The sequence below is a fragment of the Hymenobacter daeguensis genome, from assembly GCF_054780555.1.
Map to the genome: position 1 here is coordinate 1 of NZ_BAAGWC010000010.1, position 114,133 is coordinate 114,133.

104 protein-coding genes, 4 tRNA genes and 1 pseudogene (1 of these 109 cut by a window edge) are annotated in these 114,133 nt (G+C 61.2%); 88 read left to right on the forward strand and 21 right to left on the reverse strand.

Annotation, left to right across the window (positions count from 1 at the left end; all coding sequences use genetic code 11):
* Nucleotides 1-1,052: amidase (locus ACYVHT_RS12475; RefSeq protein WP_460552004.1), on the forward strand; the 1,052-nt coding region annotated here is incomplete at its 5' end.
* A gap of 84 nt (nt 1,053-1,136) precedes the next feature.
* On the opposite strand, the gene ACYVHT_RS12480 is transcribed toward ACYVHT_RS12475, so the two are convergent.
* A complete protein-coding gene (locus tag ACYVHT_RS12480; protein ID WP_460552007.1) occupies nt 1,137-1,940 on the reverse strand; it encodes a S1/P1 nuclease in 804 nt (267 codons plus the stop codon).
* A 227-nt stretch (nt 1,941-2,167) separates the two neighbouring features.
* Here ACYVHT_RS12480 and ACYVHT_RS12485 point away from each other — a divergent pair, with 227 nt between their 5' ends.
* The 3 genes from ACYVHT_RS12485 (at nt 2,168) to ACYVHT_RS12495 (ending at nt 6,156) form a co-directional block, all read left to right on the forward strand.
* Complete coding sequence (locus tag ACYVHT_RS12485; RefSeq protein WP_460552010.1) at nt 2,168-3,127, forward strand: glycoside hydrolase family 43 protein; 960 nt, start codon at nt 2,168-2,170, stop codon at nt 3,125-3,127.
* Nucleotides 3,128-3,232: 105 nt separating this feature from the next.
* The gene (locus ACYVHT_RS12490; protein ID WP_460552014.1) at nt 3,233-4,012 is read left to right on the forward strand and encodes a hypothetical protein; all 780 of its coding nucleotides are present in this window, start codon (nt 3,233-3,235) and stop codon (nt 4,010-4,012) included.
* 56 nt (nt 4,013-4,068) lie between these two features.
* Complete coding sequence (locus ACYVHT_RS12495; protein ID WP_460552017.1) at nt 4,069-6,156, forward strand: matrixin family metalloprotease; 2,088 nt, start codon at nt 4,069-4,071, stop codon at nt 6,154-6,156.
* 97 nt (nt 6,157-6,253) lie between these two features.
* On the opposite strand, the gene ACYVHT_RS12500 is transcribed toward ACYVHT_RS12495, so the two are convergent.
* The 3 genes from ACYVHT_RS12500 to ACYVHT_RS12510 all read right to left on the reverse strand — a co-directional run bounded on the left by ACYVHT_RS12500 (nt 6,254) and on the right by ACYVHT_RS12510 (nt 8,424).
* Complete coding sequence (locus tag ACYVHT_RS12500; protein WP_460552021.1) at nt 6,254-6,763, reverse strand: GNAT family N-acetyltransferase; 510 nt, start codon at nt 6,761-6,763, stop codon at nt 6,254-6,256.
* Between the two features lie 139 nt (nt 6,764-6,902).
* Nucleotides 6,903-7,133, reverse strand: a complete 231-nt coding sequence (locus ACYVHT_RS12505) for a hypothetical protein (RefSeq protein WP_460552024.1) — start codon at nt 7,131-7,133, stop codon at nt 6,903-6,905.
* An 88-nt stretch (nt 7,134-7,221) separates the two neighbouring features.
* Nucleotides 7,222-8,424, reverse strand: coding sequence for a PH domain-containing protein (locus tag ACYVHT_RS12510; protein WP_460552027.1), 1,203 nt, complete (start codon nt 8,422-8,424; stop codon nt 7,222-7,224).
* Nucleotides 8,425-8,513: 89 nt separating this feature from the next.
* Between ACYVHT_RS12510 and ACYVHT_RS12515 the strand changes: the two genes are divergently transcribed.
* The 6 genes from ACYVHT_RS12515 to nadD all read left to right on the forward strand — a co-directional run bounded on the left by ACYVHT_RS12515 (nt 8,514) and on the right by nadD (nt 12,818).
* On the forward strand, nt 8,514-9,281 hold the full coding sequence (locus ACYVHT_RS12515; protein WP_460552030.1) for a glycosyltransferase family 2 protein: 768 nt from the start codon (nt 8,514-8,516) through the stop codon (nt 9,279-9,281).
* A complete protein-coding gene (locus ACYVHT_RS12520; protein WP_460552033.1) occupies nt 9,278-10,333 on the forward strand; it encodes a glycosyltransferase family 9 protein in 1,056 nt (351 codons plus the stop codon). The genes ACYVHT_RS12515 and ACYVHT_RS12520 overlap by 4 nt, the downstream gene beginning before the upstream one ends.
* Before the next feature lie 288 nt (nt 10,334-10,621).
* A complete protein-coding gene (locus ACYVHT_RS12525; protein WP_460552036.1) occupies nt 10,622-11,266 on the forward strand; it encodes a sigma-70 family RNA polymerase sigma factor in 645 nt (214 codons plus the stop codon).
* A 76-nt stretch (nt 11,267-11,342) separates the two neighbouring features.
* Entirely contained in the window at nt 11,343-11,642 is a 300-nt protein-coding gene (locus ACYVHT_RS12530; RefSeq protein ID WP_460552039.1) for a hypothetical protein, read from the forward strand.
* Between the two features lie 29 nt (nt 11,643-11,671).
* On the forward strand, nt 11,672-12,256 hold the full coding sequence (gene gmk, locus ACYVHT_RS12535; protein WP_460552042.1) for a guanylate kinase: 585 nt from the start codon (nt 11,672-11,674) through the stop codon (nt 12,254-12,256).
* Between the two features lies 1 nt (nt 12,257).
* Nucleotides 12,258-12,818: a nicotinate-nicotinamide nucleotide adenylyltransferase gene (gene nadD, locus ACYVHT_RS12540; RefSeq protein ID WP_460552045.1), complete on the forward strand. Its 561-nt coding sequence runs from the start codon at nt 12,258-12,260 to the stop codon at nt 12,816-12,818.
* A 91-nt stretch (nt 12,819-12,909) separates the two neighbouring features.
* Here the strand turns inward: nadD and frr are convergent, their stop codons facing one another.
* From frr to ACYVHT_RS12555, 3 genes are all read right to left on the reverse strand, one after another.
* Nucleotides 12,910-13,473, reverse strand: a complete 564-nt coding sequence (gene frr, locus ACYVHT_RS12545; protein ID WP_460552048.1) for a ribosome-recycling factor — start codon at nt 13,471-13,473, stop codon at nt 12,910-12,912.
* A gap of 108 nt (nt 13,474-13,581) precedes the next feature.
* Nucleotides 13,582-14,385 carry a uridine monophosphate kinase gene (gene pyrH / locus ACYVHT_RS12550; RefSeq protein WP_460552051.1) on the reverse strand — a complete coding sequence of 268 codons (804 nt, stop codon included), beginning with the start codon at nt 14,383-14,385 and terminating at the stop codon, nt 13,582-13,584.
* 44 nt (nt 14,386-14,429) lie between these two features.
* Nucleotides 14,430-14,933 carry an acyl-CoA carboxylase biotin carboxyl carrier protein subunit gene (locus ACYVHT_RS12555; protein WP_460552055.1) on the reverse strand — a complete coding sequence of 168 codons (504 nt, stop codon included), beginning with the start codon at nt 14,931-14,933 and terminating at the stop codon, nt 14,430-14,432.
* A gap of 326 nt (nt 14,934-15,259) precedes the next feature.
* On the opposite strand from ACYVHT_RS12555, the gene ACYVHT_RS12560 reads away from it, so the two are divergent.
* From ACYVHT_RS12560 to ACYVHT_RS12840, 57 genes are all read left to right on the forward strand, one after another.
* A complete protein-coding gene (locus ACYVHT_RS12560; RefSeq protein WP_460552058.1) occupies nt 15,260-17,683 on the forward strand; it encodes a M1 family aminopeptidase in 2,424 nt (807 codons plus the stop codon).
* A 171-nt stretch (nt 17,684-17,854) separates the two neighbouring features.
* Nucleotides 17,855-17,934 (forward strand) — tRNA-Tyr (locus tag ACYVHT_RS12565).
* Nucleotides 17,935-17,955: 21 nt separating this feature from the next.
* Nucleotides 17,956-18,028: transfer RNA gene (locus ACYVHT_RS12570), tRNA-Gly, on the forward strand.
* A gap of 14 nt (nt 18,029-18,042) precedes the next feature.
* A tRNA-Thr gene (locus ACYVHT_RS12575) sits at nt 18,043-18,114 on the forward strand.
* 170 nt (nt 18,115-18,284) lie between these two features.
* Nucleotides 18,285-19,475, forward strand: coding sequence for an elongation factor Tu (gene tuf, locus ACYVHT_RS12580; RefSeq protein WP_460552061.1), 1,191 nt, complete (start codon nt 18,285-18,287; stop codon nt 19,473-19,475).
* A gap of 147 nt (nt 19,476-19,622) precedes the next feature.
* Nucleotides 19,623-19,693, forward strand: a tRNA-Trp gene (locus ACYVHT_RS12585).
* A gap of 62 nt (nt 19,694-19,755) precedes the next feature.
* Nucleotides 19,756-19,950, forward strand: coding sequence for a preprotein translocase subunit SecE (gene secE / locus ACYVHT_RS12590; RefSeq protein WP_201985341.1), 195 nt, complete (start codon nt 19,756-19,758; stop codon nt 19,948-19,950).
* A 12-nt stretch (nt 19,951-19,962) separates the two neighbouring features.
* Complete coding sequence (gene nusG, locus ACYVHT_RS12595) at nt 19,963-20,529, forward strand: transcription termination/antitermination protein NusG (protein WP_342297541.1); 567 nt, start codon at nt 19,963-19,965, stop codon at nt 20,527-20,529.
* Between the two features lie 194 nt (nt 20,530-20,723).
* A complete protein-coding gene (gene rplK / locus ACYVHT_RS12600) occupies nt 20,724-21,167 on the forward strand; it encodes a 50S ribosomal protein L11 (RefSeq protein WP_198067444.1) in 444 nt (147 codons plus the stop codon).
* Between the two features lie 20 nt (nt 21,168-21,187).
* Complete coding sequence (gene rplA / locus ACYVHT_RS12605; RefSeq protein ID WP_460552066.1) at nt 21,188-21,886, forward strand: 50S ribosomal protein L1; 699 nt, start codon at nt 21,188-21,190, stop codon at nt 21,884-21,886.
* A gap of 15 nt (nt 21,887-21,901) precedes the next feature.
* Nucleotides 21,902-22,450 carry a 50S ribosomal protein L10 gene (rplJ, locus tag ACYVHT_RS12610; protein ID WP_460552069.1) on the forward strand — a complete coding sequence of 183 codons (549 nt, stop codon included), beginning with the start codon at nt 21,902-21,904 and terminating at the stop codon, nt 22,448-22,450.
* 64 nt (nt 22,451-22,514) lie between these two features.
* A complete protein-coding gene (gene rplL, locus ACYVHT_RS12615; protein ID WP_460552072.1) occupies nt 22,515-22,895 on the forward strand; it encodes a ribosomal protein bL12 in 381 nt (126 codons plus the stop codon).
* 267 nt (nt 22,896-23,162) lie between these two features.
* Nucleotides 23,163-27,032, forward strand: coding sequence for a DNA-directed RNA polymerase subunit beta (gene rpoB, locus ACYVHT_RS12620; RefSeq protein ID WP_460552376.1), 3,870 nt, complete (start codon nt 23,163-23,165; stop codon nt 27,030-27,032).
* A 403-nt stretch (nt 27,033-27,435) separates the two neighbouring features.
* Complete coding sequence (gene rpoC / locus ACYVHT_RS12625) at nt 27,436-31,788, forward strand: DNA-directed RNA polymerase subunit beta' (protein WP_460552075.1); 4,353 nt, start codon at nt 27,436-27,438, stop codon at nt 31,786-31,788.
* Nucleotides 31,789-32,121: 333 nt separating this feature from the next.
* A complete protein-coding gene (locus tag ACYVHT_RS12630) occupies nt 32,122-32,445 on the forward strand; it encodes a DUF3467 domain-containing protein (RefSeq protein ID WP_046245258.1) in 324 nt (107 codons plus the stop codon).
* Nucleotides 32,446-32,479: 34 nt separating this feature from the next.
* Nucleotides 32,480-32,713: a hypothetical protein gene (locus ACYVHT_RS12635; RefSeq protein ID WP_460552078.1), complete on the forward strand. Its 234-nt coding sequence runs from the start codon at nt 32,480-32,482 to the stop codon at nt 32,711-32,713.
* Nucleotides 32,714-32,715: 2 nt separating this feature from the next.
* On the forward strand, nt 32,716-32,982 hold the full coding sequence (locus ACYVHT_RS12640) for a type II toxin-antitoxin system YoeB family toxin (protein WP_460552081.1): 267 nt from the start codon (nt 32,716-32,718) through the stop codon (nt 32,980-32,982).
* A gap of 183 nt (nt 32,983-33,165) precedes the next feature.
* A complete protein-coding gene (rpsL, locus tag ACYVHT_RS12645) occupies nt 33,166-33,594 on the forward strand; it encodes a 30S ribosomal protein S12 (protein WP_460552084.1) in 429 nt (142 codons plus the stop codon).
* A gap of 103 nt (nt 33,595-33,697) precedes the next feature.
* On the forward strand, nt 33,698-34,165 hold the full coding sequence (gene rpsG / locus ACYVHT_RS12650; RefSeq protein WP_035567919.1) for a 30S ribosomal protein S7: 468 nt from the start codon (nt 33,698-33,700) through the stop codon (nt 34,163-34,165).
* A gap of 98 nt (nt 34,166-34,263) precedes the next feature.
* On the forward strand, nt 34,264-36,402 hold the full coding sequence (gene fusA / locus ACYVHT_RS12655; protein ID WP_460552088.1) for an elongation factor G: 2,139 nt from the start codon (nt 34,264-34,266) through the stop codon (nt 36,400-36,402).
* Nucleotides 36,403-36,530: 128 nt separating this feature from the next.
* Nucleotides 36,531-36,836: a 30S ribosomal protein S10 gene (gene rpsJ, locus ACYVHT_RS12660; RefSeq protein WP_035567915.1), complete on the forward strand. Its 306-nt coding sequence runs from the start codon at nt 36,531-36,533 to the stop codon at nt 36,834-36,836.
* Nucleotides 36,837-36,907: 71 nt separating this feature from the next.
* Entirely contained in the window at nt 36,908-38,200 is a 1,293-nt protein-coding gene (locus ACYVHT_RS12665) for an O-antigen ligase family protein (RefSeq protein ID WP_460552091.1), read from the forward strand.
* A 192-nt stretch (nt 38,201-38,392) separates the two neighbouring features.
* On the forward strand, nt 38,393-39,013 hold the full coding sequence (gene rplC, locus ACYVHT_RS12670) for a 50S ribosomal protein L3 (RefSeq protein ID WP_196291005.1): 621 nt from the start codon (nt 38,393-38,395) through the stop codon (nt 39,011-39,013).
* 9 nt (nt 39,014-39,022) lie between these two features.
* Nucleotides 39,023-39,661 carry a 50S ribosomal protein L4 gene (gene rplD / locus ACYVHT_RS12675; protein WP_460552094.1) on the forward strand — a complete coding sequence of 213 codons (639 nt, stop codon included), beginning with the start codon at nt 39,023-39,025 and terminating at the stop codon, nt 39,659-39,661.
* Entirely contained in the window at nt 39,661-39,948 is a 288-nt protein-coding gene (gene rplW / locus ACYVHT_RS12680) for a 50S ribosomal protein L23 (protein ID WP_208178125.1), read from the forward strand. Before rplD ends, rplW begins: the two co-directional genes overlap by 1 nt.
* A 53-nt stretch (nt 39,949-40,001) precedes the next feature.
* The gene (gene rplB, locus ACYVHT_RS12685; protein ID WP_196291007.1) at nt 40,002-40,829 is read left to right on the forward strand and encodes a 50S ribosomal protein L2; all 828 of its coding nucleotides are present in this window, start codon (nt 40,002-40,004) and stop codon (nt 40,827-40,829) included.
* Nucleotides 40,830-40,832: 3 nt separating this feature from the next.
* Nucleotides 40,833-41,111 carry a 30S ribosomal protein S19 gene (gene rpsS, locus ACYVHT_RS12690; protein WP_068191730.1) on the forward strand — a complete coding sequence of 93 codons (279 nt, stop codon included), beginning with the start codon at nt 40,833-40,835 and terminating at the stop codon, nt 41,109-41,111.
* 1 nt (nt 41,112) lies between these two features.
* On the forward strand, nt 41,113-41,529 hold the full coding sequence (gene rplV / locus ACYVHT_RS12695; protein WP_460499515.1) for a large ribosomal subunit protein uL22: 417 nt from the start codon (nt 41,113-41,115) through the stop codon (nt 41,527-41,529).
* A 6-nt stretch (nt 41,530-41,535) separates the two neighbouring features.
* Nucleotides 41,536-42,417: a small ribosomal subunit protein uS3 gene (gene rpsC, locus ACYVHT_RS12700; RefSeq protein ID WP_460552098.1), complete on the forward strand. Its 882-nt coding sequence runs from the start codon at nt 41,536-41,538 to the stop codon at nt 42,415-42,417.
* 107 nt (nt 42,418-42,524) lie between these two features.
* Nucleotides 42,525-42,950 carry a 50S ribosomal protein L16 gene (rplP, locus tag ACYVHT_RS12705; protein ID WP_046246580.1) on the forward strand — a complete coding sequence of 142 codons (426 nt, stop codon included), beginning with the start codon at nt 42,525-42,527 and terminating at the stop codon, nt 42,948-42,950.
* 3 nt (nt 42,951-42,953) lie between these two features.
* Complete coding sequence (gene rpmC / locus ACYVHT_RS12710; protein ID WP_460552101.1) at nt 42,954-43,166, forward strand: large ribosomal subunit protein uL29; 213 nt, start codon at nt 42,954-42,956, stop codon at nt 43,164-43,166.
* 5 nt (nt 43,167-43,171) lie between these two features.
* Nucleotides 43,172-43,468 carry a 30S ribosomal protein S17 gene (gene rpsQ, locus ACYVHT_RS12715; RefSeq protein ID WP_196286022.1) on the forward strand — a complete coding sequence of 99 codons (297 nt, stop codon included), beginning with the start codon at nt 43,172-43,174 and terminating at the stop codon, nt 43,466-43,468.
* 9 nt (nt 43,469-43,477) lie between these two features.
* Nucleotides 43,478-43,846: a 50S ribosomal protein L14 gene (rplN, locus tag ACYVHT_RS12720; RefSeq protein ID WP_035567895.1), complete on the forward strand. Its 369-nt coding sequence runs from the start codon at nt 43,478-43,480 to the stop codon at nt 43,844-43,846.
* A gap of 27 nt (nt 43,847-43,873) precedes the next feature.
* A complete protein-coding gene (gene rplX, locus ACYVHT_RS12725; RefSeq protein ID WP_460552104.1) occupies nt 43,874-44,191 on the forward strand; it encodes a 50S ribosomal protein L24 in 318 nt (105 codons plus the stop codon).
* Nucleotides 44,192-44,206: 15 nt separating this feature from the next.
* Nucleotides 44,207-44,761 (forward strand): 50S ribosomal protein L5, encoded by a 555-nt coding sequence (gene rplE, locus ACYVHT_RS12730; RefSeq protein WP_201985298.1) that lies wholly within the window; start codon nt 44,207-44,209, stop codon nt 44,759-44,761.
* 12 nt (nt 44,762-44,773) lie between these two features.
* Nucleotides 44,774-45,043, forward strand: coding sequence for a 30S ribosomal protein S14 (rpsN, locus tag ACYVHT_RS12735; protein WP_035567891.1), 270 nt, complete (start codon nt 44,774-44,776; stop codon nt 45,041-45,043).
* A 14-nt stretch (nt 45,044-45,057) separates the two neighbouring features.
* Entirely contained in the window at nt 45,058-45,531 is a 474-nt protein-coding gene (locus tag ACYVHT_RS12740; protein WP_460552107.1) for an Imm51 family immunity protein, read from the forward strand.
* A 255-nt stretch (nt 45,532-45,786) separates the two neighbouring features.
* Nucleotides 45,787-46,953 carry a signal peptidase I gene (lepB, locus tag ACYVHT_RS12745; RefSeq protein ID WP_460552110.1) on the forward strand — a complete coding sequence of 389 codons (1,167 nt, stop codon included), beginning with the start codon at nt 45,787-45,789 and terminating at the stop codon, nt 46,951-46,953.
* Nucleotides 46,954-47,229: 276 nt separating this feature from the next.
* The gene (rpsH, locus tag ACYVHT_RS12750) at nt 47,230-47,628 is read left to right on the forward strand and encodes a 30S ribosomal protein S8 (protein ID WP_068191741.1); all 399 of its coding nucleotides are present in this window, start codon (nt 47,230-47,232) and stop codon (nt 47,626-47,628) included.
* Between the two features lie 27 nt (nt 47,629-47,655).
* Nucleotides 47,656-48,210: a 50S ribosomal protein L6 gene (gene rplF / locus ACYVHT_RS12755; RefSeq protein ID WP_460552113.1), complete on the forward strand. Its 555-nt coding sequence runs from the start codon at nt 47,656-47,658 to the stop codon at nt 48,208-48,210.
* Nucleotides 48,211-48,219: 9 nt separating this feature from the next.
* Nucleotides 48,220-48,570, forward strand: a complete 351-nt coding sequence (gene rplR / locus ACYVHT_RS12760; RefSeq protein ID WP_245115532.1) for a 50S ribosomal protein L18 — start codon at nt 48,220-48,222, stop codon at nt 48,568-48,570.
* Between the two features lie 90 nt (nt 48,571-48,660).
* Nucleotides 48,661-49,152, forward strand: coding sequence for a 30S ribosomal protein S5 (rpsE, locus tag ACYVHT_RS12765; RefSeq protein ID WP_035567955.1), 492 nt, complete (start codon nt 48,661-48,663; stop codon nt 49,150-49,152).
* Between the two features lie 5 nt (nt 49,153-49,157).
* Nucleotides 49,158-49,337 (forward strand): 50S ribosomal protein L30, encoded by a 180-nt coding sequence (gene rpmD / locus ACYVHT_RS12770; RefSeq protein WP_190925707.1) that lies wholly within the window; start codon nt 49,158-49,160, stop codon nt 49,335-49,337.
* A 13-nt stretch (nt 49,338-49,350) separates the two neighbouring features.
* A complete protein-coding gene (gene rplO, locus ACYVHT_RS12775; RefSeq protein WP_241937060.1) occupies nt 49,351-49,800 on the forward strand; it encodes a 50S ribosomal protein L15 in 450 nt (149 codons plus the stop codon).
* A 15-nt stretch (nt 49,801-49,815) separates the two neighbouring features.
* Nucleotides 49,816-51,135 carry a preprotein translocase subunit SecY gene (secY, locus tag ACYVHT_RS12780; protein WP_198067464.1) on the forward strand — a complete coding sequence of 440 codons (1,320 nt, stop codon included), beginning with the start codon at nt 49,816-49,818 and terminating at the stop codon, nt 51,133-51,135.
* A gap of 7 nt (nt 51,136-51,142) precedes the next feature.
* Entirely contained in the window at nt 51,143-51,928 is a 786-nt protein-coding gene (gene map, locus ACYVHT_RS12785) for a type I methionyl aminopeptidase (RefSeq protein WP_201985277.1), read from the forward strand.
* A gap of 5 nt (nt 51,929-51,933) precedes the next feature.
* A complete protein-coding gene (gene infA, locus ACYVHT_RS12790) occupies nt 51,934-52,152 on the forward strand; it encodes a translation initiation factor IF-1 (protein ID WP_035567874.1) in 219 nt (72 codons plus the stop codon).
* 21 nt (nt 52,153-52,173) lie between these two features.
* On the forward strand, nt 52,174-52,290 hold the full coding sequence (gene rpmJ, locus ACYVHT_RS12795; RefSeq protein WP_046246595.1) for a 50S ribosomal protein L36: 117 nt from the start codon (nt 52,174-52,176) through the stop codon (nt 52,288-52,290).
* 111 nt (nt 52,291-52,401) lie between these two features.
* A complete protein-coding gene (gene rpsM / locus ACYVHT_RS12800) occupies nt 52,402-52,779 on the forward strand; it encodes a 30S ribosomal protein S13 (protein ID WP_196291020.1) in 378 nt (125 codons plus the stop codon).
* 87 nt (nt 52,780-52,866) lie between these two features.
* Nucleotides 52,867-53,259: a 30S ribosomal protein S11 gene (gene rpsK / locus ACYVHT_RS12805; protein ID WP_035567868.1), complete on the forward strand. Its 393-nt coding sequence runs from the start codon at nt 52,867-52,869 to the stop codon at nt 53,257-53,259.
* Nucleotides 53,260-53,285: 26 nt separating this feature from the next.
* Nucleotides 53,286-53,891 carry a 30S ribosomal protein S4 gene (gene rpsD / locus ACYVHT_RS12810; protein ID WP_196291021.1) on the forward strand — a complete coding sequence of 202 codons (606 nt, stop codon included), beginning with the start codon at nt 53,286-53,288 and terminating at the stop codon, nt 53,889-53,891.
* A gap of 90 nt (nt 53,892-53,981) precedes the next feature.
* On the forward strand, nt 53,982-54,971 hold the full coding sequence (locus ACYVHT_RS12815) for a DNA-directed RNA polymerase subunit alpha (RefSeq protein WP_196291022.1): 990 nt from the start codon (nt 53,982-53,984) through the stop codon (nt 54,969-54,971).
* A 225-nt stretch (nt 54,972-55,196) separates the two neighbouring features.
* Nucleotides 55,197-55,799, forward strand: coding sequence for a 50S ribosomal protein L17 (gene rplQ, locus ACYVHT_RS12820; protein ID WP_460552118.1), 603 nt, complete (start codon nt 55,197-55,199; stop codon nt 55,797-55,799).
* A 233-nt stretch (nt 55,800-56,032) separates the two neighbouring features.
* Nucleotides 56,033-57,304: a phosphopyruvate hydratase gene (gene eno / locus ACYVHT_RS12825; RefSeq protein ID WP_460552121.1), complete on the forward strand. Its 1,272-nt coding sequence runs from the start codon at nt 56,033-56,035 to the stop codon at nt 57,302-57,304.
* A 78-nt stretch (nt 57,305-57,382) separates the two neighbouring features.
* Nucleotides 57,383-57,697 (forward strand): FtsB family cell division protein, encoded by a 315-nt coding sequence (locus ACYVHT_RS12830; RefSeq protein WP_460552124.1) that lies wholly within the window; start codon nt 57,383-57,385, stop codon nt 57,695-57,697.
* 107 nt (nt 57,698-57,804) lie between these two features.
* Nucleotides 57,805-61,821 (forward strand): CARDB domain-containing protein, encoded by a 4,017-nt coding sequence (locus ACYVHT_RS12835; protein WP_460552127.1) that lies wholly within the window; start codon nt 57,805-57,807, stop codon nt 61,819-61,821.
* Between the two features lie 102 nt (nt 61,822-61,923).
* The gene (locus ACYVHT_RS12840; protein ID WP_460552130.1) at nt 61,924-62,421 is read left to right on the forward strand and encodes a hypothetical protein; all 498 of its coding nucleotides are present in this window, start codon (nt 61,924-61,926) and stop codon (nt 62,419-62,421) included.
* A 95-nt stretch (nt 62,422-62,516) separates the two neighbouring features.
* Here ACYVHT_RS12840 and ACYVHT_RS12845 read toward each other — a convergent pair whose 3' ends face one another.
* Nucleotides 62,517-64,478 (reverse strand): Hsp70 family protein, encoded by a 1,962-nt coding sequence (locus ACYVHT_RS12845; RefSeq protein ID WP_460552133.1) that lies wholly within the window; start codon nt 64,476-64,478, stop codon nt 62,517-62,519.
* 310 nt (nt 64,479-64,788) lie between these two features.
* Between ACYVHT_RS12845 and ACYVHT_RS12850 the strand changes: the two genes are divergently transcribed.
* From ACYVHT_RS12850 to ACYVHT_RS12875, 6 genes are all read left to right on the forward strand, one after another.
* Entirely contained in the window at nt 64,789-66,924 is a 2,136-nt protein-coding gene (locus ACYVHT_RS12850; RefSeq protein ID WP_460552135.1) for a DUF4331 family protein, read from the forward strand.
* 116 nt (nt 66,925-67,040) lie between these two features.
* Nucleotides 67,041-68,369, forward strand: a complete 1,329-nt coding sequence (locus ACYVHT_RS12855; protein WP_460552137.1) for a tetratricopeptide repeat protein — start codon at nt 67,041-67,043, stop codon at nt 68,367-68,369.
* Between the two features lie 138 nt (nt 68,370-68,507).
* Nucleotides 68,508-69,158 (forward strand): HupE/UreJ family protein, encoded by a 651-nt coding sequence (locus tag ACYVHT_RS12860; RefSeq protein ID WP_460552140.1) that lies wholly within the window; start codon nt 68,508-68,510, stop codon nt 69,156-69,158.
* A 51-nt stretch (nt 69,159-69,209) separates the two neighbouring features.
* Nucleotides 69,210-69,596: a hypothetical protein gene (locus ACYVHT_RS12865; RefSeq protein ID WP_460552142.1), complete on the forward strand. Its 387-nt coding sequence runs from the start codon at nt 69,210-69,212 to the stop codon at nt 69,594-69,596.
* Between the two features lie 155 nt (nt 69,597-69,751).
* The gene (locus ACYVHT_RS12870; RefSeq protein ID WP_460552145.1) at nt 69,752-69,991 is read left to right on the forward strand and encodes a hypothetical protein; all 240 of its coding nucleotides are present in this window, start codon (nt 69,752-69,754) and stop codon (nt 69,989-69,991) included.
* 53 nt (nt 69,992-70,044) lie between these two features.
* Complete coding sequence (locus tag ACYVHT_RS12875) at nt 70,045-72,360, forward strand: TonB-dependent receptor (protein WP_460552147.1); 2,316 nt, start codon at nt 70,045-70,047, stop codon at nt 72,358-72,360.
* A gap of 77 nt (nt 72,361-72,437) precedes the next feature.
* Here ACYVHT_RS12875 and ACYVHT_RS12880 read toward each other — a convergent pair whose 3' ends face one another.
* Both ACYVHT_RS12880 and ACYVHT_RS12885 read right to left on the reverse strand, forming a co-directional pair.
* On the reverse strand, nt 72,438-73,688 hold the full coding sequence (locus tag ACYVHT_RS12880; RefSeq protein ID WP_460552379.1) for an alpha-amylase domain-containing protein: 1,251 nt from the start codon (nt 73,686-73,688) through the stop codon (nt 72,438-72,440).
* A pseudogene (locus ACYVHT_RS12885) lies at nt 73,668-74,948 on the reverse strand (alpha-amylase family glycosyl hydrolase); the annotation flags it as partial. The gene ACYVHT_RS12880 and the pseudogene ACYVHT_RS12885, both read right to left, overlap by 21 nt.
* Before the next feature lie 190 nt (nt 74,949-75,138).
* On the opposite strand from ACYVHT_RS12885, the gene ACYVHT_RS12890 reads away from it, so the two are divergent.
* The 3 genes from ACYVHT_RS12890 to ACYVHT_RS12900 all read left to right on the forward strand — a co-directional run bounded on the left by ACYVHT_RS12890 (nt 75,139) and on the right by ACYVHT_RS12900 (nt 78,980).
* A complete protein-coding gene (locus ACYVHT_RS12890; protein ID WP_460552149.1) occupies nt 75,139-76,032 on the forward strand; it encodes a murein L,D-transpeptidase catalytic domain family protein in 894 nt (297 codons plus the stop codon).
* A gap of 229 nt (nt 76,033-76,261) precedes the next feature.
* Nucleotides 76,262-77,026 carry a murein L,D-transpeptidase catalytic domain family protein gene (locus ACYVHT_RS12895; protein WP_460552152.1) on the forward strand — a complete coding sequence of 255 codons (765 nt, stop codon included), beginning with the start codon at nt 76,262-76,264 and terminating at the stop codon, nt 77,024-77,026.
* Between the two features lie 397 nt (nt 77,027-77,423).
* Nucleotides 77,424-78,980 (forward strand): hypothetical protein, encoded by a 1,557-nt coding sequence (locus ACYVHT_RS12900; RefSeq protein WP_460552155.1) that lies wholly within the window; start codon nt 77,424-77,426, stop codon nt 78,978-78,980.
* Nucleotides 78,981-78,985: 5 nt separating this feature from the next.
* Here ACYVHT_RS12900 and ACYVHT_RS12905 read toward each other — a convergent pair whose 3' ends face one another.
* The 4 genes from ACYVHT_RS12905 to ACYVHT_RS12920 all read right to left on the reverse strand — a co-directional run bounded on the left by ACYVHT_RS12905 (nt 78,986) and on the right by ACYVHT_RS12920 (nt 83,764).
* Nucleotides 78,986-80,047, reverse strand: coding sequence for an Ldh family oxidoreductase (locus ACYVHT_RS12905; RefSeq protein ID WP_460552158.1), 1,062 nt, complete (start codon nt 80,045-80,047; stop codon nt 78,986-78,988).
* A 163-nt stretch (nt 80,048-80,210) separates the two neighbouring features.
* On the reverse strand, nt 80,211-81,182 hold the full coding sequence (locus tag ACYVHT_RS12910) for a transglutaminase family protein (RefSeq protein ID WP_460552161.1): 972 nt from the start codon (nt 81,180-81,182) through the stop codon (nt 80,211-80,213).
* Nucleotides 81,183-81,295: 113 nt separating this feature from the next.
* Nucleotides 81,296-82,231: an alpha-E domain-containing protein gene (locus ACYVHT_RS12915; RefSeq protein ID WP_460552164.1), complete on the reverse strand. Its 936-nt coding sequence runs from the start codon at nt 82,229-82,231 to the stop codon at nt 81,296-81,298.
* Between the two features lie 78 nt (nt 82,232-82,309).
* Nucleotides 82,310-83,764, reverse strand: coding sequence for a circularly permuted type 2 ATP-grasp protein (locus tag ACYVHT_RS12920; RefSeq protein WP_460552167.1), 1,455 nt, complete (start codon nt 83,762-83,764; stop codon nt 82,310-82,312).
* A 299-nt stretch (nt 83,765-84,063) separates the two neighbouring features.
* Between ACYVHT_RS12920 and ACYVHT_RS12925 the strand changes: the two genes are divergently transcribed.
* Entirely contained in the window at nt 84,064-85,155 is a 1,092-nt protein-coding gene (locus tag ACYVHT_RS12925; RefSeq protein WP_460552170.1) for a zinc-binding metallopeptidase family protein, read from the forward strand.
* A 79-nt stretch (nt 85,156-85,234) separates the two neighbouring features.
* Here the strand turns inward: ACYVHT_RS12925 and ACYVHT_RS12930 are convergent, their stop codons facing one another.
* The gene (locus tag ACYVHT_RS12930) at nt 85,235-85,987 is read right to left on the reverse strand and encodes a LytR/AlgR family response regulator transcription factor (RefSeq protein WP_460552173.1); all 753 of its coding nucleotides are present in this window, start codon (nt 85,985-85,987) and stop codon (nt 85,235-85,237) included.
* Between the two features lie 139 nt (nt 85,988-86,126).
* Entirely contained in the window at nt 86,127-88,088 is a 1,962-nt protein-coding gene (locus ACYVHT_RS12935) for an ATP-binding protein (RefSeq protein ID WP_460552176.1), read from the reverse strand.
* Nucleotides 88,089-88,448: 360 nt separating this feature from the next.
* Between ACYVHT_RS12935 and ACYVHT_RS12940 the strand changes: the two genes are divergently transcribed.
* The gene (locus ACYVHT_RS12940; protein WP_460552179.1) at nt 88,449-94,925 is read left to right on the forward strand and encodes an Ig-like domain-containing protein; all 6,477 of its coding nucleotides are present in this window, start codon (nt 88,449-88,451) and stop codon (nt 94,923-94,925) included.
* A 101-nt stretch (nt 94,926-95,026) separates the two neighbouring features.
* Here the strand turns inward: ACYVHT_RS12940 and ACYVHT_RS12945 are convergent, their stop codons facing one another.
* Both ACYVHT_RS12945 and ACYVHT_RS12950 read right to left on the reverse strand, forming a co-directional pair.
* Complete coding sequence (locus ACYVHT_RS12945; protein WP_460552182.1) at nt 95,027-95,974, reverse strand: Ppx/GppA phosphatase family protein; 948 nt, start codon at nt 95,972-95,974, stop codon at nt 95,027-95,029.
* Nucleotides 95,975-96,109: 135 nt separating this feature from the next.
* Nucleotides 96,110-96,994, reverse strand: a complete 885-nt coding sequence (locus tag ACYVHT_RS12950) for a class I SAM-dependent methyltransferase (protein WP_460552185.1) — start codon at nt 96,992-96,994, stop codon at nt 96,110-96,112.
* Nucleotides 96,995-97,102: 108 nt separating this feature from the next.
* Between ACYVHT_RS12950 and ACYVHT_RS12955 the strand changes: the two genes are divergently transcribed.
* Both ACYVHT_RS12955 and dapF read left to right on the forward strand, forming a co-directional pair.
* Entirely contained in the window at nt 97,103-98,926 is a 1,824-nt protein-coding gene (locus ACYVHT_RS12955; RefSeq protein ID WP_460552187.1) for a peptidoglycan D,D-transpeptidase FtsI family protein, read from the forward strand.
* A 166-nt stretch (nt 98,927-99,092) separates the two neighbouring features.
* The gene (gene dapF / locus ACYVHT_RS12960; protein WP_460552190.1) at nt 99,093-99,893 is read left to right on the forward strand and encodes a diaminopimelate epimerase; all 801 of its coding nucleotides are present in this window, start codon (nt 99,093-99,095) and stop codon (nt 99,891-99,893) included.
* A 75-nt stretch (nt 99,894-99,968) separates the two neighbouring features.
* Here the strand turns inward: dapF and ACYVHT_RS12965 are convergent, their stop codons facing one another.
* Nucleotides 99,969-100,403: an organic hydroperoxide resistance protein gene (locus ACYVHT_RS12965; RefSeq protein ID WP_460552193.1), complete on the reverse strand. Its 435-nt coding sequence runs from the start codon at nt 100,401-100,403 to the stop codon at nt 99,969-99,971.
* Nucleotides 100,404-100,445: 42 nt separating this feature from the next.
* Nucleotides 100,446-100,898, reverse strand: a complete 453-nt coding sequence (locus tag ACYVHT_RS12970; RefSeq protein WP_460552197.1) for a MarR family winged helix-turn-helix transcriptional regulator — start codon at nt 100,896-100,898, stop codon at nt 100,446-100,448.
* Between the two features lie 138 nt (nt 100,899-101,036).
* Here ACYVHT_RS12970 and ACYVHT_RS12975 point away from each other — a divergent pair, with 138 nt between their 5' ends.
* The 6 genes from ACYVHT_RS12975 (at nt 101,037) to ACYVHT_RS13000 (ending at nt 111,642) form a co-directional block, all read left to right on the forward strand.
* Entirely contained in the window at nt 101,037-101,552 is a 516-nt protein-coding gene (locus ACYVHT_RS12975) for a GNAT family N-acetyltransferase (RefSeq protein WP_460552199.1), read from the forward strand.
* 174 nt (nt 101,553-101,726) lie between these two features.
* Nucleotides 101,727-103,046, forward strand: a complete 1,320-nt coding sequence (locus ACYVHT_RS12980) for a glycosyltransferase family 1 protein (protein ID WP_460552202.1) — start codon at nt 101,727-101,729, stop codon at nt 103,044-103,046.
* A gap of 57 nt (nt 103,047-103,103) precedes the next feature.
* Nucleotides 103,104-104,282 (forward strand): UDP-galactopyranose/dTDP-fucopyranose mutase family protein, encoded by a 1,179-nt coding sequence (gene glf, locus ACYVHT_RS12985; protein ID WP_460552205.1) that lies wholly within the window; start codon nt 103,104-103,106, stop codon nt 104,280-104,282.
* Nucleotides 104,283-104,526: 244 nt separating this feature from the next.
* Complete coding sequence (gene secA / locus ACYVHT_RS12990; RefSeq protein WP_460552209.1) at nt 104,527-107,928, forward strand: preprotein translocase subunit SecA; 3,402 nt, start codon at nt 104,527-104,529, stop codon at nt 107,926-107,928.
* Between the two features lie 144 nt (nt 107,929-108,072).
* Nucleotides 108,073-109,773, forward strand: coding sequence for a T9SS type A sorting domain-containing protein (locus ACYVHT_RS12995; RefSeq protein ID WP_460552212.1), 1,701 nt, complete (start codon nt 108,073-108,075; stop codon nt 109,771-109,773).
* 144 nt (nt 109,774-109,917) lie between these two features.
* Nucleotides 109,918-111,642 (forward strand): T9SS type A sorting domain-containing protein, encoded by a 1,725-nt coding sequence (locus ACYVHT_RS13000; RefSeq protein WP_460552215.1) that lies wholly within the window; start codon nt 109,918-109,920, stop codon nt 111,640-111,642.
* 3 nt (nt 111,643-111,645) lie between these two features.
* On the opposite strand, the gene ACYVHT_RS13005 is transcribed toward ACYVHT_RS13000, so the two are convergent.
* The gene (locus tag ACYVHT_RS13005; RefSeq protein WP_460552218.1) at nt 111,646-111,903 is read right to left on the reverse strand and encodes a hypothetical protein; all 258 of its coding nucleotides are present in this window, start codon (nt 111,901-111,903) and stop codon (nt 111,646-111,648) included.
* Nucleotides 111,904-112,051: 148 nt separating this feature from the next.
* Here ACYVHT_RS13005 and ACYVHT_RS13010 point away from each other — a divergent pair, with 148 nt between their 5' ends.
* On the forward strand, nt 112,052-112,693 hold the full coding sequence (locus ACYVHT_RS13010; protein WP_460552221.1) for a hypothetical protein: 642 nt from the start codon (nt 112,052-112,054) through the stop codon (nt 112,691-112,693).
* A 150-nt stretch (nt 112,694-112,843) separates the two neighbouring features.
* Nucleotides 112,844-114,133, forward strand: partial view of a T9SS type A sorting domain-containing protein gene (locus ACYVHT_RS13015; protein WP_460552224.1) — the 5' portion only. 447 nt of this gene lie beyond the right edge of the window; only the first 1,290 of its 1,737 coding nucleotides appear in the window; its start codon is at nt 112,844-112,846; its stop codon lies beyond the right edge, outside the window.

Consider the following 114,133-nt stretch of genomic DNA (forward strand, 5'->3'; position numbering starts at 1 on the left):
GCGGCGGCAGCAGCGGCGGCGCGGTGTATGCCGGGGCGGCCGGCGTGGTGCCGGTGGCCGGGGCCGGCGATGGGGGCGGCTCGATAAGAATACCGGCGGCCTGCTGCGGGCTGTTTGGCCTGAAGCCCAGCCGGGGCCGGGTGCCCACCGGGCCGGAGCAGGGCGAAAAGTGGCAGGGCGCGGCCGTGGAGCACGTCCTCAGCCGCTCGGTGCGCGACAGCGCGGCCCTGCTCGATGCCACGCAGGGGCCCGATGCGGGCGCCCCGTACTTCCTGCCTGCCCCGGCGCGGCCCTATCTGGAAGAAGTGAGCCGGGCCCCCGGCCGGCTGCGCATCGGCTTTAGCCTGGGGCACCCGCTGGGCAGCGCCCTGCACCCGGAATGCGCCACCGCCGTGCTGGAAGCGGCCCGGCTGCTCGAAAGCCTGGGCCATGCGGTGGAAGAAGTGCCGCTGCCCTTCGACGGCCGGGCCGTGGCCTCGGCGTTCCTGATGCTGTATTTTGGCGAAACCGGGGCCAGCATCGCGGCCCTGGGCAAGCACCTGGGCCGCCCCGCCCGGCCCGGCGACGTGGAGCCCACCACCTGGCTGCTGGGCCTGCTGGGCCGCACCTACACCGCCGCCGACTTCGCCGCCGCCCGCCACTCCTGGAACGACCACGCCCGCCGCATGGGCCGCTTTCACCAAACCTACGACCTGCTCCTGACGCCCACCCTGGCCACGCCGCCCGTTCGCATCGGCGAGCTGCAGCCCAAGCCGCTGGAACAGCGCCTGCTGAAGCTGGTGAACACCTTCGGCCTGGGCGGCCTTATTCGCCGCTCCGGCATCGTGGAGAAGCTGGCCGAGCAGAACCTGGAGCGCACGCCCTACACCCAGGTGGCCAACCTCACGGGCCAGCCCGCCATGTCGGTGCCCCTGCACTGGACCGCCGACGGCCTGCCCTGCGGCGTGCAGTTCATTGCCAGGCTGGGCGCCGAGGACGTGCTGTTTCGGCTGGCCGGGCAGCTGGAGCAGGCCCGGCCGTGGTTCGGCCGGCGGCCGGCGCTGGTGGGGTAGGAGCACTGCTACTACGCACAGAAGCCCCGGCTGCCTGCGCGGCCGGGGCTTCTTTTGCGGTAGCAGGGGGGCTGACGCGGCTGCCTACTTCCCGAAAATCTCATTCAGCTCGCCGGCCAGCCGGATGCCGGCTTTCAGAATCTGCTGCTGGGTGGTGGGGCCGAAGGTGGGGTAGAGGTGCCAGTCGAACTTGGGGTTGGCCACGGCGCTGGCGTAGATGGCCGGGCACAGCTGATACGACTCAAAGAGCCAGGTCGTCACGTCGTCCTTTTGCCACTGCTTGATTTGGGCCGGCGTGGCGTGGTCGTAGGCCGTGGCCATTTCGGTGTAGGTGAAGCCCGTGTAGTCGAGCAGGCCGCTGTCCCAGATGCTGTGCAGGTTGGTTTCGTCCTTGCCGCGCCACGTCACCTTGATGTCGTTGCCGCCCTTGTCTTCGGCGTGGCCGCCCACGTGCAGGGGCTGGTGCACGTCGCCCACCAGGTGCACCAGAAACTTGAGGGCCACCAGCTTTTCGGCATCGGTTTTCCTGGGGTCTTTCAGGTCCTGGCGGGCGCGCAGCAGGGCCTGGTAGGCATTGGTGGGCACTTCCGGCACCGGGCTCGCATTGAGCAGCGCCGTGAAGGCGGCGAAGTCGAGGCCGGCGGGCGTGTTGTGGTAGTGCCAGGGCGCGGTATTGGCGTAGGCGGGGTCGCCGCGCAGCTCGTCGGCCCAGGTGCTCACCAGGGGCAGGGTTTCGGTGCCCAGCAGGCGGTACACTTCGCGCCGGGCAGCAGGGGTGAGGTGGTTTTCGGCAATGCGGGCCACGGCCCGGTGGCCCATCACGCCCCAGGCCAGCAGGCTAAACGGCGCGCAGCACAACGCCAGCAGCACCAGACATTTTTTGAGCATACAGAGAAATTGAAAAGAGAAAGTGGACAATGGATAAAGCCGGATAAATGCTACGGCACAAAACAGCCTGCAAAGCTAGCGCCGGCGGGCAGCAAGTTGCCCATCCGGCTGGCGGGCCCGGGCCATTCATTGGCCACGTTCGACGATGTGGCCCCAGCCTGCGTATGGCTGCAGCAGCAGCCGATGGCGCCACCCGGGCCGCTCCCTCTATTTTCCGCCCGCCGCTCATGTACACCAATCCCGTCCTCGACGACAACTTTCCCGACCCTGCCATCCTTCGCGCCCCCGACGGCTGGTACTACGCCTACGGCACCCAAACCCGGCGCGCCGGCGGCATTATCAACCTGCAGGTGGCCCGCTCCCAGAATCTGGTGCAGTGGGAGTACCTGGGCGAGGGCCTGCCCGAGAAACCCGGCTGGGCCCGGCAAAGCCAGAAAATATGGGCCCCGCACGTGAGCGAGCACGGCGGGCGCTACTACCTCTACTACTCCACCCGGCCCGATGGAGCCGACTTTTTCAGCCTGGCCGTGGCCGTGGCCGATGCGCCCGCCGGCCCGTTTGTGGACAGCGGCCAGCCGCTGCTGCCCGGCCCCGGCTTCACCTGCATCGACCCCATGGCGTTCGACGACCCCGCCACCGGCCGGCGGCTGCTGTACTGGGGCTCGGGCTTCGGCCCCATCTGGGTGCGCGAGCTGGCCGCCGACCGCCTCGGCTTCCGGCCCGGCAGCGTGGCGCAGGCCGTTGTGCAGCCCAGCGGTGCTGCCAACCCCGCCGACTACCACCGCCTGGTCGAAGCCGCGTGGGTGCATTACCGCCACGGCTGGTACTACCTGTTTTTCTCGGGCGATAACTGCTGCGGGCCGCACGCCCACTACGCCGTGCTGGTGGCCCGCGCCCGCCACGCCACCGGCCCCTTCGAACCCCGGGCCCTGCCGCTCCTGGCCGCCAACACCCACTGGCACGCCCCCGGCCACAACTGCGTCATCACCGATGCGGCCGGCCAGGACTGGCTGGCCTGCCACGCCATCGACCCACGCCAGCCCACCTTCGACGCCATCGACGACGCGGAAGGCTACTCGCGCCGCGTCCTCATCCTCGAAAAGCTCGATTATGATGCCGACGGCTGGCCCGCCGTAGCGCCCGCCGCGCCCACCCGGCAGCCGCAGCCCGCGCCCGTGGGGCAATAGCCATCGGCTGGCCGACTAAACCTGCGCATCCATCGGCAGTCTTTGGTAGGGCCTGAAGCCCGGCCATACCTTTAGATGGCTGATTATGAGTAATGCGCTTATGGTATGACGTTTTTTACCCGGTGGCCCGGTTGGGGTAAATCGATTCGTGGAATTGCAACAGGAGCGGGGCTGCTGGCCGCCGCGCCCACTGCCGCGCAGCAGCCCGCGCCGGCCGATTCGGCCTGCCTGGCCGCGCCGGTGGCCCCGCACCCGGCAGCGGCCGGGCCGCCCCGGCGGCGGGTGGGCTTCGTGCTGTCGCTCGACAATCGCAACTCCTTCGTGCAGTCCTCGGCGGTCTATATCATCGGGCTGAACGCGGGCGTGGTGCTGCCCGGCCACCGCTGGCGCGTGGGCCTGGGCGGCTACACACTTCGCCGCGACTACGCCGACCAGTATGTGTACCAATACAAAAACGGCAAGCGCACCAGGAAAATAGCCGATACCCTCACGCCGCAGCTCAGCCTCACCTACCTCACGCCCAACGTCAGCTACGTGTTTTTCCAGCGCCGCTGGCTGGAGCTGAGCGTGCCCATCGAGGCCGGCATCGGGCGCAGCCACTACTCCGAAACCGACCAGAACGGCAAAAATGTGGTCGATAACCGGGGCCTGTTTGTGCCTGTGGAGGCGGGGCTGGCAGTGCTGGTGAAGCCTTTTCGCTGGGTGGGCGTGAGCGGCAGCGTGGGCTACCGCAAGTCGGTGCTCGAAACCGACTACAAGGACGACTTCGACGGCATGTACTTCAGCTACCGGCTCAACGTGTTCGTGGGCGCTATCTGGCGCGACTGGCGGCAGCACCGGCAGCACGGCCGGCAAACGCCGCCGCCCGCCAATCCGGGCCGCTGAGGTTGCCGGCCCCCCATTTTCCGTATCTTCGGCGGCGTCTGCTTTTTTCCGTGCCTATGCCATTACGCCTACGTTCTGCTCGTACTACGCTTCTGTTTGCCCTGGCCGCTGGCTGGGGAATGACGGGCCCCGCGCCCGCCGCCGCCCAGGCTCCCGAGCTGCACTGCCTGATGCTGCCGCTGGAGCCGGCCGTGCGGGCCCGGCAGTCGGCATTGGTCATCGAGGCCGAAGTCCTCGATGCCCGGGGCTTCTGGAATGCGGCCCACACCCGGCTGTTTACCCGGCACCGGCTGCGGCCCTTTGCCATCCTCAAAGGCCAGCCCGCCGACACCACCGGCCTGGTCGTCATCACCGAAGGCGGCCGCGTGGGCCTCGACCAGCAGCGTCTCACCAACACCCTGGAGCTGAAAGCCGGCCAGCAGGGCGTGTTTTTCCTCACGGCCGCGCCCTGGCCGGGCCTGGAGCCGGGCACGGGCGCGCGCGCCCTCACGCCCTTCGCCAGCGCGCAGGGCTTCATCGCCTACAGCCCTGCCGATGGCACGGCCGCCGAGCCATTTCGCACGTACCCCGCCATCAACCAGGCTTTCTATCAGGAAATAGCACGCCTGACCGGGCAGCCGCGCCTGCAGCTCCAGGCCAATCCGGCTCTGGCCGCTGCGCCCGGGCGGCGGGGCATGGCCCCCACCATCACCGGCTTTGCGCCCGCCAGCCTGTCGGCCGGCACCGGGGATGTGCTCACCATCACCGGCGACGGCTTCGGGGCCAGCCGGGGCGGGGGCTTTGTCGAGTTTCGGAACGCCGACGACGGCGGCGCGACCCGCGTAAGCGCCCGCGAGTCCGATTACCTTTCGTGGTCGAATACCCGCATTCAGGTGCGGGTGCCTTCGGTGGCGAGCGGCGGCCATCCGGCGGGCTCCGGCCTGGTGCGCGTCACCACCGCCGACCAGTTTGGGGTGGAAACCGCCACGCCGCTCACCGTCGTTTATGCCCTCACCAACGTGGAAAGCACCGACGGTGCCATCCTGCAGCGTCCCAAGCACATTGCCCTGAATGCGGCGGGCGGCATCAGCTTTCATTTCGGCCCCAACTTCAACGCCGCTGCCGGTGGGGCCTGGCAGCGGGCGCTGGCCGGCTGGCGCTGCCAGTCGGGCATGAACTGGGATGCCGGCACCGCCAGCACCGTCAACACCATTGCCGACGACGGCCAGAACGTCGTGGCCTTCGACCAGGGAGCCGAGCTGCCGGCCCTGGTGCTGGGCCGCACCACCAGCTACTACCGCGGCTGCTACGCGCCGGGCGGCGAGGTGGTGTTTTGGGTGAAGGAAATCGATATGCAGTTCGACGATGCCACGGTCTGGCAGTTCGGCCCGGCGCTGGCCGTCACCCCCCAGATTGACTTTGAGTCGGTGGCCGTGCACGAGCTGGGCCACGCCCAGCAGCTTTCGCACCTCAACCTGCCCGGTGCCATCATGCACTACGCCGTGACGCGGGGCCAGAACAGCCGCCGCCTCAATCCGCTCAGCGACATTGCCGGGGCCCGGCAGGTGCTGCGGGTGCGCAGCTTCCGCAACCTGGGCTGCGGCGGGCCGGCGCTGCTGCCCGCGCCGCTCACCGGCTTTGGGGCGCAGTACGCGGCCGGCACCGGCGTTACCGTTAGCTGGTCCACCCGCGACGAGTGTTTCCTGAGCGGCTTCTCGGTAGAGCGCAGCGCCGGCAGCGACACCACCGCCTGGCAGCCCCTGAGCACGGTGGCCCTCAATGCCGCCGCCGGCCAGTACCAGGTGGTCGATGCCCAGCCCCTGCCCGGCCTGCACTACTACCGCCTGCGCCTGCTGCGCCCCGATGGCTCGCGCGACAATGCGGCCCCCGCGCTGGTCAGCACCGAGGGCAATGAGGTGAGCATTTTCCCCAACCCCGTAGCCGATGCTTTCCTGCGCCTGCAATACCCCGCCACCGCCGATGGTGCGGTCACCTTTCGCGTGTACGATGCCCTGGGCCGCCGCGTGCTGACCACGGCCCTCAATGCCCTGGCCGGGCTGAGCATCCTGAACATTCCCCTGCCCAGCCTGCGCCCCGGCCTCTACGTGCTGGGGTGGCAGGATGCGCAGGGCCGCACCGGCACCCGCAAGTTTGTGCGGCAATAGGCCGTGCATGAGCCAACGCCCCGCCTGTGCGGATAAAAAAACCGGTCATGCGGCGCGTAGGCGAAGCATGACCGGTTTTTTGGTAAGGTGCCAGGTGCTAGCCGATGGCTGCCGCTGCCGTAGGGCTCACGTTGTAGCCGTTGAGCTGGGCTTCGTCCAGGTTGCCGTTGAGCCACTCGTCCTCGATGTGGGCGCCCAGCTTTTTGTAGAAGGCAATGGCCGGCTCGTTCCAGTTCAGCACCTGCCATTTCAGGCGCATGGCCCCGGTGGCGCGGGCTTCGGCCACCACGGCATCGAACAGCAGCCGGCCCAGGCCGCCGCGCCGGCCGGCCTCGGTCACCACCAGGTCTTCGAGGTAGAGCATGCGGCCTTTCCAGGTGGAATAGGCGGTGTAGAACAACGCCAGGCCAACGATTCCGGCCTCGTCATCTTCCAGCACGAAGAAGCCGAAAATAGGGTCCGGCCCAAAGCCGTCGCGCCGCATGGCGGCCAGCGTATTGGTCACGGCATCCGGCGCTTTCTCGTACGCAGCCAGCTCCTGAATCAGGCCCAGTACCTGCGGCAAATCGGCCTCCACGCCCCGGCGCAGCACAATGTGGTTGTTCATAAAAAGACGTATTGGGTAAAGCCCGTAAAAGAAATCAGGCCGCCGCTGCCGAAGCAATGGCGACCTGACAAATAGCCTGCGTCCCGCAACGTAGCCGAAAAAATCAGCGAAATCACGGTCAGTCAGCAAAAATCAGTGATTACATCTGCGGCTGCATCTTCTTGATGTCCTCCGTGGCGTTCACCGCGTTCAGCTCGCGGAACTGCTCGGGCTGCTTGGCGCCCTTGGTGGTGTCAGGAGCGGCGGGCAGCTCGGGCAGCTTGGCGGTGACGATGTCATCCTCGCTATCCGAGGTGGATGGGCCGCACGAAGGCAGCGTGAGCGAAAGCAGGGCAGCGGCCAACAGACCGGGGAGGAGCGTTTTTTTCATGGGTTGGAAAACGAATGCGGGCGCAAGTTACGCACGGAGTGCGGCTTGCCATACGAGAAAATCACAGACCCAGGCGGCCGACAGGGGCTCAGGGGGTATCGGTGGGCGCTATCACTTTAAACCAGGCAATGCCCAGCTCGCCGGGCATCAGCCGCACCCGCACCCGGTCGCCGGGCTGTAGCTGGTGGTAGTGGGCGCGCCCGACCAGCAGCTCATTGGCGTGGGAAAAAGGCCCCCACGGCTGCACCTGCGCCTTAAAGCCGGGCAGCTCGTCGGGGTTGATGCGCTTTGCGAGCAGCGCGGGCGTGTAATCGGTAGCGGGATTTGCATCGAACGCCGTGTTGTAAGCAACCGGCGCACTGTAGCCGTAGAGCGCGGCCGCCAGCAGGATGATAACGCCCTGGCCAAAGGCTGCCTCGCGGCCGAATAAATGCTGCCGGCTGCCCAGCACCAGCAGCAGCGCCAAGCCCCCGCCAACCCCAAACGCCCACGGCTGAATGGCCGCCGTGCTGACCAGCGTAATATCGAGCGCCATGCGGATGAACAGCGCTGCGCCCGGAATAATCAGGGCCACGCCCAGCGCGGGGGCCGGGGCGGCATCCGGCTCGTCGGGCCGCAGCAGGCCGGGGTACAGCCATTGGGCCGCCACGGCCGCCACCGGCAGCAGCAGGCTTGCCGTGATGGCCAGCTGGTAAAGAACCGGGTAAAACAGCAGCCACGCCGCGGCCCCCCAGCTGGCATAGTTGAGCAGCCGGGCCGTTTGCTGCGCCTCCGCCAGCTGCCGGTCGTGCGCGGTCTGCATTTCCGGCGAGGCAAAGGGAACGAGCCGGGGCCCGGCCGCCGGCTGCTCCGGTGCCGGGCCGAGATTGGGATAATACTCGGCCACCCAGTCAATAATTTTCGATATGTCATCGGTGAGCAGGCCGATTTTTACGGAGCGCCTGCGCGTGTCGGCGGGCAGCAGGCGCAGGTAGTTGCGGCTGATGCGGTAGCCCTTTATCTCGACCCACGCCAGCTGCCGCCGGCCCAGGGTGCTCACCTCCGTAATGCCCTCGGGGGTGAGGACGACGCGCCCCCAGATAGCCTCCGCCAACCCGTACAGGAACAGCAGCCCGAAGCCCAGCGGCAGCAGGCAGTAGAGGGCGACATACAGCGGCATGGGTTTCTCCAGCCACCACAGCAGCGGCATTCCCACAAGCAGCAGTATCAGCAGCGGGGCCGCCACGCACATGAAAATGCGCCAGCCTTTGGCCAGATAGTAAGCGCGGCACTCAGGCAGAGAAGCAGGCATTGGGATGGGCAATAAGAACCGGGCAGCAGGCCGCCCCGGCAAATATGGCCGCCGCCGCGCATTGAGCGGCCACGTACCTTTGCCGGCCCATGCCCGTTTCCCTCTCCGTCGTCATCATCACCTTCAACGAAGCGGCCAACATTGCCCGCTGCCTCCAGGCGCTGGGCGACGTGGCCGACGACGTGCTCGTGGTCGATTCCTTCTCCACCGATGCCACCGTGGCCATCTGCCGCCAGCACGGGGCCCGCGTCATTCAGCACGCTTTCGCCGGCTACGTGGAGCAGAAAAACTACGCCACCAGCCAGGCCCGGTTCGACCACGTCCTCCAGCTCGATGCCGACGAAGTGCTCACCGACGAGCTGCGCCAGTCCATCCGCGCCGCCAAGGCCGACTGGCAGCACGCCGCGTATGCCATGGCCCGCCTCACCAGCTACTGCGGCCACTGGGTGCGCCACGGCGGCTGGTACCCCGACCGCAAGCTGCGCCTCTACGACCGCCGCCTGGGCCGCTGGACCGGCCTGCTCCTGCACGAGCGCTACGAAGTAAACGCCGGCCAAACCACCGGCCCGCTCGCCGGCGACGCCCTGCACTACAGCTACCACAGCATTGCGCAGCACGTCAGCCAGCTCAACAAGTTCACCAGCATCACGGCCCAGGAGCTGGCCCTGCGCGGCAAAACCCGGGTCACGCTGTTCCATCTGCTGCTCAAGCCGCTCTGGAAGTTCGTGCACGGCTACTTTTTTCGGCTGGGCCTGCTCGATGGGTTTGCGGGCCTGTGCATCGCCGGCATCTCGGCCTGGGGCGTGTTCCTGAAATTCGCCAAGCTCAAAACCCGCACCGAACACGCCGAAGCATGAGCCCGGAAACCAAGCCTTTTACCTTCCTCGTCTCCCGCACCGATGCCATCGGCGACGTGGTGCTGACGCTGCCGGTTTGCGGACGGCTCAGGCAGCTTTTTCCGGCCAGTCGGGTCGTCCTCATCGGCCGCACCTATACCGCGCCGGTAGCCGCGGCCTGCCCGTGGGTCGATGATTTTCTGAACCTGGATGAGCTGGTGAAGCTGCCCGAAGCCGCGCAGGTAGCTGCTTTGAAAACCTACGAAGCCGCCGCCATCATCCACGTATTCCCGAATAAAACCCTCGCCCGCCTCGCCCAGAAGGCCAGAATTCCCCTGCGCATCGGCACGCGCAACCGCTGGCAGCACTGGCTGACCTGCAACCGGCTGGTGGCCCTCAGCCGCCGCCACTCGCCCCTGCACGAAGCCCAGCTGAACCCCCGGCTGCTCCAGCCGCTGGGCGACACCTCCGAGCCCTCGCTGGCCGAAGTCGCCCGGCTGGTGCACCTGCACGCCACCGAAGCCGTTGCTCCATCGTTGCTGCAGCTGCTGAATCAGCGTCGGCCCGGCCAGTTCAACGTCATTCTGCACCCGCGCAGCCGGGGCAGCGCCCGCGAGTGGGGCCTCGATAACTTCGGCCGCCTCGCTCAAATGCTGCACCACGCCGGCCACCGCGTTTTCGTCACCGGCACGGCCGCAGAAGGGGAGGAGCTGGCCGCCTGGCTTCAGGAAAACGCCGCCTTCATTACCGCCGACCTCACCGGCCAGCTCGGCCTGCCGCAGTTCATCGCCTTCATCGCCGCCGCCGATGGCCTGGTGGCCGGCAGCACCGGCCCGCTGCACCTCGCCGCCGCGCTGGGCCGCCACGCACTGGGCCTGTACCCACCCATCCGGCCCATGCACCCCGGCCGCTGGGCCCCGCTGGGCCCGCACGCCGAATTCATGGTGTTCGACAAGCCCGATTGTGACGACTGCCGCCGGCAGCCCGCCGCCTGCACCTGCATCCGCGCCATCGAAGCTGCGGCAGTAGCGGCACGGGTAGCGGCCTGGGCGCCGTTGCCAGCGGCACAATAAATACCCTCAGGCCCGAACAATGGCGTATTCGGCCAGTTAGTTTGCTGCATATAGCGTTTCGCGCAACCTAGCCGCGCCTGCAATCCGTACATCCGGCAATGCGCCGCACGTTGGGCAAGGCGGGTTTTGGGTTTTCAATCAATCAATCACCAGCAGCTACGTTCCGCGAGCGACTTCAGCGCGAAGCAACCCGGCCACCCACTCAATCCGAGTAGCTTACGCACGCCATATTTGTCCCAATTCCCTATTCCTTCGTAGGTTTCGGCCTGCAACTTCCCCCGCCCCTGTATGAGCGATTCTCCCGAACGGGTCAAACTGAGCAAAGAGGAAAAAGACCGGCGCTTTCAGGCCGAGCTTATGCCCGTGCTCGACCCGCTCTACAACTTTGCCTATCGGCTCACCCTCGACGAGGACGATGCCAACGACTTGGTGCAAGAGACGTACCTGAAGGCATACCGCTTTTTCGAATACTTCGAGCCCGGTACCAACGCCAAGGCCTGGCTTTTTCGCATTCTCAAGAACTCGTTCATCAACGACTTCCGCAAGAAAAGCAAGCAGCCCGCCAAGGTCGATTACAGCGAAATAGAAGGCTACTACAACCCCGACGACGTAGAAGCCGAAGGCGAAATCGGGGCCTCGTCGTCCGACATGCGCCAGCAGTCGGCCCGCGACCTGATTGGCGACGAAGTGGCCAGCGCGCTAAATTCTTTGCCCGTCGATTTTCGCACCGTCATCATCCTCTGCGACCTCGAAGGCTTCACCTATGAGGAGATGGCCAAAGTGCTTGATATTCCGATTGGTACGGTGCGTTCGCGGCTGCACCGCGCCCGCAATTTTCTCAAGGATAAGCTGGAGAAATACGCCCAATCAATGGGATATGGCAATGATGCAATTGACAACGAAACGGAACTAACCGAGGACGATAATAATTAACGTCAGCAGCAAGGGCACCCGGCGGTGCTCTTGCGGGTTTCGCTTGCTCACGCCTTCCATATTTTGCTTTTCACTTATGAACCAATCTGCTACTACACAAACCAATACGTCGGCCCCCATTGCCCTTTCCCCCGATAATGGCCCCGACTGCGAACGAGTGAATACTGTACTAGACCAACTCATCGAAGGCCAGCCCGTGACCATGGAAGACGAGGACTACCTCTACGACCACGCCACCGACTGCTCGCCCTGTTTCGACAGCATCGAAAAACAGCGCGTGTTCGTTAGCTTCCTGAACCAGCGCGTGAGCCGTCAGCCCATTCCGGCCAGCCTGCACGATGCCATTCTGGCCCGCGTAGGTGCCATCACTGCCTAATACCGGGCATTTGAGATTAGCTTTGCGCGATGCAAGGCAAAATCATTGTGTTTTCGGCCCCTTCGGGCGCTGGCAAAACCACCATCGTGCACCGGCTCATGGACCGGCTGCCGGAGCTTAGCTTTTCTATTTCGGCCTGCACCCGCGACCGTCGCGGCCGGGCCGAAGTGAATGGCAAGGACTACCACTTCATCTCGGTTGAGGATTTTCAGGATAAGATTCGCAACGACGAGTTCGTGGAGTGGGAAGAGGTGTACGAAGGTGCGTTCTACGGCACGCTGAAGTCCGAGATTGAGCGCATCTGGGACAGCGGTAAGCACGCCATTCTCGATGTGGACGTGAAAGGTGGCCTCAGCATCAAGGACTTCTACAAAGACCGGGCGCTGGCCATCTTCGTCCGCCCGCCGTCCATCGAAGTGCTGGAGCAGCGCTTGCAGGCCCGCGCCACCGACTCACAGTCCAGCATTTCCTCGCGGATTTACAAGGCTAATTTCGAGCTCGGGTTCGAAAGCCGCTTCGACGTAACCGTCGTCAACGACAACCTCGACGAAGCTTCTGACCACGCCGAGAAGCTGGTGCGCCAGTTCATCAGCGCCGAGCCGGCCATCGTGTAGCATGGCCCGCATCGGCCTGCTTTTTGGCTCCTTCAACCCCGTTCACGTCGGGCACCTGATTCTGGCCGAGCACTTCGCCACGCGCACCGATTTGGCCGAAGTCTGGCTCGTCGTCACGCCCCACAATCCCTTCAAAGCAGCCGCCGACCTGCGGCCCGAAGCCGAGCGCCTGCACCTCGTACAGCTGGCCATTGCCGGCAACCCCCGCCTGCGCGCCGAAGACGTTGAGTTCGGCCTGCCGCGCCCCAGCTACACCATCGCCACGCTCGATGCCTTACGTCGGCGCCACCCCGCGCACGATTTCGTACTGCTCATGGGCAGCGATAATCTGCCCGGCCTCCCGCGCTGGCAGGAATCGGCCCGTCTGCTGGCCGAAGTCGATATCTACGTGTACCCGCGTCCCGGCAATCCCATCTCCGATTTGGCCGCATTCCCCCGCGTGCAGGTAATGGAAGCGCCGCTGTTGGACATCTCCGCCACTTATATCCGCGAAAGCCTCCGCACCGGCCGCAGCATCCGCTACCTGGTGCCCGCCGCCGTCGAAGCCGAATTGGTACGATAGGACAGCTCTGCGTACCGTTGCGGTAACTTCCCAAACAGCAAAAAAGCCCGACGATAATTCGCCGGGCTTCTTCATTCGGCAATAGGCCAAATCACACCGTCATGATTTCTGCCTCCTTCTTGCTGAGGACTTTATCGACCTCGGCAATGTACGTGTCGGTGGTTTTCTGCACTTTTTCTTCCGCGCTTTTGATGGCATCTTCCGATGCGCCTTCCTTCAGCAGCTTGCGCAGCGACTCGTTCACATCCTTCCGGATGCCGCGCACACGCACCTTGCCGGCTTCGGTTTCGTTTTTGGCTTGCTTCACCAGTTCGCGGCGGCGCTCCTCGGTCATGGCCGGAATGTTCAGGCGCACACCTTCCGCATCCGACATCGGGTTCAGGCCCAGGTCGCTGTTCTTGATGGCCTTAACGACTTCGCTAATCATGTTCTTCTCCCAGGGCTTGATGAACAGCGAGCGAGCGTCGGGGGCCGTAACGTTCGCAATCTGGCCAATGGGCGTGAGCGTACCGTAGTAGTCCACGCGCAGGCCGTCGAGCATAGCCGGGGAGGCCTTGCCCGCCCGAATCCGACTCATTTCCACGTTTACGTGCGCCAGCGCCTTGGTCATTGACTCGGCCAGCTCATCAAGGTAAAACTGAATTTCTTCGTCCATCTTAGTTGGAAGGGTTGAATTTTGAGGGTTAAATGTTGAAAGACGTTGAGTTGAGGCCGAAATACTGATTCATGATTCAACCCGCAAACCTCAGCGTTCAAGATTTCTTTACGCTTGCTCCGACTGGTTGCCCACCAGCGGTTGCAGCAGGCTCTGCTTGGCGTCGAGCATGGGTTTGCGGCCGTCGCGGCCCGCGCCGGTGCCGCCCGCGTGGACCAGCGTGCCCATTGCTTCGCCATCGAGCAGGCGGGCCAGATTGCCCGAGGTGTTCATATCGAACACGATGATGGGCAGATTATTCTCCTTGCACAGCGTGAAGGCCGTCATGTCCATCACGTTCAGGTTTTTCGCCAGCACCTCATCGAAGGTGATTTCGGCAAAGCGGGTGGCCGTCGGGTCCTTCTCCGGGTCGGCAGTATAGATGCCGTCCACGCGGGTGCCTTTCAGCACCACATCGGCCTCAATCTCAATGGCCCGCAGCGAAGCGGCCGAGTCTGTCGTGAAATAAGGCGAGCCGATGCCGGCCCCAAAAATCACCACGCGGCCTTTTTCTAGGTGCCGCACCGCACGCCGCCGGATATACGGCTCGCACACCCGCTGAATGGTGAGGCCCGAGAGCAGGCGCGTGCTTACTTCCAGCTTTTCCAGGGCGCTTTGCAAAGCCATTGAGTTGATGACCGTGGCCAGCATGCCCATGTAGTCGCCCTGCACGCGGTCGAGGCCGAAGGCTTCGGCCTCCACGCCCCGGTAGATGTTGCCGCCGCCAATCACGACGGCTACCTGCACGCCCGTCGCGGCCACGGCCTTAATTTCGGAGGCGTACTGCATCAGCCGCTCGGCATCGATGCCGTACTGCTGCTGGCCCATCAGCGCTTCGCCGCTGAGCTTGAGAAGGATGCGATTGTATTTCAAGTCGGAGTGGTTGAGTATGTCGGGGTAATTGATTGGGAGGCTGGCTAGGCAAACTGCACCAGCACCTGGCCTTTCTGCACGTTGTCGCGCAGGCTCACTTTCAGGCTGCCCACGGTGCCATCGGCAGGGGCTTTCAGAATGTTCTCCATTTTCATGGCTTCCAGCACCAGCAGCGGGTCGCCTTTCTGCACGGTCTGGCCGGGCTGCACCCGGATATCTACGATGAGGCCGGGCATGGGGGCTTTCAACTCGTTGATTTTCGTGGCGGTGGCGTTGCTCATGCCCAGGCGCTCCAGCAGCAGGTCGAACCGGTCTTTGGCCTGCAATTCCACCCGCTGGCCGTTCAGCTTCAGCGCAATGGTCTTGGCGGCGTAGTCGGCTTCCACCACTTCCGCATTATACGAGCGACCTTCGTGCAGAATGTGAAAGCGGCCGGCCCCCAAATCGGCCAGGTCCCAGGCAAAGGGTTGGCCGTTGAGGGTCACGTCATTGGCGGCGCGATATTCCACCTCCCATACCTGAGAAGTGCCGGTGCTTATTTGAAACATCTGAAAATGGCTTAGGTGGGATAGCAGCCGCGTGGTGGTGTAATCGTTAGCTTGCGGGCGAGTTCGGAAACCAGCGAGGCCGCAGCTAAAGCGGGGTTAAAGGTAGCCCAAATCTCAAATTAATTCGGAAATTGAGGCGTTTTTCGCCCGTTGTTGTTGGCATGAAGTATCTGGTTCCAGGCCTTACCACCCTGATGTTGTGCGCACAGTTGCTGGCAGTTGGCCAGAAAAGCCCGTCTACCTCGGGCAAAGCGCCAAGCAAAGCTCCCGTTCATAAAAAGACCGCGCCCGCTCCGCCACCGGCTCCTGCGTCGGCCGGCCTCGTCGTGCCCTCCTGGCTGCCGGCCGAAGCCCCGGTTCAGCCCGCCGCCACCATCCTCACCGAAGTGCTCGATACCAAGCTCGATGTGCGGTTCGACTACAAGAAGCAATACCTGCTGGGCACGGCCGTGCTCACGCTGCGCTCGCACTTCTACCCGCAAAGCGAACTGGTGCTGGATGCGAAAGGGTTTGATATTCAGAAAGTAGAATTAGTTGGCGACAAAAAGAATAAGAACCTCAACTACAATTACAACCGCCGTAAGCTCGTCATCACCCTCGACCACCCGTACCCGCGCACCACGCCCTATCAGGTACGCATCGTGTATGTGGCCAAGCCCAACGAGCTGCCGCAGGGCGGCTCGGCCGCCATTACCTCCGACAAGGGCCTGTATTTCATCAACCCGCTGGGCACCGAGAAAAACAAGCCCCGCCAAATCTGGACGCAGGGCGAGACCGAAGGCAGCTCCTGCTGGTTCCCCACCATCGACAAGCCCAACCAGCGGATGACCCAGGAAATCAGCATGACGGTGGAAAAGCAGTTCAAAACGCTTTCCAACGGCCTGCTCACGTCCTCGCACGCCAATGCCGACGGCACTCGCACCGACACCTGGAAGCTTAGCCAGCCCCACGCGCCTTACCTGGCCACAATGGTGGTGGGCGACTTCGCCGTGGTGAGCGACTCCTGGCACGGCAAGCCCGTCGACTACTACGTGGAGCCGAAATACGCCGGCACTGCCCGCGCCACCTTCGGCCACACGCCCGAGATGCTGGACTTCTTCTCCAAAAGGCTGAACATCGAATTTCCCTGGGACAAGTACGCCCAGGTAGCCGTGCGCGACTACGTGAGCGGCGCCATGGAAAACACTACCGCCACCACCCACGGCAGCACCATCCAGGCCACCAGGCGCGAGCTGCTCGATGCCAACTACCAGACGGCTGAGTTCGTCATCGCCCACGAGCTGTTCCACCACTGGTTCGGTGATTACGTGACCTGCGAAAGCTGGAGCAACCTGCCCCTGAACGAGTCCTTCGCCGACTATTCCGAGTACCTCTGGGCCGAGCACAAGTACGGGGCTGACGAAGCCAGCCTCGTGCAGGAAATCAAAATCAACAACTACCTCGAAGAGGCCCAGAGCAAGCGCGAGCCCCTCATCCGCTACCGCTACACCAACCGGGAGGATATGTTCGACCGCCATTCCTACGACAAGGGTGGCCGCGTGCTGCACATGCTCCGCAAGTACGTGGGCGATGAGGCCTTCTTCGCCGCCCTCAATCTTTACCTCACCCGCAACAAGCTGTCCAGCGTCGAAATCTCCAAGCTGCGCAACGCATTCGAGGAAACGACCGGCGAGGACCTGATGTGGTTTTTCAACCAGTGGTTTCTCAAGCGCGGCCACCCTGAGCTGCGCATTACGCACACTTACGCCAATGGCCAGGTAGCCCTGCGCGTGCAGCAAACGCAGGATACGCTGTTCCAGCCCGTTTATCGGCTACCCGTCACCGTGGCCGTCTGGACCGGCAGCAACCAGCCCACCGAGCACCGCATCACCGTCACCAGGGCCGACCAGACTTTTCAGCTGCCCGCCAGCCAAAAGCCCAACCTCGTCAAGTTCGACAACGAAAGCCAGCTCCTGGCCCAGTTCGATGAAGAGCGCACCACCGATGAGCTGGTTTTCCAGTTCTACCACGCCCAGACCTATCAACAAAAGTCGGAAGTGCTGGATTTGCTCCAGAACAAAACCGACCAGATGAGCGTGAGCAGCCTGCTCCGCAATGCCCTCAACGACAAATTCTGGAATGTGCGCCGCCTTGCGCTCGACCACCTCCGCCGCTACCGCGGCCCCGAGCCCGAAGGCATGCGCAAGGACATCCAGCGTCTCGCCACCACCGACCCCGTTTCCCGCGTCCGTGCCCAGGCCATTACCACGCTTGCCACTTTTCCCGATGGCAGCTACGGCCCTCTCTACGGCGCTGCCCTCGCCGACAGCTCGGCCCTGGTAGCCGCTGCCGCCCTCGAAGTGCTGGCCAAGCAGCCGGAAGCAAATACCCGCCAGCAGGTAGCGGCCATCGAAAACACCACCAGCAGCCCGCTCATCCTGGCCATCGCCAGCTACTACGCCCTCAACGGCGGCCTCGACCAATACCCGTGGTTTCTGCGCCGCCTGCCCGATGTTACCGAAATGGACCTCTATGCCTACTTCCAGTCCTTCGGCACGCTCATGACCCACATTCCGCCCGTGGAGCGCGACAAAGGCATCAAAATATTGGAAGACTACGCTCGCAATGCGCCACGCTACGAAATCCGTTTGGGGGCCTACAAGAGCCTTGCGCTGCTGCTGCCATCCATGCCCAGCCTCAAAGCAGTGCTCCAGAACATCCGGGAGAAGGAAACCGATGACCGGCTCAAAGCATTTTATAACCTTATGTAAAAGCGAGTTCCGTGAAATAGGCAAAAAAAGAACAACCTTTTTTTGCTCCATCCCTTGCCTTGTGTCAGAAAAACCCTAATTTTGCGACTCCTTACGAAACACTACTGGTTCAGCAGTCAGGAAATCGGAAGGGAAACGCAATCTGGCAATCGGCCGGAAGGCACCAAAACTGGGGGTATCGCATAGCGGCAATTGCGGGTGACTGTAACTCACCTCCTTCGGGTTCATAGGTTCGAGTCCTGTTACCCCCACTTATATTTACCATGCCATCTGCGGGAGTAGCTCAGTTGGTAGAGCGGCAGCCTTCCAAGCTGCAGGTCGCGGGTTCGAACCTCGTCTCCCGCTCACTTTTAGAATAAGCCGTTTTAGCTCAGTGGTAGAGCACTTCCTTGGTAAGGAAGAGGTCATGGGTTCAAATCCCATAAATGGCTCAGATTATAACAAGTCCAGCGGTCGGAGCAATTCCGGCCGCCGGCTCGGTTCTCTCAGGCAAGCGACGCACAGTTTTCTATTACAGTAGGGGCTGAGTCTCGCTTTCTTCGTGTAGGTTCCGATTTTACCTTCAACTAAACTTCACCACCTCTTTTTTTAACTCTTTACAATGGCTAAAGAAAATTTCGACCGGTCCAAGCCGCACGTAAACATCGGTACCATCGGCCACGTTGACCACGGCAAAACGACCCTGACGGCTGCTATCACGATGGTGCTGGCAAACCAGGGCCTGGCCGAAAAGCGTGACTTCTCTTCGATTGACAATGCTCCCGAAGAAAAAGAGCGTGGTATCACCATCAACACCGCTCACGTAGAGTACTCCACCGCCAACCGTCACTACGCTCACGTTGACTGCCCCGGTCACGCTGACTACGTGAAGAACATGGTAACGGGTGCTGCCCAGATGGACGGCGCTATCCTCGTAGTAGCTGCTACCGACGGCCCGATGCCCCAGACCCGTGAGCACATCCTGCTCGCTCGTCAGGTAGGTGTTCCCCAGCTGGTGGTGTTCATGAACAAAGTGGACATGGTGGATGACCCCGAGCTCCTCGAGCTGGTGGAAATGGAAATCCGCGAACTCCTCTCGTTCTACGACTTCGACGGCGACAACATTCCGGTTATCCAGGGTTCGGCCCTCGGCGGCCTGAACGGCGACGCCAACTGGGTTCCCAAAATCAACGAGCTGATGGACGCGGTTGACTCGTTCATTCCGATTCCCGCTCGTCTGACCGACCTGCCCTTCCTGATGCCGGTTGAGGACGTGTTCTCGATTACTGGCCGTGGCACTGTGGCCACCGGTCGTATTGAGCGCGGCATCATCAACTCGGGTGAGCAAGTTGACATCCTGGGCATGGGCGCTGCTGCCGGCTTGAAGTCGACGGTTACGGGTGTGGAAATGTTCCGCAAAATCCTCGACCGTGGCGAAGCTGGTGACAACGTAGGTCTGCTGCTCCGCGGTATTGAAAAAGAAGCCATCCGTCGCGGCATGGTTATCTGCAAGCCCGGCTCGGTAACCCCCCACCAGAAGTTCAAGGCTGAGGTGTACGTTCTCTCGAAAGAGGAAGGTGGCCGTCACACGCCGTTCTTCAACAACTACCGTCCGCAGTTCTACCTGCGTACCACCGACGTTACCGGCATCATCTCCCTCCCCGAGGGCGTTGAAATGGTAATGCCCGGCGACAACATCACTATCACCGTTGAGCTCATCAACAAGGTGGCGATGGAGAAAGGCCTCCGCTTCGCTATCCGTGAGGGTGGCCGCACGGTAGGTGCCGGTCAGGTAACCGAAGTTCTCGACTAAGCTGACTTAACAGCATAAAAAAGCCGCTCTCGACTCTTCGGGAGCGGCTTTTTTACGCTGAAACAGAAGCAAGTATTTGTTTTCTCTTCTGTTTCTCTTACCTTTGCACTCCCTTTAGCGAAATGCGCTATTCGGAAATGTCAATAAACGAGTGTAGTTCAAGGGTAGAATAGAGGTCTCCAAAACCTTTGATGGGAGTTCGAATCTCTCCACTCGTGCAATTTGGGCCAGTTGGTCCGCTCCATGTTATTTCAGCGGCAACGCTGTTTTTCCCATCACAATGGACAAACTGAGCAATTATTTCCGCACCACCATCGAAGAGATGCGCTACAACGTGACGTGGCCCTCGACGACGGAACTGCAAAAAAGCGCCGGTCTGGTGCTAATTGGTTCGCTCGTGTTTGCCATCGTAGTAGGGGTCATGGATGTCAGCTTTGAGTCGGTACTCAAAGCGTTTTACAACTCGTTTCGCTAATCAATAGTCAAGATGGGCGAATTGAAATGGTACGTGGTGCGCTCCGTGAGCGGCCAGGAGAAAAAAGCCAAAAATTACCTCGAAACGGAGCTCGGTCGGCACAACCTGACCGAGCTTGTTCCGCAGGTACTGATTCCGGTAGAGAAGGTGTTTGAGATGCGCAACGGCAAGAAGCGCGTCCGCGAGCGGAACCTCTATCCCGGTTACATCATCATCCACGCCGACCTCGGCCACGGGGAAGTTGACCACATCATCACCAGCACGCCCGGCGTGATTGGCTTCCTCGGCGACAAAGACAAGAAGGACGCATCGAACAACAAACCTGTTCCGCTGCACATCTCCGAAGTCAACCGCATCCTCGGCATCGTGGATGAAGCCGAGCAGCAGGCCGATGCGACCCTCGACAAGCCTTACGTAGTGGGCGAACTCGTGAAAGTGGTGGACGGCCCCTTCAATGGCTTCTCCGGTAACGTGGATGAGGTATTTGAAGAGCGTAAGAAGCTGAACGTAGTCGTGAAAATCTTCGGCCGCTCGCAGCCGGTAGAGCTCAGCTACACTCAGGTAGAAAAAGAAGTATAAGCTAGTAGCAAGTAAGAAGTATCGAGTAGTAAGACAATTATTGCTCATTAATCTAACTACTTGCTACTAACTACTCAATACTAAAAAACACCACGCCGGCTAATTGCTCCGGGTCGGCGGGGCTTCCAAACAGGAGTTTACTAAACTGAGGCAAGCGCGAGTTACGACGCAGGAGCCGCAGCCAAACCAATCAAATGGCCAAAGAAATCAGAGGTTATCTGCGTCTGCAGATAAAGGGAGGCGCCGCGAACCCTTCGCCGCCGGTAGGACCTGCACTTGGTAGCAAAGGCTTGAATATCATGGAGTTTTGCAAGCAGTTCAATGCTCGCACCCAAGATAAAGCCGGCCAAGTTTGTCCTGTACTCATCACCATGTACACCGACAAGTCGTTCGACTTCGTGGTGAAGACGGCACCGGCTCCGGTGCTGCTCATGGAAGCTGCCAAGTTGCAGAGCGGCTCGAAAGAGCCGAACCGTAACAAAGTTGGCTCCGTGACGTGGGACCAGGTGCGTACCATTGCCGAAACCAAAATGCCTGACTTGAACGCTTTCCAGGTGGAAGCTGCCATGAAGCAGGTGGCCGGCACGGCTCGCAGCATGGGCATTACCATCAAGGGCGATTCTCCTTTTGCTGAATAATTAAACGGAGAAAAGAACAGATGGCACAAGTAAGCAAAAAGCGCAAGGAAGCCCTTGCCAAACACGACCTGACGCAAGTGCGCAGCCTCGTGGAAGCCGCAATCGTGGTGAAGGACATTACCTACACCAAATTTGATGCTTCGGTAGATATCGACGTTCGCCTCGGCGTGGACCCCCGCAAAGCGGACCAGATGGTTCGTGGCGTGGCCACCCTGCCCCACGGCACCGGCAAAACCGTTCGCGTGCTGGCCCTGGTTACTCCCGACAAGGAGGCCGAAGCCCTCGCCGCTGGCGCCGACTTCGTGGGTCTGGACGACTATATCTCGAAAATCGAGAAAGGCTGGACCGACATCGACGTCATCATCACCATGCCCGCCGTAATGGCTAAGGTAGGTCGTCTGGGCCGTGTGCTCGGTCCCCGTGGTCTGATGCCGAACCCGAAGTCGGGCACCGTAACGACCGACGTCGCCAAGGCGGTGCAGGAAGTGAAAGCTGGTAAAATCGACTTCAAAGTTGACAAAACCGGCATCATCCACTGCTCGGTTGGTAAAGTATCGTTCGACCCGAAAATGCTGGCCGAAAACGCCCTGGAAGTAATCCAGACGCTGGGTCGCCTGAAGCCTTCGTCGTCGAAGGGCACGTACATCAAGAGCATCACGCTCTCGAGCACGATGTCGCCTGCCGTTCCGGTAGACAGCCAAGTAAATTCCGCTAACTAATTAAATCAACCAAACATGACCCGGGAAGAAAAACAAGCCCTCGTGGATGAGTTGAGCGGAAAGATGCAATCGCACAACTCGTTCTACATCGTCGATGCTTCGGTGATGTCGGTAGCGAAAATCAACGACTTCCGTCGTCTGGCGTTCAACCGCGGCCTGGAGTACAAGGTGTACAAAAACACCTTCATCCGCAAGGCGCTGGATACGCTCGGCCACGACACGTCGGAGATGGACGCCGCGCTGAAAGGCCAGTCGGGCGTACTGTTCTCTACGGAGAGCGGCTCGGCTCCGGCCAAAATGCTGCGCGACTTCTACAAGTCGCAGGCATACCCCCGCGGTGTTGAGCCCAAGCCCGTGCTGAAAGGTGCTTACGTAGATGCCAGCATCTACCTCGGCGCCAACCAGCTCGAAGGCCTGACCACCATCAAAGGCAAACAGGAACTGCTCGGTGAACTCATCGGCCTGCTCCAGTCGCCCGCCAAAAATGTTATCTCTGCTCTGTCGAGCGGCGGCAACAAGCTGGCTGGCATCCTCAAAACCCTCAGCGAAAAAGAGGCTGCTTAAGCCCGCTGCTTTTTCGCACTCCAATCAAATTTTCAACAACACTTTTTTTTAACAATCTACAGAAATGGCAGATTTGAAAGCATTCGCTGAGCAGCTCGTAAACCTGACGGTGAAAGAAGTAAACGAATTGGCAGGCATCCTGAAGGACGAGTACGGCATCGAGCCGGCTGCTGCTGCTCCCGTAATGGTAGCTGGTGGCGGTGGCGCTGCTGCTGAAGAGGCTCCCGAGGAGAAGACGTCGTTCGACGTTATCCTGAAGGCTGCCGGCGGCCAGAAACTGGCTGTTGTGAAGCTGGTGAAAGACCTGACCGGTCTGGGCCTGAAAGAAGCCAAAGAACTGGTTGACGGTGCTCCCAAGCCCCTGAAAGAAGGTGTAGCTAAAGACGAGGCTGAGTCGCTGAAGAAGCAGCTCGAGGAAGCCGGTGCTGAAGTAGAAGTTAAGTAGTTTCTGCTCCTGAAGCATCTCCGGACCCGCTTCGAATAAGGATTAGACCTGGCAACTTAGCCAGGTCTTTTCCTGTTTGTAGCGTGTCAACCGCGCGAGCTATTCGGTTCGCGCTTTTGCTATGTCAGCTAACCATCTTGTTGCAGAGGTGGTTAGGGAGTGCACCGCACCGCTGACGGGCCGCCACCCCGGCTTCCTTCATTACGCTTCTGTGTCCATCTTTTAATCCCCATCGCATTGGCTACACCGAAAGCAAAGACGGCCGCCCTGAAGAAAACGGCCGCCGAGCGAATCAATTTCGCCAAGATTAAGAAGGTTATCGAGTACCCGGACTTCCTGGACGTGCAAGTGCGCTCGTTCCAGGAATTCTTTCAGTTGGAAACCGCTGCCGAGCGTCGTTCTAACGAAGGATTGTTCAAAGTGTTCGCCGAGAACTTCCCGATTTCGGACTCGCGCGAAAACTTCGTGCTCAACTTTATCGATTACCACGTCGACCCGCCGAAATATTCGGTTGACGAGTGCATCGACCGTGGTTTGACTTATTCGGTTCCGCTGAAGGCCAAGCTGCGTTTGATTTGCAATGATAAGGACAACGAGGACTTCGAAACGATTGAGCAGGAGGTGTTCCTCGGGAACATCCCATACATGACCGTGAAGGGCTCGTTCGTTATCAACGGCGCCGAGCGTGTTATCGTATCGCAGCTGCACCGCTCGCCGGGCGTATTCTTCGCTCAGAGCAAGCACACGAACGGCACCAAGCTGTATTCGGCCCGTATTATTCCGTTCAAAGGCTCGTGGATTGAATTTGCCACGGACGTGAACAACGTGATGTACGCGTACATCGACCGGAAGAAGAAATTCCCGGTGACGACGCTGCTTCGCGCCATCGGCTACGGCACCGACAAAGACATCCTCGACCTGTTCGGGCTGTCGGAAGAGGTGAAGGCCGATAAGAAGAACCTCAAGAAAGTAGTGGGCCGCAAGCTGGCTGCCCGGGTGCTGCGCACCTGGACGGAAGACTTCGTGGACGAGGACACCGGCGAAGTGGTATCCATCGACCGCAACGAAGTGTTGCTGGAGCGCGATGCCACGATTGAGGACGCTGACATCGACGTGATTCTGGAGGCCGGCGCCAAGTCGGTAATTCTGCACCGTGAGAACGTGAACATTGCGGACTTCGCAATTATCTACAACACGCTGCAGAAGGACAACTCCAACTCGGAGAAGGAAGCCGTGGAGCAGATTTACCGCCAGCTCCGGAATACGGAAGCTCCGGATGAAGAAACTGCTCGCGACATCATCCAAAAGCTGTTCTTTTCGGACAAGCGCTACGACCTCGGGGAAGTGGGCCGCTACCGGATTAACAAGAAGCTGCAGATTGACATGGCGCAAGAGTCGCGGGTGCTGACCAATGAGGACATCGTCCTCATCGTGAAGTACCTGATTGGCTTGATTAACTCGAAGGCCATTGTCGATGACATTGACCACTTGAGCAACCGCCGTGTACGCACCGTGGGCGAGCAGCTTTACGCCCAGTTCGGCGTGGGCCTGGCCCGGATGGCGCGTACCATCAAGGAGCGCATGAACGTGCGCGACAACGAGGATTTTAAACCGGTTGACCTGATTAACGCCCGTACCCTATCGAGCGTGATTAATTCGTTCTTCGGTACGAACCAGCTGTCGCAGTTCATGGACCAAACCAACCCGCTGGCTGAGGTGACGCATAAGCGCCGCGTATCGGCACTCGGGCCGGGAGGTCTGTCGCGTGAGCGCGCTGGTTTCGAAGTACGTGACGTTCACTACACCCACTACGGCCGTCTGTGCACCATCGAAACCCCGGAAGGCCCGAACATCGGTCTGATTTCGTCGCTGTGCGTGCACGCTCGCGTGAATGCCATGGGCTTCATCGAGACGCCTTACCGCGACGTGAAGGCCGGCAAGGTGGACATGAGCGAGAACGTGAAGTTCCTGACCGCTGAGGAAGAAGACACGCACCACATCGCCCAGGCCAACTCGCTGCTGGACGACAATGGCAAACTGACCCAGGAGCTGGTGAAAGGCCGTTTCGAAGGCGACTTCCCTGTGGTAAGCCCCGAGGAGTACTCCTACATGGACGTGGCCCCAAACCAGATTGTATCGGTAGCCGCCTCGCTGATTCCGTTCCTGGAGCACGATGACGCCAACCGTGCGCTCATGGGCTCGAACATGCAGCGCCAGGCCGTGCCGCTGCTCCGTCCCGAGGCCCCGATTGTGGGCACGGGTCTGGAAGGCCGCATTGCCACCGACTCGCGCACGCTAATTATGGCCGAAGGCGAGGGCGTGATTGACTTCGTGGACGCTAATAAGATTGTCGTGAAGTACGACCTCTCGGAGGACGACATCATGGTGAGCTTTGATGCCGAGCGGATTACCTACGACCTCATCAAGTTCCGTCGCACTAACCAAGACACCTGCCTCAACCTGACGCCGCTCGTGAAGCGCGGCGAGCGGGTGACCAAAGGCCAGGCGCTTTGCGAAGGCTACGGCACCAACCAGGGCGAACTCGCCCTGGGCCGCAACATGCAGGTGGCTTTCATGCCGTGGCAGGGTTACAACTTCGAGGATGCCATCGTCATCTCGGAGCGTGTGGTGCGCGACGACATTTTCACCTCGATTCACATTGAGGAATTTGAGCTGGAAGTGCGCGAGACCAAGCGCGGCGAAGAAGAGCTGACCTCGGAGATTCCGAACGTAAGCGAAGAAGCCGTGCGCAACCTCGACGACAACGGCATCATCCGCCTTGGCGCCGAAGTGAAAGAAGGCGACATCCTGATTGGTAAAATCACGCCGAAAGGCGAGACGGACCCGACTCCGGAAGAGAAGCTGCTCCGCGCCATCTTTGGCGACAAGGCCGGCGATGTGAAGGATGCTTCCCTCAAAGCGCCGCCCTCCTTGCAGGGTGTGGTGATTGGTACCAAGCTCTTCTCGCGTCCGAAGAAAGACAAAAACCTCCGAGCCAAGTCGAAGAAGGAAGTGGAAGACCTTAAGTCGACCTACGCGCAGGAGCTGCGTGGCGTGAAAGCCATCATGATTGACAAGCTGGTGCAGTTGCTGGAAGGCAAAACGAGCCAGGGCATCAAGCACCGCTTCGGCGAGGAGATGATTGCCAAGGGCGTGAAGTTCAACCGCAAAAACATCACCGAAGGTCTTTTCCCCGAGAAGAACCCTTATAAGGACGAAAGCAACTACGCTGTTCCGGAAGAAGTAAACCTGTTCAAGGACCTGATTCTGGAAGGCTGGACGGCCGACGCCCGCGTGAATGGCCTGGTACTGGAACTGGTGCGTAACTACGCCAAGCGCCGCAACACCATCACCGCGAAGTTCAAGCGTCAGCGCTTCACTCTGGAAGTGGGCGACGAGCTGCCCGCCGGCATCGTACAGTTGGCCAAGGTTTACATCGCCAAGAAGCGCAAGCTGAAGGTGGGTGACAAAATGGCCGGCCGCCACGGTAACAAGGGGGTAGTAGCCCGCATCGTGCGCGATGAGGACATGCCCTTCCTGCCCGACGGCACGCCGATGGACATCGTGTTGAACCCGCTGGGTGTACCAAGCCGCATGAACATCGGTCAGATTTACGAGACCGTACTGGGCTGGGCTGGGCTGAAAATGGGTCGGACGTATTCGACTCCGATTTTCGACGGCGCTACCGAGGACGAAGTAGCTCGCGAGCTGACCGAGGCTGGCCTGCCCGACTGGGGTCGTGCGTACCTGCACGATGGCCTGACGGGCGACCGTTTCGACCAGCCGGTAACCGTGGGTGTGATTTACATGCTCAAGCTCGGTCACTTGGTTGACGACAAGATGCACGCTCGTTCCATCGGGCCGTACTCACTCATCACGCAGCAGCCGCTGGGTGGTAAGGCGCAGTTCGGTGGCCAGCGCTTCGGCGAGATGGAAGTGTGGGCGCTGGAGGCCTTCGGTGCTTCCAACGTGCTCCAGGAAATCCTGACCGTGAAATCGGATGACGTGGTGGGCCGCGCGAAAGCGTACGAAGCCATTGTAAAAGGTGACGTTCTGCCCAAGCCGAACATCCCCGAGTCGTTCAACGTGTTGCTCCACGAGCTCCGTGGTCTGGCACTCGAAATCACGATGGAATAGTGAATAATGGTTAGTGGTTAACGATTAGTGATTAATCGTTAACCACTAACTGTTAACCATTAGTCGACCTGCCGGCAGGCAACAGGAGGCGCTAACTGAGCGACTCTGGTAACGAAAGGTGAGAAAACGCTTCGGTGAAAGAGGAGCGGGGGCTGTTCCGAGATATGGTCAGTGCAGCATCAACCCCCCCAGTGAATCTTAATCGAAGGCCTTCCCATCGTTCCGCCCTGCCGTCGGATTTAAATTTTCGACCTTTTTCAAGTGCCTTTGCCCGACATACCTATCTGTTAAGCAAAGGCACTTTTTAAAGCGTCAACCTGTTTTGATTCTCTTGCGCCCTTCTGGCGAACGGCGAAGAATCAGGCAGCTCAAAGCCAACAGCTACTAGCTTAACCCCAATCAAATGGCTTTCGCAAAAAACAAGAAAGTAGTTCAGGACTTCTCCAAAGTTACCATCTCGCTGGCCTCGCCCGAAGCAATTCTGGAGCGCAGCACCGGCGAAGTGGTGAAGCCTGAAACCATCAACTACCGCACGTACAAGCCCGAAATGGGTGGCCTGTTCTGCGAGCGGATTTTCGGTCCTGTGAAGGACTGGGAATGCCACTGTGGTAAGTACAAGCGTATCCGCTACAAGGGCATTATCTGCGACCGTTGCGGCGTGGAGGTGACCGAGAAGAAGGTGCGTCGTGAGCGCATGGGCCACATCGAACTGGTGGTGCCCGTTGCCCACATCTGGTACTTCAAGTCGCTGCCCAACAAAATCGGCTACCTGCTGGGCTTGCCCACCAAGAAGCTCGACCAAATTATCTATTACGAGCGATACGTCGTTGTTCAGCCCGGTTCGCTGGCGGAAGAAGGCGTGCAAGTGCTCGACTTCCTCACCGAGGACGAATACCTGGACATCATCGACAAACTCCCCCGGGAGAACCAGATGCTGCCCAACGAGGACCCCAACAAGTTCATCGCCCGTATGGGGGCCGATGCCCTGCACATGCTGCTGGAGCGCATCAACCTGGACGAGCTGAGCTACTCGCTGCGTGACTCTGCCGCGCACGAAACTTCGCAGCAGCGTAAAGCTGAGGCGCTGAAGCGCCTGCGCGTAGTGGAAGCTTTCCGCGACGCCGCTACCCGCATCGAGAACAAGCCCGAGTGGATGGTAATCCGCATGGTGCCGGTGATTCCGCCGGAGCTGCGCCCGCTCGTGCCGTTGGACGGTGGCCGTTTCGCCACGTCCGACCTGAACGACCTGTACCGTCGCGTTATCATCCGCAACAACCGCCTCAAGCGTCTGATTGAAATCAAGGCGCCCGAGGTGATTCTGCGCAACGAGAAGCGCATGCTGCAGGAAGCCGTGGACTCGCTGTTCGACAACTCGCGTAAGGTGAACGCCGTGCGCGCCGAAGGCAACCGCGCCCTGAAGTCGCTGTCCGATATGCTGAAAGGCAAGCAGGGCCGCTTCCGTCAGAACCTGCTCGGTAAGCGGGTCGACTACTCGGGCCGTTCGGTAATCGTGGTAGGCCCCGAGCTGAAGCTGCACGAGTGCGGCCTGCCCAAGAACATGGCGGCCGAGCTGTTCAAGCCGTTCATCATCCGCAAGCTCATCGAGCGCGGCATTGTGAAGACGGTGAAGTCGGCCAAGAAAATTGTGGACCGCAAGGATGCCGTGGTGTGGGACATCCTGGAAAATGTGCTGAAAGGCCACCCGGTGCTCCTCAACCGGGCTCCTACGCTGCACCGCTTGGGTATCCAGGCATTCCAGCCGCGCCTCATCGAGGGCAAGGCTATCCAGCTGCACCCCCTCGTTTGTACGGCCTTCAACGCTGACTTTGACGGTGACCAGATGGCTGTGCACGTGCCCCTCGGCCCGGCCGCTATCCTGGAAGCTTCGATGCTCATGCTGGCGTCGCACAACATCCTGAACCCCGCCAACGGCGCGCCCATCGCGGTACCGTCGCAGGACATGGTTCTGGGTCTGTATTATGTGACCAAAGGCAAGCGCAGCACCGAGAACGAGAAGATTCTGGGCGAAGACCGGATGTTCTACTCGGACGAAGAAGTTGTTATCGCCATCAACGAAGGCCAGCTCTCGAAGCACGCCTTCATTAAGGTGCGTACCAAAGTGCGCGACGAAAACGACGACCTCGTAACCAAGGTGGTTGACACCGTGGCCGGCCGCGTGCTGTTCAACCAGCTCGTGCCCGAGGAAGTAGGCTTCGTGGACGAGCTGCTGACCAAGAAGAAGCTCCAGCAAATCATCTCGCTAGTGTTCAAGCGCACGGGCATGGCCCGCACCGCGCAGTTCCTCGATGACATCAAGACCCTCGGTTTCCAGTCGGCCTACAAAGGCGGTCTGAGCATGGGTCTGGGCGACATCAACATTCCGAAAGAGAAAGATGAGCTGGTGAAGCAGGCGCAAGCCGACGTAGCGGCCGTAACCCAGAACTACCAGATGGGTCTGATTACGGACAACGAGCGTTATAACCAAGTTATCGACATCTGGACGCGCATCAACAACCAGATTACGGAAACGTTGATGGGCCGTCTGGAGAAAGAAAACCAGGGCTTCAACTCTATCTACATGATGATGCACTCGGGGGCCCGCGGCTCGCGCGAGCAGATTCGTCAGCTGGGCGGGATGCGTGGTCTGATGGCCAAGCCCCAGAAGTCGCTGCAAGGCTCGATTGGCGAGATTATCGAAAACCCGATTCTGTCGAACTTCAAAGAAGGCCTCGACGTAATCGAGTACTTCATCTCGACGCACGGCGCCCGTAAGGGTCTGGCCGACACGGCTCTGAAGACGGCTGATGCCGGTTACCTGACCCGTCGTCTGGTAGACGTGTCGCAGGACGTGATTGTGAACGAGCAGGACTGCGGTACCCTCCGCGGCATCGAAACCTTCGCGTTGAAAGACAACGAGGACATCGTGGAGCCGCTGTCGGAGCGTATCCTCGGCCGTGTGACCGTTCACGACATCGTGGACCCCAACACCAACGAAGTGATTCTGGCCTCGGGCTCGGAAATCAAGGAAGACACGACCCGTCGTATCGACTTGGCCGGCATCGAGTCGGTGGAAATCCGTTCGGTGCTGACCTGCGAAAGCAAGCGCGGCATCTGCGCCAAGTGCTACGGCCGCAACCTGGCTTCGGGCCGCATGGTGCAGCGTGGCGAGGCCGTGGGTGTTATCGCCGCCCAGTCGATTGGTGAGCCCGGCACGCAGCTGACCCTGCGTACCTTCCACGTAGGTGGTACGGCTTCCAACATCGCCGTTGAATCGAGCATCAAAGCCAAATTCGCCGGTGTGGTGGAGTTCGAAGACGTTCGTACCGTGGCTACCACCGACGCCGAAGGGCGCAAGGGTGCCGTAGTAATGGGCCGCTCGGGCGAAATCCGCATCGTGGAGAAAGGCACCGGCCGCGTCTTCACGTCCAACCACGTTCCCTACGGCTCCTTCATGCTGGTAGAGGAAGGCCAGGAAGTGGAGAAAGGCACCGAGCTGAACACCTGGGACCCGTACAACGCCGTTATTCTGGCCGAGTTCGATGGTACCGTGCAGTTCGATGCCATCACGGAAGGCATCACCTACCGCGAGGAGTCGGACGAGCAGACCGGCCACCGCGAGAAGGTGATTATCGAATCGAAAGCCAAGGACCAGAACCCGTCCATCATCATTCGCCCCGGCAAGAAGGGCGATGTGGAAGGCCAGAAGGCGTACAGCATTCCGGTAGGCTCGCACCTGAACGTGGAGAACAACGATAAAATCTCGGCTGGTCACATCCTGGCCAAGATTCCGCGCTCGGTGGGCAAAACCCGCGACATCACCGGTGGTCTGCCGCGTGTGACCGAGCTTTTCGAAGCCCGGAACCCGTCGAACCCCGCCGTGGTATCGGAAATCGATGGCGTCGTAACCTACGGCACCGTGAAGCGTGGCAACCGTGAAATCTTCGTGGAGTCGAAAGACGGCGTGAAGAAAAAATACATGGTGCCGCTGTCGAAGCACATTTTGGTGCAGGACAACGACTTCATCCGCGCCGGCATGCCGCTGTCGGATGGTGCCATCACGCCTTCGGACATCCTGAGCATTCAGGGCCCCGGCGCCGTGCAGGAGTACCTCGTGAACGAGATTCAGGAAGTGTACCGCTTGCAGGGTGTGAAAATCAACGATAAGCACATCGAGGTAGTCGTTCGCCAGATGATGCAGAAAGTCGTGATTCTGGATGCCGGTGACACGTCGTTCCTCGAAAACCAGGTGATTGACAAAATCATCTTCATGGCCGAGAACGACATGATTATCGACATGAAAGTGGTGACCGAAGCCGGTGACTCGACCAACCTGAAGCCTGGTCAGATTGTGACGGCTCGTCGCCTCCGCGACGAGAACAGCAGCCTGAAACGCCGCGACCTTGCCCTCGTGCAAGTGCGCGACGCGCAGCCTTCGGTATCGCGTCCCACGCTGCAGGGCATCACGCAGGCCTCGCTGGGCACGGCCTCGTTCATTTCGGCTGCTTCCTTCCAGGAAACGACCAAAGTGTTGAGCGAAGCCGCCATCCGCGGTAAGGCCGACCAGCTGTTGGGCCTGAAGGAGAACGTAATCGTTGGTCACCTCATCCCGGCCGGTACTGGCTTGCGCGAGTACACGCGTCAGGTAGTAGGCTCGAAAGAGGAGATGGAAGCTGCCCAAGCCGCCCAAGCGGCCGAAGCGGCCGTTCCCGCCAAGCGCCCCAGCCGTGCTGGCAAGCGCGAAGTGTCGGCTGAGTAATCCGCCGTAGGTTTGTAATGGAAAAGCCGACTGGGGTATCCCGGTCGGCTTTTTCTGTTTTACTTCTATACATGAAATGTGTCTGGTGGCTAAACTTCGCATTTAGAGTACTAATAAGCATTGCCGTACTAACAGGCAGCGCAATGCTAGCCTATATATCGGGACGCTATTTGCTCGCAATTCCATTTGCATACTTTGCTTTTCTAGAAAAAATGTGGCCACAGGTGTTTATGTTCATCTGGTTCCTCTTCTTACTCGTCTTAAGCCTGTTCTTTGCCTACGCCGCAGTTCGTTCAGTATTGAATGAATGGCAATCAAAATCTGAACTCTGATATGCAACCAACCGACCAAAACCCGGACCCCAACGCCATCAACATTGAGCTTTCCGAAGCCATGGCCGAGGGCGAATACGCCAACCTCGCCATGATTGCGCATAGCAACAGCGAGTTCGTAATTGACTTCATCCGCATGATGCCTGGCCTGCCCAAGGCCAAGGTGAAAGCGCGCATCGTCGTCACGCCCGAGCACGCCAAGCGCCTCCTGCAAGCCCTCACCGAGAACATCGAGCGGTTTGAAGCCGCTTTCGGCACCATCAAGATGCAGAGCGAAGCCCCGAGCTACCCGATGAACTTCGGCGGCGCGGTAGGGGAGGCGTAGGGAATTTCTCCGCAGCTTTTTATCTTTACTAGCTATGGAAATTGTCTTCGACGTACCCGCTGACCGCGTTGCTTTCATGCTCGAAATGTTGAGCAGCATCAACTACGTCAAAAACCCCCGGCCTCGCCGCGTCCGCAAATCGGCAGAAGTGAAGAGGCAGGACACGACGGAGTATCTGTTGTCTTCGGAGGCCAATGCGGAGAGCTTGCGTCGTTCGATTGCCCAACTGCGGCGTGGTGAAGTTGTGCAGGTTGAAATCGCAGACTAAGCATGAACGTTGTTTCATTCTCGGTTGAGGCACTCGGTCATTACCAATACTGGCAAGAGACAGACAAAGCAATTCTGCGTAAAATCAACCAGCTTTTGAAGGAATGCTTGCGCACGCCATTTGCCGGAACAGGCAAACCGGAACCGCTAAAAGGTGAACTGTCCGGCTTCTGGTCGCGCCGCATCAATCACGAACACCGTTTGGTGTACGAAGCCAAAGGAGATACACTGTTCATTATTGCGTGCCGGTATCACTACGGAAAGCGGTAAGCTGAACCAGACGCTCTAGCTGCGAAAGCGCCTCCATTTTCCAGTGGAGGCGCTTTCGTTTTTAGGCCAAAACCCGCACTCCTAAAATTAACATCTTCACGCTGTTTGCTATTGCGCCGGAATACTCTTACCTTTGCAAGCCAAATTTTAGGGGCAAACGGCTCCAAACAAACCATTCGCTAAATGCCAACCATTAACCAACTCGTACGGAAAGGCCGTGAGGCTTTGACTACCAAGTCGAAGTCGCCCGCTCTTGATTCGTGCCCGCAGCGTCGGGGCGTGTGCACCCGTGTGTACACCACCACGCCTAAGAAGCCGAACTCGGCTATGCGCAAAGTGGCCCGTGTGCGCCTTACCAACGGTAAGGAAGTAAACGCATACATCCCCGGTGAAGGCCACAACCTCCAGGAACACAGCATCGTGCTGATTCGTGGTGGCCGGGTAAAAGACCTGCCAGGCGTTCGCTACCACATCATCCGTGGCGCCTTGGACACCGCCGGTGTTAACGGCCGCACGCAGCGTCGCTCGAAGTACGGCGCCAAGCGTCCGAAGCCAGGTCAGGTGGCCGCAACGGGCAAAGGTGGCAAACCCGCACCCGGTAAGAAGAAATAATTATTAGGGGCTTGGGGTCTTGGGGACTTAGGGACTTGGTTTTCGAACCCGGTTCAACACTAAGTCCCCAAGACCCTAAGACCCCAAGTCCCTAACATCAATCATGAGAAAGTCAAAACCGAAGAAGCGCATCTTGCTGCCGGACCCTAAGTACAAGGAGACGCTGGTAACCCGCTTTGTGAACTACATGATGTACGACGGCAAGAAAAACCTGGCGTACACCATCTTCTACGACGCCTGCGACCTCGTGGAGCAGCGCACCAAGGAGAGCGGCCTCGAAATGTGGCGCAAAGCGTTGAACAACGTGATGCCCACCGTGGAAGTGAAAAGCCGCCGCGTAGGTGGTGCCACCTTCCAAGTGCCGATTGAAGTGCGCGCCGACCGCCGCATTTCGGTAGGTGCCAAATGGATGATTCAGTACGCCCGTCGTCGTGGTGAGAAAACCATGAAGGACAAGCTGGCTGGCGAAATCATCGCCGCTGCCAAAGGCGAAGGTGCTGCCGTCAAGAAAAAGGACGACACCCACCGCATGGCCGAGGCCAACAAGGCCTTCTCGCACTTCCGTTTCTAAACGGTGAATGAGTGAATGAGTGAATGAGTGATTTGCCCCTAACGGAACCTAATCACTGATTCACTCATTCGCTTATTCACTCAATCACTCATTGCAAAATGGCCGTTAACAAAGACCTTTATTACCTCCGCAACATCGGGATTATGGCGCACATCGACGCCGGTAAGACCACGACGTCGGAGCGTATTCTGTACTACACGGGTAAGACCCACAAAATCGGGGAAGTGCACGATGGTGCCGCCACGATGGACTGGATGGAGCAGGAGCAGGAGCGCGGCATCACGATTACCTCGGCTGCCACCACCACGTTCTGGAATTACCCCACCGACATCAAGGGTGACCCGACTGCGGAAACCAAGCAGTACAAAATCAACCTGATTGACACCCCCGGCCACGTTGACTTCACGGTAGAAGTAGAACGTTCGCTGCGTGTGCTCGACGGTGCCGTGGCCCTGTTCTGCGCCGTATCGGGCGTAGAGCCGCAGTCGGAAACCGTATGGCGTCAGGCCGACAAGTACAAGGTGCCCCGCATCTGCTTCGTGAACAAGATGGACCGCGCCGGTGCCGACTTCTTCAAGGCCGTAAACGAAATCAAGGAGAAGCTGGGCGCTAACCCCATTCCCCTGCAGATTCCGATTGGCGCGGAAGACACCTTCAAAGGCGTAGTTGACCTGCTCACCGGCAAAGCCATTGTGTGGGACGACAAAACCGAAGGCAAATCGTACGACGAAATCCCCGTGCCCGAGGACCTCGTTGACACCGTAGCCGAATGGCGCGAGAAGCTCGTGGAAAGCGTTGCCGAATACGACGACACGCTGATGGAGAAATTCTTCGACGACCCGGACTCCATCACCCGCGAGGAGATGATGGTGGTAATCCGCAAGGCGGTTATCGACATGAAGTTCTCGCCCGTGCTCTGCGGCTCGGCCTTCAAGAACAAGGGTGTGCAGACCATGCTGGATGCCGTAATGGCCTACCTGCCCTCGCCCCTCGACATGCCCGCCATCATCGGTACTAACCCCGAGAGCGGCGAGGAAGTGGAGCGTCACCCCGACAACTCGGAGCCATTCACCGCCCTGGCGTTCAAAATTGCCACCGACCCCTTCGTGGGCCGTCTGTGCTTCTTCCGTTGCTACAGCGGCGTGCTCGACTCGGGCTCGTACGTACTCAACAACCGCACCGGTAAGAAGGAGCGTATCTCGCGCCTGATGCAGATGCACTCCAACAAGCAGAACCCCATCGACAAGATTCAGGCTGGTGACATTGCCGCTGGTGTGGGCTTCAAGGACATCAAAACCGGTGATACGCTGACCGACGAGAAGAGCCCCATGGTTCTGGAGTCCATGAGCTTCCCCGAGCCGGTAATCGGCTACGCCATCGAGCCGAAAACGCAGGCCGACGTTGACAAAATGGGTATGGCCATCGCCAAGCTCATCGAGGAAGACCCCACGCTGCGCGTGAACACCGACGAGGAAACCGGCCAGACCATCCTGCGTGGTATGGGCGAGCTGCACTTGGAAATCATCATCGACCGCATGCGTCGTGAATTCAAAGTGGAAATCAACCAGGGCGCTCCGCAGGTGGCCTACAAGGAGATTCTCACCAAGAAAGTTGACCACCGCGAAACCTATAAGAAGCAGACCGGTGGCCGTGGTAAATTCGGCGACATCGTTTTCGAACTCGGCCCGAAAGAGCTGGAGCCCGAAAAGCCCGGTTTGGAATTTGACAACGCCATTGTGGGCGGTGTTATCCCCCGCGAATTCATCCAGCCCATCCAAAAAGGTTTCGAAGAAGCCATGAAACGTGGCCCGCTGGCTGGCTTCCCGCTCGAAGCCATGAAGGTGCGTCTGTACCACGGTTCGTTCCACGACGTTGACTCGGACGCCCTGTCGTTCGAACTCGCCGCCCGTGACGGTTTCCGTGAGGCTGCCAAGAAGGCCGGCCCGAAATTGCTGGAGCCCATCATGGCTGTTGAAGTGGTGTGCCCCGACGAGTACACGGGTCCCGTAACCGGTGACTTGAACCGTCGTCGTGGTCTGATGAAAGGCATGGACACCAAAGCCGGTGCCCAGGTTATCAAGGCCGATGTTCCGCTGTCGGAGCTGTTCGGCTACGTAACCGCGCTCCGCACGATTTCGTCGGGTCGCGCTTCGGCTTCGCTCACGTTCTCGCACTACGAGCAAGTGCCGAGCAACCTGGCAGATGCTATTGTTGCCAAAACCAAAGGAGGTAAATAAGTGATGGCGAATGGTGAATGATGAATGGTTAATAAAGAGCAAGCCTCACATTAACCATTCATCATTCACCGCTAACCATTCAAATCAAAGCTTTTCAAAACGGAGGCAATCGGCCTCCACCAACCACAATGAACCAGAAAATTCGCATTAAGCTGAAAAGCTACGACCACAACCTCGTAGACAAATCGGCCGAGAAAATCGTGAAAGCTGTGAAGGCCACCGGTGCCATCGTAAGCGGTCCGATTCCTTTGCCGACCCAAAAGGAGAAGTTCACCGTGCTGCGCTCGCCCCACGTGAACAAGAAGAGCCGGGAGCAGTTCCAGCTCTGTACCTACAAGCGTCTCGTGGACATCTTCTCGACCTCGTCGAAGACTGTTGATGCCCTGATGAAGCTCGAACTGCCCAGCGGCGTTGACGTAGAAATCAAAGTCTGAGGCACCGATTTCAGCATTAATTGAGTTAAAGCCCTACTGCGCTAGCTGCAGTAGGGCTTTTTCTTTGGAACTTGCGCAGCCACTTTTCTGCATTGATGCTTTCTCTTTTCACTCTTGCCCGATTACATAAAGCCGCCCTTTTCTTTTGCGGATGCATAATTGTGGGCATTTTCGTGGCCAATTGGGTGCGTGTGCTTCCCAGCATTGGCATGGCTGGCCTCACGGCTACGGGGCTGGTTTATGCTTTCGTCCATCACCGAGTTGCCAATTGGGCCATGTGGCCGGTATTCGGCAGTCTGGCTCTTGTATTTGGCTTGCATCTGGCAGCCGGCCTGCACACCGAAAGCATTAACTTGGATGAATACGGCAAGGATGTAGTGATGCAATTGCCTTTTCTGCTGCTGCCCTTGGCATTCTGGCTGCTGCCCGCCCTGCCTGGCCGCTATTTGCGTGCATTATGGGGGCTCTTAATCGGACTAACAACGCTTGCCGCAACAGGCGCGACAGTAAACTACCTGCTCGATTTCAGCCACATCAACGAGATGTATCTCCATTCCAAGGTGATGCCGACCGAGCCGGAACATATTCGCTTCAGTTTGCTCATCACGCTGGCCATAGCCGCCGGCGTACTCATGCTAACACACCGAGCTATTAAAGAAGCCTGGCGTCCTTGGCTAATTGGCGCCCTCGTTATGCTGGCGTTGTTTCTGCATTTATTAGCTGTGCGCAGCGGAGAAATGACCTTTTATGCCCTGGCAGGTATTGCGATTATCTGGTTAGTCGTGCGGCAGCGCGAATGGAAGCGCGCCGGTTTGCTGGCGCTGATTCTGTTGGCGCTGCCGGCATTCAGCTATTTGGTATTTCCTACCTTCCGGAATAAGGTTTATAATACTCAGGAGGACGTTAGCAAGGTGCGTGAAAGCGCAGAAGGCAAAAATTTCTCCATTGCAGCTCGGGTGTATTCCTACGAAGCAGCGGTTGAAGTCTGGCGTGACCATCCGCTATTGGGAGTAGGCAAGCCAAATCTGGAAGGAGAGATGGCCAAGCGCTACGCTTCCCTTTATCCTGACATGACGGAAGAGTTTTACATTCAGCCACACAACCAATTCTTATATAACCTTGCTGCTTACGGCCTTGTAGGGCTGCTTATCTTCTGCGTGAGCCTGTTTTATCCGGCCTGGTGGGCGCGCGGCAAATGCGCACCGCTGCTGCTAGCCCAGTATGTCAGCATTGCGTTGTCGTTTCTGGTCGAATACACGCTTGAGACGCAGATTGGCTTGGCGTTCGTGGTGTTCTTTCTAATGTTAGCGCTTCAGGGCTCCCTACCATGCGAAGAAGAAGACCCTGTCTGGCGTCCTGCCTGACGCATCTGCTTGCCTTGGCTTGGAGAGGAGAGTAGCGTTTGTTTTTGCCCCGAAATTGTAGCTAACAGCCTCACGGAGAAAATATTTCTGAACACCGTTGGGATAGCCCGAGCTTTTTTTCTATCTTTGCACTCCCTTAGCGAAAACGGCACTCGGCCGTTTTCTTTTTGTGTTCATTAATAACCAAATAGAATGCCTGGCATCATCGGTAAAAAAATCGGTATGACAAGCCTCTTCACTCCGGATGGGAAAAACATTCCCTGCACGCTCATCGAAGCGGGTCCGTGCGTAGTGACGCAGGTTAAGACTATCGCGAATGACGGTTACACCGCCATTCAAATTGGGTACGGCGAGAAAAAAGAGAAGAACACCACCAAAGCTTTGGTTGGTCACTTCAAAAAAGCCGGTACGACCCCCAAGAAAAAATTGGTTGAATTCCGCCTCGACGCCGAATCGACCTACGCCGCTGGCGCTACCATCGACGCGACTCTCTTCGAAGAGGGCGAGTTTGTGGACGTAGTAGGCACTTCCAAAGGCAAGGGTTTTCAGGGCGTTGTAAAGCGTTACAACTTCCAGGGTGTTGGTGGCCAGACCCACGGCCAGCACAACCGTCTGCGTCACCCCGGTTCTATCGGTGCGTGCTCGTGGCCTTCGCGCGTATTCAAAGGAATGCGCATGGGTGGCCGCATGGGCAATGACCGCGTGAAAGTGCAGAACCTGAAGGTGATGCGCGTAGTAGGCGACAAGAACCTGATTCTGGTGAGCGGCTCGATTCCCGGCGCGAAGAATTCTTACGTGGTAATCGAGAAATAGACTAGTACGATGGAACTCGCAGTATATAACCTCAAAGGCGAAGACACCGGCCGCAAAGTGACCCTGTCTGACGCCATCTTCGGTCTCGAAGTAAACGAGCACGTGATGTACCTGGACGTGAAGCAGTACCTGGCCAACCAGCGCCAGGGCACGCACAAGTCCAAGCAGCGCAACGAGGTGCACGGCACCACGAAGAAGCTCAAGAAACAAAAAGGTACGGGCGGTGCCCGCGCCGGCAGCATGAAGTCGGGTGTATTCGTTGGTGGTGGCCGTATGTTCGGTCCCCAGCCCCGCGACTACGGCTTCAAGCTGAACAAGAAGACCAAGCGCGTAGCTCGCCTCTCGGCTCTGTCGAGCCTGGCGAAGGATGGCAAAATCTCCGTTGTGGAGAACATTGCCATGACGGCTCCCCGCACCAAGGACTTCGTTGCCATTCTGGACGGCCTCAAGCTGAACAACGGCAAAAAGACCATGCTCCTCACCGGCGAGGCTAACAAGAATGTTCTCCTCAGCGCCCGTAACCTGCAGAAAGTGAAAGTGGCTACCCCGGTAGGCATCAACACCCACGACCTGCTGAACACGGACACGCTCCTGATTTCGGAAGACGGCATGGCTTCATTGGTTGAACTCTATAGCACCGCCGAATAATGAGCACCCTGAAACGCCCCATCGTTACCGAAAAGGCCACCGGCCTGAACGAGAAAGGTCGCTACACGTTCGAAGTGGAGCGCACCGCCAACAAAGTGCAAATCAAAAAGGACATCGAATCGCTGTACGGCGTGACGGTAACCGAAATCAACACGATGCGCACCATTGGCAAAATGAAGTCGAAAGGCACTAAAGGCGGCCAGGTTTCCGGTCGTCGCGCCCACGGCAAGAAAGCCATTGTTACCGTGAAAGAAGGCGACGTTATCGACTTCTACGGCAACCTCTAGGCCGACCCAGCTTCGCCTCAAATTTTTCGCCGCAAAAGCACAACTAGCTAGTAATGGCACTTAAAAAACTCAGACCAACAACCCCAGGGCAGCGCTTCCGCGTTGCGCCGGCGTTCGACGAGATTACGACGTCGACCCCGGAGAAGTCGCTGATGACTTCCCTCAGCAAATCGGGTGGCCGGAACTCTTCCGGTAAAATGTCCAACCGCTACATCGGCGGTGGTCACAAAACCCAGTACCGCATCGTGGACTTCAAGCGCGACAAAGCCGGTGTTCCGGCCGTCGTGAAGTCCATCGAGTACGACCCCAACCGCACTGCGCGCATCGCCCTCGTCAACTACGCCGATGGTGAGAAGCGTTACATCATCGCTCCCGCCGGCATGACGGTCGGCGCGAAGATTGTGTCGGGCCCCGGCGTCGCTCCCGAAGTAGGCAACACCCTGCCGCTGCGCGAGATTCCCCTCGGTACCATCCTCCACAACATCGAGTTGCAGCCCGGCCAGGGCGCCGCAATGGCTCGCTCAGCCGGTACCTACGCTCAAATCGTAGCCCGCGAAGAGAAATACGCCACGCTGAAATTGCCTTCGGGCGAGATGCGCATGGTGCTCGTTACCTGCATGGCCACCGTTGGTACTGTATCGAACGGCGACCACATGAACACCGTGATGGGCAAAGCCGGCCGTAACCGCTGGGCTGGTCGTCGTCCCCGCGTTCGTGGTGTGGTAATGAACCCTGTCGACCACCCCATGGGTGGTGGCGAAGGCAAATCGTCGGGTGGTCACCCGCGGAGCCGCAACGGTATTCTGGCCAAGGGTCAGAAGACCCGCAACAAGAACAAGTATTCGGAGAACCTGATTGTGAGCCGCAAAGGCAAGAAGTAATATATGGCACGTTCACTCAAAAAAGGGCCGTACATTGACTTCCGGCTGGAAAAGAAAGTCACGGCACTCGAAACGGCTGGTAAGAAATCGGTGGTGAAGACTTGGTCGCGCCGCTCGATGATTTCCCCGGATTTCGTTGGCCACACGTTCGCTGTTCACAACGGCAATAAGTTCATCCCGGTGTATGTGACCGAGAACATGGTAGGACACAAGTTGGGCGAATTCGCCCCGACGCGCAACTTCCGTGGTCACGTCGCCAAAAAAGATAAAGGCAAGCGCTAAGATGGAAGCAGTAGCAAAACTCCGCAATGTGCCGACCTCGCCTCGCAAGATGCGTTTGGTGGCCGACCTCGTGCGCGGCAAGAAAGTGACTCAGGCCCTCGGCCTGTTGCGCTTCGAAGCCAACATCGGCGCCGAGAAGATTGAGAAACTGCTCCTTTCGGCCTTGGCCAACTGGCAGCAGCACAACGAAGACGAGCGCATCGAAGACGCCAACCTGTACATCAGCGAAATTTTCGTGGATGAAGGCCGTCAGCTGAAGCGTCTGCGCCCCGCCCCCCAGGGCCGTGGCCACCGTATTCGTAAGCGCAGCAACCACGTGACGCTGAAAATCGACACGAAGGTTGAAAAGGCCGGTTCCAAAGCCGCCCAGGCGCAAGCCGCTAAAACCGCTTCCACCGAAACCGAAGCCAACGCCTAACCACACATGGGACAAAAAGTAAATCCAACCGGCTTCCGCCTCGGCGTGATTAAGGGCTGGGACTCCAACTGGTACGGCGGCAAGGACTTCGCCGAGAAACTGGTGGAGGACGAGAAAATCCGCAAGTACATCAACGCTCGCATTCAGAAAGGTGGCATCAGCCGCATTGTGATTGAGCGCACCCTGAAGCGCATCACCATCACCATCAACACGGCTCGTCCGGGTGTGGTAATCGGTAAAGGCGGTCAGGAAGTTGACAAGATTAAGGACGAGCTGAAGCAAATCACCAGCAAAGACGTTCAAATCAACATCTTCGAAATCAAGCGTCCGGAGTTGGATGCCAAACTGGTAGGCGAGAGCATCGCCCAGCAGCTGGCCGCTCGTATCTCCTTCCGTCGCGCCATGAAGATGTCGATTCAGGCTGCAATGCGTGTTGGTGCCGAAGGCATCAAGATTCAGTGCGGTGGCCGTCTTGGCGGTGCTGAAATCGCCCGTTCGGAGCAGTACAAAGAAGGTCGTACGCCGCTGCACACGCTGCGCGCCGATATCGACTACGCTTTGTCGGAAGCTCAGACCGTATATGGCAAAATCGGCATTAAGGTGTGGGTAATGCGCGGTGAGGTGTTCGGCAAGCCCGACCTCTCGCCCAACCAGCAGCTCACCAACCCCGGTGGCGGCGAAGGTGGTGGTCGTCGTGACGACCGCGGCCCGCGTGGTGAGCGTCGCGAAGGCGACCGTGGCCCCCGTCGTGACGGTGGTGCCGGTGGCCGTGGCGGCAACGACCGTGGCCCCCGTGGCGGTGCTGGCGACAATGCCGGTCCTCGTCGCAACGGCCCCGCCCAAGGCGGTGGTGCTGCTGGCGGTGCCGCTCGCGGCCCGCGTCGCTAGAACAAAGTCAAGCCATTTCGCTTCGTTTGCCGCTTTTGGTGAACGAAGCGAAATGTTCGGCTGTTCGCTCCTCTCTCTTCAGAACACTCTCTTTACAATAAATTAAAATGTTACAACCGAAAAGGACCAAGTATCGCAAGATGCAAAAGGGTCGCGTAACAGGCCTCGCCTACCGCGGCAGCTCCATTGACTTCGGTTCGTTCGCTATCAAGTCGCTGGAAGTGTCTTGGATTACGGCTCGCCAAATTGAGGCTGCCCGTATCGCCATGACCCGCGCCATGAAACGCGAAGGGCAAGTATGGATTCGCATTTTCCCCGACAAGCCAATTACCAAGAAGCCCGCTGAGGTGCGCATGGGTAAAGGCAAAGGCTCGCCCGAGTATTGGGTAGCCTGCGTGAAGCCCGGCCAAATCATGTTCGAGTCGGACGGTGTGTCGCTGGAAGTAGCTAAAGAATCGCTGCGTCTGGCGGCTCAGAAGCTCCCCGTAAAAACTTCATTCGTGGTTCGCCGCGACTATACGGACGCTGCTTAAGTCATGAAGAACAAGACCGACCTCAAAGGCCTTTCCGCTGACCAGCTGAAAGAGCAAATCAAAACCGAGCAGGCTCAGGGCCAGCAGCTGCGTTTCGCCCACGCGATTTCGCCCCTGGAAAACCCCGCCCGCCTCAAGGCCAACCGTAAAAACGTCGCCCGCTTGCTCACCGAGCAGACTCGTCGGAACAACGAGCAGGCCTCTAACCCCGCTTAATTCCGATGGCAACCGACGTAACAACCCAAGACCAAGCCGTAGCTGAAGACTCGCGCAACATGCGCAAGGAAATCACCGGCACGGTAACGAGCTCGAAGATGGACAAGTCCATCACCGTGGCTGTGGTGCAGAAACAAAAGCACCCCAAGTACGGCAAGTTCGTGACCAAAACCACGAAATTCCACGCCCACGACGAGAAAAACGAGTGCGGCGAAGGCGACACGGTGCGCATCATGAGCACCCGTCCGCTGAGCAAGACCAAGCGGTGGCGCCTGGTTGAAATTGTTGAACGCGCTAAATAATCTGAACCGATGATACAGCAAGAATCCCGCCTGACGGTGGCCGACAACAGCGGCGCCAAGGAAGTCCTCTGCATCCGCGTTTTGGGTGGCACGGGCAAGAAATACGCCAGCGTTGGCGACAAGATTGTGGTAGCCATTAAGTCGGCTATCCCTTCGGGCAACGCCAAGAAAGGCACCGTGAGCAAGGCCGTGGTGGTACGTGTGAAGAAGGAAGTGCGCCGCAAAGACGGTTCGTACATTCGCTTCGACGACAACGCCGCCGTGTTGCTCAACAATAACGACGAGCCCCGCGGCACGCGCATCTTCGGCCCAGTGGCCCGTGAGCTGCGCGAGCGTCAGTTCATGAAAATCGTATCTCTAGCCCCCGAAGTACTCTAAGCCATGGCTATCAGAAAAGCAGACCCCGTGCAACTGCACGTAAAGTCGGGCGATACCGTGAAGGTGATTGCTGGCGACGAAAAGGGCAAAACCGGCGTTATCAAGTCGGTAAACCGGGTGACTCAGCGCGTAACCGTTGAGGGCCTGAACCTGGTGACGAAACACAACAAGCCGAGCGCCAAATCGCCCCAGGGCGGCATCACCAAGATGGAGGCGCCCATGCACGTGAGCAACGTGCAGGCTATCAACCCCACCACCGGTGAGCGGGTGCGCAAAGGCGCCGCAGCGGCCGCAGCTCCGGCTGCCCCTGCCAAAGCCAAGCGTGCCTCTGCCAAAACGGCTTAAGCAGCCCCCACCATCATGGCCCGTCTCAAAGACATTTATAAAAAAGACGTTGTACCCGCGCTCCAGGAGAAATTCCAGTTCAAGAGCATCATGCAGGTACCCCGTATCACCAAAATCTGCATCAACCGCGGCATTGGCGCGGCGGTAGCCGACAAGAAATTGGTCGACAACGGCGTGGAAGAACTGACGGTTATCACCGGCCAGAAAGCCATTGCCACCATCGCCAAGAAATCGGTGTCGAACTTTAAGCTCCGCGAAGGCATGCCCATCGGTGCGAAAGTGACGTTGCGCGGCGAGAAAATGTACGAGTTCATGGACCGTCTGCTGACGGTGGCCCTGCCCCGCGTACGTGACTTCAAAGGCATCAACGACAAGGGTTTCGATGGTCGTGGCAACTACACGCTCGGCGTGAAGGAGCAAATCATCTTCCCCGAAATCTCGATTGACAAAATCAAAGGCATCTCGGGCATGGACATCACGTTCGTGACCACGGCTGAGAACGATGAGCAGAGCTACGAGCTGCTGAAAGCTTTCGGCATGCCTTTCGCCAACGCTAAAAAAGACGCTTAATCTTCCGAACTCATGGCTAAAGAATCCATCAAAGCACGGGAGCGCAAGCGCATTGCCACCGTGGCCCGCTACGCTGAGAAGCGCAAGGCTCTGAAAGCTGCCGGCGACTACGAAGGTCTCGACAAGCTGCCCAAAAACGCTTCGCCCGTGCGCCTGCACAACCGCGACATGATTGACGGCCGTCCCCGCGGCTACATGCGCAAGTTTGGCATCAGCCGCGTGCGTTTCCGCGAAATGGCTCTCGCCGGTAAAATTCCCGGTGTGACCAAATCGAGCTGGTAGTATCCAGCACGGATATGTTTACAAAAGAAAAAGCCCTTGCATTGCTATGCTTGGGCTTTTTCTTTTGTCTAATAATCGGTTGTACCGATAAGCATTCTCCTGAAAAATTATCTGCCCCACCTGTGGAAAATCCATTCCCTTTCAGCGTAACAAAAGTTACTCCTGTTGAACCAGAAGCAGAGAAGCGCCGCTACTGTATTCAAGCGCCGGTAGGCGAAATAGACGGCTATTATGAGTTGTTTGAAGAGTACGGCTTTGGTGGCAATGGGCCTTCATGGGTGGAACACATCAGTGCAATACTACATGAGAAAGACCCGCAGGTTCTGGACCATTTAGAATTTGACGAAGAGGGAGATACATTTTTAGTGTATGCCGATAGCGAGGAGGTTGTGAATCGGTTTATGAAAGCCGTTCATCCAGTCTTCGCAAATAAGAAAAGCCTGAAGAAGTATTTGAGTAAAGCAGACCCTGATAATTTTTCAGAATAGGTGTTTAAATATGAAAAGAGGGTTGCTCTATTATTGGGCAACCCTCTTTTGTACTCAGGATGTATCTGCCGAGCCTGCCGCCCCTTGAGTTTCTTCAGATGCGCGCCGGGTGGGTGGGGGAGGAGTGAGGTAGTAGGGGCGAAAGAGCAGGTATATAGATAAGCCGTACTATTTGGTCTGCTAGTGCGTTAAAGCACCCCTTGTGGCTGCGGCGCTGCCGTGGCTATCGTTTCACTCTCTTTTCAGCCGGAACCCATGCGGATACCCTTCTTCCAGACCAAACGCGCTACTCCCAACCCCGCGCCCAAGCCGCCCAAAACCAGAACCCAGGAGTGGGCCGACTCACTGATTTTTGCGGTGGTGGCCGCCACGCTGCTGCGCTGGTCGGCGGTGGAAGCCTACACTATTCCTTCCGAAAGCATGGAGGGCACCCTGTTGGTGGGCGATTACCTGTTCGTAAGCAAGCTGCACTACGGCCCCATCACGCCCCAAACGCCCTTGCAGGTACCCCTCACGCACCAAACCCTCTGGGAAAAAGGCCCGCAAAGCTATTCCGACCTCATTCAGCTGCCCACTTACCGCTTCCCGGGGTTCAGCTCGGTGCAGCGCAACGATGTCGTAGTCTTCCACGTGCCGCACGAACCCCAGCGCCCCGCCGACCTGCGCACCAACCTCATCAAGCGCTGCATCGCGGTGGCCGGCGATACGCTGGAAATCCGCCACGGTCAAGTGTTCCTCAAAGGCCAGCCGGGTGCGGTAGCCGGCCATCCCCAAACCACCTACTTCATGGCCGTGCCCGCGCCCAACGATGAAATCCGCCAAGCGCTGCGCGAGCACGGCGTAGTCGATTACCGGGAGCCCGATGGCATTCCCCAGGTCGTGGCCGACCCGGTTACCGGGCAGTCGGGTTTTGTCATCAGTTGCCCCACTGCGTTGGCCAACTACTTCCGTCAGCAGCCCTACGTGAAATCCCTGACCGTGCTGCCTTACGAAGTCCAACTGTTCCCCGACGCAGCTGACTTCGATGTATCAACCGCCACTAGTGCCGCGCCCCATCATTGGCAACTCGACCAGTACGGCCCCTTGCCCGTGCCGAAGAAGGGCCAGACCATCACCCTCACGCGGGCCAACGCGGCGGTCTACTACAAAATCGTGGCGCAGTACGAGCACAACCAGGGCATTACTTGGACGGATGGCATGATTCAGCAAAACGGCCGGCCGCTCACCCGCTATACCATGAAGCAGAACTACTACTTCATGATGGGCGACAACCGCCACAACTCCGAAGACTCCCGCTTCTGGGGTTTCGTACCCGAAGACCACATTGTGGGCAAGGCCATCTTCGTGTGGCTTTCCCTCGACCCCAATGCTGACTTCCTGCACAAAATCCGGTGGAGCCGCTTGTTCCGCTCTATCAGCTAATAGCTAGATTCAGCTCTGTTCGCCATTGTAGCTGCTAGTATAGCGCAGGAATTTCCACACTGCCCTTGCAAAAACCCTGTAAGCCTGCTACCTTTGCACTCCCAAAACCTGAGGCTTGCCTCAAAACCATTTGGCAGGTTGCCAAAAGAAACCATTGGCCGGACCGTCGCCGGACGTGCCAAGTAGTCTTAACCGAAATTTCGTTGGTCCCGTTGGGCACCCGGCGAAATTTTCTTATCTTTGCGCTCCGAAAAAAGCGGACGTATTTAACACATAATGAACACTGACCCCATTGCCGACTACCTGACCCGGGTACGCAACGCCATCAAGGCGAACCACCGGGTGGTAGAAATCCCGGCCAGCAACATCAAAAAGGAAATCACGAAAGTGCTGTACCACAAAGGGTACATCCAGTCGTACCGTTTTGATGATTCGTCGGTTCAGGGCACCATCAAAATCGCCCTGAAGTACAACCCCACCACGAAGGCCCCCGCCATCACCAAGCTGCAGCGCGTTTCGACGCCCGGCTTGCGTCAGTACGTGGCCGCCGACAACCTGCCCCGCGTCCTCAGCGGCCTGGGTGTGGCCATCATCTCGACCTCGAAAGGCGTGATGACGGAGAAAGAGTGCAAAACCGAGAACGTGGGCGGCGAGGTGCTGTGCTACGTGTACTAGTCCGGAACCGCTTTAGCAAATTCAATTATGTCACGTATTGGTAAACTGCCGATTTCCGTCCCCGCCGGGGTCGCTATTTCGGTCGACAAAGACAACGCGGTGACGGTGAAAGGCCCCAAAGGCTCGCTCACTACGCAAGTAGACCGCGACATCACCGTAGCCATCGAAGACGGTACTCTCACCGTAACCCGCCCGACCGAGCAGAAGCGCCACAAGGCCATGCACGGCCTCTACCGCTCGCTCATCAACAACATGGTGACCGGTGTTAGCGCTGGTTTCGAGAAGAAACTCGAACTCGTGGGCGTAGGTTACAAAGCCTCGCTCGTGGGCAGCACGCTGGAACTGGCCCTCGGCTACTCGCACAACGTGTACATCGCCCTCCCCGGCGAAGTATCCGCTACCGCGGTTACCGAGAAAGGTAAAAACCCGATTGTTACGCTGACCAGCATCGACAATCAGCTGCTGGGCCAGGTGGCCGCCAAAATTCGTTCGCTGCGCAAAGTGGAGCCCTACAAAGGCAAAGGTGTGCGCTTCGTGGGCGAGATTATCCGTCGCAAAGCTGGTAAAACGGCCTCTAAATAAATTCGCATCATGGCATTTGATAAAGCAACTCGCCGCAAGCGGATTCAGCGCATCATCCGCACGAAAGTGTCTGGCACCTCGGAGCGTCCGCGCCTGTCGGTGTTCCGCAGCAACACGGGCATTTATGCTCAGATTATCGACGACACGACCGGCCGCACCCTGGCTGCCGCTACGTCGAAAAAAGTAACCGCCGAAGGTGGCAATGGCGTGGCTCTGGCCGCTGCCGTAGGCCGTCAGGTAGCCGCGGTTGCCCTGGAGAAAGGCATCACGAAAGTGGTGTTCGACCGCTCGGGTTACCTCTACCACGGTCGCGTAAAATCATTGGCTGAAGGTGCTCGCGAAGGCGGCCTCAATTTCTAAACTATCATGGCGCAAGAACGCGACAACAATCGTCCTGGCGGAGACCGTCAGCGCAGCAACGACCGCGACCGGAACAAGGACAACTCCCGCATGGGTGCTGACTCCGACTTCAAAGAAAAAGTAGTAGCCATCAACCGCGTAGCGAAGGTGGTGAAAGGCGGTCGCCGCTTTAGCTTCTCTGCCATCGTGGTAGTAGGCGACGGCAACGGCAACGTAGGCTACGGCCTCGGCAAAGCCAACGAAGTAACCGACGCCATTGCCAAAGGCATTGACGACGCCAAGAAGAACGTGGTGAAAGTGCCGATGTACAAGCACACCGTTCCTCACCTCATGGAAGGCCGCTACGGCGGTGGTTTCGTGCTCATCCAGCCCGCAGCGGCTGGTACGGGTGTAATCGCCGGCGGTGCAATGCGCGCCGTGTTCGAGAGCGCCGGTATCAAGGATGTGCTGGCGAAGTCGAAAGGCTCGTCGAACCCTCACAACGTGGTGAAAGCGACGTTTGCAGCCCTCGCCAAAATGCGCGACCCGTTGCAAATCGCCCAAGCCCGTGGTATTTCTTTGGCCCGCGTTTTTAACGGTTAATTGACATGGCACAAATTCAAGTAAAGCTCGTGCGCAGCGCCATTGACCGCCCCGAGCGTCAGAAGCGCACCGTTCAGTCCCTCGGGCTGAACAAACTCAACAGCACCGCTACCCACGAATCGAACCCGTCCATCCTGGGCATGGTGAAGAGCGTGCAGCACCTGCTCCAAGTAACCGAACTGTAAGACTATTATCGTCATGCTCAATCTCAGCAATCTATCGCCCGCCTACGGCTCGACTAAAAACGAGAAGCGGATTGGCCGGGGCGAAGGCTCCACGCGCGGTGGCACGTCGACCCGTGGTCACAAAGGCGCCAAGTCGCGTTCGGGCTACAAGCGCAAGTCCGGCTTTGAAGGTGGCCAGATGCCCCTCCAGCGCCGTGTGCCCAAGTTCGGCTTCACGAACATCAACCGCGTCGAGTACAAAGCCATCAACCTCGATGTGCTCGCTGGCCTCCTCGAGAAGAACAGCGCCACCACCTTGGATGCCGCTTACTTCGTGGCCGCCGGTCTGGTTTCGAAAAACGCCAAAATCAAAGTTCTCGGCCGTGGTGAAATCACCACCGCTGTGGAAGTTCATGCTCACGCCTTCTCGAAATCGGCTGTTGAAGCCATCGAGAAAGCTGGCGGCAAAGCGGTAACGCTCTAATAGCTACCTTCGGCAATGAATAAGTTTATCGAGTCGATAAAAAACATTTTTGCGATTGAGGATTTGCGTACGCGAATCCTCAATACGCTTTTCTTCATTGCCATCTATCGCCTAGGCGTTTACGTGGTGTTGCCGGGCGTTGACCCCACGCAACTCAAGACCGGCGCCCAAGGCTTGTTTGGCATTCTGGATACGCTGCTCGGCGGCGCATTCAGCCACGCGTCCATCTTCGCGCTGGGCATCATGCCGTACATCTCGGCGTCGATTGTGTTGCAGCTGCTCACCATCGCCGTGCCCTACTTCCAGAAGCTCCAGAAGGAAGGCGAATCGGGACGTAAGAAAATCAACCAATACACCCGGGTTCTTACGATTCCGATTGTATTGGCCCAATCGGTTGGCTTCATTGCTACGATTAACGCCGAAGCCATCATCAACCCCGGCACGTTCTTCACCGTCTCGACCATGATTATCATCACGGCCGGCACGTTGTTCTGCATGTGGCTGGGTGAGAAAATCACGGACAAAGGCATCGGCAACGGTATCTCCATGATTATCATGATTGGCATTGTGTCGCGTCTCCCCGGTGCCATCATCGGTGAAGCCGCTGCCAAAGGCGTGAACAAGTCCCTCATCTTCCTGCTGGAAATGGTGGTGCTGTTCCTCGTGGTGATGGCGGTTATCGTGCTCACGCAAGCGGTTCGCCGCATCGCGGTGCAGTACGCAAAGCAAGTTGGCGGCACCACGCAGCTGGATGCGCAGCGTCAGTTCATTCCCCTCAAAGTGAATGCAGCCGGCGTAATGCCCATCATCTTCGCGCAGTCGCTGATGTTCGTGCCCGCCATCGTGGCGTCGGTATGGCAAAACCAGAGCGATACCGCCAGCTACATCGGCGTGAAGTTCTCAGACTACACCTCGTGGCAGTACAACCTGACCTTCGGCCTGCTGATTATCATCTTCACCTACTTCTACACGGCCATCAGCGTTAACCCTAACCAGATTGCCGATGACCTGAAGCGGAGCGGTGGTTTTGTGCCCGGCGTGAAACCTGGCCGCGATACCTCGGAATACATCGATGAAATCCTGACGCGCATCACCCTGCCGGGTGCCGTGGCGCTGGCGCTCATCGCCATCTTCCCCGCGCTGGCTTTGTTGCTGGGCGTAACCCGTCCGTTCTCGGCTTTCTATGGCGGCACGTCGCTCATCATCATGGTGGGTGTAGTGCTCGACACGGTGAACCAGGTGCAGAGCTACTTGTTGATGCAGCACTACGACGGCATGATGAAATCGGGTAAGCTGCGCGGTCGCACGGCTCAGCCCATTTCCATCGCCTCGTAATACAGCAATGGCAAAAGGTCCGATTCAATACAAAACCGAAGAAGAGATTGACCTCATCCGGGCCAGCGCCCAACTGCTGGCCAAAGCTCACGGCGAAGTCGCGAGCATGGTGAAGGAAGGAGTGACGACGCGGCAGCTCGATAAGCGCGCGGAGGAATTCATCCGGGACAATGGTGGGGTACCGTCCTTCAAAGGCTACAATAAGTTTCCCTACAGCCTGTGCCTCTCGCCGAACTCGGTGGTGGTGCACGGGTTTGCCACCGACGAGCCCCTGAAAAGCGGCGACGTGCTATCGGTGGACTGCGGGGTTTTCCTGAATGGTTTTCATTCAGATAGTGCTTACACCTACCCAATCGGGGAAGTGGCGCCGGAAGTGCTGACGTTGCTGAAGGAAACCAAAGCATCGTTGTACAAAGGCATCGAACAAGCCGTGAGCGGCAACCGCGTGGGCGACATCAGCTACGCTATCCAGAACCATGTAGGCCCGTTGGGCTACGGGGTGGTGCGCGAATTGGTTGGTCACGGAGTTGGCGCGAAGCTGCACGAGAGTCCTGATGTGCCGAACTACGGCAAGCGGGGTTCCGGGCCGCTCTTGCAAACGGGTTTGGTCATCGCCATTGAGCCGATGGTGAACCTGGGCAAGAAGGACGTGGTGCAGGAGGCGGATGGCTGGACTATCCGCACCCGGGACCGCAAGCCCTCAGCGCACTTCGAGCACACCGTAGTAGTTAGAAAAGAAAAGGCGGAGATTCTCACCTCCTTTGAATACATCGAAAAAGCATTGCAGCAGTAGCCCTTATGGCAAAACAAGCCTCGATTGAGCAGGACGGAACCATCCTGGAAGCCCTTTCTAACGCCATGTTCCGCGTGGAATTGGAGAACGGTCACCAGCTGATTGCCCACATTTCGGGCAAGATGCGGATGCACTACATCAAGATTCTGCCCGGCGACAAGGTGAAACTGGAAATGTCGCCCTACGACTTGTCGAAGGGCCGGATTAAGTATCGTTATAAATAAACCCGTTTCCCTTCACAGGTCATGAAAGTAAAAACCTCGGTGAAAAAGCGTAGCGTGGACTGCAAACTGGTCCGCCGTAATGGCAAGCTCTACGTCATCAACAAGAAAAACCCGCGCTTCAAGCAGCGTCAGGGTTAATTCAATTTTTAGAACCCCGGAACCTTGGGTACTGGGTCGTTGGTTGTTAGCCTTCGGCCCGCCTTCCAAGTAGTTGCCGGGTTTCTGTCCGCAAACACATAACCACACACAATGGCTCGTATCGCAGGGGTTGATATCCCGGACAACAAGCGCGGCGAAATTTCGCTGACTTACATTTTCGGCATTGGCCGGAGCAACGCCAGCAAGATTCTGGTAAAAGCTGGCGTCGACGTCAACAAGAAGGTGAAGGACTGGACCGACGAGGAGTCGGGTGCCGTCCGCGCCATCATTGCCGCCGAGCACAAGACTGAGGGCGTGCTGCGTTCGGAAGTAACGACGAACATCAAGCGTTTGATGGACATCGGCTGCTACCGTGGTCTGCGTCACCGCAAAGGTCTGCCGGTTCGTGGTCAGCGCACCAAGAACAACTCGCGTACCCGCAAGGGTAAGCGCAAAACGGTAGCCGGCAAGAAGAAGGCAACCAAATAAATTCACACGGGAATCGGCGCTGGCTCTGGCGAGTAGTTTACTCGCGCAGCCAGTGCCAACACCTCCCGCATTTTTTGCGATAACCAAATGGCACAAAAAAGAAAAGACAAAGCGAAGAAGCGCGTTGTCGTGGTGGAGCAGGTGGGCCAGGTACACATCCGTGCCTCGTTCAACAACATCATCATCTCCATCACCAACAACAACGGTCAAGTTATTTCGTGGGCTTCGGCCGGCAAAATGGGCTTCCGTGGTTCGAAGAAAAATACGCCCTACGCCGCTCAAATGGCGATGAGCGACTGCGGCAAAGTGGCCCACGACCTGGGCATGCGCAAAGCCGAAGTATTTGTTAAAGGTCCAGGCTCGGGCCGTGAGTCGGCCATCCGCGCCCTCGGCAACGTAGGCATTGAGGTGACCACCATCCGCGACGTAACGCCGCTGCCGCACAACGGCTGCCGCCCCCCCAAGCGTCGTCGCGTTTAGTTTTCCACTTCAGAAATTAGATTACAATGGCACGTTATACCGGCCCTACCTCAAAAATTGCCCGTCGCTTCAACGAGCCGATTTTCGGCCCGAGCAAAGCGCTCAACAAGAAAGCCTATCCTCCGGGCCAGCACGGCCGCGGCCGTCGCAAGAAGCAGTCGGAGTACGCTGTCCAGCTGATGGAGAAGCAGAAGGTGAAGTACATGTACGGCATGTTGGAGAAGCAATTCGAAAACCTGTTCCACAAAGCTGCAGCGCTCCCCGGCATCACCGGCGACAACCTGCTCGCGCTGCTGGAAGCCCGTCTGGACAACGCCGTGTACCGTTTGGGCATTGCCTCGACGCGTCGCGCTGCTCGCCAGCTCGTTGGTCACAAGCACATCACCGTGAACGGTGAAGTGGTGAACATTCCTTCGTACCACCTCCGTCCCGGCGACATCGTGGCCGTCCGTGAGAAGTCGAAGTCGCTGGAAGCCATCACCACGAGCCTATCGGTTCGCAACTCGCGCCAGTTCTCGTGGCTGGAGTGGGACGGCAAGGAGTTGGCTGGCAAGTTCCTCAACGCCCCCGCCCGTGAGCTGATTCCGGAGAAAATCACCGAGCAGCTCATCGTCGAACTGTATTCGAAGTAAATAACGCTACTGGTAGCGGCCCGGCAGTTTGTCGGGCCGCACTTGTGCTTATACTTCACCAATTTTTTTCAATTTTTTTACGCCCCACATATGTCAATCTTAGCTTTTCAGATGCCGGAGAAAGTGGTGATGGAGAAATCCGACGACTTCACCGGGACGTTTGAATTTAAGCCGCTCGAGAAGGGCTACGGCGTCACCATCGGCAATGCGCTGCGTCGCATTCTGTTGTCGTCGCTGGAGGGTTTCGCCATCACGTCGGTGCGCACCAACAGCGTGCTGCACGAGTTTTCGACCATCGAAGGGGTGATTGAGGACATGTCCGAAATCATCCTGAACCTGAAGATGGTCCGCTTCAAGAAAGTGAGCGACGCCATCTCGGATAAAATTACGGTGCGCGTGAAAGGCCAGGATACCTTCTCGGGCGCTGATATTGCCAAGTTCGCCAGCGGCTTCGAGGTGCTGAACCCCGACCACGTGATTGCCCACCTCGACCCCAGCGTAGAGCTGGAGCTGGAGCTGACGATTGCCCGTGGCCGTGGCTACGTGCCCGCCGACGAGAACAAGCCGGCTGACCAGGTTTTCGGTCAGATTGCTATCGATGCTATCTACACGCCCATCAAGAACGTGAAGTACAGCATCGAGAACACCCGTGTGGAGCAGAAGACCGACTACGAGAAGCTCGTTATCGAGATTCAGACCGACGGTTCGATTCACCCGGAGGAAGCACTGAAAGGTGCGGCCAACATCCTCATTCAGCACTTCATGCTGTTCTCGGACAACACGATGACCCTCGAAGGTCCGCGCGTGACCGAAGACGAGCCGATTGATGAGGAAACCATGCAGATGCGCAAGATGCTCAAGACTCCGCTGGAGGACATGGAGCTCAGCGTACGCGCCAAGAACTGCCTCAAGGCTGCCGACATCAAAACGATGGGTGAGCTGGTGCAGCTCGAAATCGCCGACATGATGAAGTTCCGCAACTTCGGCAAGAAGAGCCTGACGGAGCTCGAGAACCTCGTGGAAGAGCGTGGTCTGGAGTTCGGGATGGACTTGGGCAAGTATCGCCTGGACGAAGACTAAACGATTGATTAATTGATGTGCTGATGTGCTGGTTTCCCCAGCGGGTCGGCACATCTTTTTTATCAGTCGTTTCGATTGGCTGAAGTGCCAAATCAGCACATTAGGCAATCAATTAATCAGCACATCAATCAATTCACCAGTGTGCCCGAGGGGCAGCGGTTCTAATGAGGCCTTAGAGGCCCGCCGTGGTCGCCGCCCGCAAGCACACATTTTTTCAAACGACCAATGCGTCACGGAAGAAAAATCAACCACCTGGGCCGGACTACCGCCCACCGCCACGCCATGTTGTCGAACATGGCTTCGTCGCTCATCCTGCACAAGCGTCTGACGACGACTGTGGCCAAAGCCAAAGCCCTGCGCAAGTACGTGGAGCCGATGCTGACCAAGTCGAAGGAAGACACGACGCACTCGCGCCGCATGGTGTTCGCCGCTCTGCAAGACAAAGAGTCGATTAAGGAGCTGTTTGGCAACATTTCGGGCAAAATTGCGAACCGTCCCGGTGGCTATACCCGCATCCTGAAGCTGAGCGATACCCGTCTGGGCGACAACGCTGATATGTGCATTATCGAGCTGGTGGACTTTAACGAGACCCTGCTCGAGTCGAAGCAGGCTGCTGCTGATAAGGCTGCTGCTGGCACTACCCGTCGTTCGCGTCGTGGTGGCAAGAAGGCTTCGGGCGACGCTGCTACTTCGGCTACCGAAGTGAAAGGCGAAGCTGTAGCTCCGAACGCAGTAGTTGAGCAGTCGGCTCCGGCTGACACGGCTACTGAAACCGTGAAAGATGGCGAGAGCCGCGAAGAAGCTAAGGCTGACGAAGCTGGTGCTTAATTCGTAGCAATTGCTGCAACGTTGAAAGGGACGCTCCGTGAGGGGCGTCCCTTTTTTGCGCGAAAATTTTAGTGAAGCGGCAGCAAATCGCAGTGCTTTTTTAGGCCGATTCAATCGTTAGCGCAAGCTATGATGGGCTGCTGCGAAACGTTCTTTTAATGTTGTGAGTGTGCTTATGCCGGCTGATTCGCGTACGTTTGCAGCATATTTAACTGTTTACAAAACGACTTGCTATGAGCTTCATCTCGCAAATTCACGCTCGCCAGATTTTTGATTCCCGCGGTAATCCGACGGTAGAAGTTGATGTAACGCTTGACTCCGGGGTGGTAGGCCGCGCGGCGGTTCCTTCGGGTGCCAGCACGGGCAAGCACGAAGCCGTGGAGCTGCGCGACGACGACAAGTCCATGTACATGGGCAAGGGCGTGCTGAAGGCCGTAGAGAACGTGAATTCACGCATTGCGGAGGAACTGGTGGGCTTCTCGGTGTACGAGCAAGCGCTGCTCGACAAGATTATGCTGGAGATGGACGGCACGCCTAACAAAGCCAATCTGGGCGCCAATGCCATTCTGGGTGTGAGCCTGGCGGCGGCCCGCGCTGCGGCGCAGGATGCCGGCATGCCGCTCTATCGCTACATCGGTGGGGTAGGGGCTTCGACGCTGCCCGTGCCGATGATGAACATCCTGAACGGTGGCTCGCACGCCGACAACTCGATTGACTTCCAGGAGTTCATGATTATGCCTACGGGTGCTTCGTCGTTCTCGGAAGCATTGCGCTGGGGCACGGAGATTTTTCACCACCTGAAGAACGTGTTGAAGAAGCAAGGCTTCAGCACCAACGTGGGCGATGAAGGCGGCTTTGCACCGAACATCAAGTCGAACGAGGACGCCATTAAAATCGTGTTGCAGGCCATTGAAACGGCCGGCTACCGCCCTGGCGAGGACGTATTCATTGCGATGGATGCGGCCGTGTCGGAGTTCTACGAGGATGGCGTGTACCACTTCAAAAAGAGCACCGGCGACAAGCTGACCAGCAGCCAGATGGTGGACTACTGGGCTGACTGGGTGAAGAAATACCCCATCATCAGCCTGGAAGATGGCATGGACGAGGACGACTGGACCGGCTGGAAAGCGCTGACGGAGCGCGTGGGCAAGCAGACCCAGCTGGTGGGCGACGACTTATTCGTGACCAACGTGGACCGCCTGCAGCGCGGCATTGACGAAGGAATTGCCAACGCCATTCTCATCAAGGTAAACCAGATTGGTACGCTGACTGAAACCATCAACGCCGTGAACCTGGGCCGCCGCAATGGCTACAAGTCGGTGATGAGCCACCGCTCGGGCGAAACCGAAGACAGCACCATCGCCGACCTGGCTGTGGCCCTGAACACCGGCCAGATTAAGACGGGCTCGGCTTCGCGCTCGGACCGGATGGCCAAGTACAACCAGCTGCTCCGCATTGAGGAGGAACTGGGCGAAGTGGCTTATTTCCCCGGCAAGAAGATGTAATTAAATCACGTAGTTAGCGTGTCAAACGGCCAATTTCGCAGTAGCGGAATTGGCCGTTTGTATTACCTTTATCGCGCAATGAATCTACCTTCTTTCATTAGCCCGGTATTCCGGGTGGCCCGCAGTTTCTATTTCCTCACCGGCATGGGCTTTCTGGTCTGGATGCTGGTGTTCGATGCAAACGATTTGGGCAAGCAGTTCGACATTTATCGCAAATGGCAGGACCTGCGCAACGAGAAGCAGTATTACCTCGACAACATTGAAGTGGTGAAGAAAGACCGGGCAGAGTTGATGAGCTCGCCGGCGCTGCTGGAAAAATTTGCGCGGGAGAAGTACCTCATGAAGCGGCCCGGAGAGGACGTATTTGTGCTGGTGCCGGCCACGGCTGAGTAATCAAAAACGGGCGTTTTTGCTGTGGCTCACTGAAGCCGGCTGGGCTTTTACGGCCTTTTATATTCAAAAAATTCATCATTTTTTCATTCCTTTCCACATTTCTTTTTATGAAGCAGAACTACCCTGCCGCTTCGCGGCTGCTTACCGGGTTCTGGAAACTATTGCTGCTGGCCGGAATTGCCGGCCCGGCAGTGGTGCAGGCCCAGACCTACTCGCTGCCCGTAACGGGCACTACCACCATCACCACCTGCTCGGGTACGCTGTATGACGATGGCGGGGCTACCGGCTCCTACTCGGCAAATGCGGGTGGGGCCACAACCATTATGCCCGCTACGACGGGCAACAAGGTGCGGCTGCAGTTTTTCTCGTTTGCCGTGGAGCCGGGCTACGATGCTGTCCGGATTTACGATGGAACCACAACCACCGCGCCGCTCATCGGTACCTACGATTCCAATAACCCTCCCACCACGGTGTATGGCACCACGGCCTCGGGTGCGCTGACGGTACTGCTGACCTCGGATGGCGTGGCGCAGTACAGTGGATTTGCGGCCACGATTGGCTGCGTGACCACGGTGCCGCCCCAGCCCCAGCCCGACCTCGTGATACAAAGTCCTTACCTGTCGCCGCAGAGCGTGGTAGCGGGCGGCAGCACATCGGCAAGCTGCTACATCTACAATTTGTCGGGCGCGATAGCCAACAGCAGCTCGGTGGGTTACTACCTCTCTTCCGACCAGACGCTGGATGCCAGCGACGTGCTGCTAAGCAGCTCCATCGGTTACACGCTGCCGGTGAGCCAGTATTCGTCGCGCTATGCAACGCTGACGGTGCCGACCGGCACCACGGCCGGCAACTACTACGTGCTGTTTGTGGCCGACTACCAGAGCCAGGTACCCGAAAGCAACGAAGCCAACAACGTGTCGGCGGTGAGCCTGACGGTGACGCTGCCCAGTATCGACCTGACTATTCAGCAAGCTGCCGTGACGCCGCAGAATACGGCACCCGGCATGCCCCTGAACATGAGCTGCTACATTGCCAACCAGGGCAATGCCATTGCCAACAGCAGCAGCGTAGGCTTTTACTTCTCGACCGATGCCACGCTGGATGCGACCGACCAGCTGCTGACCTCGCAGTACGGCACGTCGCTGTATCCGGGCTACACGCAGTCGCGCTACGGCACGGCGGCGGTACCCACGGGCACTGCTCCGGGCACGTATTACATTCTGTTTGTGGCTGATTACCAGAATCAGGTGGGCGAAACCAACGAGAATAACAACGTGTCGGCGGTGAGCTTCACGGTAGCGCCGCCCGGCGTGGACCTGGTGATTCAGCAGGAGTACTTGTATCCCAGCTCGACGGTGGCGGGAAATTCCATTCAGGCCACCTGCACCATTTTCAATCAGGGCAATATGCTGGCCGGCAGCAGCACGGTGGGCTTTTATCTTTCGACCAACCAGACGTTTGATGCCAGCGACGTGCTGCTGAGTACGTCTACCGGGTTTTCGCTTTCGGCTAACCTGGGCAGCTACCGCTCGGTCTATCCGATTGTGCCGCTGGGCACGGCCCCGGGCAACTACTACGTGCTGTTTGTGGCTGACCCGGCCAACGCGGTGACCGAAACCAGCGAAACCAACAACGTGCGCAGCCTGGCCCTGACGGTGCTGGCTGCTACCATTGACCTCACAATTCAGAGCCCCTACCTGTCGCCGGCCTCACTGGCTCCGGGCGGGGTCACGTCGGCCTCGTGCTACCTCTACAACCAGGGCAACGCGCTGGCCAACCCGGCTACGGTGGGCTATTACCTCTCCACCAACCAGGTGCTCGATGCCAGCGACGTGCTGCTGAACAATACTACCGGCACGCTGTACGGCGGGGGCTACTCGTCGCGCTACGTGAACCTGACGGTGCCCACCGGAACGGCCGTGGGCAACTACTACGTGCTGTTTGTGGCCGACTACCTGAACCAGGTGCCCGAAACCAGCGAAACCAATAACATTGCTTCGGCTGTGCTGCAGGTGGTGGCTCCGGGCATCGACCTGACGCCTTCGCAGCCGTACGTGAGCCCCTACACGAGTGCCCCGGGCAACACCATTTCGACCAGCTGCTACATGCAGAATCTAGGCAACTCGGCGGCACCCAGCAGCACACTGGGCTACTACCTCTCGACCAACCAGACCTTGGATGCCAGCGACGTGCTGCTGCTGACCAGCCCCGGCGGGATACTGGCGGCCAACCAATATGCCTCGCGCTACGACAACCCGCTTATTCCGGCGGGCACGGCCCCGGGCAGCTACTACGTGCTGTTTGTGGCCGACCCGGCCAACACGGTGGCCGAAACCAACGAAACCAACAACGTGGTGAGCGCTCCACTGCTGCTGGTAGCGCCCGGGGTCGATTTGACCATTGCGCAGCCTTATCTGTCGCCTACCTCGGTTGCGCCCGGCGGCACGCTCTACACCACCTGCTACATTCAGAACCTGGGCAACTCGACGGCTACAACCAGCACCATCGGCTATTATCTCTCGACCAACCAGACCCTGGATGCCAGCGACGTGCTGATGCGGACCACGCCCGGCACGGCCATAGCGGCCAATCAGTATGCCTATCGGAGCGACAGCCCGGTAGTGCCGACGGGCACGGCCCCGGGCAGCTACTACGTGCTGTTTGTGGCCGACCCGGCCAATGCCGTGGCCGAAACCAACGAAACCAACAACGTTGCCAGCACTGCGGTGCTGGTGATTGCACCGGGCATTGACCTGCAGACGTTGCAGCCCTACCTGTCGCCGACGAGCGTCACGCCGGGCTTCGCCATCAACGGTAGCTGCTACATTCAGAATGCAGGCAATACCACGGCGGCCAGTAGCACGGTGGGCTACTACCTCTCGACCAACCAGACCCTGGATGCCAGCGACGTGCTCCTCAACACCGTTACCGGCTTTAGCCTGGGGGCCAGCCAGTCCTCGTTCCGAAGCGCCAGCCTGCTGATTCCGACCGGTACCGCCGCCGGCAACTACTACGTGCTGTTTGTGGCCGACCCCACCAACGCGGTGGCCGAAACCAACGAAACCAACAACGTAACCTTCATGCCGCTCACGGTGCTGGGGCCCTTCACGGGGACGGTAGTACCTTCGGCGGGCACGGCAACTGTTACCACCTGCTCGGCTACCATCTACGACAACGGCGGCTACGGCTCTTACGCGGCCTATTCCAGCGGCTCGCTCACCATCTTGCCGGCTACGGCCGGGGCGCTGGTGCAGCTCACGTTCAACTCGTTCTCGACGATAAGCGGCTACGACTACGTGCGTATCTACGACGGCACCACCACCACGGCACCGCTGCTGGCCACCTACAGCGGCTACCAGATTCCGCTGCCCGTGACGGCCAGCAACGCTGCCGGCGCCCTGACTGTGCAGTTCACCACCACCAGCGGCTCGACGGCACCCGGCTTCGATGCAACGGTGAACTGCGTGACCGCGCCGCTCTCCGACCTGCTGCTGACGCAGATTGGCGCGTCGCCCTCGACGGTGCCAACGGGCGGAAACCTGTCGGTGAGTGCAACCATTGCCAACCAGGGCGGCGGCCCGGCCGCCAGCTCGGCCGTGGGCTACTACCTCTCCACCAACCAAACCCTCGATGCCAGCGACCGTCTGCTGGGAACCAGCGCCGGCGGGGGCCTCGGCGTAAACCTCGACGCCAGCCGCCAGCTGACGGTGGTGGTGCCTGCCACCGTAGCGCCCGGCCCGTACTACGTGCTGTTTGTGGCCGACCCGGCCAACGTGGTAAACGAATCCAACGAAAACAATAACCTTGCGGCTCTGGCCGTGACTATAACGCAGGGCCTGGCCACCCGCGACCAGACGGCCGGCTACACCGTGGCCGTGGTGCCCAACCCGGTGGCCAATGGCAACGCCCTGCGGGTGCAGCTCAGCGGTGCCGGAACCACCAATGCTGCTTCGGTGGAGCTGTACAACGCGCTGGGCCAGCGTGTGCTGGTGCAGGCCATGCCGCTGAGTGCCGGCCGCGCCAATCAGGCTGAGCTATCCACTCAGGGCCTGGCTACCGGCGTGTACACCCTGCGCCTCACCGGCAAAGGAATGAGCGTGACGCGCCGCGTGGTAATTGAATAACGCAATAGCGGAGCGACTTCGGCCAGTTCCATGAGGGGGCTGGGGCGGGGGCGGCAGGCGGGGCCTAAGGTCCGGCTCGCCGCCCCCGCTTACTTTTAGGCCATGCAAGCAATGGTTCGTCGGTGGCAGGGGCTGGCTTTGGCGGCTGTGATGGTGATGGCTGGGGGAAGTACCCGCCAGCTTACCGCCCAGGCTGTGCGCCGGCCGGGCCAGGCGCAGGCGGCGGGGCAGTTTTTGCGGGCAGTGCTGCGCGCCGACTACCCGGTGGCGTATAGCCGGCTGGCCCCCGAGGTGCGCCAAACCATCGGCCTGAGCCGCTTCGAGGCCCAGGCCCGGCCCCTCTGGAAAAGTGGCCAGCAGCACGGCAAAGCCATTGAGCTCTACAAGCTGGGCATGCGGCTGAGTGAGCATGGCGCTTCCCGGCTGTTCTATTCCTTTTCCTTCGCCGCCGACTCCAGCCTGAAAACGCCATCGGTGCTGCTGGAAGTCACTTTTCGGGACACGGCGGCGCGGGCCGTGCTGGGCTTTGGGCTGCGGCCCACGGCCGGGCCCGCTGGCCACCCTACCGCACTGCCGCCGAAAACCATCCGCCGCCGCTGAGTAGCTGCCTCACGCTCAGAAGCCCACCCGAAAGAGTCCGGGTGGGCTTCTGAGCAAAAAGCGGCCTGTAGCCCGTTGTGCTGGCTGGGCGGCGTTTACCCGATTTTCTTGCCCGCCATGGCCTGCTGAATGGAAATATTCATCACCCGCTCGGCGTACGGGCGCGTCAGCTCGTCCAGCTCGTCCATAGCTTTCAGAATGGGGTCGCGCTCGGTGCCGGCCAGGGCAGCGCGCACCTGCTGCACCTGCGCTGCGGTAGCCGTAAGCTCGGTTTCGGTGAGGTGCTGCCGGTTTTTGCGGGTGAAGTTCTCGACCTGGTACAGCAGCTGCTCGGCGGCGGTGCGGGCTTCGATGAGCAGGCGGGCGGCCACATCGTCCTTGGCATTCACCAGCGAATCCATCAGCATTTGCTCCACCTGCTCGTCGGTGAGGCCGTATTGAGGCTTGATTTCGACCTGCTGGCGCGTGTTCGAGCGCAGCTCAATGGCTTCCACTTTCAGAATGCCGTCGGCATTGAGCAGAAAGTTGACATCGACCTTGGGCAGGCCGGCGGGCATGGCCGGAATGCCCGTGAGCACAAACTCGCCCAGCTTGCGGTTCTGGCTCACGAGGTCGCGCTCGCCCTGGTACACAGCAATTTTGAGGTTCACCTGGCCGTCCACGCTGGTGGTGTACTGGCGGCCGGCCTTGGTCGGAATCTTCGAATTGCGCGGGATGATGGGGTCGAGCAGGCCGCCCAGCGTTTCGATGCCCAGCGTGAGGGGCGTCACGTCGAGCAGCAGCACGTCGCGCCGGTTGCCGGCCAGGATATCGGCCTGAATGGCCGCTCCCAGCGCTACCACTTCGTCGGGATTCAGCGAGTTGTTGGCCGGCTGACCGAAGAACTCCGACACCGCATCGTACACCAGCGGCACGCGGGTAGAGCCGCCCACCAGCAGCACGGCATCGAGTTTAGGGTAGGAGGGTAGGAGGGTAGGAGGGTAGGAAGTGTCAGTGCCTGACTCGCCTTTGCCCTCATACCCTACTACCCTCAAACCCTCAAACCCTTCCAACTTCGCATCGGCCACGGCCTGGCGGCAGGCGACAATGGTGCGGTCCACCAGCGGGCGAATGAGGTCGTTGAACTGCGCGCGGGTGAGCGTGACGGTGGTGTTCTGGCCGGCTTCGTCGGTGAGCTGGGTCGTGAAATCGTCGTGCTGGCTGAGGTAGCGCTTGGCCATCTCGGCGGCCAGGCGCAGCTGCTGCTGCAGGTGCGGGCTGGTGTGGTAAGCGTCGGGCAGGCCGAAGGCAGCCGTCCAGTGGTCCACCACGGCGCGGTCAAAATCGTCGCCGCCCAAGTAGGTGTCGCCGTTCGTACTCAGCACTTCAAAAATGCCCTGCTGAATGCGCAGAATGCTGATGTCGAAGGTGCCGCCGCCGAGGTCGTACACGGCCACGGTTTTCTCTTCGCTGGGGTCGAGGCCGATGCCGTAGGCCAGGGCGGCAGCCGTGGGCTCGTTCACGATGCGCAGCACTTCGAGGCCGGCGAGGCGGCCGGCGTCGCGGGTAGCCTGGCGCTGCGAGTCGTTGAAGTAAGCCGGCACGGTGATGACGGCGCGGTTGACGGGCGTTTTGAGGGCGTGCTCGGCGCGGGCGCGCAGCTCCTTCAGGATGTCGGCCGACAGCTCGATGGGGGAGTAGAACCGGTCATCGACCCGGATTTTTACCAGGCCTTCGGAGTTGTCGTCAATCACCTTGTAGCCGAGCTGGCTGGCGTGCTGGCCGAGGTCGCGGTAGCTTTTGCCCAGCAGGCGCTTCACCGAATAAATGGTGCGCTGCGGGTCGGTGAGGAGGAATTCGCGGGCTTCGGTGCCCACCACGGGGTCTGGCCCACCGGCCGGAAAGTGCACCACCGAGGGCACGATGCTGCCCCGGCCCTGGTCGTTGATGGCCAGGGGCTGGCGCGAGTCGGGGTGCACGTAGGCCACGAGGCTGTTGGTCGTGCCCAGGTCGATGCCGACGATGATTTCCTCCTGCTGAAAAGTGCCGGTGGCCAGGTTGATAGATACGGTAGCCATATAGTAGCGGAGCCCGGCGCGGCCGTTGGCTCAAAGAATTAATAAGGTAATGCCGACTGGCGTGGTGCAAAAGTAGGAGCTAAACCCGCCAAGGCTGGAAATGATATAGGGCCCGGCTGGGGCAGGGGGGGAAAGCCGGAATTATGTTGATAAAATATCAGGCGCTTTCAAACCGAAACGATTGCTGGGCACGTAAGGACAATACAACACGCTTAAACTATTTGGGAATCCAAATTATCCGGCCGATGAGCGGCCGGTGTTCGGGCTCTGCATTTCCTTCCTTTTTTTCACCCCAACCTTTTTCATTTTTATGAAAAACCTACTTACTCGTCCCCTTTTCCATGCTGCTCTGCTCGCAACATCGGTAGGAGGAATGCTTGCCTGGAGTGGCCAGCACAACACCCTGGAGGCTTCGAGCCACCGCGAAGCCCCACTCATCGCCGACGACCCGCTGGCCGATAACACGGACCTCTACGCCTTCCGCAGCCCCGACGCGCCGAACAACGACGCCAGCGCGAGCGTGACCATCGTGGCCAACTACATTCCGCTGGAGCTGCCCCAGGGCGGCCCGAACTACAACACGTTCGGCGAGAATATTCGCTACGAAATCCACATCAAGAACGACCAGACGACAACCGGCGACGACATTACGTACCGCTTCACCTTCACCCGGACTAACCAGGACCCCACCACGTTCTTCAACATCCGGCTGGGCCAGCAGAACCTGAAAACCACCTACACCTGCGAGAAAAGCGTGGCTGGCGGGGCCTTCACGACCCTGCTCACCAACGCCACCGTGCCGCCACCCAATGTGGGGCCGCGCTCTATCTCCGGCGCCGCTGGCCTGAACACTACTTACGCCGCAATCATTACCAACGCCATCCAGACGCTGCCTGACGGCACTAAAATCTTCTGCGGCCCGAGCGATGACCCGTTCTTTGCCGACCTGGGCGGCATCTTCGACCTGGGCGGTATTCGCGCTCCCGGCGCGGCCCGCGACGGCCTGGCCCGCAAGAATACGCACGCCATTGTGCTGCAGGTGCCGGTGTCGGTGCTGAAAAAGGCTTCGGCTCCGGCCCTGTCTTCGACCACCAACATTCTGGATTCGAACTACATCATTGGCGTGTGGGCTTCGGCCAGCCGTCAGACGGTGAAAACGCTGTCGGCCACGGGCGCAGCACCCACCTATTCGGGTAACTACGTGCAGGTATCGCGCATTGGCATGCCCCTCACCAACGAGGTTATCAACCCCATTGGCGCGAAGGATGCCTGGAACTCGGCCACGCCCTATGCCGAAGCTGCCGTGACGGACGACTACCTCTCGAACCCCGAGCTGGGCCTGTACATGGCCACCGGCGCGGCCAACGGCCAGACGTACTACGGTGCTGCCGTACCCGGCCTGAACGCACTGCGCATTCAGTCGGCTTCGCTGGCCGGCAGCCCCGGCCTGCCCGCCGCTGGCTTCGACTTCCGCAACGGGGCCGCTGGCCTGAGCGGCCTGGCTGGCAGCTCTGCCCTGACGGGCACGGCCTTGGCGCCTTCGCCGGCTGGCTACGGCCCTTACCTGCTGCGTGCCGGCAAGCCCCGCTCGGTTGACATTCTGCCCATCTTCCACACCGGCGTGCCGAATGCCATTCCGTACCAGCTGGCTACCGGCAAAACGCCGCGCAACCCCCTCACCGCTGGCAAGCCGTTCATCAACAACTTCCTGCTGGCCAACGCTACGGCTGCCAACCCCGGCGGCGACATGCTGCGCCTGAACATGGCCGTGCCGCCTACGGCCCGCAACTCGGCCGACTTTAGCTCGGAAGGCTTGCTGCAAGCGGCCGTGCTGGGCCTGACCGATGCCCGCTACAACGCCAGCACCGCTGTGCAGTTTATTCCGAACATGGACGGCTTCCCGAACGGCCGCCGCCTGGAAGACGACGTGACCCGCATCGAGTTGCAAGCCGTGGGCGGTGCCGTACTGGCTGCCATTGGCCTGTTCTACGACGACTACACGGCCAGCGCAACCAGCCCGCTAACGCCCCAGCTGTTGGGTACGGTTGGTTTCAACGCTGGTGTAACGGCCAACGACACTACTTTCAAGGCGGCCTTCCCCTACGTGCAAACGCCATGGAGCGGCACCACCGCCCAGCGCGTAGCCCTGGCGCAGCGCACCGGCCTCGGCCTCTCGCCCAACCTGACTGCTGCTCAGGCTTACCCCAACCCCTTCCTCGACCGCACCACCCTGCGCTTCGAGCTGCCCGCCAAAGGCACGATGAGCATTGTTATCAGCGACGTGACGGGCCGCAAGGTAGCCACCGTAGCCAAGGATAAATCCTTCGCCGCCGGTGCCAACGAAATTGCCTGGACGCCGGGCCGCGATGTGGCTCCCGGTCAGTACATTGCCACCCTCTACAACGGCAACACGGTCGTGCAGTCGGTTCGCATCGAGCGCCAGTAACCCCAGCGCTAGCTGCTAAGTAAAAAGAGCCGTCGTGGGTCCGGAACAGGACTGACGGCGGCTCTTTTATTACCGCGTTTTTGAGAATATTTGCCTGACTCTTTCCACTTTCTGTCTTGAAAAAGTATCTATACCCGAGCTTGTTGGTGGTGTTTGGCCTGCTGGCCGCCGCCATTTTCTTCTTTAAAAAGCCCGAGCACCGCCTGCCGGAGCTTAAAGCCCGGCGCGGCGACCTTGCCGCCGGTGGCGAATGGCTGAACACCAAGGCCGCCATCGAAGGCCTGCTGGCCAAGCTGCGCGCCGACCCCAGCGACCAGAAAAGCCGCCTGTTGCTGGCCCAGGCCTACATGCAGGAAGCCCGCGTGACCGGCGACCACCCGTATTACGACGGCGCGGCCATGGAACTGCTGGAAGAAGTGCTCCAGAAGGAGCCCGAAAACTTTGAGGCCATGTGCTGCAAAGCCTCGCTCTGCCTCACGCAGCACCACTTTGCCCAGGGCCTGGGCATTGCCGAGCAGGCCCGTCAACTCAACCCCAACAGCGGCTTCGTGTACGGCCTGCTGACCGACGCCAACGTGGAAATGGGCCACTACGACGAGGCCGTGAAGATGGCCGATAAGATGAACGCCATCCGGCCCGACCTGGCCGCGTATGCCCGCGCCAGCTACCTGCGCGAGATTTACGGCGACGTGCCCGGCGCCATTCAGGCCATGGACATGGCCGCCAAAGCCGGCTACATCGGCCTGGAGCAAACCGAGTGGACCCGCGTAGCCCTTGGCCACCTCTACGAAGTGAGCGGTGACACCGCCCACGCCCACGCCTACTACATGATGGCGCTGCTGGCCCGCCCTGGCTACGCCTACGCCCTGGCCGGCCTGGGCCGCATGGCGGCAGCCCGTAAAGACTACGCGAAGGCCATCAAGCTCTACCAGCAGGCCCGCTTCACGGTGAAGGATTACGCCTTTTCGGACGAGCTGACCGACCTATACCGCCTCAACGGCCAGCCCGATGAGGCGAAAAAAATGGCCGAGGAATCCATCGACATGCTGGCCAGCGCCGCCAAGGAAGCCGACGACAACGAGCAGATGGGCCACTATGCCGACCGCGAGTTGGCCTACGCCTACCTCAAAACCAACGAGCTGGACAAGGCCCTGGAGCACGCCAAAATTGAGTACGAGCGCCGGCCCGACAACATCGACGTGAACGAAACCATGGCCTGGGTGCTCTACAAGCGCGGCCAGTATGCCGAGGCGCAGAAGTACATGCAGGTGGCCCGCCGCACCGGCTCGAAAAACCCGGTGCTGCTGTGCCGCGCCGGCCTCATCCTGAGCAAGCTGGGCAAGACCAACGAGGGCCAGGCCCTAATTGAGCAGTCGCTGAAAACGGCCCCCTACCTCAACCCCGAGGTGGAAGCGGAAGGCAAGAAGCTGTTAGCAGCACGGTAGGGGCGGGGCTTGTCCCCGCCCGGACGCTTGTTCCGATTCAATGATTCCGTTCAACGACGGGCGGGGGCGAGCCCCGCACCCTACTGCATGAAGCCCACCGGACTGTTGCAATACATGCGTCTACCGCGCCGCGCCCTAATGCTCCTGCCACTGCTGCTGCTGCTGCTGCTGCTGGCCCAGCCAGCCGCCGCGCACGTCCTCAACACGGACCTGAGCAAGCTCTCGCGCACGGAGATTTTCTGGACTTACCTGCAGCTGGGCTTCACGCACATCATTCCGCTGGGGTTCGACCACATCCTGTTCATCATCAGCCTCTACATTCTGGAGCCGCGCCTCAAGCCGGTGCTGATGCAGGCCACGGCCTTCACCGTGGCGCACTCCATCACGCTGGGCCTGGCCATGTATGGGCTGATTTCGCCGCCCTCGGCCATCATCGAGCCGATTATTGCGCTGTCCATCCTGTTTGTGGCCATCGAAAACATCATCACCGACCGGCTGAACCCGTGGCGCCTGCTCATCGTGTTCGGCTTCGGGCTGGTGCACGGCATGGGGTTCGCCTCGGCGCTCACCGGCCTGGGGCTGCCGCAGAAGGATTATTTCGGCTCGCTCATCTCTTTCAACGTGGGCGTGGAACTGGGCCAGGTGTCGGTGATACTGCTCTGCTGGGCGCTGGTGGGGCGCTGGGCGGCCGACAAAAGCTGGTACAAGCAGCGCGTGGTGGTGCCGGTGTCGGTGGTCATCGGGCTGGTGGCGGCTTATTGGACGGTGGAGCGAGTCTTTTTTGCCTGATTTCTCGTAGGTGTTTTGTCGGCGGCCGTGCCGCTGTATTCTCCATTGCTTATGCTGCGTTCGCTACTCGTGCTGCTGCTGCTTGCCAACTACCTGCTGGTAGTGGGAGCCGGCCTCGTGGAGCGCCCGGCGCGGCCCATCGACCGGCCCTTCGCCTACGTGCACAGCCAGGACTGCCAGCTGAAGCACACCATGCGCCTGGCCTGCTTCGACGACTGCAACGGCGTGCAGTACACGGTGAAGAAAACCGGCGAGCGCCTGCCCCTGCAGCAGTTGCTCACCTCCTTCAAAGGCCTGGATACGCACTGCCTGCCGGAAATGCAGGTGGCGTTTGCGCGGCCGGTTTTTGCCTTTGCCGAAGCCCGGCTGGCGGCCCGCGAAGCGGCCGTGCCCGTCGGGTATCGGGGCGAGATTGAGCTGCCACCCCGTCGGGGATAAGCTGAGTTCGGGCGTGGCTGGCATTCGGTTCGAAGCCAGCCAGGGCCACCGGGCACCGCTGCCAGCTGGTAGCGAGGCCGTTTCTCGTCTTATCCAACTACGGACTGCCGCCGGCGGAGCCACTGGCCCCTGGCGCGTCCATTCTCCGACGCATTATGAATTTCCGGGTCAATTCCCTCCAACCCGTGGCGGCTGCTGCGGGCGTTAGCTCCCGCGTGCAGCTGCCGGCTGCGGGCCAGGTTGTCATCAAGCTGCCGGGCATCGTCGGCCGCCGCACCATGCCGCAAATGGCTGCTCATGCCAGCCGGCAGCAGCCCCGCGGCCACATGGGCCAGTACCGGTCCCGCCACCGCGCCGAGTGCCGGGCCGCGTGCATGAGCAAAGCCAACTTCTAATCGGAACGGGAAGCTGCGCTGCGGCGGAGCTTCCCCTTTTTGCTTTCCATCAGATGAAACAACTCTTTACGATTGTATTGGCCAGGCTGATTGGTATGTGCCTGCTGACGTCCACAGCGTCGGCGCAGGGCACCGCCACGCTGCGCGGCACCGTGGCCGACTCGCTTTCGGGCCAGCCGGTGGCGGGCGTGAGCGTGGGCCTGCAAGGCCAGCCCGGCGGCACCGCCACCGACGCGCTGGGCCAGTTCCACCTCGGCGGCATTGCGCCCGGCACGTACCAGCTGCGGGTAGGCGCCCTCGGCTACCGCGCCCAAACCGTGCCCGTGACCCTGGCCGCCGGCGAAACCCGCCGCCTGAAGCTGACCACTGCCGCCACCACCCTGAACCTCGCGGAAGTAACCGTGAGCCAGCCCCGCGACCCCAACCAGAGCCTGGCCGCCATCTCGCACATCGACCAGGTGCTGCGGCCCCTCAACTCGGCCCAGGACCTGCTGCGGCTGGTGCCGGGCCTGTTTATTGCCCAGCACGCGGGCGGCGGCAAGGCCGAGCAGATTTTCCTGCGCGGCTTCGACTGCGACCACGGAACGGATTTCGCGGTGAGCATCGACGGGCTGCCCGTGAACATGGTGAGCCACGCCCACGGCCAGGGCTACGCCGATTTTCACTTCGTGATACCCGAGACGGTAGACCAGCTGAAGGTGTACAAAGGGCCCTACACGGCCAGGTTCGGCGATTTTGCCACGGCCGGCGCGGGCGAGTTCACCACCAAAAACCACCTGGAGCACAGCCAGGTGAAGCTGGAGCTGGGCCAGTTCGATACTCGCCGCGCCCTGGTCATGCTGGACCTGCTGGAAAACCACCACCTGCTCAGCAAGCGCCCCGAAAGCGCCTACGTGGCCGCCGAATACAACTTCACCAACTCGTATTTCGACGCGCCGCAGCATTTCAGGCGCTTCAATGGCCTGGCCAAATACACCGGCCAGCTCTGCGAGCGCACCTCGCTCACGCTGCTGGGCTCGCACTTCGCTTCGCGCTGGGATGCCAGCGGGCAGATTCCTGAGCGCGCCGTGGAAGCTGGCAGCATCTCGCGCTACGGCAGCATCGACCCCAGCGAGGGCGGCAATACCAGTCGCACCAACGCCAGCATCGTCCTCACCACCGCGCTGCCGCACGATGCCGTGCTGCGCCAGCAAGCCTACTACTCGAAGTACGATTTCAGCCTGTTTTCGAACTTCACCTTCTTCCTGCGCGACTCCATCAACGGCGACGAAATTGAGCAGACCGACGACCGGCACCTCTTCGGCTACACCGCCACCTACGACCGCGACGACCAGCTTGGCGCCCACCAGCTGCACTCCACCATCGGCGTGGGCACCCGCAACGACTTCTCCAACCTGGGCCTGTACACGGCCGTGCAGCGCCGCATCCTGGGCACCACCACCGAGGGCCGCTTGTATGAGCGCAACATCAACGCCTACCTCGACGAGACCCTGAACCTCACCGACCGCCTCACGGTGAACGCCGCCGTGCGGGCCGATTTCTTCACTTTCGACTTCCGGGGCCAGCTGGCCAACGATGACAACGGCGGCGCGCTGGAGCCGCTGCGGGGCCGCGTGAGCCACGCCCGCGTGTCGCCCAAGCTCAACCTCTACTACCAGCTCACGCCCGCCGTGCAGCTGTTTGTGCGCTCCGGCTTCGGCTTTCATTCCAACGATGCGCGGGGCGTGATTCGTGATGCCAACGCCAACGTGCTGCCCCGTGCCATCGGCTCGGAGGTGGGCAGCACCTTTAAGCCCCTGCCCAGCCTGGTGGTGAATGCCGCCCTCTGGAGCCTGCACCTGCAGGACGAGCTGGTGTACGTGGGCGACGAGGGCGTGACCGAAAGCACCGGCCCCACCGAGCGCTACGGCGTCGATTTGGCGCTGCGCTACCAGCTCAGCCGCCGCCTGTTTCTCGATGGTGACTTCAACTACAACCACGGCCGCCAGCTTGACGCGCCCGCCGAGGCCAACTACATTCCGCTCGCGCCCACGTTCACCAGCATCGGCGGCCTCACCTACAAAGCGCCGAAGGGCCTGAGCGGCAGCCTCCGCTACCGCCACATCGACTCGCGCCCGGCCAACGACGACGGCAGCATCACGGCCCGCGGCTACTTCCTCTTCGATGCCGTGCTCAGCTACACCACCTCCCGCTTCCAAATCGGGGCCACTGCCGAAAACCTGCTCAACGTGCAGTGGAATCAGGCCCAGTTTGCCACCCAAACCCGCCTGCTCAGCCCCGTGCGCGAAAGCCCAGAGGGTGTGGATGAGCTGCATTTCACACCCGGCACACCGTTTTATGCCAAGCTGAACGCCAGTATTTTCTTTTGAGCTACTTGCAGTGATTTATCACAAAAAAAGCCTCTCTGGTTTTCCAGAGAGGCTTTTTTTGTTACGGGCGGAGGTGTTTACTGCACCGCCACCTTCTGGCTGACATGGAACTCCGGCACACTCAGCTGGTAGATGCCAGCCGCCAGGGCCTTCTTCACGCCCAGGCGCAGCTCGTTCGAGCCGTTGTAGAGGCGCACGGTTTCGGTGTGCACCAGGCGGCCCATCAGGTCGTGCAGCTGCACGGTAGCGGCCTGCTCGCGGTTGGCCTGAATGACGACGTCGATGCGGTCGGCAGCGGTGGGGTTGGGGTACACCGAGATTTCGGCGGCCGGTGCCTCATCCATTGCGGCCAGGGCGGTGCGGCGGCCGGTCATGGCGCCGGTTACCACGGTGGGGGCGGTGTAGGTCACCTTCACAAACGCGCCCTGCGCGGGGTTGGCAGTGCTGGCGTTTTTGGCTTTCAGCGTGTACCAGCCTTCCGAGGGCACGGTGTAGGTGCCGCTCAGGTTGCCGGTACCGGTCTGGCTGCTCACCACGGTGCCGGCGCTGTTGAGCACGGCCACCGTCAGGCTGCGCGTGGCATCGGTGGGGAAGAGCGAATAGGTCACGGTTTTATTAGCAGCCACGTAGATGCGGCCGGCCGTGCGGTAGGCCGTAGAGCCGGCGGGCAGCGCGCCGCCCTGCATCAGGCTGCGGCTGTCGGAGTCGCCGAGGTCGTTGGCCAGCTCCCATTCCTGGGTGGTGGCCAGGGCCGGGCGGGTGTAGCCGGTCACGGCATTCACGGGGGCCCACACCGAGTAGCCGCGCCGGCCGCCGGCCGCCGTGCCGTTGCAGGGCGGCGTGTTGATGGCCACGGTCTGCGAGGCGCTTACCGTGACGGTGGCCGTGCCGTTGGCGCCGGAATAGTCCTTCAGCACGGTGCCGGCCGGGAAATCGCAGCTCACTGTGTTGTTCTGCCAGGTACTGTAGTTGTCGTTGATGCCGATGATGGCCTTCGTGCTGCGCTCAATCACGAGGTGGTCGGCGGCCTGCCAGCGCACCTTGTAGGCCCCGTCCTTGAAATGCAGGTTCTGGTGGCACCACACCAGGTTCACGAGGTCGTCGCGGGTGGGCAGGTCGGTGGTGCTTTTGGGGCTGTGCACGTAGCGCTTGCTGGTGTTGCCCACGTTGAACACGTCCTCAAAAAACAGCATCGGCGAGCCATCCATGGCCAAAGCCGCCGCATACACGGCCGAGAGGCGCGGGTCGAACGGGTCGATGTGCGGGGCCAGCTCCGAGCCGGTGTTCCAGCCGGTGTAGTTGCCGTTGGCGTCGGTCTGGGGCCGCATCGTGTCGTGGTTGTTCACGAAGGGCACCGTGCGGTGCACGTAGGTGCCGTTGATGTTGAACACCCGCGCATTCTGCTGGTAGCCGGGCAGCGTGCCGATGTCGAAGCTGCCGCCCTGGCTCACAATATTATACAGGCCATTGCGCAGGTTAAAGTCGAACGTGCCCGAGCGGTTGTTCACGTTGCTCACCCAGCCGTCCATCTGGCCCGACGAGCCCACCCATTCGCCCACGGCGTACATGGTGGCCCCGCCGCTGGCCCAGCCGGCGTTGCTCTGCAGGTTATACAGGAAATCTTCGGCCGCGAAGTCCGGAAAGTGCTTCACCGCATCGAGGCGCACACCATCGAAGCCAACCTGTTTCTTGTACCAAATCAGCCAGTTGCGGTTGCCGGTACGCATGTAGTCGCTGGCCTGCGTGGGGTTGTAGGTGGCGTTGGAGCTTTGGCCGTAGGAGCCGGTGTAGTAGCTGATGTCGGGCCCGAAATAAGGCGCGTTCCAGTCACCGGACGTCGAGTTGTTGCCGGGGTTGGGGTTGAAGTTCTGCCAGTTTTTCGAAAAGCGGCCGCTGCGCGAGAGGTAGTCGGCGGCGCTTTCGTCGGTCACGGGCTTGCCGTAGCTCACGTAGCGGAAGTTCTTGTATTTGCTGGTCGTGTAGTCTTCCCAGGCGTTGGGGTCCTGCCCGCCCGCGCCGGTCGAGGAGCCGGCCCCGTCGTTGTGGTTCAGCACCACGTCCTGAATGACTTCGATGCCGTTGGCGTGCAGCACGGCCACGGCGCGCAGCAGCTCGTCCTTGGTGCCCATGCGGGTGGCCACGAAGCCTTTTTGCCACTTATCGCCCAGGTCGTAGTTGTCGAAGGGGGAGTAGCCGTTGCCCTGGTTGGCGTTTTTGATGGTCGGCGGAATCCAGATGGCGTCCACGCCCATGGTCTTGAGGCGCGGGGCCAGGTCGGCGAGGTAGTTAGCCCAGCCGTTGGGGTAGTTGTTGTTCCAGAAATCCCACCAGAAGCCCTGCATGACCACTTTTTGGGCCTGGGCCGACTGATTGCCGGCTCCCAGCAGCGCCATGGCCAGCGCCAGCGTAAACCGGAATCGTTTGCGGAACGGAAAATGAGGAGAAAAGTGCATCATGTGTGGGAATTGGGTTTTGTGAAGAAAGTGTGTAGTCCAGATACACAAGAGCAATTGCCTGCAAAAGCAAATTTTCTGATGATTTGGGCCACCAAAGTAGCATGCAGCCTTCACAAAGCCTGAATAAGCCATAATCTTATTTGTGCATTCGATTGCACTATTTAGATAATTGTGCTTTGCGAATATTTATTGTTACGGGTTGCTCATCTGTCAGCTGTTTGCGGAAATGACCGCCACGCTGGCCGGCGTAGCCCGTGCAGGTGTGTTTTGCCACGCAGGCTAAAAATCAAGGCAAATTCGGCCGCTGTCGTACTTTCAGGGCATGGTTAAGCTGACAGTACCGGGCGGGTGGCCCAAGTGGGCCGTGAAAAAGCAACAGGCGCTGAACCTCGTCGCGGCTGCTTCGCTGCTGGCTGGCTGCCAGCTTCGGGCCAGCGAGCCGGCCGCTCCCAAAGCGGCTTTTCTCGAAACTGCCGCCAACGCAGCTGCGCCGGACACGCCTGCCGAAAAGCGGGCCGCCGCCACGCCCATTCCCGATTCCCTGCGCCTCACGCCCGTGGCCGATGTGCCCGGCGTGCCCGATACCCTGCGCCAGGCCGTTCGGCAGCTGCACGCCGCCCTCGGCCCCGCCGCTGCCGAACTGCGCCCCGCAGTGCTGGAGCAGGCCTGCGTGGGCTACCTCACGCTGCACCCCACGGGCCGCATCGAGCGGGCCGGCCTGCTGGCCGTGGCCGACATGGACCTGCCCAACACCACCGAGCGCCTCTGGGTCATCGACCTGAAGGAAGCGAAAGTGCTGCACCGCAGCTACGTAGCCCACGGCGAGGGCTCGGGCCACCTGCGCGCCACCCGGTTTTCCAACGAGGAAAAGTCGGCCTGCACCTCGCTGGGATTCTACCGCACGGCCGGCACCTACGACGGCATTCACGGCTACTCGCGCCGCATTGAAGGTTTGGATAAAGGCCAGAATGCGAATGCGTTTGACCGCTACGTGGTGCTGCACGCCGCCGATTATGCCAGCCCGAAATACATTCAGCAACACGGCCACCTGGGCTACAGCCGGGGCTGTCCGGCGCTGCCACCCGAGCAGTTCAAGGACATCATTGCCACCATGCGGGTGGGCAGCATGATGTTGCTGAGCGGGCCCGGCGTTAAGTCGCGCTGGTTCGATGGGCCGGCCGCCGGGCGGCGCTTCGTGCAGCGCGGCTGGCGGTAGGAGCGGGGCCGAGCATAGCGGTCTGGAATTATTTAGCGTCGATACCTGTTTATTCTGTTGCCCTCTGAGGCGGAGTTCTCGTATAAGGTTCTGAACCAGCGGCTGTGAAGCAGCTGGTTTTTTAGCCCTCGCTAATAAATCCTTCGAAATCATGCACCAGACCAGCATAGTTCAGCGCAAACGAAAGTCCCTGCGTCGCCAGCGGTTGGCCCGCCGGGTGTTGCCCTTCTTGGCTTCTTTGTTTCTGGCCACGCCCATGGCCGGCACGGTCACCAGGTCGATGGCTGGCGGCACGCACAATGAGGTGCGGATGCCCAAGCTCGACTTTTCGCCCCAGGCCCGGTTCGACCAAACCCTGCGCAGCACCTACGCTGCCCTCGGCGCGGAGCAGGAAGGCCTGCGCTTCGAAACCTTCGCCAAAGCCATGACCGGCTACCTCAACCTGCGCCAGGCCGGCAAGCTGGCCGAAGACAAGCAGTTGCTGACGGTGGTAGATTTTGACCTGCCCAGTACCGATAAACGCCTCTGGGTGCTCGATTTGGCCAAGAATGAAATCCTGTTCCACACCCTCGTGGCCCACGGCCACAACTCGGGCGAGAACGAAGCCACCAACTTCTCCAACACCGACCAGAGCAACATGAGCAGCCTCGGTTTCTATGCCACGGGCAGCGAGTACGAGGGCAAGCACGGCCACTCGCTTAAGCTGCAGGGCCTGGACGAAGGCTTCAATACCAACGCGGAAGCGCGCTCGGTGGTGATGCACGGCGCCGACTACGTGAGCGAGGATTTCATCAGGCAAAACGGCCGCCTGGGCCGCAGCCTCGGCTGCCCGGCATTGCCGATGGACCAGTATTCGCAGATTATTGATGCGGTGAATGGCGGCACCTGCCTGTTCCTGAACAAGTCGGACGCGGGGTACTCGTCGCGCTACCTGAACCAGGACGTGGCCATTGCCGCGCTGGTGCCGGCGGTAAACGTCAGCCAGCACTCGTAGCTCACGGATTTAGAATAAATTAGCACGGCGCGGCCGGGCTGCTCAATAAAGGGCAGTTCGGCCGCGTTGCTGCGTTATGAAACACCGCTACATCTGGGTTTTTTCGGGCCTGCTTATGCTGCAGCTGGCCGCGTGCTCGACCGACCATTCGGCCGAAACCAACGCCGATAACCGCCCGCTGGCCCCTCCGCCCGCGGTGGCCGACTCGCTGCCTGACCCGCCGGCCTCAACGGGGTTTGGCACGGCATCCGGCCCGGAAAACGCCGGGACTGGAACAGCACTCCAGCCACGTCCGGCACTTCCCGGGCCGGGCAGCAGGCAACGCGCCGCAAGCGGTAGTACGAGTACGCCAGCCATTTATCGACCCAAGCGGAACGCCCGCACGGTGAAGCCGGCAATGACGCCACCCACTACGCTGGCCGATGCGGCGGCGCCGGATGTTGACGCCGCCGCTGCCGAAGCTGCTGCTCCGCCCGATGGGCTGAATGCTTTCCTTGCCTCGGGGCTGCCCGCTACGCAGGAATTTGTGGTGCGGCCCGGGCGCGACACGCTCCTGGTTGGCCGGCAGGGAACCCAACTGTTTGTGCCCGCCGATGCCTGGAATGTGCCGCTGGCGAGTGGGCCGGTGCATGTGCAGCTGCGGGAGTTTTATTCGACCCCCGATATCATCCTGGCCGGGCTGGGCACCACGGCCGGCAGTGAGCTGCTCGAAACCGGCGGCATGCTGAACCTGACGGCTGCCAGCGAAACCGGCCAGCCGGTGACGCTGCGCCCTGGGGCGCAGGTGACGTTGCGAATGCCCACCAGGCAGATGAAGCCCGGGATGCAGCTGTTTCAGGGCGATGCAACGGATGCCCATATCGACTGGCACCTCGATAGCTCGGCCACCCGCACATTCAGCTTCGACCTGAATACCTTCGACCTGCGGCGCGGGCGGCACAAGAAGCGCGTGCATCATAAGACGTTGCGAGACGAATGGCCGGAGTATCTGACCAGCGAGCACCGGCAGGTCCGGGAGCTGCTCAAGGCTTCGACCTATTCAGCCACCGCCGTTTCCAGGCTGCGCCGGGCGCGAAGGCTGTCGGCACAGGAGCGGGCCGCCGTGAGCGCCTACAATTATTTTGCTGGCCACGAGCAAGCGGGTAAGCTGGAAAAAATCCGTCGCTTAGCCGAAGTCGAATTCACCGTCGATACCACCGGGGCCACTACCAACGTGAAGCTGCGCACCGGCTACGATGCAGAGCTGGCGGCCCCCATTCTGGCCCAGATGCAGACGTGGCAGGGCTGGCGGCCTGCCCAGCTGGCGCGCTCCTCCAGAACCAATTACGGGCTGCAGTACCAGCAGCTCAAACGCAAGGAGCCGGCCGTGGGCGTGGTGAGAACGATGATGACGCTATCCGGAAAAATACTGGTCACGCCGCCGTCCTGGGACGTGCCCGCCACCCGTGCGAAGCAGGACCTGCGCGCGGGCCTCGAAAGGCAGGCTTCGTACCAGGCGCGGGTCAATGCGGCAAAGGCCCAGAACGACAGCATCCTCCGGCACGGAGGGCAGCTGCCGCTCACCAATGCCGCCATGCCCACCGAAGCCGACTTGTTTTATGAGCTGAGCAGCTCCGGGCTGGGCTGGATAAACTGCGACCGGTTCTTGAGGTACCCGCAGCCGCTGTTCACGTACGAGTTGAATGCGGGGGCCTTCTGCAACCATGCGATGCTGGTATTCCGTGACAGCCGGACGATAATGAATGGCGTCCCCGTGACCGGCACGGCACGAATGGTTTTTGGCAAGGTCCCCACTGGCATAGAAGCCACGATTGTGGCCGTGCGCTGGCAGCAGGGGCAGGCGTATCTGGCCATACAGCCCACCACGCTCGTGGCCCGGCCTACCCCACCGGCTCTGGAATATCGACCAGTCAATATCCTGGAGCTGCAGACGGCCCTGGCAAACCTGAACTAGCTTAGCTACAGCTTTACCCCAAATTTCGCGCCCACGCCTTCCAGGTCCTGCACCACCGCCTCCAGCAGCGGAATGCCTTCCAGCAGGCGGTGAGCGGCTATCTCGCGCTCCGGGTCGCCGGGGATGAGGACTTTTTTGCCCTCCACGGCCTGGGCGTTGCGGAAAGTCGAAATCCAGTTGTCCATGTGGGCTTTGAACTCGTCGGCCGGCCGGAACGCATCCACGCGCATGGCCCCGAAAAAGTGGCCGAGGCCCTGGCCCACCGGGTTGGCCGAGGGTTGCAGGAAGGCCACGAATGGCGGCACCCACGGCCCATAATTCGCCCCAGAAAGCACGGCCGAGAAAATATCAACCACCGCGCCCAGGCCGTAGCCCTTGTGCGAGCCGGTGGCTCCGCCCAGCGGCAGCAGCGCGCCGCCGTTTCTCACCGCGTTGGCATCGGTGCTGGGTTGGCCGTCGGCGGTCTGGGCCCAGCCTTCGGGCAGGGGCGTGCCCTTGCGCTGGGCAATTTCGAGCTTGCCGTTGGCGGCGGTGGTGGTGGCCATATCGAGCACGAAATCGGGCTGCTCGCCGGCGGGCACGGCCACGGCAATGGGGTTGGTGCCGAGCAGTCTATCCAGCGAGTAGGTGGGGGCCACCAGCGGCGAGGCGTTGGTCATGGCCACGCCAATCATGTCGTGCGCTAGCGGCAGCATGGCGTGGTAGCCGGCAATGCCGAAGTGGTTGGAGTTCTTCACCGATACCCAGCCGGTGCCCACCTGCTGCGCCTTTTCGATGGCCACGCGCATGGCCCTGGGGCCCACCACGAGGCCAAGGCCGCCGTCGCCGTCCACCACGGCGGTGCTGGGCGTTTCATAGGTGATGCCCACGCGGGGCGTGGCGTTGATGCGGCCGGCCTCCCACAGCCGCACGTAGCCCACCAGGCGGGCCACGCCGTGTGAGTCCACCCCGCGCAAATCGGCGGAAAGCAGGGTTTCGGTGGCGAGGGTGGCATCGGCCTCAGGGCAGCCGATGCTGCGGAAAACGGCTTCGGTGAAGGTGAAAAGCTGGGCGTAGGAGAAAGTCATGGGCATAATTTCGGAAAGCCCAAACTTACGGCGGGAGCGACGGAACCTCACCCCCGGCCCCTCTCCTGCGGAGAGGGGAGCCACGGTGGCGCCACCGTCTGCAAAGTCGTCAGGCTCCCCTCTCCGCGGGAGAGGGGCCGGGGGTGAGGTCCCCCGTGTCAGGTCACTGCTGTTGCTGTTGCTGCTGAGCCCAGGTTACGTACTTACGGTAGGAGTTTACCGGGGCTACCGGTTCCTGTGCCTCGCGCACGTAAACCGGTGCCTCATAGCCGGATTCGGCTTTCTTCGGCTTGCCGTTTTCGATGTTTACCATCACGGTAAGGGTGTGGGCGCCGGTGCCTTTGTAGGTGCCTTTGATGGGCGTGCAGTCGGTGAAATTGCGGCCGATGGCCATGCGAACGTGCCCGTCGCTCACGATGGTGTTGTTGGTGGGGTCGAGGCCCAGCCAGCCGTAGAACGGGATGTAGGCCTCCACCCAGGCGTGGGTGGCGCCGGCCCCGCGCACTCCTTCCTCCTTGGGGCACACGTAGCCGCTCACGTAGCGCGCCGGAATGCCATACAGGCGCAGCATGAACAGCAGCAGGTGCGCAAAATCCTGGCAAACGCCGGCTTTCAGCTTCCAGATTTCCTCGGTGGGCGTTTCCACGCTGGTCACGCCCTGCTCGTAGGCCAGGTTGGCATTCACGTATTCGGAGAGGACCAGCGCGTTTTTCAAGGGCTTGTCGCGGCCGTTCACCACGTCTTGCAGCGCGGTCCGGATTTCTTCGTGCAGCGGCGAGGTGTGCGGGTCCAGAAAATCCATAAAGGCCACGTCGGAGCGGATATCGGCCAGGTGCTGCCACTGCTGCTCGGCGGGCTCTTCGTCCATCGGAAACTGAATGGGCGTGGTCACCACGTCCAGGTTCGATTCAATTACCAGCTCCGAATGCGGCTTGATGACCGTGAACACGCCCACCTGATTGCCGAAATAATCGGTAAAAAACGCGATTTCGGGGTTGGCCGAAATATTCACCACCTGGCTTTTGACTTCCAGCCGGTCGTCTTCCAGCGGGTAAATCATGAGCTGGTTGGCGCAGTCGATGACCGGGGCCGCGTAGGCGTAGCGCGTGAGGTGCTTGATTTTATAGGAAGGCATTTTTCTAATGATTAACGGTTAGTGGTCAACGGTTAATTGATTTTGCCTGGTAGTGCAGGAGAAATGGCGGCACTCATTAACCGCTAACCATTAATCATTAACCACTAAAAAACTCAGCTATTGCCGAAATAATACGTGTTGAGCGCCGCCGCAATGTCGAACAGCTCGCCTCGCGTTTGTTGTAGAAACCGTGCCAGCGCCGGGGCATCGTCGGCTTTGAGGGTGCTGTAGGTGGCGGTGTTCCGGGCCTTGCCGATGAGGAAATGCAGGTGGTCGTAGCTCTCGGGCAGGCTGCGGTCGCGCAGGCGCTCGCAGTAGCGCTGCAGCTGGCCCAGGCTGTAGGCCAGCGAGTGCGGGAAGTCCTCGTCGTACACCAGCATTTCGAGCACGTTTTCCGGTGTGATGACGCCCTTGTACGTCTTGGTACACAGCTCGTAGCCAAACAGCGCGTACAGCAGGTAGCGCAGGCCGGCCGCCGACTGGTGCGCCTCGGTGGCCGGGGAAAACGCCTCGCGCTTCAGGCGCATGATGTCGGCCGTTTGCAGGGCGCGCTCCAGGTACTTGCCCATGCTGAGGAACACGTAGCCTTCGTCGCGGGGCATGGTGTGCTGCACGGTGCCGGCAATGAGCAGGCCGTGTTTCAGCAGAAAATCAATGCCCGAAACCGGGTCTTCGACCTGCACCTGCCGGGCCACCTCGTCCTGCCGGATGGCGTGGTAGTAGTCGTTCAGGCCCAGCCACACTTCCTTGGTGATGTGGTCCTGCACGGCGCGGGCGTTTTCGCGGCTCTGCACAATGTTGTTGTACACCGAAACGGCATTTTCGCGGTCAAAAATCAGGTGGTGCAGCACCTGGGCCGTATCGGCGGCGGTGGCGGTGGTTTCTTCCTCGGTGAGGTCGCCGTAGGTGTACAGCAGCGGCTTCCAGCCCTCAAACGCCTGCTCGTCCTGCGAGGCGATGTAGTTGATGCGCAGCACCTGGAGCATGGCCTGGCTGCGCTCCAGGTAGCGGGCCAGCCAGTAAATTGTATCGGCAACGCGACTAAGCATGTACTTAATGAAGAATGAAGAATGAGGAATGAAGAATTGTCGAATGGGAATTCTTCATTCCTCATTCTTCATTCTTCATTAATTTCCCGGTCCCAGCACCCAGGTATCCTTGCTGCCGCCGCCTTGGGAGGAGTTCACCACCAGCGAGCCTTCGCGCAGGGCCACGCGGGTGAGGCCGCCGGGCACGATGTCGATGCCCGAGGGGCCGTAGAGGGCGAAGGGGCGCAGGTCGATGCGGCGCGGCTGGAGCACGCCGTCGATGTAGCAGGGCGCGGAGGAGAGGTTGATGATGGGCTGGGCGATGAAGCTGCGCGGGTCCTGGCTGATGGCGGTGCGGAAATCGGCCATCTGCTCCTCGGTGGCAGCGTTGCCGATGAGCATGCCGTAGCCGCCCGACTCGTTGGTTTTCTTAATCACCATGCGCTCCATGTTGTCGAACACGTGCTGACGCTTGTCGGGGTCGTCGAGGCGGTGGGTGGGCACGTTTTTCAGAATCGGCTCCTCGTTGAGGTAGTAGCGAATCATGTCGGGCACGTAGCAATACACGGCTTTGTCGTCGGCCACGCCGTTGCCCATGGCATTCACAATGGCCACGTTGCCTTTGCGGTAGGCCCAGTAGAGGCCCGACACGCCCAGCGCGCTATCGGGCCGGAACACCAGCGGGTCGATGTACTCGTCGTCGACGCGGCGGTAGATGACGTCGACGCGCTCCAGGCCGCGCGTGGTTTTCATGTACACAAAGTGGTTGTGCACGATGAGGTCGCGGCTTTCGACCAGCCGGATGCCCATGAGGCGGGCCAGGGCGCTGTGCTCGAAATAGGCCGAGTTGTAGATGCCCGGCGAGAGCAGCACCACCGTGGCCTCGCTGGCCTGCCGGCTGCCCAACGCCAGCAGGTTGCGGAACAGCAAATCGGGGTAGTCCTTCACCGGCAGCACGTTGCTTTTGGGCAGCAGGTCGGGGAAAATGCGGTAGGTGATGCTGCGGTTTTCGAGCATGTACGACACGCCGGAGGGCGTGCGCAGGTTGTCTTCGAGCACGTACAGCTCGCCGTCGTGGTCGCGAATGAGGTCGACGCCCGCGATGTGCGTGTAGATGTCGTGCGGCACGTCCACGTTCACCATCTCGCGCAAAAACTGCGGGCACGAGTACACCAGCGGCGCCGGCATGATGCCGTCTTTCAGAATAAACTGCTGGTGGTAAATGTCCTTCAGGAAGATGTTCAGCGCCTTCAGCCGCTGCTTGATGCCGGCCTCGATGCGCACCCACTCGGCGTGGTTGATGATGCGCGGGATGATGTCGAACGGAAAAATCTTCTCGATGCCCTCGCCGCTGCTGTACACCGTGAAGGTCACGCCCTGGCTCAGGAAGAGCTTTTTGGCCAGCTCGGCCTTGCGCGTCATTTCGGTGCCGGCCAGGTTTTCGATGGCCGTCACGAAGTGGCGGTACTCGGGGCGGGTGCCTTCGGCCCGAAACATTTCGTCCCACACATTGGCCAGTTCCGGGTAAGAGTTGAGGAGGGCGTTTTCCGGCATGGGCGACGAAACAGTTGAGGTGCGGACGACGACCAGCCGACGCCCGCAGATAAAACAGGTTCCCCTTCGAAATTTAAGGGGGTACTATGCAATTCGACCGTAATAACCCACGCAAATGCCGAAAAACAATAGGGGGGTAAGCCGAAAAAGAAGGAAAATATCAAAATAGAGTCGAAAACGAATGACCGGCCGCCATGTCATGCCAGCGACGGAACCCATCAGATGCAGCCCTTTTCGACAAGGGCCGTACACCGGTTCTCTGCCTTCGAACCTGATTCCCAAAGCCCGACCCAATCCAGATGAAGCTTTTCAAGTGCACGCACTGCGGGCAGCTGCTTTTCTTCGAAAACAGCCGGTGCGAGCGGTGCGAATTTCCCCTGGGCTTCGAAACCGCACAGCGCGAGCTGCGCACGCTCGTCACCCGGTCAGACGGTCGTTTTGAGCTCTACGGGGTGCCCGCCACGCCTCCGCCGGCCACCTACGCCTACTGCCAGAACCACTTCGATGCCTGCTGCAACTGGCTGGTGCCTACCGGCAGCCCCACGCCCTTTTGCGTAGCCTGCAACCTTAATCGCACCATCCCTGACCTGAGCAACCCCGACTACCGCCTGCGCTGGCAGCGCCTCGAAACGGCCAAGCGCCGCCTCGTGTATAGCCTGCTGCGCCTGGGCCTGCCCGTGGTGAGCAAAGCCACCGACCCTGAGCACGGCCTGGCCTTCAACTTCCTGGCCGACCCCAACCCCGAAGCGGGAGAAAAGGTGATGACCGGCCACGACAACGGCCTCATCACCATCAACATCGCCGAAGCCGACGACATCGAGCGCGAGATGGCCCGCAAGGCCATGGCCGAAACCTACCGCACCCTGCTCGGACATTTCCGCCACGAGGTGGGCCACTACTACTGGGACCGACTGATTGCCAACTCCCCGCAGTTGGACGACTACCGCCAGCTGTTCGGCGATGAGCGCCGGGACTACGCCGAGGCCCTGCAGCAGCACTACGCCCGCGGCCCGCGCCCCGACTGGCCGCAGCACTACATCAGCGCCTACGCCGGCAGCCACCCGTGGGAGGACTGGGCCGAAACCTGGGCTCACTACCTGCACATCCTCGACACGCTGCAAACCGCCCACGCCTTCGGGCTGGACATGAACCCCATCGGGGCCGAGGACAGCCAGTCGCTGCGCGTGGCCATCACCGAAGACCCCTACGAAGTGGTTGATTTCGAGCGCATCATGGCGCAGTGGCTGCCGTTGACATTTGCCATGAACAGCCTGAACCGCAGCATGGGCCAGCCCGATTCCTACCCCTTCATCATCCGGCCCGAGGTGGCGCAGAAGCTGGCCTTTATTCACCGGGTGTGCCAGCCGGTAGCCGCCCGTGCGCTACCATAACACGGCCACTGAAACCCCGCAGGGTGAGGAACCGCACGAAAACCGTTTTGCTGCGGCCGTGGGCGATGCCGGCCCGGCGCTAATCCAGCTTGTGCAGCCGGCGCAGCAGCTCGTGGTGGTAGGTCTGGCTAACCGGGAGCACCTGGTCGCCGACCTGGGCTAGGTTGCGAACCGGGTCGAAGCGTTGCAGGTAATCGAGGTTGATGTAGTAGCTGCGTTGAATCTGCACGAAATGGTCGGGCGGCAGATGACGAATCACCTCGCGCAGCGGCATTCGCACCACCACCACCCGCCCGGCCAACACCAGCCGGCACACCTTATTGTCGGCCTCAATGCGCTGAATCTCGCTGATGCGGATTTTCTCCAGCATCCCGTTCTCCTTGATAAACAGCGTTTCCGGATGCTTCGCTAATGGCTGAGGGACTGCGGCCGCCGGCGCACTGGCCGCCGGCGCCGTGGAGCTGTCGATGGCCAGGGCCAGGGCCCGTTTCAGGGCATCGAACGCCACGGGCTTGATGAGGTAGGCGGCCGGGCCCAGCGGCCGGGCGCGGTCAAAAGCCGCGTCGTCGGCCCGCGAGGTCAGGAAAATCAGCGGTACGGGCCGCAGGGCCTGCAGCTGCCCCGCCAGCTCAATGCCATCAATCGGGCCGCGCAGATGTACGTCGAGCAGCACCAGGTCAACGGCTTCGGTGCGGAATAGCGAGAGCGCCGTGCGCGCGTCCGTGGCCGGGCCGATGAACTCGCAGCCCAGGTCCTGCAGGTATGCTTCGAGCTGGTCGGCATAAATCGGCTCGTCTTCCACCACCAGCACGCGAATAGCTAAATCGGCCATAAGGTTCTCAGGTATTGGCAACCGCCAAAACACCGCCGAAAGTACGGAAATTGGCCGTAGGGGTAGGGCTTACCCCCGCCCGGTCATTGAACGAAACCGCCCGCCCGGTGCGACCAACGGGCAGGGACAGGCCCTGCCCCTACACTGCCTCACCCGCCAAATGCGGAACTTCCGAACCAGCCGCCACGCCCACGGCCGCGGGCAGCGTGAGCGTTACTGTTGTGCCCTGTCCTGGCTCGCTGCGCAGGCCCAGCTGCCCGCGCTGGGCACGGGCAAACGACTGGCTCAGCCGCCAGCCCAGGCCCGTGGGGCTGCGCCGGCCAGCCGGATAGCCAATGGGGGCCTCGGTCAACAGGCGCTGCACCTGTTCCGCATCCATGCCCAGGCCGGTGTCGCACACGGCCAGGGTGAGGGTGCCGGGCCCTCCCGGGCCGGCCGTGAGGGTGATGGTGCCGCCGGGCGGCGTGGCCCGCAGCGCATTGCTGAGCAGGTTGCGCAGGATGGTGTGGGTCATGTTGCGGTCGGCGAGGAGCACACCGGTGGCGGCCGGGGCCACCGTAAGCTGTACGCCAGCGGCCTCGGCGCTGGGCTGGTAGAGCTCGGCGGCTTCGGCCAGCAGGGTGGCCACGGCCAGGGGCTCGGGCTGGGGGGTGAGCTCGCCGCGCTGGGTGAGGGCCCAGCTCAGCAGGTTGTCGAGCAGGCCGCGCAGGCCCTCGGCGGCTTGGCGCATGCGCTCGCCCAGGCCCAGCAGGCGGGCCGTGTCGTGCCGCTCCACGTAGCGTTTCAGCAGGTCGGCCAGGGCTGTGAAGGCCACCACGGGGCTGCGCAAATCGTGGGCGATGAGGGCGTAGAGGCGGTCCTGCTCGCTGCGGGTGGCCTGCAGCTCGGCGTTTTGGTGCGCCAGCAGCGCCCGGCTCAGGCGCAGGCGCCAGGCCAGCAGGCCCGCAATGCCCAGGCCCCCCGCCACGGCCAGCAGCAGGCCGCCCAGCAGCCACAGGTACTGCCGCTGCTTGGCGGCCTGCTGCTGCTGGAGCTGCGTGCGGTGCGTGAGCTCGCGCACCCGGCTTTGCTGCCGCTCGGTATCGAACTGCACGCGCAGGCGCGTCAGGGTCTGGCGCCGTTCGGCCGACTGCAGGCTGTCGAGCAGGGCCTGGCCGGTGCGGGCCAGGCGGTAGGCGGCCAGGCCCTGCCCGGTTTCGGCCAGGGCGGCGGCCAGCAGCTGGTTGCCCTGGGCTTCGAGGCCGGTGGCTTTGAGCTGGCGGGCCCAGGTGACGGCGGGGCGCAGCAGGGCCTCGGCCTCGGGGGCGCGGTGCCGGGCCAGCAGCACTTCGGCCAGGCTCAGGCGGGTTTCGGTCTGGCCAAACCGGTCGCCGAATTGCTGATAAAGGCGCAGCGACTTCTGGAAGCAGGACTGGGCCGAGTCATACTGCTGATGCAGGGCGTGGACCCGGCCCATGTCGCCGAAGCAGGAAGCCAGGTTGGCATCGGGCGGCAGCCGTCGGAACGTAGTCAGGCTCTGCCGGGTGTAGAAGGTGCAGAGGCGGTCGATGGAGTCGGGGGCGGGCTGGCCCGATTTCAGCCAGCCGTAGTACAGCGAAGCCAGGCTGTACTGGCTCAGGCCCTGGTCGATGAGTGCAACGGGGCGGTGGCGCTGCAGGCGGGACAGGGCCAGGCGGAAATACTTCTCCCCCTCGGCAAAGTCTTCCTGCTGAATGGCCACCCGGCCCAGCCCCAGCAGGGCCAGCATGAGCTGCCGGTCGGCCCGGGGCACGGTTTCGGCCCGGCGCACGGCCTGCTGGTAGTAGCGAATGGCGGCCAGCTCGTCGTGCTGCAGCACGGCGGCCCGCGCCAGGGCATTGAGCAGGTACACTTCGCCCAGCCCGAAGCGCAGCTGCCGGGCCAGCGTCAGGCCCTGCTGTCCGTAGGCGAGGGCCTGGGCCACGTTGCGCGTGCTGGTCTGCCAGCACAGGTGGTTGAGCAGCAGCACGCGGTTGGTATCGGCGGGCGTGGCGGCCAGGCGCTGCCGCAGGCTGTCGATGGACGCCTGCGCCCTGGCTCCGAAGGGCAGCAGCAGAAAGAGTAAGTGGAGACGCAGACGCACGAGCACGGTGAAACAGGCGGGATTATCCAAGATACGGCGGCCCGGCCGAAAACCCCAAAGCTGCCTGGCCAGCCCGCACCGGGCCGCGCCGCACCCCCTGCTGTAATCGACTCCCACTGTCAATCGCCGGACTCGCGCCCGAAATCGCCGGACTCGCGCCCGCGGGCTTTGGGCGGCATGGCGGCCAGGCTACCTTGGGTGGCGAGTATTTCCTGATGCTCGGTGCCGACAGGCAGCGCCGCTTCAGAAAATGCCGGGCTCGTAGCGCCCGCTCTGCAGGCATCCGGGCCGCGGCCCCGCGCCGGGGCCTTGTGCTTCATTTTTCATTTCCACCCTCACTTACTGCTTTCTATTTCTGGCATGCTAACACAACTATTTCAAAAGTCGCCGAAGAGGCTGCAGCGCCTGCTCACATCCTCCACGCGGCTGTTGGGCGTGGGTGCGCTGCTGCTTGGCAGCCTGAGCGCGCGGGCGCAGGTCAGCGGTGCGCAGGCCATTCCCTCGGCCGCATATCCTACGCTGGCCTCGGCATTTACGGCGCTCAATGCCCAGGGCGTGGGCACGGGCGGGGTCACGTTCAGCATTGCGCCGGGCTACACCGAAACGGCCGCGAACCTGGTCCTCACCGCTACGGGCACGGCCGCCAGTCCCATTGTGTTTCAGAAAGCAGCCGGCGCGGGGGCCAATCCCACCATCACGGCGGCCGCCGGAACTACTTCCGTACTGGACGAGATTATTGGCCTGCAGGGTTCCGATTACGTCACGTTCGATGGCCTGACGCTGGTGGACCCGGCCTCCAACACCACCGCCAGCGCCCAGATGGAATGGGGCTTTGCCTTGCTGAAAAGCGCGGCTCCCGCCGTGGACGGCTGCCAGAACGTGGTGGTGCGCAACTGCTCCATCACGCTGCAAAAGGGAACTGCGGCGGTGGGGATTTACATGGCCAACCACACGCCGGCCAGCACCACCACATTGGTGCCCACCACGGCCGCCGGCACCAACTCGAACAATAAATTCTACGGCAACACCATTGGCGGGGTCAACAACGGCATTTACGTGGTGGGCTACGCCTCGGCGAGCCCCTACACCTATTACGACCAGAACAACGAAATCGGGAGTGTGGTGAGTGGCACGGCCGCCACCGGCAACGCCATTGTCAACTACGGCAGTACCGCTACGGCTTACGGCATCTACAGCATTTACCAGAATGGCCTGAAAGTGCAGGGCAACACCGTGAACCCGACGCCGGCCGCCGGGGCCGCGCTGCCCACCAGCATTCTCTACGGCATCATGGTCGCGACCGGCGGCAACGCCGATATCCTGAGCAACACCTTGACGATGGCCTCGGGCAGCGTCACGTCGAACTGCTTCGGCATTTACAACGGCAGCGGCGTGAATGGCCTGGCCGGCGCGGCGGGCACCGTAAACATTGGCAACAACAGCGTGACGATGAGCTCGACCACGGCCACCACGTCGATTTTCTATGGGATACAAAGCGCGGCGGCGGTGGCCAACCTCAACATCTTCGGCAACACGCTGAGCAACTGGAGCCGCACGGTCAGCACCTCGGGCACCAACTACATGCTGTATGTGAGCACGGGTGCCACGGCCACGCAAAACGTGTACAACAACACCGTGAGCAACCTCACCACCACCGGTGCCTCCTCAAACGTGTACTGCATCTATGCCTTCCACAACTCAGCGGCGGCTGCGCAATACTATGACAACACGGTGCAGAACATCAGCAACGACGGCAACACCACCTACGGCATGTTTCTGTCGGGGGGCGCTGCGACGCTGGACGTGTACCGCAACCGCGTGACCAGCCTTGCATCCAATGGCCTGGGGCCCGTCATCTACGGCATCAACGTGAGTGCCGCTGTTACCAACGTGACCAATAACCTCATCGGCAGTTTCAATACGCCCAATGGGTCGGGCGTGGCCGCTCAAATAGGGCTATACCTGGGCGATGGCACCACGGCCAACGCCCAGTACAACAGCATTTACCTTAACGGCAGCAGCACGGGCGCCAACTTTGGCACCTCGGGCATTCAGTTTACCTCGTCGGCCACCACGCTCGTCACCCTGCGCAACAACATTGTGGTGAACACCTCGACGGCCGCTGGCACAGGGTATACCGTGGCGCTCCGCCGCCTCGGCGGCATCGGCGGCACGGTGCCCGCCAACCTGCAGGCGGCCACCAACAACAACCTGTACTACGCGGGCACGCCTTCGGCCAACAGCCTGATTTACGCGGAAGGCGGCACGGGCCTAAGCGCCCTCACCAACCCGCAGCAGACCCTGACGGACTACAAAAACTTCGTTGTGGGCCGCGACATCAACGCGGTGACGGAGAACCCGCCGTTTGTGAGCACGGCGGGCACCAATGCCAACTTCCTGAAAATAAGCACCACCGCGCCCACGCAGGTGGAGGGCGGCGGCCAGCCCATCAGCGGCATCACCACCGACTATGCCAATGCCACCCGCAGCAGCACCACGCCCGATATTGGGGCCTACGAAGGCAACTACCAGTCGGTGGACCTGAGCGGCCCCGCCATCACGGGGGCCACGCTGGCCAACACCAGCAGCCTCGCCAACCGCCCCCTGACCGTGACCATCACCGATGCCAGCGGGGTGGCCACGGGCACCAGCGCCCCGCGCCTGTATTACCGCCGGGGCGCCACCGGCCCCTTCGTGTTTGTGAACGCCGGCAGCGTGAGCGGCAGCCAGTACACCTTCACCCTCGACTACGCGCTGCTGGGCGGCAGCGCGGCGGTGGGCGACGTGATTCAATACTACGTGGCTGCGCAGGACCTGGCCGCCGCGCCCAACCTGAGCACCAGCCCCGGCGGCGGCAGCGGCCTCACGCCGCCCGGCACCACGGCCCCGGCCACGCCCAGCGCGTATCAGATTGTGGGCAATATGAGCGGCACCTACTACGTGGGCACCACCGCGCCGCCCGCCGGCACGCCCGCCGACCGCGTATTCGCGACCCTGACGGCCGCTGCCAACGCCTACAACCTCAACGTGCTGACCGGCGCTGCCACGTTCCTGCTGCTGGACAATGCCTACGGCCCGGCCGAAACCTTTCCCATCACCTTCAACGCCAATCCGTCGGCTTCGGCCACCAATACGCTGCGCGTCAGCCCCGCCCCGAACACCAACCCCGTCGTGACCGGCTCCGGCACGGCCCCGGCAGTGGTGCTGCTGAACGCCGCCAGCAACATCACCCTCGACGGCAGCAACACCGCCGGCGGCACCACCCGCAACCTCACCCTCACCACGGCCAACACGGGCACCAGCGCCGTGGTTTGGGTGGGCAGCCAGGGCATTGGGGCGGGCTCAACCAACATTGCGCTGCGCAACCTCAACGTGGCGGGCGGCAACACAACCAGCGCGTTTGGCATCTACGCGGCAGCCGCGCCCACTACGCCCACCGTCACGCCCAGCAACGCCGTGAGTGGCGACGACAACGACAACCTGGTTATCCAGAACAACGCCATTACGACGGCTTACGAGGCCATCTATGCCCGGGGCGGCAGCGTGAATACGGCCTACGACGGCCTGCAGATTGTGGAAAACCGCATCGGGGCCACGCTGTCGGCCACCGGCACCGTGGCGCCGGGCAACGTAACTTTCAAAGGCATCGACGTGCAGGGCGCTGCCGCGCCGCTCATCTCGCGCAACTTCATTCTGGGCATGGATGCCTCCGCCCTGAGCCTGAGCAATGCCGGCATCGAGCTGAATGCCAACGTGACCAATGCCGTCATCAGCCGCAATTTCATCACCGGCATCCATCAGCTCCAGGCCGGCGGCCGGGGCGCGTACGGCATCAACCTCGCTTCGGGTACCAATGTGACCAACGCGGAAATCTCGAACAACGTGATTTCCGACGTCCTGAATGCGGCGGGCACCACCAATACCGCTGCCAATGCCTTCGGCATTCGGCTGGCGGGCGGCACGGGCACCAGGGTGTACTACAATGCCGTAAACCTGTTCGGCACCATCACGCCGACCACGGCGCTGCCCGCCCCGACCAACAATACCGCCGCCTTCATCGTGACCTCGACCCTGGTTACCGGCCTGGATGTGCGCAATAATATTTTTGCCAATTCCATCAGCAGCACGGCCGTGGGCGTGGCCTCATATGCCGAGTACCTGCCGGCGGCCAGCGTGCTGGCCACCAGCAACAACAACGACTATTTTGTGAGCGGCACCAGCGGGGTGCTGGCTTACATCGGCAGCAATTTATTTACGCTGGCCACCCTGCAAACGGCTTCGACCAAGGACGGCAGCTCCGTCAGCCTCGACCCGCTTTTCGTGTCGGGCACCAACCTGCTGCCCGCCGCCACCGCGCTGGTCAGCGCCGGCACGCCGGTTTCGGTGACGGTGGACTACGCCGGCACCGTGCGCCCGGCCACCGCGCCCAGCATCGGGGCCTACCAGTTCACGCCCCAGGTTATCGACGTGGCGGCGAATGCGCTGGTGTCGCCGCTGAATTCGGCTTCCTCGACCTGCTTCGGGGCCAATACGCCGGTTACCGTTCAGGTGCGCAACAACGGCACCGGCGTGCTGGACTTCGCGGTCAATCCGCTCACGGTATCGGTCGTCATCAGCGGGCCGAGCAGCTCGACCCAAACCCTGACGCAGACCATCAGCACGGGCACTTTAGCGGCCACAGCTACCCAGAACATCACCCTCACCAGCCTGGCCAACTTTGCGCCGCTGGGCCTCTACACCTTCGCCATCAGCACTTCGGTGACGGGCGATGTGAACGCCGCCAACGACGTGCTGACGCCCGCGCCCACGCTCACGGTGGTTGCGCCGGTGGCCGGCACGCTGTCGCCGGCTTCGCTGCCGCTGTGCCTGAGCGGCAGCACCACGCTCACGCTGGCCGGCGCGGCCAACGGCAGCATTCAGTTTCAGCAGAGCAGCAGCGCGACCGGGCCGTTCACGGACATTGCCGGGGCCACCACGGCGGCCTTCACCACGCCCGTGCTCACCCAAACCACCTACTACCGGGCCCGGGTGAGCTGCGGCAGCAACGTGGCGACGTCGAACGTGTCGGAAATCACGGTGAGTAATCCCGTTATTTCCACCGCGCCCACGCCGGCCAGCATCTGTGCGGGCCGCACGGGTACGCTGGCGGCCACAGCCCCCGCGGGCGTGAGCGTGCGCTACTACACGGCTGCCACGGGCGGCACGCTGGTGGGCACCGGCAGCTCGGTGACCACGCCCGCCCTTACGGCCAGCACGACCTACTACGCCGAGGCTTTCACGGGCGGCACTGCCGTGGCCGGGCTCGCGGCCTACAACGTCAACGACGGGGTGTTTGTGCAGGCTGTGGCGACGGACTACGCGTTGGGCTTCGCGGTGACGCAGGTGGGCACGCTGACCTCGGTGGATGTGTACCCGACGGCTGCCGGGCCGCTGACCATCCGCCTCTACAGCGTGAGCGGCGGCCAGCCTGCGGGGATTGCCACCGCCGTGCCGGGTTCCGATGTGACCGTGACTGTGACGGCTGCACAGGTAAACAACCGCATTACGGTGCCGCTCAACTACGTGCTGGCCCCCGGCGAATACAAGCTGTCGAACCCCGTAGGCGGGCTGGGCCGGTACACCGTCTACACGGGCGTCAGCTATCCGATGACCTCGCCCAACGGGGTGCTCACCGTGCGGGGCTCGTATCAATTCCCGTCCGGCACTTTTTACCAGCCCACGACCTATAACAACTTCTTCAACCTCACCTTCACCAACGAGTGCGCCAGCGCCACCCGCACGCCCCTCACGGTGACGGTGACGCCGGGCCTGGTGGCTACGCTGCCTGCGGCCACCGCTACCAGCTGCGGCACCACGCCTTACCAGCTGGCCGGGGCCATTGCCGGCACGGCCACGGGCGCTACCTACACCGCCAGCGGCACGGGCACCTTCGCCCCCAATGCCACCACGCTGAACGCCACCTACACGCCCTCGGCCGCCGATGTGGCCGCCGGCACCGTGACGCTGACCCTGACCCCGACCGGTCCGGGCGCGGCCTGCACCTCTACGGGCCAGCTGGTGCTCACGCTGGCCACGCCGCCCAACACGGCTTTCAGCTACCCCGCCGGAAGCTACTGTGCGGGCTCGGCCGCAACCATTGCGCCGGTACTGGCGACGGGGGCCGTGACCGGCACGTTCTCGACCACGGGCACGGGCCTGCGCCTCGACCCGGTGACGGGCGTTATCAACCTGGCTACGCAGACCAGCAGCGGTACCTTCACCATCACCAACACGGTGACGGGAACCGGGGCCTGCAGCACCACCACCTCCACCGCGACGGTAACCATCAACCCGGGAATAGCCACGCCCACGCTCACGGTGCAGGCACTGCCGGGCGGCGGCGTGCAGCTGAGCACCAACCCGGTGGCGGGCGTGCTCTACCAGTTCTTCGTGGGCGGCCAGCCGGTGGGCCCGGCCAGCACCGCTTTCTCCCTGACGGTGCCCAATGTGCCGGTCAGCGGCAGCTATACCGTGGTATTGGTAGTGCCCGGCGGCTGCTCGTCGGCGCCCTCCACGCCCGTGCTGGTAACGGGCACGGCCGTGGCATCGCGCAACGGCGTGAGCCTGCGCGTATATCCCAACCCGACAACCGACGGCCAGCTGAATGTAGAGCTGGCGGGGGCGAACGTAAATGCCTCGCAGCTGACGGTACTCAACGCTTTGGGGCAGGTAGTGCATACCAGCACCGCAATGCCGGGCACGGTGCCGCTGAAACTGGGCCAGCTGGCGGCGGGGGTATACACCGTCCGCGTGCAAACCAGCCAGGGGGTGCTCACCCAGCGCGTGGTACGGCAATAACCCGGCTTGTATTGCGCACGAGAAAGCCCCGCCGGCAATTGCCGGCGGGGCTTTCTCGTGCGTGTGCGTGCTGGTGCGGCAGCTCGCCGGCCAGCGCGTGGCTACAGCCCCAGCATCTCGGCCAGCACGCCTTCCTTCAAGGCGTAGGCCGAGGTGCGGATGCGCGTGATTTCGGTGATGCCCAGCACGTAGTCAATCAGCACCGCCGCCACCACCAGCATATCGGCCCGCATGGGCAGGATGCCAGGCAGGGCCAGGCGCTGCTCGTGGTTGCCGCTGAGCAGGTGGCGGTAGCTGCTTTGGAACGATTCGAGGGCCAGCTCGGTGCAGGGCGGCAGCTGGGCTTCGGTGCGCAGCTGGCCGAGCTGCATGTCGGCCAGGCTGTCGAAACTGCCGGACGCGCCCACCAGGCCCACCGGTTTGTACTGCCGCACGGCTTCGACGAGCGGCGTGAGCACCGTGCTTAAATAGTCCTGCTCAGCCACCACGGCGGCGGCGGGAAACACGCCGCTGGGGTCGGGGAAGAACTTGTCGAGCAGGCGCTGGGCCCCGATTTCGAAGCTCTGCTTCCAGAAAATGGTGGTTTGGTTGGCAATGATGAACTCCACCGAGCCCCCGCCAATGTCCACAATCAGCTGGGCTTCGGTGCCCAAATCCACGGCCTGGCGCACGCCTTCGCAAATCAGTTCCGCCTCCCGCTGGCCGGGAATGACGTTGACCTGAATGCCGGTTTGCTCGAAGATGTCGCGCACCAGGTCGGGGCCGTTTTTGGTCACGCGCATGGCACTGGTGGCCGTGGCGCGCACTTCGCTCACGTTGTGCAGCTCCATTTCCTCCTTGAAGCCGGCCAGCGTGTGCAGGGCCCGGTCGTAGGCCGCCGGGGCGATGATGCCCTGGCTGATGCCGCCCTCGCCGAGGCGCACGCCCGCTTTGGTGCGCAGGATGGTGGTGGGCTTCTGGCCGGGCACGGTGGGCATTTCCACGATGAGCAGGTGGAAGGTGTTGGTGCCCATGTCAATCAGGGCAAGGCGGCGGGGATGGGTGTGCATAGCGGGGTTGTTTTATTCGTCTGTCATCCTGAGCGCAGCGAAGGACCTTATCACGTCAGAACAGTTGGGTGTTAATTCCAACCGCGCATACGTGATAAGGTCCTTCGCTGCGCTCAGGATGACAGAAAAAGTAGATTAGGTAGCAAACCGGCAGAACGTGCCCAGCGGCAGCTTGCGCTGGCCGGCATCGTGCAGGTAAATTTCGCCCAGCTCGCGCACGGCCTTCTGGCCGGGGAAAATGGCGGTGGTAAGATTGTCCAGAATCAGGGCCGAGAAGCCCAGCGAGTACAGGTTCACCACGAAGAAATGGTCCTCGGGGTCGAGCAGCTGCTGGCTGAGCTTGAGCATCTCATTCAGCTCATCTTCGAGCTGCCACTTCTCGCCGTTCGGCCCGCGGCCGTAGGCGGGCGGGTCGAGGATGAGGCCCTGGTACTTGCTGCCGCGCTTCACTTCGCGCCGCACGTACTTCATGGCATCTTCCACCAGCCAGCGCACGCCGTCGAGCTGGCTGGCGTCCATGTTGTCGCGGGCCCAGAAGTTCACCTGCTTCACCGAATCGAGGTGGGTGACGTCGGCCCCGGCGGCGCGGGCGGCCAGCGTGGCCGCGCCGGTGTAAGCGAAGAGGTTGAGCACGCGCGGCACTTTGGCGCGGCGCTTTCGGGTCTGGTTGTAGATGAACTGCCAGTTGGGGTCCTGCTCCGGAAACAGGCCCACGTGCTTGAACGACGACAGGCCGAGACGGAATTTCAGCTTCAGGCCGTCGGGGCGCTCGTAGGCAATGACCCACTGCTCGGGCATGCTGGGCTTGAGGCGCCACTGGCCTTTTTCGGTGGAGCCGGGGGCACGGGCGAAGGCGGCATCGGCCTTTTCCCATTCCTTGAGCGGCAGGTGCGGGTCCCAGATGGCCTGCGGCTCGGGCCGGGCCAGCACGTACTTGCCGAAGCGTTCGAGCTTCTGGAAGTTGCCGGAGTCAATCAGCTCGTAGTCGGGCCAGGGGGAGGTGGTGAGGAAGTCGTACATAAGCAGACGGCAAAGGTAGGGGGCGTGCCCAGCCCAATTCAAAAGGCCACCGTCCCCGTTCATCGAGGAAGCCCGGCCAAGCTGCCAGCAGAACACTAGCTTTGCCGGATGCTGCCCGCCAACCGCAAGAAGTTAGCTGCGTTACTGGTTGTTCTCCTGCTCGCCGGCCTGGTGCTGGTGCTGTGGTGGCGGCGCACGCCCGTGCCCGGCATCGGCGTTATCCTGCCGCACGACACCTATACGCCCAAGCGGGAAGCCTTCTGGCCGCACCGGGGCCGCATTCTGGACCGCAACGACTCGGTGCTGGCCTACACCGGCCCGCGCTACCTGCTGGTGCTGCCGCACTGGGGCCGGCTCGACTCTGCCCGCCTCAACCGCCTGCTGGGCTGGCCCGACAGCGCGTTTGAGTACCGCAGCCGCGACCTGCGCCGCCGCGAGCTGCCCCTGCAGCTCGACCTCACCCGCGCCGAGTACGACACCCTGCGCCGCCACCGGAGCGAGTGGCCCCGGCTCACGCTGCGCGAGTACACGGCCCGCAACTACACCACGCACGTGGCGGCACCCGTGCTGGGCTACGCTTATGCCAATGCCCAGCCGTTTCTGTCCCAGGCGCAGCGGCTGGCGCGGGGCCGCTTCTACCGCCTGCGCAACGGCGGCCTCGAAACCTACTACAACGGCTTGCTGAAGGGCACCTTCGGCGCCTACCACCCCTTGCTCGACGTGCTGAACCAGCCCCACGGCACCTGGGCCACCGATACCGTTTACCACCCCGGCCAGGACCTGCACCTCAGCCTCGACGCCGAATTGCAGGCTTACGCCGAGCGCATCATGCACGAGCGCAAGGGCTACATCGTGGCCCTGGACCCCGCCACCGGCGAAATCCTCTGCTACGTGTCGGCCCCGACTTACGACCCCAGCACCATCACCGCCCTCGGCCGGGGCCGCGAGCGCAGCGCCCTGCTGCTCAGCGAAGACATGCCGCTGCTCAACCGCGCCGCGCTGCAGGCCAGCCCGCCAGGCTCGGTATTTAAGCTGGTGAATGCGGCCGTGGCCCTGCAGCTGGGCCGCATCACGGCCAACACCGGCTTCCGCTGCGACCAGTCGCTCATCAACTGCGTGCACGACCACCCCAACGCCCGCACCCTCACCCAGGCCCTCAAGTACAGCTGCAATCCCTACTTCTACCAGGTGCTGCAAAAGGTGGTGGACAATGTGCCCGATACCCTGGCCCAGCCCGTCGATACCTGTGCCCAGCGCCACCTGAACCTGGCCGCCTGGACGCGCCACGTCCGGTCCTTCGGCCTCGACACGCTGCTGGGCGTCGATTTGCCGCAGGAGCGGCCCGGCTTCATCCCCACGCCGGCCTACTACGACAAGCGGCGCGGCCGCTGCGGCTGGACCTACGGCAGCATCTATTCCCTCAGCATCGGGCAGGGCGAAATCAACCTCACCGGCCTGCAAATGGCCAACGTGCAGGCCATCATCGCCAACCGCGGCTACTACTACATCCCGCACTTCGTGCGCAGCGTGGGCACCGGCGGTCCGCTGGCCCGCTTCCACGAGCAGCACCGCACGCTGGTCGATAGCGTGCACTTCGCCGAGCTGATTCCCGGCATGGTGGCCGCCCTGCGCCCCGGCGGCACCGCCGCGCTGGCTAATCTGGACGACGTAGGCATCAGCGTGGCCGGCAAAACCGGCACCGTGCAAAACGACGAAGGCGACGACCACGCCACCTTCGCCGGCTTCGCCCCGGCCGAAAAGCCGAAAATCGTGGTCGCCGTTTACATCGAAAACGCGGGCTACGGCGGCCTCTCCGCCGCTCCGTGTGCTGCTCTGATTATGGAGAAATACCTGCGCGGCAAAATCGCCAGAAAGCGCAAACGCTGGGAGAACTGGCTCCGCTGCGGCGATTTGGCCGAGCAGGGGCACTGAGGAACGAAATGCCGGGATGGCGGTTTATTTGCACCAGTCCGTCATGCTGAGCGCAGCCAAAGCATCTCTACCGCAGTGGTAATCCAATCGACACAACGAAACGGTAGAGATGCTTCGGCTGCGCTCAGCATGACGTTCTTGTAGAAACGACGAATAATTTTCCTCAATGCAATTCCACAAATACCAGGGCACCGGCAACGACTTCGTGATGATTGACGACCGCGCCCGTGCCTTCGACGAAACCGACCAGCCGCTCATTGCCCGCCTCTGCGACCGCCGTTTCGGCATCGGGGCCGATGGCCTGATTCTGCTGCGCAACAAGCCCGATTTCGACTTTGAGATGGTGTACTTCAACGCCGACGGCCGGCCCAGCTCCATGTGCGGCAACGGCGGCCGCTGCACCGTGGCCTTCGCCAGGCACCTCGGCCTCATTGGCGACCAGGCCCATTTCCTGGCCGTGGATGGCCCCCACGATGCCCGCGTGGAAGCCGATGGGACCGTGCGCCTCAAAATGATTGACGTGAACGCCCCCATCGAAGCCGAAGTAGGGGAGGAGGACGTGTTTCTGCACACCGGCTCGCCCCACCACATCCACTTCCTCGACCCCGAAGAAGGCCACAAGCTGGCCGAGTTCGACGTGTACGGCACCGGCCACGACATCCGCTACGACCAGGCCTACGACCCTGCCGGCACCAACGTCAACTTCGTGGAAGTGCCCGCCGACCCGGCCCACGCCTGGCCCGTGCGCACCTACGAGCGCGGCGTCGAAAACGAAACCCTGAGCTGCGGCACCGGCGTCACGGCCGTGGCGCTGGCCGCCTCGCGGCGCGGCGCGGTGTCGCCCGTGCGCCTGCAAACCATGGGCGGCGAGCTGGCCGTCTCGTTCGAGCCCCGTGCCGATGGCGGTTTCGAAAATGTGTGGCTGAGCGGCCCGGCCGTGCGGGTGTTTGGCGGCACGGTGGAATAAGGCAGAATGAATGTGTTACAAAAAAGGCCTCAGCTTGCGCTGAGGCCTTTTTTGTGATGCGCGTCTCCGCAGCGGTTACGCGTTGGTGGTAGTGGTCAGGGTCACCTCGATGTTGCCGCGGGTAGCGCGCGAGTAGGGGCAGATGCCGTGCGCGGCTTCCACCAGCTCCTCGGCCTGCTTCTGCTCCACACCGGGGATGTTGACGTGCAAATCGGCCGAGATGCCGAAGCCGCCGTCCTCGGCCTTACCGAAGCCGATGAATGCTTCCACGGTCACGTTTTCCAGGCGCACTTTGGCCTGGCGGGCAGCTACGCCCAGCGCACCTTCGAAGCAGGCGGCGTAGCCGGCGGCGAAGAGCTGCTCGGGGTTGGTGGCACCGGGCTTGCCGGGGCCGCCCATTTCCTTGGGCGTGCTCAGGGTCAGGTCGAGCACCTGGTTGTTGGAGGTAACGTGGCCGTCGCGGCCGCCTTTGGCCAGGGCCTGGGCGGTGAAGATTTTTTCGATTTTCATCGGGAATGGGTAAGGTAATTGGGGTTGAAATGGCGCTGGCGGCTAGGCCAGCTGGGTAAGCAAGTGGGCAAGATGGGCGCGCAGCGAAAGCACCTCGGCTTCCGACAGCTGCATTTTGTCAATCATCGCCAGCGGAATGTGTCCGGCCTGGGCTTCCAGCGCCCGGCCGGCGGGCAATAGCTCGATGATAACCGACCGTTCGTCGTGCGGAGCGCGGCGGCGGCTAAGCCACTGTTTCTGCTCCATGCGCTTGAGCAGCGGCGTAAGCGTGCCCGAGTCGAGCAGCAGCTTTTCGCCCAGCTCCTTCACCGTCAGCTGTCCGTGCTCCCACAGCAGCAGAAATACGAGGTATTGCGGGTACGTCAGGTCGAGAGCTTGCAGCAGCGGCTGATACGCCTTGGTAATCAGCCGCGACACGGCATACACCGGAAAGCAAATCTGGCTTTCCAGCTTCAGCAGCGATTCTTTGACGGGTTGGTTTGGAGCGGTTGGCATGTGGCGTCGCAAAGGTAAACGGATTCGGTTGTGTAATGTTTGATTGTACACAATTAAATTTAAGCCTCCCCCCGGCCCCGCTCCCCAGGAAGCGGGGCCGGGGGGGGAGGCAACCCGCAGCAATACCTTTGCCACCCCATGCACCTGCGCGCCCTTGAACCCGACGACCTCGAATTTCTCTATGCCCTCGAAAACGACCCCGATATCTGGGGCGTTTCCGATACGCTGGTGCCGGTTTCGCGCCATGCGCTGCGGGAGTACCTGGAGCACGCTGCTGCGGATTTCTACGTAGTGCGGCAGCTGCGGCTGGTGATTACTACGGAGATTGGCGGCCCGGCCGTGGGCGTCGTCGACCTCTTCGACTTCGACCCGCTGCACCAGCGGGCGGGCGTGGGCATCACCATTCTGGCCCGGGAGCGGAAAAACGGCTACGCCCGGCAAGCCCTGGAACTGCTGAAAAGCCACGCCCGCGGGGTGCTGCGCCTGCACCAGCTTTACGCCACCGTAGGCACCGATAACCCGGCTAGTATGCAGCTTTTTGAGGGCGCCGGCTTTCGTCGGGTGGGCACCCGGCTGGCCTGGCTGCGCACGCCCACGGGCTGGCAGGACGTGGTGGAATGGCAGTTGCTGCTGGCCGAGCCGGGCAGTATCTGAAAATCAGATTAGCCGTATATCTTGCTGAGAATGTGAAGAATTGGTGAGGTCTGGCAAAGTAAGCTGGGCCATATCCTTTGGGCGAAGGGCTGCGTATAGGATAGCAAGCGCCCCGGCCTGGCAGGTGAGAGTCCCTCCGGCGCGGCGCGAAACCCCCTTTTCCTGTTCATTTTCATGCCCCCTTCTTCGACGGTGGAAGCGCCCTTGCGTGCCTCCGCCACCGCTGTCCGGCCCAGCGATTCAGCCGCCGAAACCACTGCTCCCTACACGCTCCCCGACCTGGTTTGCTTCGCGCACCTGCACTGGGATTTTGTGTGGCAGCGCCCCCAGCACCTCATGTCGCGCTTTGCGCAGCAGGGCCGGGTTTTTTACGTCGAAGACGCCTTTTTTCACAACGATGACCTCATCGAGCCGCACGTTGAAATCAAGGAGCGGCAGCAGGACGTGAAAGTGGTGGTGGTGCACCTGCCCCACCGCCTGCGGGCCGACGAAGCCGCCGCCGACCAAGCCCAGTTCGAAGTGCTCAGCCATTATTTCAATGAGCAGGGCGTGACCAACTACCTGTTCTGGTACTACACGCCCATGGCCTTGGGCAAGTCGCGCCAGTTTGTGCCTAAGCTCACCGTATACGACTGCATGGACGAGCTGGCCGCTTTCAAATTTGCGCCGCCCGAGCTCAAAAAGCGCGAGCTGGAGCTGTTCGACAAAGCCGACCTCGTGTTCACCGGCGGCCACACGCTCTACGAATCGAAGCGTGAGCAGCACCCCGACGCGCACCCCTTCCCGAGCAGCATCGACAAGGACCACTTTGGCCAGGCCCGTGGCCCGCTGGCCGAGCCCGCCGACCAGGCCGGCATCGCGCATCCGCGCATCGGCTTCTTCGGCGTGGTGGATGAGCGGCTGGATATTGAGCTGCTGCGCGAGCTGTCGCAGAGCCATCCAGAGTGGCAGTTTGTCATCATCGGGCCGGTGGTGAAGATTGACCCGGCCATTTTGCCCCGCACCGCCAACGTGCATTATCTCGGCGGCAAAGACTATAAGGAACTGCCCGCTTACCTGAAGGGTTGGGATGTGGCGACGCTTTTGTTTGCCGATAACGAAAGCACCAAATTCATCTCGCCCACCAAAACGCCCGAGTACCTCGCCGCCGGCAACCCCGTGGTGAGCACGCCCATCCGCGACGTGGTGCGGCCTTACGGCGACCTCAACCTGGTGCAGATTGCCGACAACGCCGCCGACTTCGGCAAGGCCATCCAGGCCGCCCTCACCCAGCGCGAAGACGCCGACTGGCGCCAGCGCACCGACGACTACCTGGCCACCATTTCCTGGGACCAGACCTGGCAGCAGATGGTGGACCTGATGCAGGACCGCCTCTGGGCCAAAGCGCCCGATGCCTCCACGACCCTGGTCGAAGGCAAGCCGCTGGTTGCCGCCAAGGTATCGGAAGTTGAGCTGCCGCCCGTTGCGCCCGCTCCCGAAAGCCGGCCCCGTTAACCAACCCCCATTCCCTCCCGATAGAGTCCTTTACCACATTCCATACCCATACGCACCATGTTTGATTACCTCATCGTTGGGGCCGGTTTTGCCGGCAGCGTGCTGGCCGAGCGGCTGGCCACCCGCAGCAACAAAAAAGTCCTCGTAGTTGACAAGCGCAGCCACATTGGCGGCAATGCCTACGACCATTATAACGAGGACGGCATTTTGGTGCACAAGTATGGCCCGCACATCTTTCACACCAATTCGAAAGACGTGTTCGACTATCTCGGGCACTTCACCGACTGGCGGCCGTATGAACACCGCGTGCTGGCCTCGGTCGATGGCCAGCACGTGCCCATGCCCATCAACCTCGACACCATCAACAAGCTCTACGGCCTGAACCTGACCAGCTTCGAGGTGGAAGAATTCTTCGCTTCGGTGGCCGAGCACGTTGACGTCATCAGAACGTCGGAAGACGTGGTGGTGAGCAAAGTAGGCCGCGAGCTCTACAACAAGTTTTTCAAGAATTACACCAACAAGCAGTGGGGCCTCGACCCCTCGCAGCTCGATAAGTCGGTGACCTCGCGCGTGCCCACCCGCACCAACCGCGACGACCGCTACTTCACCGACACCTACCAGGCCATGCCCCTGCACGGCTACACCCGCATGTTTGAGAACATGCTCAATCACCCGAACATCAAGGTGATGCTGAACACGGACTACCACGAAATCATGGACTTCATTCCGTTTAAGGAAATGATTTTCACGGGGCCGGTGGACGAGTATTTCGACTTCAAATTCGGCAAGCTGCCCTACCGCTCGCTCGAATTCAAGCACGAAACGCTGAACAAGGAGAAGCACCTGGCCGCGCCCGTGGTGAACTACCCCAACGAGCATCCCTACACGCGCATCACCGAGTTCAAGGCCCTCACCGGCCAGGACCACCCCAAAACGGCCATCGTGTACGAGTACCCGCAGGCCGAGGGCGACCCGTACTACCCCATTCCGATGCCCGAAAACGCCGAGCTGTACAACAAGTACAAGAAGCTGGCCGATGAAACGCCGGGGGTGCATTTTGTGGGCCGCCTGGCCACCTACAAGTACTACAACATGGACCAGGTGGTGGCCCAGGCCCTCACGCTCTACAAGAAGCTGACCGAGAAAGAAAACGCCAGCAAGCCGGTACTTCCCGCCATTTCGGGCAGCACGGCGCTGGTGGAAAAGCTCATCAGCCGCTCGCCGAAACAGGAGTAGCACGGTAGCGTGGACTCTGCGAGTCCGCGTCTCGCCGCCAGGCGGCGAATGTGGGGCTGCCAGAAAGCACGCGCTATTATGCTAACGACAGTTCGCCGCAACGCGGCGAGACGCGGACTCGCAGAGTCCACGCTACAGAAAAAGCCCCGCCAATTTGGCGGGGCTTTTCGTTTTGGGACGGTTTTAGCGGAACGCTCCGTAAATTTGAGGTGCGCCAACGCGCTATTCGCTAAAATACTACCTGATGTTTGAATTCCTAGGCAAGACCGTCGCCAAAATATTTGGCTCCAAGTCGGAGCGTGATTTAAAGGAAATCACGCCCTACGTGGCGCTGATTAATGCCGAATATGCCAAACTGGCCGGCTTGACCGACGACCAACTCCGTGACCAGACCGACGCCGTGCGCGCCCGCATTGCCGAGCGCCTCGCCGGCCTCGACGGGCAGATTGCCGGTTTGCACCAGCAAATCGACACCCAGCCGCAGCTTGATGTAGCTGCGAAAGAGGCGCTGTTTGAGCAGATTGACGCCCTGGAAAAGCAGCGCAACAAAGACCTCGAAGCCGTGCTGCTGGAGGTGCTGCCCATCACCTTCGCCATTGTGAAGGACACGGCCCGCCGCTACAAGGAAAACGGCCAGCTGGTGGTAACCGCCAACGCCCACGACCGCGAATACGCCCTGACGCACCCCAACTGCGTGATTGAGGGCGACAAAGCCATCTGGGCCAACAAGTGGACGGCCGCCGGCGCCGAAATCACTTGGGACATGGTGCACTACGACGTGCAGCTGATTGGCGGCGTGGTGCTGCACCAGGGCAAGATTTCGGAAATGGCCACGGGCGAAGGCAAGACGCTGGTTTCGACCCTGCCGTCGTTCCTGAATGCCTTGTCGAAGCGTGGGGTGCACCTCGTAACCGTCAACGACTACCTGGCCAAGCGTGACTCGGAGTGGAATGCGCCGCTGTTTGAGTTCCACGGCATCACCGTGGACTGCATCGACAAGCACCAGCCCAACACGCCGGAGCGCCGCGCCGCTTATCAGGCCGACATCACCTACGGCACCAACAACGAATTCGGCTTCGACTACCTGCGCGACAACATGGCGCGCGACCCCGAGGAGCTGGTGCAGCGCAAGCACCACTACGCCATGGTCGACGAAGTGGACTCCGTGCTGATTGACGATGCGCGGACGCCGCTCATCATCTCGGGCCCGGTGCCGCGCGGCGACGTGCACGAGTTCTACCAGCTCAAGCCGCGCATCCAGCGCCTGGTGGACGAGCAGAAGAAAATCGTGCAGTCCTACCTTGTGGAAGCCCGCAAGCAGATTGCCGCCGGCAAAACCGGCGTGGAAGAAGGCGACAAAAACGGCACCGGCGGCCTGCTGCTGTTCCGCGCCTACCGCGGCCTGCCCAAGAGCAAGCCGCTCATCAAGTACCTCTCGGAAACCGGCATTCGGGCCGTGCTCCAGGCCACCGAAAACCACTACCTGGCCGACAACTCGCGCCAGATGCCCAAGGCCGACGAGCCGCTGTTCTTCACCATCGACGAGAAGAACAACCAGATTGAGCTCACCGAAAAAGGCATCGACCTGATTACGGCCCAGGGCGAAGACCCCAAGCTGTTCATCATGCCCGACATCGGCATGGCCATTGCCGACATCGAGAAAAACAACGCCCTCTCGGCCGAGGAGAAGCTCCAGCAGAAAGACAAGCTGATGAGCGACTACAACGAGAAGAGCGAGCGGGTGCACACCGTGAACCAGCTCCTGAAGGCCTACACGCTGTTCGAGAAGGACGACCAGTACATCCTGACCGACGACGGCAAGGTGAAAATCGTGGACGAGCAAACCGGCCGCGTGATGGAAGGCCGCCGCTATTCCGACGGCCTGCACCAGGCCATCGAGGCCAAGGAAAACGTGCGCGTGGAAGACGCCACCCAGACCTACGCCACGGTGACGCTGCAGAACTACTTCCGCATGTACCACAAGCTGGGCGGCATGACCGGCACGGCCGAAACCGAAGCCGGCGAGTTCTGGGAAATCTATAAGCTCGACGTGGTGGTGATTCCCACCAACCGCGCCATCAGCCGCAAAGACGCCGACGACCAGGTGTACAAGACGGTGCGTGAGAAATACAACGCCGTGGCTCTGGAAATCCAGAAGCTGGTGGAAGCCGGCCGCCCGGTGCTGGTGGGTACCACGTCGGTAGAAATTTCCGAGCTGGTATCGCGCATGCTGAAGCTGCGCGGCATCCAGCACCAAGTGCTCAACGCCAAGCAGAACCAGCGCGAGGCCGAGATTGTGGCCGCCGCCGGCTACCCCGGCACCGTCACCATCGCCACTAACATGGCAGGCCGCGGTACCGACATCAAGCTGCGCGAGACTTCGCGGGCGGCGGGCGGGCTGGCCATCATTGGCACGGAGCGCCACGAAAGCCGCCGCGTCGACCGCCAGCTGCGGGGCCGCGCCGGCCGCCAGGGCGACCCCGGCACCTCGCAGTTCTTCGTATCGCTCGAAGACAACCTGATGCGTTTGTTCGGCTCCGACCGGATTGCGAAGCTCATGGACCGCATGGGCATGGAAGAGGGCGAGGTGATTCAGCACTCGATGATTACCAACTCCATCGAGCGCGCTCAGAAGAAGGTGGAGGAAAACAACTTCGGCACGCGCAAGCGCCTGCTGGAGTACGACGACGTGATGAATGCCCAGCGCGAAGTGGTGTACAAGCGCCGCCGCAACGCCCTGCACGGCGACCGCATGGAAGTCGATATCCTCAACATGATTTACGACGTGAGCGAGGACATCGCCGCCGGCCACAAAATCACGGGCGACTTCGAGGACTTCAAGCTGAACGTCATCAAAGTATTCGGCTACGACACCTACCTCACGGCCCAGGATTTGACCAGCCTGCAGCTGCCGGCCCTCACCCAAAAGCTGTACGACGAGGCGCTGGGCTACTTCCAGAGCAAGAACGAGCACATTGCCGCCACCAACCTGCCGCTGGTAAACGACCTGCTGAGCAACGGCGCGCCCTACGAGAACATCGCCGTGCCCTTCACCGATGGCAAGAAGCAGGTGCAGGCCATTGCCAACCTGCGCCGCGCCCAGGCCACCGGCGGCCACGACATCCTGCGCCAGATGGAGAAAGTGGTGGTGCTGTCGGTTATCGACACGGCCTGGACCCAGCACCTGCGCCAGATGGACGACCTGAAGCAAGTGGTGCAAAACGCGGTGTACGAGCAGAAGGACCCGCTCTTGGTGTACAAGTTTGAGAGCTTCGAGCTGTTCAAGCGCATGATTGCGAAGGTGAACGAGGAAACCACCACCTTCCTCTTCCACGCCGATGTGCCGGTGCAGCAGGGCGCGGTGGGCACCAACGACGAGCAGGAGTATTACTACGAAGACGAGGAGCCCGCCCCGCGCCTCACCGTGGAGCACGAATCCAACCTCGACTCGCTCGGGGCCGGCCCCGAGGACATGGGCCCCGCCGACCAGCCTGCCGTGAAGCAAACCCCCGTGCGCAGCCAGAAAGTGGCCAACCGCAACGACAAGGTGAACGTGCAGTACATGGACGGCACGGTGAAGCGCGACGTGAAATACAAATCGGTAGAGCAGGACGTGGAAAGCGGCCGCGCTGTGCTGGTGGATTAAGCAGCCCCGGCTGCTTGCATCAGAAGGGAACGCCCCGGCCGGTTGGCCGGGGCGTTTCTTTGTTTTATTGCTGGAAATCAGTAGCTACATTTAGCGAAGCTCCTTCCGAAGACCCTTTCCTTAAAACGCACTCTTTCCATAGCTATGCATTTTGTTTACCCGTCAAGCCTCAAGGGCTTGTTTGTAATATTGTTACTGAGCCTAGCTGCATCGATGGCCCAGGCACAAGCCCCGACCTGGCAGATGGCGATAGGAGCAGGTCAAAGCGCGGGCAGTACCTCGTCAATGAGCAAGGTGATAGCCGATGCCAGCGGCAATGTGTATGTGACAGGCTTGTTCACTGGTACGCTGACGTTGGGCCCGACCACGCTGGTATCGGCCGGGGGCAACGACGTATTTGTGGCTAAATGGAGCGAGGCCAGTAATGGCTTCTTGTGGGCGCAGCGGGCTGGCGGAACCGGTGACGACCAGCCATATGCCTTGGCGTTGAACGGGGCCAGCGTGTACGTAACGGGTAGTTTCAACGGAACGGCCGCTTTCGGCAGCACTACCCTCACCAGTGCAGGCGCTGCCGACGTCTTCGTCGCCAAGCTAACGGACGCGGGCAGCAGCAGCCGCTTTGTGTGGAGCCAGGGGGGCGGCAGCTTGCTGGACGACTATTGCGGAGGCTTGGCGGTGGCTGGCAGCAATGTATATGTAACAGGGTACTTCTACGGATTAACCGCGCAATACGGCCCCTTCTCGCTTGCCAGTAGTGGGGGAAACATGTTTGTTTTCAAATTGACAGACAACGGGCCGAGCGCAAGCTTTAGTTGGATACAGCAAGCGAGCAATGCCTATTCAAGTGCCATTGCGGTAAGCGGCGCAAATGTCTATCTGGCTGGAAGCCGCAGTCCAAACACTGCCGCCATCTTTGGTCCTGTCAGCCTTTATACGCCTTCGCTCGCATCTGCTCCTTCGAACATGTTCTTGGTAAAGCTGGTGGATAACGGAAGCACTGGCACCTTCGTGTGGGGCAAAGCAATAATGGGGACGGGGTCTACAAGCACCAGTGCACTCGTGGCGAATGGTGCTACTGTTTACATGGCAGGGCACTTTGTGTCCTCAATAGACCTTGGTAATAATATTGGTCTGTATGCAATGGGTGGTAACCGCCAGGTGTTGATAGCTAAGCTAACGGATGTTGGCTCCAGCGGCACCTTCGTGTGGGCTTACACCGCTGGGGGCTTTTCGGGGGCTATTGCAAGCGCGCTGGCCATAAATGGCACCGACTTATACATGGCCGGGAATTTCACCGGCCCCTCCACCGCGACTTTCGGCAATACAGTGCTCACAAGCTATGGGGGCTACGACGCCTTTATGAGCAAGCTCACCGACAACGGTTCTGGTGCAACGTTTGCCTGGACCAAACAAGCAGGGGGCACTGGCAGCGATTATGCTACTGGCATAGCCCTGACGGGTACAAGCGTATATGTGGCCGGCAACGCGCAGCCCACGGCTAACTTCGATGTTCAAAGCATCACAAGCCCTGTTGGGGGCTCTGTAGGGTTTTTAGCTTCGCTGGGCAATAGGCCATTGGCGGTTGCTTCTTCAACTATGCTGGTGGGACTGGAGCTATTTCCCAACCCCGCCCACGGCCGTGTCACCGTGCAGCTGCCCGCCACCCCCGGCACCACCACGGCCAGCCTTACCGTGCTCGATGCCCTGGGCCGCACCCTGCGCACCCAAACGGCCGCCACCAACGCCACCGCCGAGCTGGACCTGACCCGCCTCGCACCCGGCCTCTACGCCGTGCGGGTGCAGGCGGGCGGTGCCACCGCCACGCAACGGCTGGTGGTAGAATAGCCTTGTTGGCCCATCCGGCCATGCAGAAGCGCCCCCGTTCCGACCACCCGGCCGGAACGGGGGCGCTTTTGCATGGCCGGGGTTAAACCCGTTTCGGCCGGCGCGGTCAATGGCAATATCCGCAACCAAGCCCCCACCGCTTATATGAACCAACCAATTACCCTTCTGCGTCGCCTGCTGTTCATCGGGCTATTATGGGCTGCTGCTCCGGCCGCCCGCGCCCAGGCGCCCGCCTGGCAAACGGCCGCCGCCATTGGCACGGCCAGCAACGGCGCCTACACCGTGACGGCCACCGCGCCCGATGCCGCCGGTACCAACCTTTACGTGACGGGCTACTTTGCCGGCACCGTGGCCATGGGCAGCGCCCTGCTCACCAGCGCCGGGGCCAACGACGTATTTGTGGGCAAGTGGAACGTGGCCAGCCGCACCTTTGCCTGGGTGCAGCGGGCCGGCGGGGCCAACAACGACCAGGCCCTGGCCCTCACAGTGCGCGGCGCGAGCGTGTTTGTGGCCGGCACGTTTGGCGTGGCGGCCAGCTTTGGCAGCCTCAACCTGACTTCGGCCGGGGCTACCGACGGCTTCGTGGTGAAGCTGACGGATGCGGGCAGCACGGCCGGCTTCGTGTGGGCGCAGCCGGTGGGCGGGCTCAACGAGGACCGGGCCACGGCCCTCGACGTGAGCGGGGCCAGCGTGTACCTCACCGGCACTTTCCGCAGCCAGACGGCCACGCTCGGCAGCCTCACCGTCACCAACAACACGGCCACGGGCACCACGGCCGGCCTGGCCCACGTCTTCCTGGCCAAGCTCACCGATGCGGGCACCTCGGCCAGCTTTGTGTGGGCGCGGGCCTTTGGCGGCGCGGCGGCCGACGACGCGGTGGCCGCCCTGGTGGCCAGCGGCAACAGCCTCTACCTGGCCGGCGACTACACCGGCAACCTCAACCTGGGCGGCACCACCCTGAGCAGCAGCGGCGGGCGCGATGCCTACGTGCTGCGCTTTCAGGACACGGGCAACAACGCCGGCCTGGCCTGGGCCAAGAGCGCCGGCGGCCCCAACGCCGACGTGGCCACCGCCCTGGCCCTGAGCGGCAGCAGCGTGTACGTGGCCGGCAGCTTCAGCGGGCTGGCTATTTTTGATGTGAACGGCGTGGTGAGCGCCGGCCCGGCCAACATCTTCGTGGCCAAGCTCACCGATGCCGGCACCAGCAGCGCCTTCACCTGGGCGCAGCAGGCCGGCGGCACTGCCACCGACGGCGCTACCGCCCTGGCCGCGAGCGGCTCCGACGTGTACGTGGCCGGGGGCTTCAGCAGCGCCACGGCCGCGTTTGGCACCATCAGCCTCGCCAATACCTCGACGGCTACGGCCCGCACCACCGACGTGTTTGTGAGCCGGCTGAACGACTCGGGCCCGGCCGGCACCTTTGTGTGGGCCCAAAAGGCCGGCGGCAACGGGGCCGACCAGGCCACCAGCGTGGCCGTGCTGGGCAGCACCGTGCTGGTGGGCGGCAGCGTGGCGCCCCCGGCCGCGTTTGGCAGCCAGCTCATCACCACCTCGGCCACCGTGAGCGTGGGCTTTCTGGCCTCGTTGGCCGCCAGCCCCCTGGCCACCGCCGCGCCCGCCGCGCTGGCGGGCCTGCGCCTGTATCCCAACCCCGCCCACGGTGCGGCCACCGTGCAGCTGCCCGCCGTGCCCGGCGCGGCCACGGCCACCCTCACCCTTTTCGATGCGCTGGGCCGCGCCCTGCGCACCCAAACGGCCACTGCCAACGCCACCGCCGAGCTGGACCTGACCGGCCTCGCGCCCGGCCTGTATGCCGTGCGGGTGCAGGCGGGCGGCACCGCTGGCACCCGGCAGCTGGTGGTGGAATAGCGGCTACTCATTGCCGTTGGCGTCGTCCGCCATTGGAGAAAGCGTGTTTCCAATCCCGGATGCCGTTTCTCCGATGGCGGACGACCTGTTTTCAGGGTAACAGCTTTTATCCGCCATCGCAGGCATGCTGTCTGCGATGGCGGATACGCTTAAGGGGATTGGGTTGACGTTGTCCGGGATTGGGTTATGGCTGTCGGCGATTGAGTTGGCGTTGTCGGGGATTGGGTTAATGCTTTTTTCGATGGCAAACAGGGGAGGCAACGGGGCGCTTTTGCGGGAGTGGAGGCAGGTAAAAATACCTGATTTTGCAGGTGTTTTTACCTGATTTCAGGGCGATTGCAGCCAGAACCGCTGGAGGCGGCTATACATTCGGTTTCAATCATTTGCTCACCTTCATTTCATTACCCGTATGCGCAAGCCCAAGCTTCTGGAGGACTACACCTACCTGCTCTACGACACCGTGTCGCCGTTTGCCCACGCGGCCGTGCGCCAAACCACGGCCAGCCCCTTCATCGCCACCGGCGCCGAGCTGGTGAAGGCCCTGAGCGCGGCCGTCATGGCCCTCGATGCGGCCGTGGCCGTCACCGACCATCCTTCGCCTGCCCAAACCGCCCAGCGCGACCAGCTGCGCACGGCCACCACCACCGAGTTGGGCCGCCTGGCCAAGCGCCTCAACCTGGACTACCCCGGCAACGAGCCGGCCCTGCTTTCCTCGGGCCTCACGCTGGCCGACGGGGCCGGCACGGCCGCCCGCTCGCTGGCCACCACCGCCACCGACGTGGTGATGGACTTCGACCTGCTCGACGGCACCCAGCCCGGCTGCCTGCTGCTCAAGCTGAAGCGCCCCACCGGCACCTTGCAGAACCTTATCCGCTACTCCTTCGATGCCAAGTTTCCCGAAGAGCAGTGGCTGGTGGCCGTGGGCGGCGGCCGGGAGCGCCAGCTCGGCCCCTTCGAGTCGGGCACCAAAGTCTTCGTGAAAGCCGCCGCCCTGGTGGGCTCCACCACCGAGCCGCAATACTCGGCCGTGAAAAGCCGGATTGTGCAGTAGCGGCCGGCCACGGCCCTGGCTGCGCCCTTTGCTGCCCGGCGGCAAAGGGCGCTTGCGCAAGCAGCGGCCCCGCCCACGCGGGCAGAAAAAATGCCCGCTGGCCGGTGGCAGGGTATCTTTACCAGTGCTCCACGGCCTTTCTTCCATGCTATGACGCTACGCTACCCCGCAACCAGGATTTTCGATGCGCTAAAAGCGCTGCTGCCCTTGCTGCTGCTGCTGGGCGGCCCGGGGGCGCGGGCCCAGGCCCCCGCCTGGCAGCTGGCGGTAGCATCGGGGCCGCTGGCCGGCTACAACGCCGAAGTGCACGCCTGCACCACCGATGCCGCCGGCAACGTGTGGGTGGCCGGCAACTTCCAGGGCACCGTGAGCTTTGGCACCACCACCCTGAGCAGCACCAGCGGCTTCGATATCGATGGCTTTGTGGCCAAGTGGAGCCCCGTGACCGGCACCTTCGTGTGGGCCCAGCAGCTGAGGGGCATTTATGAGGAGCACGTGTTGGGGGTGGCGGTGGCCGGGGGCAACGTGTACGTGGCCGGCGATTTCAGCAGCCCCACCGTGAGCTGCGGCACGGTCAGCATTGCCAACACGGGCGGCACCCAGCGCAGCAGCGACGGCTTTCTGGTGAAGCTGGCCGATGCCGGCCCCACGGGCACCTGCCAGTGGGTGCAGGACATTGGCGGGGTCAGCGGCGATTTGGCCACGGCCGTAGCCGCCAGCGGCAGCAGCGTTTATGTGACGGGCTGGTTCAGCGACCCCATCCTGACGGTGGGCAGCACCCGCCTCGCCAATGCCGGCGTGTTTGACATGTACCTGGCCAAGTTCACGGATGCCGGTGCTACGGCTACGCCGGTATGGGCGCAGCGGGCGGGCGGGCCCGGGGCCGAAAGGCCCAATGCCCTGGCCGTGCGGGGCCCGGCGGTGTATGTAGGAGGCGATTTTCAGGGCAATACAGCCACGTTTGGCAATACCGTGCTGACCAATGCCGGCTACAGCGATGCCTTCATCGCGCGGCTGACCGATGCCGGCTCCAGCGCCAGCTTTGACTGGGCCCAGCGCGGCGGCGGTGCCCGCGATGAAACCGTGACCGGCCTGACTGCCACCGCCACCGGGGTGTATGCCACCGGCAATTTCAGCAGCATCACCGCCGCCTTCGGCGCCGGCACCCTCACCAGCTCCGGCTCCAATACCGGTTTTGTGACCAGGGTGCTGGACCAGGGCACCAGCGCTGCCTTCGCCTGGAGCCAGCAAACAACCGGCTCCGGTGTGTGCCAGCCCTGGGCCGTGTGCGCGAATGGCACAAGTGTGTACATGGCCGGTTCGTTTTCGGGCACGGTGAGGTTTGGCGGCAGCACCGCCACCAGCGTAGCGCTGTACGACGTGTTTGTAGCTCGGCTGACAGATGCCGGTACCGCCGCCGGCTTTGCCTGGGTGCAGCAG

What these genes read in the sequence shown, in the direction of transcription:
- ACYVHT_RS12485 (WP_460552010.1), top strand. Translation starts at nt 2,168, where the DNA reads ATGTACACCAATCCCGTCCTCGACGACAACTTTCCCGACCCTGCCATC.
- rpsH (WP_068191741.1), top strand. Translation starts at nt 47,230, where the DNA reads ATGAACACTGACCCCATTGCCGACTACCTGACCCGGGTACGCAACGCC.
- ACYVHT_RS12635 (WP_460552078.1), top strand. Translation starts at nt 32,480, where the DNA reads ATGGAAATTGTCTTCGACGTACCCGCTGACCGCGTTGCTTTCATGCTC.
- rpsM (WP_196291020.1), top strand. Translation starts at nt 52,402, where the DNA reads ATGGCTCGTATCGCAGGGGTTGATATCCCGGACAACAAGCGCGGCGAA.
- rpsS (WP_068191730.1), top strand. Translation starts at nt 40,833, where the DNA reads ATGGCACGTTCACTCAAAAAAGGGCCGTACATTGACTTCCGGCTGGAA.
- rpsJ (WP_035567915.1), top strand. Translation starts at nt 36,531, where the DNA reads ATGAACCAGAAAATTCGCATTAAGCTGAAAAGCTACGACCACAACCTC.
- ACYVHT_RS12905 (WP_460552158.1), bottom strand. Translation starts at nt 80,047, where the DNA reads ATGACTTTCTCCTACGCCCAGCTTTTCACCTTCACCGAAGCCGTTTTC.
- ACYVHT_RS12480 (WP_460552007.1), bottom strand. Translation starts at nt 1,940, where the DNA reads ATGCTCAAAAAATGTCTGGTGCTGCTGGCGTTGTGCTGCGCGCCGTTT.
- ACYVHT_RS12850 (WP_460552135.1), top strand. Translation starts at nt 64,789, where the DNA reads ATGAAAAACCTACTTACTCGTCCCCTTTTCCATGCTGCTCTGCTCGCA.
- ACYVHT_RS12845 (WP_460552133.1), bottom strand. Translation starts at nt 64,478, where the DNA reads ATGGCTACCGTATCTATCAACCTGGCCACCGGCACTTTTCAGCAGGAG.
- ACYVHT_RS12925 (WP_460552170.1), top strand. Translation starts at nt 84,064, where the DNA reads ATGAAGCTTTTCAAGTGCACGCACTGCGGGCAGCTGCTTTTCTTCGAA.
- gmk (WP_460552042.1), top strand. Translation starts at nt 11,672, where the DNA reads ATGCAAGGCAAAATCATTGTGTTTTCGGCCCCTTCGGGCGCTGGCAAA.
- ACYVHT_RS12875 (WP_460552147.1), top strand. Translation starts at nt 70,045, where the DNA reads ATGAAACAACTCTTTACGATTGTATTGGCCAGGCTGATTGGTATGTGC.
- ACYVHT_RS12995 (WP_460552212.1), top strand. Translation starts at nt 108,073, where the DNA reads ATGCATTTTGTTTACCCGTCAAGCCTCAAGGGCTTGTTTGTAATATTG.
- ACYVHT_RS12860 (WP_460552140.1), top strand. Translation starts at nt 68,508, where the DNA reads ATGCTCCTGCCACTGCTGCTGCTGCTGCTGCTGCTGGCCCAGCCAGCC.
- rplE (WP_201985298.1), top strand. Translation starts at nt 44,207, where the DNA reads ATGGCCCGTCTCAAAGACATTTATAAAAAAGACGTTGTACCCGCGCTC.
- ACYVHT_RS12500 (WP_460552021.1), bottom strand. Translation starts at nt 6,763, where the DNA reads ATGAACAACCACATTGTGCTGCGCCGGGGCGTGGAGGCCGATTTGCCG.
- ACYVHT_RS12630 (WP_046245258.1), top strand. Translation starts at nt 32,122, where the DNA reads ATGCAACCAACCGACCAAAACCCGGACCCCAACGCCATCAACATTGAG.
- rplF (WP_460552113.1), top strand. Translation starts at nt 47,656, where the DNA reads ATGTCACGTATTGGTAAACTGCCGATTTCCGTCCCCGCCGGGGTCGCT.
- dapF (WP_460552190.1), top strand. Translation starts at nt 99,093, where the DNA reads ATGCAATTCCACAAATACCAGGGCACCGGCAACGACTTCGTGATGATT.
- ACYVHT_RS12920 (WP_460552167.1), bottom strand. Translation starts at nt 83,764, where the DNA reads ATGCCGGAAAACGCCCTCCTCAACTCTTACCCGGAACTGGCCAATGTG.
- rpoC (WP_460552075.1), top strand. Translation starts at nt 27,436, where the DNA reads ATGGCTTTCGCAAAAAACAAGAAAGTAGTTCAGGACTTCTCCAAAGTT.
- ACYVHT_RS12510 (WP_460552027.1), bottom strand. Translation starts at nt 8,424, where the DNA reads ATGCCTGCTTCTCTGCCTGAGTGCCGCGCTTACTATCTGGCCAAAGGC.
- rpsQ (WP_196286022.1), top strand. Translation starts at nt 43,172, where the DNA reads ATGGCAACCGACGTAACAACCCAAGACCAAGCCGTAGCTGAAGACTCG.
- ACYVHT_RS12880 (WP_460552379.1), bottom strand. Translation starts at nt 73,688, where the DNA reads ATGCGGCCCCAGACCGACGCCAACGGCAACTACACCGGCTGGAACACC.
- ACYVHT_RS12640 (WP_460552081.1), top strand. Translation starts at nt 32,716, where the DNA reads ATGAACGTTGTTTCATTCTCGGTTGAGGCACTCGGTCATTACCAATAC.
- secA (WP_460552209.1), top strand. Translation starts at nt 104,527, where the DNA reads ATGTTTGAATTCCTAGGCAAGACCGTCGCCAAAATATTTGGCTCCAAG.
- rplN (WP_035567895.1), top strand. Translation starts at nt 43,478, where the DNA reads ATGATACAGCAAGAATCCCGCCTGACGGTGGCCGACAACAGCGGCGCC.
- ACYVHT_RS12490 (WP_460552014.1), top strand. Translation starts at nt 3,233, where the DNA reads ATGACGTTTTTTACCCGGTGGCCCGGTTGGGGTAAATCGATTCGTGGA.
- rplR (WP_245115532.1), top strand. Translation starts at nt 48,220, where the DNA reads ATGGCATTTGATAAAGCAACTCGCCGCAAGCGGATTCAGCGCATCATC.
- map (WP_201985277.1), top strand. Translation starts at nt 51,143, where the DNA reads ATGGCAAAAGGTCCGATTCAATACAAAACCGAAGAAGAGATTGACCTC.
- glf (WP_460552205.1), top strand. Translation starts at nt 103,104, where the DNA reads ATGTTTGATTACCTCATCGTTGGGGCCGGTTTTGCCGGCAGCGTGCTG.
- rplC (WP_196291005.1), top strand. Translation starts at nt 38,393, where the DNA reads ATGCCTGGCATCATCGGTAAAAAAATCGGTATGACAAGCCTCTTCACT.
- rplA (WP_460552066.1), top strand. Translation starts at nt 21,188, where the DNA reads ATGGCACAAGTAAGCAAAAAGCGCAAGGAAGCCCTTGCCAAACACGAC.
- rplL (WP_460552072.1), top strand. Translation starts at nt 22,515, where the DNA reads ATGGCAGATTTGAAAGCATTCGCTGAGCAGCTCGTAAACCTGACGGTG.
- ACYVHT_RS12495 (WP_460552017.1), top strand. Translation starts at nt 4,069, where the DNA reads ATGCCATTACGCCTACGTTCTGCTCGTACTACGCTTCTGTTTGCCCTG.
- rpsD (WP_196291021.1), top strand. Translation starts at nt 53,286, where the DNA reads ATGGCACGTTATACCGGCCCTACCTCAAAAATTGCCCGTCGCTTCAAC.
- rplQ (WP_460552118.1), top strand. Translation starts at nt 55,197, where the DNA reads ATGCGTCACGGAAGAAAAATCAACCACCTGGGCCGGACTACCGCCCAC.
- rplW (WP_208178125.1), top strand. Translation starts at nt 39,661, where the DNA reads ATGAGCACCCTGAAACGCCCCATCGTTACCGAAAAGGCCACCGGCCTG.
- rplB (WP_196291007.1), top strand. Translation starts at nt 40,002, where the DNA reads ATGGCACTTAAAAAACTCAGACCAACAACCCCAGGGCAGCGCTTCCGC.
- rplJ (WP_460552069.1), top strand. Translation starts at nt 21,902, where the DNA reads ATGACCCGGGAAGAAAAACAAGCCCTCGTGGATGAGTTGAGCGGAAAG.
- ACYVHT_RS12530 (WP_460552039.1), top strand. Translation starts at nt 11,343, where the DNA reads ATGAACCAATCTGCTACTACACAAACCAATACGTCGGCCCCCATTGCC.
- rpsC (WP_460552098.1), top strand. Translation starts at nt 41,536, where the DNA reads ATGGGACAAAAAGTAAATCCAACCGGCTTCCGCCTCGGCGTGATTAAG.
- ACYVHT_RS12740 (WP_460552107.1), top strand. Translation starts at nt 45,058, where the DNA reads ATGTTTACAAAAGAAAAAGCCCTTGCATTGCTATGCTTGGGCTTTTTC.
- ACYVHT_RS12865 (WP_460552142.1), top strand. Translation starts at nt 69,210, where the DNA reads ATGCTGCGTTCGCTACTCGTGCTGCTGCTGCTTGCCAACTACCTGCTG.
- ACYVHT_RS12520 (WP_460552033.1), top strand. Translation starts at nt 9,278, where the DNA reads ATGAGCCCGGAAACCAAGCCTTTTACCTTCCTCGTCTCCCGCACCGAT.
- ACYVHT_RS12980 (WP_460552202.1), top strand. Translation starts at nt 101,727, where the DNA reads ATGCCCCCTTCTTCGACGGTGGAAGCGCCCTTGCGTGCCTCCGCCACC.
- rpsE (WP_035567955.1), top strand. Translation starts at nt 48,661, where the DNA reads ATGGGTGCTGACTCCGACTTCAAAGAAAAAGTAGTAGCCATCAACCGC.
- nadD (WP_460552045.1), top strand. Translation starts at nt 12,258, where the DNA reads ATGGCCCGCATCGGCCTGCTTTTTGGCTCCTTCAACCCCGTTCACGTC.
- ACYVHT_RS12915 (WP_460552164.1), bottom strand. Translation starts at nt 82,231, where the DNA reads ATGCTTAGTCGCGTTGCCGATACAATTTACTGGCTGGCCCGCTACCTG.
- ACYVHT_RS12945 (WP_460552182.1), bottom strand. Translation starts at nt 95,974, where the DNA reads ATGCACACCCATCCCCGCCGCCTTGCCCTGATTGACATGGGCACCAAC.
- ACYVHT_RS12830 (WP_460552124.1), top strand. Translation starts at nt 57,383, where the DNA reads ATGAATCTACCTTCTTTCATTAGCCCGGTATTCCGGGTGGCCCGCAGT.
- ACYVHT_RS12930 (WP_460552173.1), bottom strand. Translation starts at nt 85,987, where the DNA reads ATGGCCGATTTAGCTATTCGCGTGCTGGTGGTGGAAGACGAGCCGATT.
- frr (WP_460552048.1), bottom strand. Translation starts at nt 13,473, where the DNA reads ATGGACGAAGAAATTCAGTTTTACCTTGATGAGCTGGCCGAGTCAATG.
- eno (WP_460552121.1), top strand. Translation starts at nt 56,033, where the DNA reads ATGAGCTTCATCTCGCAAATTCACGCTCGCCAGATTTTTGATTCCCGC.
- ACYVHT_RS12835 (WP_460552127.1), top strand. Translation starts at nt 57,805, where the DNA reads ATGAAGCAGAACTACCCTGCCGCTTCGCGGCTGCTTACCGGGTTCTGG.
- rplV (WP_460499515.1), top strand. Translation starts at nt 41,113, where the DNA reads ATGGAAGCAGTAGCAAAACTCCGCAATGTGCCGACCTCGCCTCGCAAG.
- ACYVHT_RS12890 (WP_460552149.1), top strand. Translation starts at nt 75,139, where the DNA reads ATGGTTAAGCTGACAGTACCGGGCGGGTGGCCCAAGTGGGCCGTGAAA.
- ACYVHT_RS12940 (WP_460552179.1), top strand. Translation starts at nt 88,449, where the DNA reads ATGCTAACACAACTATTTCAAAAGTCGCCGAAGAGGCTGCAGCGCCTG.
- rpsG (WP_035567919.1), top strand. Translation starts at nt 33,698, where the DNA reads ATGAGAAAGTCAAAACCGAAGAAGCGCATCTTGCTGCCGGACCCTAAG.
- ACYVHT_RS12975 (WP_460552199.1), top strand. Translation starts at nt 101,037, where the DNA reads ATGCACCTGCGCGCCCTTGAACCCGACGACCTCGAATTTCTCTATGCC.
- ACYVHT_RS12515 (WP_460552030.1), top strand. Translation starts at nt 8,514, where the DNA reads ATGCCCGTTTCCCTCTCCGTCGTCATCATCACCTTCAACGAAGCGGCC.
- rplO (WP_241937060.1), top strand. Translation starts at nt 49,351, where the DNA reads ATGCTCAATCTCAGCAATCTATCGCCCGCCTACGGCTCGACTAAAAAC.
- ACYVHT_RS12955 (WP_460552187.1), top strand. Translation starts at nt 97,103, where the DNA reads ATGCTGCCCGCCAACCGCAAGAAGTTAGCTGCGTTACTGGTTGTTCTC.
- fusA (WP_460552088.1), top strand. Translation starts at nt 34,264, where the DNA reads ATGGCCGTTAACAAAGACCTTTATTACCTCCGCAACATCGGGATTATG.
- ACYVHT_RS12840 (WP_460552130.1), top strand. Translation starts at nt 61,924, where the DNA reads ATGCAAGCAATGGTTCGTCGGTGGCAGGGGCTGGCTTTGGCGGCTGTG.
- secY (WP_198067464.1), top strand. Translation starts at nt 49,816, where the DNA reads ATGAATAAGTTTATCGAGTCGATAAAAAACATTTTTGCGATTGAGGAT.
- rpmC (WP_460552101.1), top strand. Translation starts at nt 42,954, where the DNA reads ATGAAGAACAAGACCGACCTCAAAGGCCTTTCCGCTGACCAGCTGAAA.
- ACYVHT_RS12555 (WP_460552055.1), bottom strand. Translation starts at nt 14,933, where the DNA reads ATGTTTCAAATAAGCACCGGCACTTCTCAGGTATGGGAGGTGGAATAT.
- ACYVHT_RS12950 (WP_460552185.1), bottom strand. Translation starts at nt 96,994, where the DNA reads ATGTACGACTTCCTCACCACCTCCCCCTGGCCCGACTACGAGCTGATT.
- ACYVHT_RS13010 (WP_460552221.1), top strand. Translation starts at nt 112,052, where the DNA reads ATGCGCAAGCCCAAGCTTCTGGAGGACTACACCTACCTGCTCTACGAC.
- nusG (WP_342297541.1), top strand. Translation starts at nt 19,963, where the DNA reads ATGGGCGAATTGAAATGGTACGTGGTGCGCTCCGTGAGCGGCCAGGAG.
- ACYVHT_RS13000 (WP_460552215.1), top strand. Translation starts at nt 109,918, where the DNA reads ATGAACCAACCAATTACCCTTCTGCGTCGCCTGCTGTTCATCGGGCTA.
- rpsN (WP_035567891.1), top strand. Translation starts at nt 44,774, where the DNA reads ATGGCTAAAGAATCCATCAAAGCACGGGAGCGCAAGCGCATTGCCACC.
- ACYVHT_RS12900 (WP_460552155.1), top strand. Translation starts at nt 77,424, where the DNA reads ATGACGCCACCCACTACGCTGGCCGATGCGGCGGCGCCGGATGTTGAC.
- ACYVHT_RS12525 (WP_460552036.1), top strand. Translation starts at nt 10,622, where the DNA reads ATGAGCGATTCTCCCGAACGGGTCAAACTGAGCAAAGAGGAAAAAGAC.
- rpmD (WP_190925707.1), top strand. Translation starts at nt 49,158, where the DNA reads ATGGCACAAATTCAAGTAAAGCTCGTGCGCAGCGCCATTGACCGCCCC.
- rplP (WP_046246580.1), top strand. Translation starts at nt 42,525, where the DNA reads ATGTTACAACCGAAAAGGACCAAGTATCGCAAGATGCAAAAGGGTCGC.
- ACYVHT_RS12970 (WP_460552197.1), bottom strand. Translation starts at nt 100,898, where the DNA reads ATGCCAACCGCTCCAAACCAACCCGTCAAAGAATCGCTGCTGAAGCTG.
- infA (WP_035567874.1), top strand. Translation starts at nt 51,934, where the DNA reads ATGGCAAAACAAGCCTCGATTGAGCAGGACGGAACCATCCTGGAAGCC.
- rpsK (WP_035567868.1), top strand. Translation starts at nt 52,867, where the DNA reads ATGGCACAAAAAAGAAAAGACAAAGCGAAGAAGCGCGTTGTCGTGGTG.
- rplK (WP_198067444.1), top strand. Translation starts at nt 20,724, where the DNA reads ATGGCCAAAGAAATCAGAGGTTATCTGCGTCTGCAGATAAAGGGAGGC.
- secE (WP_201985341.1), top strand. Translation starts at nt 19,756, where the DNA reads ATGGACAAACTGAGCAATTATTTCCGCACCACCATCGAAGAGATGCGC.
- ACYVHT_RS12815 (WP_196291022.1), top strand. Translation starts at nt 53,982, where the DNA reads ATGTCAATCTTAGCTTTTCAGATGCCGGAGAAAGTGGTGATGGAGAAA.
- ACYVHT_RS12910 (WP_460552161.1), bottom strand. Translation starts at nt 81,182, where the DNA reads ATGCCTTCCTATAAAATCAAGCACCTCACGCGCTACGCCTACGCGGCC.
- lepB (WP_460552110.1), top strand. Translation starts at nt 45,787, where the DNA reads ATGCGGATACCCTTCTTCCAGACCAAACGCGCTACTCCCAACCCCGCG.
- ACYVHT_RS12965 (WP_460552193.1), bottom strand. Translation starts at nt 100,403, where the DNA reads ATGAAAATCGAAAAAATCTTCACCGCCCAGGCCCTGGCCAAAGGCGGC.
- ACYVHT_RS12870 (WP_460552145.1), top strand. Translation starts at nt 69,752, where the DNA reads ATGAATTTCCGGGTCAATTCCCTCCAACCCGTGGCGGCTGCTGCGGGC.
- ACYVHT_RS12505 (WP_460552024.1), bottom strand. Translation starts at nt 7,133, where the DNA reads ATGAAAAAAACGCTCCTCCCCGGTCTGTTGGCCGCTGCCCTGCTTTCG.
- tuf (WP_460552061.1), top strand. Translation starts at nt 18,285, where the DNA reads ATGGCTAAAGAAAATTTCGACCGGTCCAAGCCGCACGTAAACATCGGT.
- rpmJ (WP_046246595.1), top strand. Translation starts at nt 52,174, where the DNA reads ATGAAAGTAAAAACCTCGGTGAAAAAGCGTAGCGTGGACTGCAAACTG.
- rpsL (WP_460552084.1), top strand. Translation starts at nt 33,166, where the DNA reads ATGCCAACCATTAACCAACTCGTACGGAAAGGCCGTGAGGCTTTGACT.
- rplD (WP_460552094.1), top strand. Translation starts at nt 39,023, where the DNA reads ATGGAACTCGCAGTATATAACCTCAAAGGCGAAGACACCGGCCGCAAA.